The sequence below is a fragment of the Streptomyces sp. NBC_01267 genome (assembly GCF_036241575.1).
Taxonomy (GTDB): domain Bacteria; phylum Actinomycetota; class Actinomycetes; order Streptomycetales; family Streptomycetaceae; genus Streptomyces.
In genome coordinates this window covers 7,138,143-7,253,485 of the sequence record NZ_CP108455.1, presented here as the reverse complement: position 1 = coordinate 7,253,485, position 115,343 = coordinate 7,138,143, and the positions used below count along the sequence as shown (strand labels likewise).

Annotated in this window: 93 protein-coding genes and 2 tRNA genes (2 of these 95 cut by a window edge); 50 read left to right on the top strand and 45 right to left on the bottom strand. The window is 71.3% G+C overall.

Going from position 1 to position 115,343, the window contains the following annotated elements; genetic code table 11:
• From OG709_RS32465 to OG709_RS32435, 7 genes are all read right to left on the bottom strand, one after another.
• Positions 1-940 carry the 5' portion of an enoyl-CoA hydratase/isomerase family protein gene (locus OG709_RS32465; RefSeq protein ID WP_266645704.1) on the bottom strand. Its footprint begins 104 nt before the window's first position, so 940 of the gene's 1,044 nt are visible here — the first part of the coding sequence; its start codon is at positions 938-940; its stop codon lies beyond the left edge, outside the window.
• A 162-nt stretch (positions 941-1,102) separates the two neighbouring features.
• Positions 1,103-1,867, bottom strand: a complete 765-nt coding sequence (locus OG709_RS32460; protein ID WP_250303093.1) for a hypothetical protein — start codon at positions 1,865-1,867, stop codon at positions 1,103-1,105.
• Between the two features lie 199 nt (positions 1,868-2,066).
• Complete coding sequence (locus OG709_RS32455) at positions 2,067-2,348, bottom strand: ferredoxin (RefSeq protein WP_266645705.1); 282 nt, start codon at positions 2,346-2,348, stop codon at positions 2,067-2,069.
• Positions 2,349-2,355: 7 nt separating this feature from the next.
• A complete protein-coding gene (locus tag OG709_RS32450) occupies positions 2,356-3,558 on the bottom strand; it encodes a cytochrome P450 (RefSeq protein ID WP_250303091.1) in 1,203 nt (400 codons plus the stop codon).
• An 82-nt stretch (positions 3,559-3,640) separates the two neighbouring features.
• The gene (locus tag OG709_RS32445; RefSeq protein ID WP_329168682.1) at positions 3,641-4,456 is read right to left on the bottom strand and encodes a class I SAM-dependent DNA methyltransferase; all 816 of its coding nucleotides are present in this window, start codon (positions 4,454-4,456) and stop codon (positions 3,641-3,643) included.
• A 95-nt stretch (positions 4,457-4,551) separates the two neighbouring features.
• Positions 4,552-5,781 carry a YcaO-like family protein gene (locus tag OG709_RS32440; RefSeq protein WP_329168680.1) on the bottom strand — a complete coding sequence of 410 codons (1,230 nt, stop codon included), beginning with the start codon at positions 5,779-5,781 and terminating at the stop codon, positions 4,552-4,554.
• Positions 5,781-6,752, bottom strand: coding sequence for an aKG-HExxH-type peptide beta-hydroxylase (locus tag OG709_RS32435; RefSeq protein ID WP_329168679.1), 972 nt, complete (start codon positions 6,750-6,752; stop codon positions 5,781-5,783). The genes OG709_RS32440 and OG709_RS32435 overlap by 1 nt, the downstream gene beginning before the upstream one ends.
• 1,089 nt (positions 6,753-7,841) lie before the next feature.
• On the opposite strand from OG709_RS32435, the gene OG709_RS32430 reads away from it, so the two are divergent.
• From OG709_RS32430 to OG709_RS32395, 8 genes are all read left to right on the top strand, one after another.
• Positions 7,842-9,026 carry a glycosyltransferase family 4 protein gene (locus tag OG709_RS32430; RefSeq protein WP_329168677.1) on the top strand — a complete coding sequence of 395 codons (1,185 nt, stop codon included), beginning with the start codon at positions 7,842-7,844 and terminating at the stop codon, positions 9,024-9,026.
• Positions 9,023-10,417, top strand: a complete 1,395-nt coding sequence (locus OG709_RS32425) for a N,N-dimethylformamidase beta subunit family domain-containing protein (protein WP_326693590.1) — start codon at positions 9,023-9,025, stop codon at positions 10,415-10,417. Before OG709_RS32430 ends, OG709_RS32425 begins: the two co-directional genes overlap by 4 nt.
• Positions 10,418-10,464: 47 nt before the next feature.
• Positions 10,465-11,826, top strand: a complete 1,362-nt coding sequence (locus tag OG709_RS32420) for a nucleotide sugar dehydrogenase (protein ID WP_329168676.1) — start codon at positions 10,465-10,467, stop codon at positions 11,824-11,826.
• Between the two features lie 84 nt (positions 11,827-11,910).
• Complete coding sequence (locus OG709_RS32415) at positions 11,911-12,846, top strand: NAD-dependent epimerase/dehydratase family protein (RefSeq protein ID WP_326693592.1); 936 nt, start codon at positions 11,911-11,913, stop codon at positions 12,844-12,846.
• Between the two features lie 55 nt (positions 12,847-12,901).
• Positions 12,902-14,182, top strand: a complete 1,281-nt coding sequence (locus OG709_RS32410; protein ID WP_329168674.1) for a glycosyltransferase family 4 protein — start codon at positions 12,902-12,904, stop codon at positions 14,180-14,182.
• Positions 14,183-14,647: 465 nt separating this feature from the next.
• On the top strand, positions 14,648-15,136 hold the full coding sequence (locus OG709_RS32405) for an NUDIX domain-containing protein (RefSeq protein ID WP_266645712.1): 489 nt from the start codon (positions 14,648-14,650) through the stop codon (positions 15,134-15,136).
• 382 nt (positions 15,137-15,518) lie between these two features.
• Positions 15,519-15,962, top strand: coding sequence for a hypothetical protein (locus OG709_RS32400; protein ID WP_326693594.1), 444 nt, complete (start codon positions 15,519-15,521; stop codon positions 15,960-15,962).
• Positions 15,963-16,171: 209 nt separating this feature from the next.
• On the top strand, positions 16,172-19,375 hold the full coding sequence (locus tag OG709_RS32395; RefSeq protein ID WP_329168672.1) for a CHAT domain-containing protein: 3,204 nt from the start codon (positions 16,172-16,174) through the stop codon (positions 19,373-19,375).
• 6 nt (positions 19,376-19,381) lie between these two features.
• On the opposite strand, the gene OG709_RS32390 is transcribed toward OG709_RS32395, so the two are convergent.
• Together OG709_RS32390 and OG709_RS32385 are read right to left on the bottom strand one after the other, a co-directional pair.
• Positions 19,382-20,467, bottom strand: a complete 1,086-nt coding sequence (locus OG709_RS32390; RefSeq protein ID WP_326693596.1) for a hypothetical protein — start codon at positions 20,465-20,467, stop codon at positions 19,382-19,384.
• A gap of 733 nt (positions 20,468-21,200) precedes the next feature.
• A tRNA-Pro gene (locus OG709_RS32385) sits at positions 21,201-21,274 on the bottom strand.
• 113 nt (positions 21,275-21,387) lie between these two features.
• Here OG709_RS32385 and OG709_RS32380 point away from each other — a divergent pair.
• A complete protein-coding gene (locus OG709_RS32380; RefSeq protein WP_266645748.1) occupies positions 21,388-21,861 on the top strand; it encodes a DUF309 domain-containing protein in 474 nt (157 codons plus the stop codon).
• Between the two features lie 94 nt (positions 21,862-21,955).
• Positions 21,956-22,735, top strand: coding sequence for a precorrin-6A synthase (deacetylating) (gene cobF / locus OG709_RS32375; RefSeq protein ID WP_266645749.1), 780 nt, complete (start codon positions 21,956-21,958; stop codon positions 22,733-22,735).
• On the opposite strand, the gene OG709_RS32370 is transcribed toward cobF, so the two are convergent.
• Entirely contained in the window at positions 22,689-23,456 is a 768-nt protein-coding gene (locus tag OG709_RS32370; protein ID WP_250303077.1) for a cobalt-precorrin-6A reductase, read from the bottom strand. The genes cobF and OG709_RS32370 overlap by 47 nt on opposite strands.
• A 215-nt stretch (positions 23,457-23,671) precedes the next feature.
• Between OG709_RS32370 and OG709_RS32365 the strand changes: the two genes are divergently transcribed.
• The 3 genes from OG709_RS32365 (at position 23,672) to OG709_RS32355 (ending at position 27,298) form a co-directional block, all read left to right on the top strand.
• Positions 23,672-25,693, top strand: coding sequence for an NADPH-dependent 2,4-dienoyl-CoA reductase (locus tag OG709_RS32365; protein ID WP_329168668.1), 2,022 nt, complete (start codon positions 23,672-23,674; stop codon positions 25,691-25,693).
• A 44-nt stretch (positions 25,694-25,737) separates the two neighbouring features.
• Positions 25,738-26,268, top strand: a complete 531-nt coding sequence (locus OG709_RS32360) for a PadR family transcriptional regulator (RefSeq protein WP_329168666.1) — start codon at positions 25,738-25,740, stop codon at positions 26,266-26,268.
• Between the two features lie 94 nt (positions 26,269-26,362).
• A complete protein-coding gene (locus OG709_RS32355; RefSeq protein ID WP_250303071.1) occupies positions 26,363-27,298 on the top strand; it encodes a DUF2510 domain-containing protein in 936 nt (311 codons plus the stop codon).
• A 36-nt stretch (positions 27,299-27,334) separates the two neighbouring features.
• On the opposite strand, the gene OG709_RS32350 is transcribed toward OG709_RS32355, so the two are convergent.
• Positions 27,335-27,649, bottom strand: coding sequence for a hypothetical protein (locus OG709_RS32350; RefSeq protein WP_329168664.1), 315 nt, complete (start codon positions 27,647-27,649; stop codon positions 27,335-27,337).
• A gap of 125 nt (positions 27,650-27,774) precedes the next feature.
• On the opposite strand from OG709_RS32350, the gene OG709_RS32345 reads away from it, so the two are divergent.
• The 3 genes from OG709_RS32345 to OG709_RS32335 all read left to right on the top strand — a co-directional run bounded on the left by OG709_RS32345 (position 27,775) and on the right by OG709_RS32335 (position 29,725).
• Positions 27,775-28,293: a GNAT family N-acetyltransferase gene (locus OG709_RS32345; protein ID WP_250303067.1), complete on the top strand. Its 519-nt coding sequence runs from the start codon at positions 27,775-27,777 to the stop codon at positions 28,291-28,293.
• Between the two features lie 62 nt (positions 28,294-28,355).
• A complete protein-coding gene (locus OG709_RS32340; RefSeq protein ID WP_443068563.1) occupies positions 28,356-28,985 on the top strand; it encodes a GNAT family N-acetyltransferase in 630 nt (209 codons plus the stop codon).
• 104 nt (positions 28,986-29,089) lie between these two features.
• Positions 29,090-29,725, top strand: a complete 636-nt coding sequence (locus OG709_RS32335; RefSeq protein ID WP_329168660.1) for a GNAT family N-acetyltransferase — start codon at positions 29,090-29,092, stop codon at positions 29,723-29,725.
• A gap of 60 nt (positions 29,726-29,785) precedes the next feature.
• Here the strand turns inward: OG709_RS32335 and OG709_RS32330 are convergent, their stop codons facing one another.
• The 3 genes from OG709_RS32330 to OG709_RS32320 all read right to left on the bottom strand — a co-directional run bounded on the left by OG709_RS32330 (position 29,786) and on the right by OG709_RS32320 (position 34,377).
• The gene (locus tag OG709_RS32330; RefSeq protein WP_329168658.1) at positions 29,786-31,405 is read right to left on the bottom strand and encodes a N,N-dimethylformamidase beta subunit family domain-containing protein; all 1,620 of its coding nucleotides are present in this window, start codon (positions 31,403-31,405) and stop codon (positions 29,786-29,788) included.
• A 65-nt stretch (positions 31,406-31,470) separates the two neighbouring features.
• Entirely contained in the window at positions 31,471-31,596 is a 126-nt protein-coding gene (locus OG709_RS32325; protein WP_266645761.1) for a hypothetical protein, read from the bottom strand.
• 108 nt (positions 31,597-31,704) lie between these two features.
• Entirely contained in the window at positions 31,705-34,377 is a 2,673-nt protein-coding gene (locus OG709_RS32320) for a glycoside hydrolase family 31 protein (RefSeq protein WP_329168654.1), read from the bottom strand.
• 367 nt (positions 34,378-34,744) lie between these two features.
• On the opposite strand from OG709_RS32320, the gene OG709_RS32315 reads away from it, so the two are divergent.
• Positions 34,745-36,460, top strand: coding sequence for a coagulation factor 5/8 type domain-containing protein (locus OG709_RS32315; RefSeq protein ID WP_329169249.1), 1,716 nt, complete (start codon positions 34,745-34,747; stop codon positions 36,458-36,460).
• Between the two features lie 76 nt (positions 36,461-36,536).
• Here the strand turns inward: OG709_RS32315 and OG709_RS32310 are convergent, their stop codons facing one another.
• Positions 36,537-38,117, bottom strand: a complete 1,581-nt coding sequence (locus tag OG709_RS32310; RefSeq protein WP_266645763.1) for a glycoside hydrolase family 71 protein — start codon at positions 38,115-38,117, stop codon at positions 36,537-36,539.
• Between the two features lie 339 nt (positions 38,118-38,456).
• On the opposite strand from OG709_RS32310, the gene OG709_RS32305 reads away from it, so the two are divergent.
• Positions 38,457-39,869, top strand: a complete 1,413-nt coding sequence (locus tag OG709_RS32305; protein WP_266645765.1) for a sugar transferase — start codon at positions 38,457-38,459, stop codon at positions 39,867-39,869.
• Positions 39,870-40,008: 139 nt separating this feature from the next.
• Here the strand turns inward: OG709_RS32305 and OG709_RS32300 are convergent, their stop codons facing one another.
• On the bottom strand, positions 40,009-40,947 hold the full coding sequence (locus OG709_RS32300; RefSeq protein ID WP_250303054.1) for a GDP-L-fucose synthase family protein: 939 nt from the start codon (positions 40,945-40,947) through the stop codon (positions 40,009-40,011).
• A gap of 125 nt (positions 40,948-41,072) precedes the next feature.
• Here OG709_RS32300 and gmd point away from each other — a divergent pair, with 125 nt between their 5' ends.
• The 3 genes from gmd (at position 41,073) to OG709_RS32285 (ending at position 45,683) form a co-directional block, all read left to right on the top strand.
• A complete protein-coding gene (gene gmd, locus OG709_RS32295) occupies positions 41,073-42,086 on the top strand; it encodes a GDP-mannose 4,6-dehydratase (RefSeq protein WP_326693604.1) in 1,014 nt (337 codons plus the stop codon).
• A gap of 93 nt (positions 42,087-42,179) precedes the next feature.
• Entirely contained in the window at positions 42,180-44,912 is a 2,733-nt protein-coding gene (locus tag OG709_RS32290) for a CBM96 family carbohydrate-binding protein (RefSeq protein ID WP_250303050.1), read from the top strand.
• 72 nt (positions 44,913-44,984) lie between these two features.
• Entirely contained in the window at positions 44,985-45,683 is a 699-nt protein-coding gene (locus OG709_RS32285; protein WP_329168649.1) for a hypothetical protein, read from the top strand.
• Here OG709_RS32285 and OG709_RS32280 read toward each other — a convergent pair.
• Together OG709_RS32280 and OG709_RS32275 are read right to left on the bottom strand one after the other, a co-directional pair.
• The gene (locus tag OG709_RS32280) at positions 45,662-46,789 is read right to left on the bottom strand and encodes a glycosyltransferase (RefSeq protein WP_266645770.1); all 1,128 of its coding nucleotides are present in this window, start codon (positions 46,787-46,789) and stop codon (positions 45,662-45,664) included. The two genes, OG709_RS32285 and OG709_RS32280, sit on opposite strands and share 22 nt — an antisense overlap.
• Complete coding sequence (locus tag OG709_RS32275; RefSeq protein WP_250303046.1) at positions 46,786-47,322, bottom strand: WcaF family extracellular polysaccharide biosynthesis acetyltransferase; 537 nt, start codon at positions 47,320-47,322, stop codon at positions 46,786-46,788. The genes OG709_RS32280 and OG709_RS32275 overlap by 4 nt, the downstream gene beginning before the upstream one ends.
• A 125-nt stretch (positions 47,323-47,447) precedes the next feature.
• Here OG709_RS32275 and OG709_RS32270 point away from each other — a divergent pair, with 125 nt between their 5' ends.
• Entirely contained in the window at positions 47,448-48,953 is a 1,506-nt protein-coding gene (locus OG709_RS32270) for a hypothetical protein (RefSeq protein ID WP_250303044.1), read from the top strand.
• On the opposite strand, the gene OG709_RS32265 is transcribed toward OG709_RS32270, so the two are convergent.
• From OG709_RS32265 to OG709_RS32255, 3 genes are read right to left on the bottom strand one after another with little or no spacing between them, the layout of a single operon-like run.
• On the bottom strand, positions 48,926-50,164 hold the full coding sequence (locus OG709_RS32265; protein WP_266645771.1) for a hypothetical protein: 1,239 nt from the start codon (positions 50,162-50,164) through the stop codon (positions 48,926-48,928). The genes OG709_RS32270 and OG709_RS32265 overlap by 28 nt on opposite strands.
• Positions 50,161-51,867, bottom strand: coding sequence for a lipopolysaccharide biosynthesis protein (locus tag OG709_RS32260; RefSeq protein ID WP_250303039.1), 1,707 nt, complete (start codon positions 51,865-51,867; stop codon positions 50,161-50,163). The genes OG709_RS32265 and OG709_RS32260 overlap by 4 nt, the downstream gene beginning before the upstream one ends.
• Before the next feature lie 5 nt (positions 51,868-51,872).
• Positions 51,873-53,078 carry a glycosyltransferase gene (locus OG709_RS32255; protein ID WP_250303150.1) on the bottom strand — a complete coding sequence of 402 codons (1,206 nt, stop codon included), beginning with the start codon at positions 53,076-53,078 and terminating at the stop codon, positions 51,873-51,875.
• A gap of 181 nt (positions 53,079-53,259) precedes the next feature.
• Here OG709_RS32255 and OG709_RS32250 point away from each other — a divergent pair, with 181 nt between their 5' ends.
• A complete protein-coding gene (locus OG709_RS32250; RefSeq protein ID WP_250303038.1) occupies positions 53,260-53,745 on the top strand; it encodes an adenylyltransferase/cytidyltransferase family protein in 486 nt (161 codons plus the stop codon).
• Here the strand turns inward: OG709_RS32250 and OG709_RS32245 are convergent.
• Together OG709_RS32245 and OG709_RS32240 are read right to left on the bottom strand one after the other, a co-directional pair.
• Entirely contained in the window at positions 53,705-54,427 is a 723-nt protein-coding gene (locus OG709_RS32245; protein WP_250303036.1) for a CDP-alcohol phosphatidyltransferase family protein, read from the bottom strand. The two genes, OG709_RS32250 and OG709_RS32245, sit on opposite strands and share 41 nt — an antisense overlap.
• A 136-nt stretch (positions 54,428-54,563) precedes the next feature.
• Positions 54,564-56,603: an ATP-binding protein gene (locus OG709_RS32240; protein WP_329168645.1), complete on the bottom strand. Its 2,040-nt coding sequence runs from the start codon at positions 56,601-56,603 to the stop codon at positions 54,564-54,566.
• A 264-nt stretch (positions 56,604-56,867) separates the two neighbouring features.
• On the opposite strand from OG709_RS32240, the gene OG709_RS32235 reads away from it, so the two are divergent.
• Together OG709_RS32235 and OG709_RS32230 are read left to right on the top strand one after the other, a co-directional pair.
• A complete protein-coding gene (locus OG709_RS32235) occupies positions 56,868-57,779 on the top strand; it encodes an SGNH/GDSL hydrolase family protein (RefSeq protein ID WP_401276732.1) in 912 nt (303 codons plus the stop codon).
• Positions 57,780-57,863: 84 nt separating this feature from the next.
• A complete protein-coding gene (locus OG709_RS32230; protein ID WP_250303029.1) occupies positions 57,864-58,433 on the top strand; it encodes a hypothetical protein in 570 nt (189 codons plus the stop codon).
• Here OG709_RS32230 and OG709_RS32225 read toward each other — a convergent pair.
• Genes OG709_RS32225 through OG709_RS32210 form a run of 4 tightly spaced genes read right to left on the bottom strand, consistent with a single transcriptional unit; the run spans position 58,418 to position 62,323 of the window.
• Positions 58,418-59,701 carry a cytochrome P450 gene (locus OG709_RS32225; protein ID WP_329168643.1) on the bottom strand — a complete coding sequence of 428 codons (1,284 nt, stop codon included), beginning with the start codon at positions 59,699-59,701 and terminating at the stop codon, positions 58,418-58,420. The genes OG709_RS32230 and OG709_RS32225 overlap by 16 nt on opposite strands.
• Positions 59,698-60,924 carry a beta-ketoacyl-[acyl-carrier-protein] synthase family protein gene (locus OG709_RS32220; protein ID WP_250303026.1) on the bottom strand — a complete coding sequence of 409 codons (1,227 nt, stop codon included), beginning with the start codon at positions 60,922-60,924 and terminating at the stop codon, positions 59,698-59,700. Before OG709_RS32220 ends, OG709_RS32225 begins: the two co-directional genes overlap by 4 nt.
• Positions 60,921-61,169, bottom strand: a complete 249-nt coding sequence (locus OG709_RS32215; protein ID WP_250303023.1) for an acyl carrier protein — start codon at positions 61,167-61,169, stop codon at positions 60,921-60,923. The genes OG709_RS32220 and OG709_RS32215 overlap by 4 nt, the downstream gene beginning before the upstream one ends.
• 38 nt (positions 61,170-61,207) lie before the next feature.
• Positions 61,208-62,323: an SDR family oxidoreductase gene (locus tag OG709_RS32210; RefSeq protein WP_266645777.1), complete on the bottom strand. Its 1,116-nt coding sequence runs from the start codon at positions 62,321-62,323 to the stop codon at positions 61,208-61,210.
• A 485-nt stretch (positions 62,324-62,808) separates the two neighbouring features.
• Here OG709_RS32210 and OG709_RS32205 point away from each other — a divergent pair, with 485 nt between their 5' ends.
• The gene (locus tag OG709_RS32205; RefSeq protein ID WP_250303021.1) at positions 62,809-65,211 is read left to right on the top strand and encodes an MMPL family transporter; all 2,403 of its coding nucleotides are present in this window, start codon (positions 62,809-62,811) and stop codon (positions 65,209-65,211) included.
• Positions 65,212-65,259: 48 nt separating this feature from the next.
• Here the strand turns inward: OG709_RS32205 and tkt are convergent, their stop codons facing one another.
• A complete protein-coding gene (gene tkt / locus OG709_RS32200) occupies positions 65,260-67,440 on the bottom strand; it encodes a transketolase (RefSeq protein ID WP_266645779.1) in 2,181 nt (726 codons plus the stop codon).
• A gap of 374 nt (positions 67,441-67,814) precedes the next feature.
• Between tkt and OG709_RS32195 the strand changes: the two genes are divergently transcribed.
• A complete protein-coding gene (locus OG709_RS32195) occupies positions 67,815-68,387 on the top strand; it encodes an RICIN domain-containing protein (RefSeq protein ID WP_329168638.1) in 573 nt (190 codons plus the stop codon).
• Positions 68,388-68,483: 96 nt separating this feature from the next.
• On the opposite strand, the gene OG709_RS32190 is transcribed toward OG709_RS32195, so the two are convergent.
• Complete coding sequence (locus OG709_RS32190; RefSeq protein ID WP_329168637.1) at positions 68,484-69,170, bottom strand: DUF4232 domain-containing protein; 687 nt, start codon at positions 69,168-69,170, stop codon at positions 68,484-68,486.
• Between the two features lie 172 nt (positions 69,171-69,342).
• Entirely contained in the window at positions 69,343-70,260 is a 918-nt protein-coding gene (locus OG709_RS32185) for a PaaX family transcriptional regulator (RefSeq protein WP_250303014.1), read from the bottom strand.
• 153 nt (positions 70,261-70,413) lie between these two features.
• Here OG709_RS32185 and OG709_RS32180 point away from each other — a divergent pair, with 153 nt between their 5' ends.
• The 5 genes from OG709_RS32180 (at position 70,414) to OG709_RS32160 (ending at position 76,192) form a co-directional block, all read left to right on the top strand.
• Entirely contained in the window at positions 70,414-71,316 is a 903-nt protein-coding gene (locus OG709_RS32180; RefSeq protein WP_329168636.1) for an SDR family NAD(P)-dependent oxidoreductase, read from the top strand.
• Between the two features lie 62 nt (positions 71,317-71,378).
• Positions 71,379-72,218 carry an amidohydrolase family protein gene (locus tag OG709_RS32175; RefSeq protein WP_250303149.1) on the top strand — a complete coding sequence of 280 codons (840 nt, stop codon included), beginning with the start codon at positions 71,379-71,381 and terminating at the stop codon, positions 72,216-72,218.
• Positions 72,219-72,221: 3 nt separating this feature from the next.
• On the top strand, positions 72,222-73,742 hold the full coding sequence (locus OG709_RS32170) for an acyl-CoA synthetase (protein WP_329168635.1): 1,521 nt from the start codon (positions 72,222-72,224) through the stop codon (positions 73,740-73,742).
• Between the two features lie 149 nt (positions 73,743-73,891).
• Complete coding sequence (locus OG709_RS32165; protein ID WP_250303008.1) at positions 73,892-74,347, top strand: MaoC family dehydratase; 456 nt, start codon at positions 73,892-73,894, stop codon at positions 74,345-74,347.
• Between the two features lie 210 nt (positions 74,348-74,557).
• Complete coding sequence (locus tag OG709_RS32160) at positions 74,558-76,192, top strand: amidohydrolase (RefSeq protein WP_326693615.1); 1,635 nt, start codon at positions 74,558-74,560, stop codon at positions 76,190-76,192.
• Here OG709_RS32160 and OG709_RS32155 read toward each other — a convergent pair.
• Positions 76,159-77,256, bottom strand: a complete 1,098-nt coding sequence (locus OG709_RS32155; RefSeq protein ID WP_250303004.1) for a LacI family DNA-binding transcriptional regulator — start codon at positions 77,254-77,256, stop codon at positions 76,159-76,161. The genes OG709_RS32160 and OG709_RS32155 overlap by 34 nt on opposite strands.
• A gap of 136 nt (positions 77,257-77,392) precedes the next feature.
• On the opposite strand from OG709_RS32155, the gene OG709_RS32150 reads away from it, so the two are divergent.
• The 5 genes from OG709_RS32150 to OG709_RS32130 are packed head-to-tail and all read left to right on the top strand — an operon-like array spanning position 77,393 to position 82,656.
• Positions 77,393-79,024: an ABC transporter substrate-binding protein gene (locus tag OG709_RS32150; protein WP_329168633.1), complete on the top strand. Its 1,632-nt coding sequence runs from the start codon at positions 77,393-77,395 to the stop codon at positions 79,022-79,024.
• Positions 79,024-79,977, top strand: coding sequence for an ABC transporter permease (locus OG709_RS32145; RefSeq protein WP_250303001.1), 954 nt, complete (start codon positions 79,024-79,026; stop codon positions 79,975-79,977). The genes OG709_RS32150 and OG709_RS32145 overlap by 1 nt, the downstream gene beginning before the upstream one ends.
• Positions 79,974-80,861, top strand: a complete 888-nt coding sequence (locus OG709_RS32140; protein WP_250302999.1) for an ABC transporter permease — start codon at positions 79,974-79,976, stop codon at positions 80,859-80,861. The genes OG709_RS32145 and OG709_RS32140 overlap by 4 nt, the downstream gene beginning before the upstream one ends.
• Positions 80,862-80,866: 5 nt before the next feature.
• Positions 80,867-81,847, top strand: a complete 981-nt coding sequence (locus tag OG709_RS32135; protein ID WP_250302997.1) for an ABC transporter ATP-binding protein — start codon at positions 80,867-80,869, stop codon at positions 81,845-81,847.
• Positions 81,844-82,656: an ABC transporter ATP-binding protein gene (locus OG709_RS32130; RefSeq protein WP_250302994.1), complete on the top strand. Its 813-nt coding sequence runs from the start codon at positions 81,844-81,846 to the stop codon at positions 82,654-82,656. The genes OG709_RS32135 and OG709_RS32130 overlap by 4 nt, the downstream gene beginning before the upstream one ends.
• A 62-nt stretch (positions 82,657-82,718) precedes the next feature.
• Here the strand turns inward: OG709_RS32130 and OG709_RS32125 are convergent, their stop codons facing one another.
• The gene (locus tag OG709_RS32125; RefSeq protein WP_250302993.1) at positions 82,719-84,113 is read right to left on the bottom strand and encodes an NAD(P)/FAD-dependent oxidoreductase; all 1,395 of its coding nucleotides are present in this window, start codon (positions 84,111-84,113) and stop codon (positions 82,719-82,721) included.
• 226 nt (positions 84,114-84,339) lie between these two features.
• Between OG709_RS32125 and OG709_RS32120 the strand changes: the two genes are divergently transcribed.
• The 4 genes from OG709_RS32120 (at position 84,340) to OG709_RS32105 (ending at position 87,334) form a co-directional block, all read left to right on the top strand.
• Positions 84,340-85,122, top strand: a complete 783-nt coding sequence (locus OG709_RS32120) for an IclR family transcriptional regulator (RefSeq protein WP_250302991.1) — start codon at positions 84,340-84,342, stop codon at positions 85,120-85,122.
• A 93-nt stretch (positions 85,123-85,215) separates the two neighbouring features.
• On the top strand, positions 85,216-86,229 hold the full coding sequence (locus OG709_RS32115) for an aromatic ring-hydroxylating dioxygenase subunit alpha (RefSeq protein WP_250302989.1): 1,014 nt from the start codon (positions 85,216-85,218) through the stop codon (positions 86,227-86,229).
• Between the two features lie 2 nt (positions 86,230-86,231).
• Complete coding sequence (locus OG709_RS32110) at positions 86,232-86,408, top strand: hypothetical protein (RefSeq protein WP_266645793.1); 177 nt, start codon at positions 86,232-86,234, stop codon at positions 86,406-86,408.
• Positions 86,405-87,334, top strand: a complete 930-nt coding sequence (locus OG709_RS32105) for a PDR/VanB family oxidoreductase (RefSeq protein ID WP_329168628.1) — start codon at positions 86,405-86,407, stop codon at positions 87,332-87,334. The genes OG709_RS32110 and OG709_RS32105 overlap by 4 nt, the downstream gene beginning before the upstream one ends.
• A gap of 111 nt (positions 87,335-87,445) precedes the next feature.
• On the opposite strand, the gene OG709_RS32100 is transcribed toward OG709_RS32105, so the two are convergent.
• Positions 87,446-87,519, bottom strand: a tRNA-Pro gene (locus OG709_RS32100).
• Between the two features lie 127 nt (positions 87,520-87,646).
• On the opposite strand from OG709_RS32100, the gene OG709_RS32095 reads away from it, so the two are divergent.
• The gene (locus tag OG709_RS32095) at positions 87,647-88,333 is read left to right on the top strand and encodes a transketolase (protein WP_250302983.1); all 687 of its coding nucleotides are present in this window, start codon (positions 87,647-87,649) and stop codon (positions 88,331-88,333) included.
• Between the two features lie 47 nt (positions 88,334-88,380).
• The gene (locus tag OG709_RS32090; protein WP_250302981.1) at positions 88,381-89,289 is read left to right on the top strand and encodes a transketolase family protein; all 909 of its coding nucleotides are present in this window, start codon (positions 88,381-88,383) and stop codon (positions 89,287-89,289) included.
• 43 nt (positions 89,290-89,332) lie between these two features.
• Here the strand turns inward: OG709_RS32090 and OG709_RS32085 are convergent, their stop codons facing one another.
• The 6 genes from OG709_RS32085 to OG709_RS32060 form a co-directional block, all read right to left on the bottom strand.
• Positions 89,333-90,523 (bottom strand): Gfo/Idh/MocA family protein, encoded by a 1,191-nt coding sequence (locus tag OG709_RS32085; RefSeq protein ID WP_250302980.1) that lies wholly within the window; start codon positions 90,521-90,523, stop codon positions 89,333-89,335.
• Between the two features lie 64 nt (positions 90,524-90,587).
• Positions 90,588-92,771 (bottom strand): right-handed parallel beta-helix repeat-containing protein, encoded by a 2,184-nt coding sequence (locus OG709_RS32080; protein ID WP_250302979.1) that lies wholly within the window; start codon positions 92,769-92,771, stop codon positions 90,588-90,590.
• Positions 92,768-94,228, bottom strand: coding sequence for a M1 family metallopeptidase (locus OG709_RS32075; RefSeq protein ID WP_329168625.1), 1,461 nt, complete (start codon positions 94,226-94,228; stop codon positions 92,768-92,770). Before OG709_RS32075 ends, OG709_RS32080 begins: the two co-directional genes overlap by 4 nt.
• Positions 94,225-95,898 (bottom strand): extracellular solute-binding protein, encoded by a 1,674-nt coding sequence (locus tag OG709_RS32070; protein WP_308409497.1) that lies wholly within the window; start codon positions 95,896-95,898, stop codon positions 94,225-94,227. The genes OG709_RS32075 and OG709_RS32070 overlap by 4 nt, the downstream gene beginning before the upstream one ends.
• A 90-nt stretch (positions 95,899-95,988) precedes the next feature.
• Positions 95,989-96,849 carry a carbohydrate ABC transporter permease gene (locus OG709_RS32065; RefSeq protein WP_250303148.1) on the bottom strand — a complete coding sequence of 287 codons (861 nt, stop codon included), beginning with the start codon at positions 96,847-96,849 and terminating at the stop codon, positions 95,989-95,991.
• Positions 96,850-96,934: 85 nt separating this feature from the next.
• Complete coding sequence (locus OG709_RS32060; RefSeq protein ID WP_250302973.1) at positions 96,935-97,936, bottom strand: ABC transporter permease; 1,002 nt, start codon at positions 97,934-97,936, stop codon at positions 96,935-96,937.
• Between the two features lie 340 nt (positions 97,937-98,276).
• Here OG709_RS32060 and OG709_RS32055 point away from each other — a divergent pair, with 340 nt between their 5' ends.
• The 5 genes from OG709_RS32055 (at position 98,277) to OG709_RS32035 (ending at position 106,514) form a co-directional block, all read left to right on the top strand.
• Entirely contained in the window at positions 98,277-99,263 is a 987-nt protein-coding gene (locus tag OG709_RS32055; protein WP_250303147.1) for a hydroxyacid dehydrogenase, read from the top strand.
• Between the two features lie 65 nt (positions 99,264-99,328).
• Positions 99,329-100,423 carry a LacI family DNA-binding transcriptional regulator gene (locus tag OG709_RS32050; protein WP_250303146.1) on the top strand — a complete coding sequence of 365 codons (1,095 nt, stop codon included), beginning with the start codon at positions 99,329-99,331 and terminating at the stop codon, positions 100,421-100,423.
• 153 nt (positions 100,424-100,576) lie between these two features.
• Positions 100,577-102,004 (top strand): M60 family metallopeptidase, encoded by a 1,428-nt coding sequence (locus OG709_RS32045; protein ID WP_250302971.1) that lies wholly within the window; start codon positions 100,577-100,579, stop codon positions 102,002-102,004.
• A 37-nt stretch (positions 102,005-102,041) separates the two neighbouring features.
• Positions 102,042-104,480, top strand: coding sequence for a polysaccharide lyase 8 family protein (locus OG709_RS32040; RefSeq protein ID WP_326693622.1), 2,439 nt, complete (start codon positions 102,042-102,044; stop codon positions 104,478-104,480).
• A gap of 165 nt (positions 104,481-104,645) precedes the next feature.
• Positions 104,646-106,514 carry a DUF2264 domain-containing protein gene (locus OG709_RS32035; RefSeq protein ID WP_250302968.1) on the top strand — a complete coding sequence of 623 codons (1,869 nt, stop codon included), beginning with the start codon at positions 104,646-104,648 and terminating at the stop codon, positions 106,512-106,514.
• Positions 106,515-106,547: 33 nt separating this feature from the next.
• On the opposite strand, the gene OG709_RS32030 is transcribed toward OG709_RS32035, so the two are convergent.
• The 5 genes from OG709_RS32030 to OG709_RS32010 are packed head-to-tail and all read right to left on the bottom strand — an operon-like array spanning position 106,548 to position 110,420.
• On the bottom strand, positions 106,548-107,117 hold the full coding sequence (locus tag OG709_RS32030) for a GAF domain-containing protein (RefSeq protein ID WP_250302966.1): 570 nt from the start codon (positions 107,115-107,117) through the stop codon (positions 106,548-106,550).
• Entirely contained in the window at positions 107,114-107,707 is a 594-nt protein-coding gene (locus OG709_RS32025; protein ID WP_250302964.1) for a GTP-binding protein, read from the bottom strand. Before OG709_RS32025 ends, OG709_RS32030 begins: the two co-directional genes overlap by 4 nt.
• On the bottom strand, positions 107,685-108,056 hold the full coding sequence (locus OG709_RS32020) for a DUF742 domain-containing protein (RefSeq protein WP_250302963.1): 372 nt from the start codon (positions 108,054-108,056) through the stop codon (positions 107,685-107,687). Before OG709_RS32020 ends, OG709_RS32025 begins: the two co-directional genes overlap by 23 nt.
• A gap of 2 nt (positions 108,057-108,058) precedes the next feature.
• A complete protein-coding gene (locus OG709_RS32015) occupies positions 108,059-108,493 on the bottom strand; it encodes a roadblock/LC7 domain-containing protein (protein WP_250302961.1) in 435 nt (144 codons plus the stop codon).
• Entirely contained in the window at positions 108,483-110,420 is a 1,938-nt protein-coding gene (locus OG709_RS32010) for a sensor histidine kinase (RefSeq protein WP_250302959.1), read from the bottom strand. The genes OG709_RS32015 and OG709_RS32010 overlap by 11 nt, the downstream gene beginning before the upstream one ends.
• Positions 110,421-110,959: 539 nt before the next feature.
• On the opposite strand from OG709_RS32010, the gene OG709_RS32005 reads away from it, so the two are divergent.
• Positions 110,960-111,829, top strand: coding sequence for a carbon-nitrogen hydrolase family protein (locus OG709_RS32005; RefSeq protein WP_250303145.1), 870 nt, complete (start codon positions 110,960-110,962; stop codon positions 111,827-111,829).
• 181 nt (positions 111,830-112,010) lie between these two features.
• Positions 112,011-112,970: a DMT family transporter gene (locus OG709_RS32000; RefSeq protein ID WP_250302957.1), complete on the top strand. Its 960-nt coding sequence runs from the start codon at positions 112,011-112,013 to the stop codon at positions 112,968-112,970.
• 12 nt (positions 112,971-112,982) lie between these two features.
• Here OG709_RS32000 and OG709_RS31995 read toward each other — a convergent pair whose 3' ends face one another.
• Positions 112,983-115,343, bottom strand: the 3' portion of a protein-coding gene (locus OG709_RS31995; RefSeq protein ID WP_266645803.1) for an alpha-mannosidase. The gene runs 669 nt beyond the window's last position; the window shows 2,361 of its 3,030 coding nt (coding positions 670-3,030); the start codon falls outside the window, past its right edge; it ends in the stop codon at positions 112,983-112,985.

Genomic DNA, 115,343 nt, shown 5'->3' with positions numbered 1-115,343 from the left:
CGCGGTCCTTGTCGATCACCTGGGCCCGGACCCCCTCGGCCAGGTCCGGTTCGGCGAACGCCGCGCACGAGACGCGGTACTCCTGCTCCAGGACCTCCTCCAGCGTGCCGAGTTCACGGGCGCGGCGCACGGCGGCGAGCGTGACCTTCAGCGCGGTGGGCGACCTCTTGTACAGCGTCGCGGCGGCGTCCTTGGCGGCGGGGAGGCCGACGTCGAGCAGCCGGTCCAGGATCTCCTCGACCGTGTCCGCCGCGTAGCAGTGGTCGATCCACTCCCGGCAGGCGTCCAGCTCACCGGCCGGTGCCCGCTCGGCGCGGCGGGACAGAACATCCGCGACCGGTTCCTCCGCGAGGTCCGCGAGGAGTCCGGGCAACTGCTCCGACCGCACGAAATGGTCCGCCAGCCCGCAGAGTTGCGCGTCCGCCGCGCCCACCGGGAGACCGGTCAGGGCGAGGTGGGTGCCGAGCTCTCCGGGTGCCCGCCCGAGCAGATACGTGCCTCCCACGTCGGGCACGAACCCGATGCCCGTCTCGGGCATGGCGACCCTGGAGCGTTCGGTGACGACCCGGACGCTCCCGTGGGCGGACACCCCGACGCCGCCGCCCATCACGATGCCGTCCATGAGGGCGACGTACGGCTTGGGGTAGCGGGCGATACGGGCGTTGAGCCGGTACTCGTCGCGCCAGAAGGCGGTCGAGGCCGAGCCGCCCGCGCGCGCGTCCTCGTAGATCTTCCGGATGTCGCCGCCCGCGCAGAGGCCGCGTTCACCGGCTCCGGTGAGGACGACGCTCTCCACGCCGGGGTCCTGTTCCCAGGCGGTGAGCGCCTCGTCGATGCGCCGCACCATCGGGTGGGTCAGCGCGTTCAGCGCCTGCGGGCGGTTGAGGGTGAGGTGACCGATCCGGCCCTCGGTGCGTACCCGTACGGAGTCGTCGCTCATCGGAGGGCTCCCGTGAGTCCTCGGGCCTGTCCGCGCTCCGCAGTGCTACGCATCATCTCGTCGGTTCCTTCCGGGACCCGGTGGACCCGGAAGGGCCCCTGCCGGTCATCACGATGCCGTACGCCTCCCGGGGCCGGGACACCGGGAGGCCGGGGTGCGCGCTCAGCCGAGCTTCGCCAGCTGGGTGTCGATGACGTCCTTCGGCTGCTCCGCCTTGCCCCCGAGGCTCTGAGCGTAGAAGGAGGCGAGCGTGCTGCCCTTGCGTACCGCCACCAGGTGGGAGGTGCCGGATTCGCCGTCCAGGTCGGCGGTCAGGACGAAGGCGACCGCCTCGTCACCGCCGGAGTAGGTGGCGGGCGCCACCTTGGTGAACTTCGTCTTGTCCGAGCCGACGACCAGGGTGAAGCCACCGGCGCACGCCTTGCCCGCGGCACTCAACGACGCGAAGGCGTCCGGGGCTCCCTTGCCGTCGTACGAACCCAGCGTGTCGGCCGTGACCGTCGCGCTGAGCGCCTTCATCCCGGCCGCGGCCTTCTCGTCGGCCGAGGCGTCCCTGGCCGGCGCCTTGGGCACAGCGACGATCTTGCGCGTGGACGTCGCGGCGGGTGTGCCCACGGCGCTCAGCGACATGGCCTGGACGAGCGGCTTGCACTCGGCCTTGTCGGTGGTCATCGTCTTCACGGCGGCGAGGTCGGCCTTGGTCGCCCCGGCCACCTTGTGGTTCTTCAAGTCGCTCTGGGCCAGGACGAGTTTGTCCAGCTCGGCCTGGGACAGCGCCTTCGCGGCCGGCTCGGCGGCAGCGCTCCCCTTGTCCTTGGGGGCGGCGGAATCAGCGGCGGGCTTGTCGGACCCGCAGGCACTGACAAGCAGGGCCAGCGAGAGCCCGGAGGCGACGACGGCGGTACGGCGGACGATGGTGCGACGCATGAAACAGCTTTCCTCTGGCTCGGTGAACAACGACCCCGGGCGGCGGAGTTCACTCCTCCGACGCCCCTCGGGATCTGTTGCGACCCGTGAAATCTACGACCCGCGGGCACCGAACGATCATGAAAAGGCACTGCTCGGGCGATTGTGACGGCCATGCAATCCGAGAGGCTCCCAATCGATACGCATTCCGGTACAACCCTCAGGGGTCGAGCTGTGGCGCCGGGAGCGGGGTGGACGGCGGACGGGACCGGACGAACCCGATCGCCTCCACCGGGCAGAGGACCGCCGCGTCCCTCGCGGATCCGTCGGCGGCGGGTGCGTCGGACCGGGCGCGTGAGCCGGTGTTCCCGGCAGGTTCGAAGTGGAGCGGGGCGGTGGCGAGGCAGACGCCGGAGCCGATGCACGCGTCGGGGTCGACGCGCGCCCACGACGCCCCGAGGGGTTCTCCGGGGGGCGGGTCCTGTTCGACGTTCCGGGACACGGCCGCCTCACCAGGTCACGGGCAGGGTGCGGGGTGCCCGGGTGCTGAGACCGGTCTTCCACTCCGGGGGCGCCGCGGCGCGCAGTTCCGGGAACCGGCGCACCAGGCCGGCCAGTGCCTCCTGGAGCTGGACGCGGGCCACTTGCGCCCCGACGCAGTGGTGCGGTCCGTGCCCGAAACCGATGTGGGGGTTGTGGTCGCGGTCGAGGTCGAGCAGGCCCGGATCGTCGAAGACGGTCTCGTCATGGTTGGCCGAGGAGTTGACCGCCATCACCGCTTCGCCCTCGGCGATCGTGACGCCGCCCAGTTCGATCTGCTCGGTGGCGATCCGGAGATTCGCCTGGACGTTGGTCTGGGCATAACGCAGCAGCTCCTCGACGGCCCTGGGGATCGTGTCCGGTTCCTGTCGCAGCCGCCGGTACCGTCCGGGTTCGTCGAGCAGCAGGTGCACCATGCCGCCGAGCCGGTCGGCCGTGGTGCCGTACCCCCCGGCGAGCAGCACCAGGCTGAACGAGATCAGTTCGTCCTGGCTGAGCCGGTCGCTCTCGTCGCGTGCGGCGATCAGGGTGCTCAGGACGTCGTCCCCGGGGTGGCGGCGTTTGGCCGCGACCAGCGCGGTGAGGTAGCCGGTCATCTCACCGACAACGGCGGTGACCTCGGTGTCGGCGAGGGCGGTGAGGTTGCGCAGCGCGTCGCACCAGGCGTCGAGTTGCTCGCCGTCCTGGCGCGGTACGCCGAGCAGGGCGCAGATGACCGCCAGCGGCAGCGGGCGGGCGAACAGCTGCACCAGGTCGGCCGGGCGGTCGTGCGCGGCGAGTTGGTCGAGGAGCTCCTCGACCAACCGGGCCACGTCGCGCCGCATGGCTTCGGCGCGGCGGCCGGTGAAGGCCGGGGCGACCAGCTTGCGCAGCCGGGTGTGTTCCGGCGGGTCCGCGGCCAGGATCGAGTCCGGCAGCGTGGGGACGCGCGCGATGCGCGGTCCTGCTCCCCGGGTGGCACGGGTACGGCTGAAGCGCGGATCCGCGAGCACGGTGCGCACGTCCGCGTACCGGGTGACCAGCCAGGCCGAGTCGCCACTGGGCAGCCGGATCCGGGCGCACGGCGCGGCGCTGCGCAGTGCGGCGAACTCGTCGAGGGGGCCGAGGCCGTCGTGGTGCGGGAAGGGGAAGTCTGCGGTGTGGACGAGCGGGCCGGGGTCGGTGTCTGTCACTTCTGCTCCGGGAGGGTGTTCGGCGAGGCGACCGCGAGAGGGACGGGGGTTGCTGCGAGCGGGGGTGTTGCTGCGGGTGGCGTCAGCGGAGCTCGTAGACGGATACGTGGTAGGCGCTGTCGCGGGCGAACGGCGCGCCCGCCCAGGAGCCCAGCCGCTGCCGCAGCCGGAGCCCGGCCCGCTCGGCCATGGTGTCCAGTTCGCCCGGCGACGCGTAATGGAAGTGGACCCGCAGGTGACGGGTGCGGTCCGCCTCGTGGACGAGGTAGTGGGACTGGTAGGTCCGGGTGGACGGGTCGATCCTGCGGTGGCAGAGGATGAGGTGTTCGTCCGTCTCCGAGACGACCTCGGGCACCCCGGAAGCCGCCGCGACGGCGAGGGCCTCGGGCAGATGCGCGTCGAGGACCAGCACACCGGCCGGTTCGAGGTGGGCGGCCACCGCGCTGAGACAGCGCTGCTGGGCCTCGTGGTCCGCGAGTTCGAAGAACGTGCCGCCGACGGCGTAGACGAGCGAGAACGTGCCGGTGACCGGGACCTCGCTGAAATCGCCCGGCGTGACCTGGATCGTGTCGCCGCCGGGTTTGGAGCGCAGCCGCGCGGCCATCGCGTCCGACGCCTCGACGCCGTGGACATCGAAGCCGCGGACCGCCAGCGGCAGAGCAACTCGCCCGGTACCTATGCCGAGTTCGAGCAGCGGCCCGTCACCGGCGAGCGCCGCGAGGGTGTCCACGGTGGCGCCGGTGACACCCGGCTTGCCGAACCACCGGTCGTAGTCGGCGGCGAAGGTGTCGGCGTATCCGGGTCCGTGCGCGGCGGAGGCGTGGCGATCGCCCCCGCTCTCCGGGACATCGGCGGGCGCTGCAGCCGTGGGGCCGCGGTGGTCGTGCGTCGTGGACATGTCGGGTCTCCTCGGCCTGCGGCCGGTCCGGTCGCCGCGGTGCGGGACGGTCCGGGTGGACGTGGGCGGTGGGGGCGTGCGTTGCGGGCGTCGGGTCAGCCGAAGGGGTGCGGGCCCGGGGCGCGGGGCAGGCCGCGTTCGCCGTCCGGGCCGGTGGGCAGGGCGCGGGCGCCGGGGGCCACGACCCGGACCACCGTCGAGCCCAGGGCGCGTGCCGGTCCGCAGGTGGTGTCCACGAGGACGAGGTCCCGGCCGGTGTGCTCGGACAACGTGGCGGCGCCGGAGCGATGCGGTTCGGAGGACGGGCCGCTCCCCGACCGCTCGGGCCCGCCCGGTGCCGGTGGTGGTGCGGGGCGCGCGGCACCGACCGGGGTGTTCGCGGTCCACAGCCGGAGGCTGTCCTGGCGGTGGTAGGCCCAGAGCGCGTGCTTGACCGCGGAGTCCGGGGCGTCGCCGCCCTGCCAGCGCGCCCAGGTGTCGGCGGCCACCGGGGTGTGCATGCTCCACCGCACCATCAGCGCTTCGTAGGCGGCCTTCTCGACCAGCGGGGCGATCTCCCCGTCGTCCGGACCGCAGCGGGCCCCGAAGGTCTGCCGGGTCCCGTCCGGTGCGTGGAGGCAGACCGCCACGCACCGGGAACCGGCGGGTGCCGGGAGGTCGAGTGCGGTCGCCGTCGCCCCGGTTCCGTCGAGGAGTTCCGCCAGCGGATCGGGCAGTCCGGTCTCCGGGATCACCCGGGGAGCGCGGGAGAGTCCGTACCAGCTCCTGCGGATGAGGTCACGTTCGAGGACCTCCCATGCGGCGTGCTGCGCGGCGGCGTCGGGGTCGGGATGTGCGGCGACCCCGGTGGATCCGACCCCGGGCCCGGGGTCGCAGCCGGGCGGCGGCCGGTGGTGCAGGAAGACGGCACCGGCGGGTACGTGCGTGTCGGCGCCGGTGTGCAGGGACCGCCCGAGCACCCAGAGCCGCCGGGTGCCGCGTGACTCGTCCGGGGTACGGTCCGCGCCTTCCGGTACGAACTCGGCGGGGTCCACCGCGGGTATCCCCTTGCGGCGCAGTTCGCTGTGGGTCGCCACGACCGCGGCGTCCGACTCGGCGGCGCGGCCCGCGAGGATGTTGCCCACGCGTTCGAGGAGTTCGCCGCGCGCGCTCGCGACGACGCGTTCCGTGCGGTGCCCGGCCGCGCTGCCCACCACGACGGGCCGGTCACCGGCCGCGCAGACGGGATCGAACTGCGGTGAGCGGGCCGCGACGCGCGCGAAGACGACCTCCGGCCACTGGGCGTAGGGGGCGAAGACCTGGGGTTCCCACGGGGTCCCGGCCATCAGGCGTGCACCTCGGCCACCTCGGCCGCGTCCTCCAGGACGGCTCTGCCGTGGTCGGTGAGCGCGTCACGGTGTCCGGTCATCGTGCGCACGGCATCGGCCGCGGAACGGGCGAGGCGATCGTGGCGCGCGCGTACGGCCGCGGCGGCGCCGGAGTCCGCCGTGGGCCCCGCGAGCAGGCGCCGGTACAGCAGCACGCTCCGGGCCAGGACCACCGTCTGCTGGAAGAGCCCGGTGAGCGGCCGGGGGTCGAGCCGCAGCGGCGTCGCGACCAGCGGGCCACCGTCCTCCACGGGCCGCAGGAAGGGATGTGCCGCCACGGACGCCGCGTTGCAGCGGGTGTGGGTGCCCTCGTGGACGAGCGCCTCCGCGAGCCGGACAGTTCCGGGAAGTCCGCCGGGGCCCGGTCGCAGCCGGTCGCGCCGGATGAACACGGCGCCGTGGACGGTGAAGTCGGTGAAGCCGTCGATCGACGGCCCGTCCAGCAGGACCATCTGCCGGAGGATCTCGCTCAACTCGGCATAGGCGCCCGGCCAGGTGACGGCGAGCAGGGCGGTCGTCCCGCGGATCGTCGCCGTCTCCGCCTCCCGCCACGCGACGACGGTGGAGCCGTGCGGCCGGTCGCTGTTCCCGGCCTGGTCCGGGACGGACTTGAGCGCGCGGGCGACACTGCGTTCGAGATGAGGCTGGGGAGCGGCGAGTTCGACCGGCCAGGGAAGCCCGGACGGTGGCGTGGCCGCGATGCCCGACCGTGCACGGCTGAGCATCGAGGTGAGACGGTCGAGGCGGTCCGGATCGAGTGGCCCGGCCCGCAGGGCGTGCTGGGCGACGTGCGCGGTCTCGATGACCGCGGGGTGCGCGGCTTCCCCGGTGGAGACGGTCAGCCCGGCGGATCCCAGGACGGACCGGGTGGTGCGCGCCAGAGTGGAGCGCTCCTCGGCGCTCTGGCGTGCGTCGGGCTGTACTCGCACCGTGCGTACCTCCGTGTCGCCGGGTGGGGACGGACGGCGGGCCGCTGCGGCCCGCCGCCCGAGGTGACGTGCCGTCAGCTGGGGATGTCGACCATCAGTGCCAGCTCGGGCAGTTCCTCTTCGCGTACCTGCTCGATCTCCTCGTTCATGGCAGTCTCCCTTCGGCGACCGGCTCCACCGTTGGCGACGGGGAGTCACGGCGGCGCCACGGTACGCACGGGCCCGACGTGATCACAAGATGCGGTCGGACGATCACACTGCGGGGTCATGAAGGGCGGAACCAGCGGGGGTTCACGTCGCCCGGACAGCGTCGGTCCTTCGCATCCGGACCGGCCCGGATGTCCGGACGGACGCTCCGACCTGGTGTTTCCGACCGGCCGCCCGCACCCCGCGCTCCTGCGCAACTGCGCTGCCCGCCGCAGTCGGGCGGGGGCGGGAAGACCCTCTGCCGCACATGGCAACCAGTACTGTCCAGCCACGACTTGTCCGGAAGGCGCGGCTTCGGCCCGTCCCACGACTGCGGACCCGCCCCCGTCCGTACGGCCCACGCGACCGCGGCCGAGCACCCGACCGGGACCCACGACCCCGTCGGCCGCGAGGGGTACCGCTCTGGGACCGGACTTCTGTTTTCGGCCGCACCTCCGCGGCTCCGGCACCTGCCCCGGCGCCCTGCGTTTCCTGGCCGGATCAGCTCCGACCGCTTCCATCACACGCGGCCACGGGTGGACAACGGACCGTGAAGCAGGCCGAAATGTCGCTCTTGGAAAGCTCACGACCACCCGCGATGATGAGCCGTCACCCTGCCGGGGAGGACAGGCAACCGCGTACTCGTCAGGGGGCAGAACTCCCTTTGCCCGCGCCCGGATCACCCCCTCCCGGATCACCCCCGCGCGGAGCCGACCCGGTCCACCCGCGCAACTCGCCCCGGCAACGCTCCGGGCGACCGGCCCGCTTCCGTACCGCCCGCGTGCCACTGCCGACTCACAGCGGCCCACCCCAAGGAGACGCCCGTGGACCCGACGGACCGCACGCCCCGCCGGGCGTCCGCCACCGGTCGCCCGCGCTGACAGCGACACAGGAGTAGGCCGTATGCGCATCGCGTACCTGCACGGCGGCAGCATCCCGTCCTTCTTCGCCAACGGCGTCCACGTCATGCGCATGTGCGACGCCTTCGCCGCCGCCGGGCACGACGTCACCCTCTACTCCATGCCCTCCGCCTACTCCACCGAGGATCCGTACACCTACTACGGCGTCCGTCACCACTTCCCGATCCGTCTCGTCCCCGCCCCGGACTTCACACCGGACGGGTACCGGCACCGTGCGGCGGACATCCGCGCCCTGGTGACCGACGGCCCTCCCCCGGACCTCGTCTACGGACGCGACCCGTACGCGCTCACCGCCCTGGCCGATCTGGCGCCCTTCGTCTACGAGGTCCACCAGCTGCGCCAGGATCTGTCCCCGGCCGGGACCGAGGAAGAGCTCCTCGGGATGCCCCGGCTGGCCCGCGTCGTCGTGATCACCCACGCGCTCGCACACGATCTGGCGGAGAAGTACGAGCGGCTGGGTACCCTGCCGATGCTGGTCGCACCCGACTGCGCGGATCCGCCCGACCCCGCCGACCCGACGAACGCACCGCAGCTGCCGGGCCGCCCGGACGTCCCGCGGGTGGGCTACGTCGGTCATCTCTACGACGGGCGCGGCATCGGCCTCGTCCTCGATCTCGCGGAGCGCTTCCCCGGGGTCGACTTCCATCTCGTCGGCGGCACCGACGAGGACCGTGCCCGCTGGGAGAAGGCCTGCCGGTCCCCTCAGGTGTACTTCCACGGGCACCTGCCACCGTCCGAACTCCCTTCCCACTACCCCCTCTTCGACGTCGTCCTCGCCCCGTACGAGAGCAAGGTCTACACCTGGGGCAGACTCGACGAGACCGGACGCTGGGCCTCCCCCATGAAGGTGTTCGAGTACATGTCCCACGGCCTTCCGATGATCGCCTCCGACCTTCCGGTCCTGCGTGAGGTCCTCCAGGACCGGGTCAACTGCCTGTTGCGCCCACCCGGGGATCCGGCCGCCTGGGCCGAGGCCCTGGGCGAACTGCTCGCCGACGAGGCGTTGCGGCGCAGGCTCGGTGACGAGGCCCGGCGGCAGGTCCTCGACCGGTACACCTGGCGCCGCCGGGCCGAGATCGTCCTCGCCGGTCTCGACCGTACGGGCACGGTCGGCCGTACAAGCGCTTTCGGCCGTACGGGCACCGAGGGAAGCGAGCGCCCGGCGTGACGGCGGCGTTCCCCGCCGGGCCGGTCGTGGACGGATATCCCGCCCGGCCGAGTGTGCGTGCGGGGCAGGTCCTGCGGTTCCACGTCTCGACCCGCGCGGACCGGTTCCGGGCCGACTTCTACCGCTGCGGAGCCCGCCCACGCCTCATGGGCAGCACCGGGGGCCCCGGCAGGTACGCGCCCCCGGGCCGCCACGACGAGGACTGGCGCTGGCCCGGCCACGACTTCACGGTTCCCGGCGAGTGGCCCTCGGGCGTGTACATCGCCGTGCTCGGCCCCGGTACCGCCGCGCCGCCGGACCCGCCACCGGCCGGCGCCGAGGACCTCGACGCGCGGCACTCCCGGATGCTCTTCGTGGTGACGGCCCGCGAACCCGCCCGGACCTCACGCGTCCTGTACAAGGTGCCCGTCTTCACGTACCACGCGTACAACAGGAGCGGTGGAGCGAGTCTGTACGGCGCGCTTCCGTACGACGAGGCGTACCGCACCGTCACCCTGCGGCGCCCCGGCGGCGGAATCGGCGGCCCGGTGAAGGGCCGGCCGGACGCCCACGATCCGCGAACACCCCGCCAGACCTTCGCCCATTGGGACGCTCCCTTCCTCTCCTGGCTGGAGACATCGGGGTTCACCGCCGACTACTGCACCGACCTCGACCTCGATGAGGACCCTCATCTCACCCACCCGTACCGGCTGTTGCTCTCCGCCGGACACGACGAGTACTGGAGTACCCGCACCCGACGGCACGTCACCGCCTTCCGCGACCGGGGCGGCAACATGGCCGTCTTCGGGGCCAACACCTGCTGGTGGCGGGTCACCCCGGCCGCTGACGGCACGGCCATCAGATGTGCCAAGTACCCGCCGGGAGTTCCGCAGGGCGCCGACACCGACCTGATGCGGGGTGTTCCCGATCACTGGTGGGAGACCGAACCGGAGAACTCCCTCATCGGCGTCAGCTACCGCAACGGCGGCGGCCACTGGGACGGCCCGCGCGAGCCGCTGGGCTTCACCGTCCAGCACACCGGACATCCGGTCTTCGCGGGCACCGGGCTGCGTGACGGCGACATCCTCGGCGAGGAACACGCCCTCGTGGGCTACGAGTGCGACGGAGCCGCCCACCGGCGCGACGCCCACGGGCAGGCCGTCGCGACGGGCACCGACGGCACGCCCGCCGACTTCACGATTCTGGGCGTGGCCGATCTCCCCACGGCCCCGGGCTCCGGCTGGAACGCCGCCGTCCGGGAGAACGACGACCCGGGCCGGGCCGCCACCTTCGGCCTCTGCACCAGGGGCGGCACCGTCTTCAACGCGGCCACCACCGACTGGGCGCGGCTGCTGACCCTGGACGCCCGGATACGTGCCATGACCCGCAATGTGATCGCTCTGCTCTCCTGAACAGCCAGGCTCGCCCGATCAGTTCTGCTCTCCTGAGGGGAATGCATATGCCTGTACTGCCCGGCACGGGCGTCCGGAGCGGCCCCGGGGAATTCGCCCCGCAGGAATCGCCGACCCCACCGGCCCCTCCGGCACACCTCGGCCGGGCGGTCGTCGTCGGCCAGGGCTATGTGGGGCTGTCCCTGGCCGTCCGCGCGGCCGAGTCCGGGTACGCGGTCGTCGGGTACGACGTGGACAAGGAACGGGTCACCCGGCTCGTGGCCGGGGACTCGTACATCGAGGACTTCACCTCCGGGCGGCTCCGCCCGCTGCTGACCTCCGGGGCCTACCGCGCGAGCCGGGACCCGGCCGACTGCGAGAGCTTCGACATCGCGGTCATCACCGTGCCCACACCACTGCGCGACGGGTTGCCCGACCTGTCGTACATCACCGAGTCGACCCGGATGGTGGGCGGCTTCCTCCGGCGGGGAGCCACCGTCGTACTGGAGTCGACCACCTATCCCGGGACGACCGAGGAACTCGTCACCCCGCTGCTGGAGGCGGCGTCCGGGCTCGTCGCGGGCCGGGACTTCCACCTCGGGTACAGCCCGGAGCGCATCGACCCCGGTAACACCCGCTGGCACCTGGAGAACACCCCCAAAGTGGTCTCCGGGGTGGACGGGGCCTCGCTGCGACACGTCGAGGCCTTCTACCGGGCGATCGTGGAAACGACGGTTCCGGTCAGCAACTGCCGTACCGCCGAGCTGTCCAAGCTCCTGGAGAACACCTTCCGCCATGTGAACATCGCCCTGGTCAATGAACTCGCCGTGTTCGCCCACGAACTGGGCATCGACGTGTGGGAGGCGATCGACGCCGCCGCGACCAAGCCCCACGGTTTCCTGCGGTTCGTCCCCGGTCCGGGCGTCGGCGGGCACTGTCTGCCGGTCGACCCGTCGTATCTGTCCTGGTGGGCCGAGCGCGCAGCCGGCCGGACCTTCCGCTTCGTCGAACTCGCCAATGACGTCAACAGCCACATGCCCGACTACGTGGTGCGGCGGCTCACCGACGCCCTCGCCCGGCGCGGAACAGCCGTCGACGGGGCCCGGATCCTGCTGCTGGGGCTGTCCTACAAGGCCGATACCAGCGACGCCCGGAAGACCCCCGCCGCCCGCATCGCCGAACTCCTCCTCGCGAGAGGGGCGGACGTGAGCGCGGCGGACCCGCATGTCGCCCACTCGGTTCCCCCGGCCTCCGGCGTGCTGGACCGGGTCCGCCGGGTGACGGCCGGTGCCGGGGAACTGTCGGCCGCCGACGCCGTGGTCCTGCTCGCGGACCACAAGGCGTTCGACTACGACCTGATCGCCGCGCGCTCGTCCTACGTACTGGACTGCCGCCACCGGCTCGGCGGCGCGAACGTCGACGTTCTCTGAAACCTCCGCCGCACCGTCCGCTTCATCCGACCCGTCCGAATCCTCTGATTCCGATTCCGAATCGTCCGATCAGGAGTGGTGAGCTTGAAGATCGTGATCACCGGGGGCGCCGGCTTCATCGGCAGCAACCTCGCACATGCCCTGACCCTGCGGCCGGAGGTGTCCGAAGTCCGGGTCGTGGACGACCTGTCCACCGGATTCAAGGACAACCTGGCCGGACTCGATGTGCAGTTCGCCGAGGGCAGCATCCTCGACAGCTCCCTCCTGGACCGGGCCTTCGCGGGCATGGACACGATCGTTCACCTGGCCGCCCTGCCGTCCGTGTCCCGGTCGGTGGACGATCCGCTCGCCAGCCACCACGCCAACGCCACGGGCACGCTCTGTGTCCTGGAGGCCGCCCGGCGGGCCGGCGGGGTGCAGGTGATCGCGGCCTCCTCGTCCTCCGTCTACGGGGCGAATCCGCACCTCCCCAAGCACGAGGAGCTGCGCACGGCCCCGCTCAGCCCGTACGCCGTGAGCAAGCTGGCGACCGAGGCCTATCTGGGTGCCTTCCACCACTGTTACGGCCTGCCGGTCCTGCCGTTCCGCTTCTTCAACGTGTACGGGCCCCGGCAGCCCGCCGGGCATTCCTACGCCGCCGTGGTGCCCGCCTGGATCAGTGCGATGACCACCGGGCAACCGGTGCTGGTGCACGGCGACGGCCACCAGACCCGCGATTTCACCTACGTCGGAACCGTCTGCCGGGTGCTCACCCAGGCGGCTCTGCGCGGCGTCGTCTCCTTCGATCCGGTGAACCTCGCCTTCGGCACCCGCACCTCTCTCCTGGAACTGATCACGGAACTGGAGTCGGTCCTGGGATCGCCCCTCGCCCCCCGGCACCTCCCGCCCCGCCCCGGCGACGTACGGCATTCCCACGCGGACAACACCCGCCTGCGCTCCCTCTTCCCCGAGGTCGAGCCGGTCCCGCTGCGCGAAGGCCTGGAGCGGACCGCCGCATGGTTCCGCGGCCAGGCGCGGTGACACCACCGGCGCCCCGACCGCCCCACCACCCGCCGCCCTCGACCAGGGGACATCTGTGGACCCGATTCAGCCCGCACCACGCCGGTCGCTGCCCGACGGACGCGCCCAGCCCCAGCAGCGCACTCCTCGCGTGCCGGTCCGGGAGGCGGCCCTGCGCATCGCCTACCTGCACCCCGGGAGCGTTCCCTCGGTCTACGCCAACAGCGTCCACGCCATGCGCATGTGCGACGCATTCGCCGAAGCCGGTCACGAGGTCTCGCTCTACACCGCGCCCGGCACGTACACGGTCGACGACGCCTACGCCTACTACGGGGTCCGCCACCGCTTCCCCGTCCACACCGTCCCGAGCCCTGATTACACCCCGGCCGGATACCGGGTACGCGCCGAACGGGTGCGCGCCCTGCTGACCCATGACGCCGCCCCCGACCTGATCTACGGCCACGACCTGCACGGCCTCACCGCCGCCGCCGACGTCGCACCCCTCGTGTACGAGAGCCACCGCCTGCGGGACGATCCGAACACCCTGCGCATCGAACACCGCCTGCTCCAGCGGGATTCGCTCGCGCGGATCGTCGTCATCACCCACGCACTCGCGCGCGACTACGAGCGCGCCTACGGCCACCTGGACACCGCACCGATCCTCGTCGCACCGGAAGGCTCCGACCCACCGGACGCATCCGCCCGCCCAACGGCCCCGCCGGAGTTGCCGGGGCGCCCGGACGCACCCCGCATCGGCTACATCGGGCACCTCTACGAAGGGCGCGGCATCGGCCTCGTCCTGGACCTTGCGGACCGGCTCCCCGACCTCGACTTCCATCTGATCGGCGGTACCGACGAGGACCGCGCTCGCTGGAGCAGCTCCCGCCGCCCCGCCAACGCCCACTTCCACGGACACCGCCCACCGGGCGCCGTCAGCGCGTACTACCCGCTCTTCGACGTCGTTCTGGCCCCCTATCAGTCGAAGATCTACACCGCCGACGGCCATTGCGAGACCGGCCGCTGGGCCTCCCCGATGAAGCTCTTCGAGTACATGGCCTACGGCCGTGCCCTCGTCGCTTCCGATCTGCCCGTCCTGCGCGAGATCCTCCAGGACCGTGTCAACTGCCTTCTGCGTCCACCCGCCGAGCCGGACGCCTGGGCCGACGCCGTCACCGAACTCCTCGCCGACGAAGCCCTGCGACGGACGCTCGGTGAGGAAGCCCGGCGTCAAGTCCTCCACCAGCACACCTGGCGCCACCGGGCCGACCGGGTCCTCGCCGGACTCGGCCTCCCCGGCACAATCCATCGTTCCACCGTCAGCAGGACCTCAGAGTTTCAGCCAACTCCCCCGCGCTGATGAGCTCTTGCGAGACAAGGGGCCGTCCCCGGTGCACCCGTCACGATCCGCTGAGTGCCGGGCTCTCGAAGCGACCGAAAAACATGCGTTCGAAACCCTGGTTGTGTCGTTGAGCCCGACGACACAGCCACGACCGTCGGAGGGGGACGACGTGGGACGGACGACCTGCCTGCGGGCGATCCGCTCCCCGCGCTGCGGGGGCGACGTCGCCCGGCGACAAGGAGATCCCGTGTCTCTGCGGCACACCGGCCGGGCTGTTGCCCGATCCCCCGCGCACCCCCGAAGACGCACACGCGCCACGCCCGCCGCCCGGCCCGTCCTCGCCCCCCCCCAGCACCTCGGACACGTCCTCAGGAAGGTCAGAGAACCTTGACCACACATCCGATCCACGAGCAGCCCCTCTCTCCTGCGGGTGGCGAAGAACCACCCGCAGGTTTCGAGGAGCACGGCGTGAGCCCGGCGTGGATGCCACCTGAGGAATACGCCGAAACGGTCCTGAAGGCGACGGCGTTCGCATGCCTGCTCTTCACCGACGAGCACGACCACCCGTTGCAACTGAGGGCGGTGTACTCCCGTACGCATCCGTGGCAACTGCCCGGTGGAACGATGGATCCGGGTGAGCGCCCGTGGGAGACGGCCCTGCGGGAGTGCCGGGAGGAGACCGGGATCCGCTTCGAGGGTCCCGTGAAGCTCCTCGCGTCGGTGTTCGGCCAGCCAGGAGCGGAGTGGCCCTATGCCACGATCGGCTTCGTCTTCGACGGTGGCCGGCTCACCACCGGCCAGATCCAGACCCTCACCCTGGACCCGGCCGAACACGACGAGGTACGTGTGCTGCCACTGGCGGAATGGCAGGCGCTCATGCCACGACGGGACTTCGCCCGGCTGGAGGCGGTGTTGGAGGCCCGTCGCACCGGGGCCGCTGCATACTTCGGCTCATGGGACTGGGGAAACTAGGGGTGATCGCGGCACTGGTGGTGTATTCGGCAGCAAGGGCGACGGTCGTCGGGGGTTTCGATCACGGCCCAGTCGTAGGCGAGGAAGCCCCTGGCGCCGATTCCGCAGGCCCGGCGGGTGAAGGCCGCGTTCCGGCAGGCGTGCCGTCAACTTCGCTGTCTTCCTGGGTGTTTGGTGGAATCGATCAGTTCGGTGTTCTTCGGGATCGCCATCAGACACGAGGTCCCGCACTCCTCCAGGAAGGAGTGCGGGCCGGAATTCCGACCGAACTCCTCGCCGGCGGCGGACAGACGCAGCACCCATGGCGACGAATCACCCGTAAGCCGGCCCCGCACGCCCCGCGGAGAGGCAGACTTGGCTCATGTCGCAAAGAGATGAGCAGGTGGGCGAGATTCGTGCGCTCTCCGATGTGGAGGCCGTACGGGCGTTGACGGTGCTGGTGGAAGACAAGGGATTGCTGCCTTCCGCCATGGACATTGCCTTGCCCGACGAGGAGTTGAGTGACGCGCTCAAGGCCGCAGGGATCGAGCCGGGCAGCAGTGAAGGAGAAGGAGACGTCGCGCGGGCGGCATTGGAGTATGTCGCCCTGAGCGGAGACGGCGTCGTCGGTGAGGCCGTGGAGTACGTGCGGTCGCCGATGGAGCGGTTCGACCCGGTGTCCGTGTCCGTAGGGATGCTGGCTGTCACGTTGTTGCAGACCGAGGTCGTGATCAAGCGGGACGCCCGGGGGCGGTGGAGTGTGACCGTGCACAAGCGGGCCCTCAAGGATGCAGCTCTCACGAGGGTGCTGACGGCTTTGCTCTCCCATCTCACCGACGGCAAGTAGGTCCGGCGGTGACGGTCTCCACGAGAGCGCCGCACGACTGGTGTTGTGAGCAGTGCGGTCGACAGTGTCAGGCGCCGGTATGGCGCATCGTCGACAGCCGTGAGCGTGCCGATGTCCTCGAAAGTCGCGATGGGCCGGACGGGTTCGGGCCCGGTCTGCACTGGGCGGGCTGCCCCGACTGCGGAACCCGGGCACATGTCGAGGCGCCGATGCTGGTGCTGCGGGCCGGGGCGCTCGCACCGTCGTTGTTCGCCACCTCCGTCGCGGAGCTCCAGCACGATGCCACCGCGAGCGCGGCCTCGCTGGTGGAGGAGGCGCGGCTCGCCGGGGCCTTCGCCAGTGGCCGGTTCGGCGGGAACGTGGTCGTGTTGCCGCGCAGGCTGCTGCCGTTCGTGCTGAGTCGGGACACGGAACGGGATCTGGCGGACCCCGATGCGGCGTGCGCGGAGTTGGCACCGTACGGGGCGCCGACGGTGGACAACTACCGGATCTTCCTGGTCAACGCGGCGGCGGAGTTGGCCGGATCCGGTGTCCGGGAGCTGCTGTACGCCGTCACCGTGACCATGCCGGACCAGCTCGCCGATCTGGTCCGGACGCATCCACGGCTCACCGCGGACACCCTGGTGCGCGACGCCGGGGCGGGGGAGCTGCGCGAGGCCGTCGGCACTCCGCTGGAGACTCCGCTGCGGCTGCGGCAGGGGTTGCTGGAGGATCTGTGCGGGGGCCGTACGCCCGTGGGCGCGGCGATCGAGCGCTACGCAGCGGCGATGGCAGCCTTCGGGCAGGGGCTGCGGGCCCGGCTGTACGAGATTTGCGACCAGGTTCGGGGCACGGATAGCCCGGAGATCATTCCTCTCGCGCGCGAAGCACTCGAACTCGCCGGGCAGACGGGCGAGATGGAAGTCGAGGGCGAACTCGCAGCACGGCTGGGTGGGTTGTTGGTGTCTTCCCTGCATACGGCCCATCCTGCCGACCCAGCCGAAGTGGTGCGCGTGCTTCAGCTCTCCCTCGCCCGGCTTCCGGAGGGCACCCTCCAATGGGCCGAGGTGGTCGCCAATCTCGCCGCCGCCCAGTACTTCCGTGACGACGGCGACCGCATCGAACATTGGGAGTCCGCCCGCGATCTGCTCGCCCGCGCCACCGCCGCGGTGGACCGCCGCGCCCACGGCGAGTTCTGGGCCCGGGTGCAGACCAACTACGGGCTGGTGCTCGGCCAGCGTCCGGGCGGCGGTCCCGCCGATCTGACCGTTGGTATCGAACATATCCAGGCCGGCCTGGGCGAACGCTCCCCCGAACGCAACCGCGTCGACTGGGCCTACTCCCTGATCAACCTCGGGCTGCTCCTGTTCCGGCGCGGCGAACCGGGCGACCTGGAACAGGCCGAGCGGTGTTACCGGGACGCCCTCGGCCAACTGCGCCCGGAGGACGACCCCGTGCTGTGGTCGCAGCTCCAGTGCAACCTGGCCGACCTGCTGCTCGCACTCGCGCGCGATGCCGCCGACCCACGCGGCGCCCAAGCCGCGGCGACCGCCGTCGTCGCCTTCGACACCGCGCACCCAGGGCTCCTCGACATCAGCCGCGCCACCTGGCTCCTGGCCCGGACGGCCGATCTGCTCGACGGTCCGGGGAGCGCCGAGGGCCTACGGCTGCGGCGCACGGCGCTGGCCTCCGTACCGCCGCGTGTCTTTCCATTCCTGCATCTGTCCATCGCCCGGGAGGCCGTCGACGCGCTCGCCGCGGCCGAAGACTGGGGCGACGCGGCCGATGTGGCGTCGGGCATGCTGACCGCCGTCCACGCGCTCTACGACGCCCAGATCACCGCCGTCGGCCGCCGGGGGGTGCTCCTGCTGACGCGCGGAACCGCCCGCCAGGCCGCGTTCCTGCTGGCCCGCGCGGGGCGCCCGGAGCGTGCGGTGGAGGCGATCGAGCGGGGGCTCGCCCGCGAGTTGTCGGCGGTGGCCGGGCGGGACACGGTGGATCTGGCTGCGCTGGAGGGTGTCGATCCGCTGCTGGCCCGCCGGTACCGGGAGGCACGGGAGCGGTACCGGGTGGTGGTCGCCGGGGTCGAGGGGGCGGACGCTGAGCCGACCAGGGGGTTCGTCACCTCGGACGGTGGATTCGTCCCCTCGGCCGGAGGCTTCGTCGCCTCTATGGGCGCGCAGGCTGCAGCCGAGCGCGGTGTGCGCACCGTGGTCGAGGAGATCCAGGCGATCCCCGGCTTCGAGGGGTTTCTGCGGACGACCGAGGTAGCGGATGTCGTCCGGGCGGCGGCCGGGATGCCGCTCGCCTATCTGGTGAACTCGGTCTGGGGCAGCTGTGTCCTCGTGGTACCGCGGGACGCACGGACCGGGGTGCGCGCCGTGTTCGTCCCCGAGGTGACCAGCTCCTCGATCGTCCGGCTCCTGGCGCTGGACCTGGAAGCCCCGGAGGCGGGGCTGTTCCTGGTCCAGCAGGCCGGTGCGCTCAAGCGGCGACGTGAACTTCCGGGTGCGGTGGACCGGTTACGGGGACTCGCCCCGTTGCTGCGGCCCCTCGCCGGGCTGCTGGCGGAGGATCCGCGGCACGAGGTGGTGGTCGTACCGACCGGATTGCTGGGGCAGGTGCCGTTGCACGCCGTGCCGGTGGGCGAGGGTGGTGAATTGCTCGATGATCTGGGGACGTCAGCTCTCGCTCCGTCGGCCGGGGCGTACGCCGCCTCCCGGGTCGCCGCCGGTCGGCCGCCGTCGCCCGTGCCGCGGCTGGTCGCCGTCTCGGATCCCGACGGCTCACTGCCGGGCGCGCGCAGTGAACTGGCGGAGATCCGGGGGCTGTTCGAGGCAGGCGGGGAGGCCGTGTCCGCCGTGGGGGACGATGCCACGGTCGAGTGGTTGCTCGGGCACCTGGCGGAGGCATCATATCTGCATCTGTGCTGCCACGGGAGCGCGGAACTCATCGGGCAGGGCGGCACGTTGGCGCTCGCGGACGGCACTCTGGATCTGGGCGTACTCGCACGGCACCAACTCCCGTACTGCCGACTGGTGGTGGCGGGGGCCTGTCAGTCCGGGCGGTACGAGGTCATCGACGCGCCCGACGAGTTCGTCGGGCTGCCGGGCGGCTTCCTCCAGGCCGGTGCCGCCTGTGTGATCACCAGTCTGTGGCAGGTGAACGACCTGGCGACGGCGCTGCTGATGACCCGCCTGTACGAGCTGCTCGCCCCCGTCGGCGGTGCGCACGGTGAGCCTCCAGTGTCCGCGCTGCGCGCGGCGCGGACCTGGCTGCGGCGGCTGACCTGGTCCGGCCTCGCACGGTACACCGACGCCCACCCCCACCTCGCGGCCCTGGCCGGACGGTACGCCCGGCCCGAGCATCACGCCGACGAACGCCCCTTCGCCTCCCCCGTGCACTGGGCGGCGTTCACCGCGTGGGGGGTGTGAGCGGGATCAGCCCCGGTAGGTCGGGCCGAGCCGGTCGAGCGTGTAGTTGGCGTCGGGGTCGGTGGGCGACTGCGGGGCCCTGATCTCCATGACGGTGTAGCGGCCGTCGGCAAGGCCGGAGACGGCGACCGTCGCGGCCGAGGTGACCTCCCGGCCGGCGGCACAGCTCGGCTGGCAGACCACCTCCGAGACGATGCCCTGCGCGGTGGCCGTGGCGCTGCCCCAGTCGGTCCAGATCAGGTCGTGCAGCATGGCCGTGCCGTCCCCGCAGAGCAGCAGGAGCGAGACGGGCGCGGTCAGGGGCTTGCCCGAGCAGTCGTCGATCGTCCCGGTCTGCCGGGTCCGCTGGGGGGTCGGGGCGGGTGGTGACTTGCTGGCGGGCGCGGCAGGCTGGGTGGCGGGATCCGCGGAGGGGGTTTGCTCCTCGCTCGGCTCCTGCTGCGGGGTCGTCCGCTGTCCCGGTGTGTCGTCCTCGGTCGGCTGCAGCCGGGTCGGCCGGCTCGTCACCGGGGCGTCGGCGGTGGGGGTGCCACCGTCGCGGCCCGGCATCAGGAGCAGCAGCGCCGTGACGACCACGCCGACGAGGACTGCGGCCACAACCACAAGGGCGAGCCGGGCCCCGGACAGGCCGTGCGGCTCCGGGCGCGGCGGCGCCTCGACCGGGGTGTCCGAGGGCGGGGTGGTGTCTACGGGGCCGCCGGTGGGGGTGATCAGGTCGTCGACCTCGACCGTCCAGACGGGCGCCTCTGGCTCCAACTCCATGACCACGGCCAACAGTTGGGCGGGAGTCGCCCGCTCCTCCGGATCCTCGGCCAAGCATACGGCGACGACCTGCCGCAGCCGCACCGGCAGATTGTCGAGGTCGGGCCGTCGGTTGCTGACGCCCGTGTACGCGGCGACCAGCAGCATCCCCAGCGCGACCATGTCAGCCGCGGGCACGGAGGCCCTGCCGCCCCGCCCCGGCGCGTCACCGGTCAGCCGAGGTCCGCCCCGCGTCAGCAGTACGTTCCCGGCCCGCACGTCGCCGTGCGCCCGCCCGGCCCGGTGCAGCACGGCCAGCGCCCCGGCCAGCCCCGCCGCGATCCACAGCACCGCATCCTCCGGCAGCCCGCCGGCAGCCCCGACGACCTCGGCGAGCGAGGGCGCGGGCCCGGGACCGCCGGCATCCTTCCGCGCAAGCTCTCCTCCGGACCACGCCCCAACCTGCCCCGACCCGCCTCCTACCGGATCACTGTCTGCCGAATACCTCATCCCGTCCCCCTGGCTAGAAGAAGTTCCAGGACGATTCTGACCAAATCCGGTCTGGCCTACAAGGACTTGGGAACCGTGGCCCAGCCCTTCACCACGCCAACACACTCCCTGTAGAACCAGCGACCGCACACACCCAGACCGAGAACACGCCTTACGTGCCTGGAGACAACCATGTCGTCCAACTCGGACCAGCACTTGACGGCTATGGGCAACGCTCGACGCCAAGGCCAAGCACCGCATCTCCACCGGGCTGCGAGAGCTGACCGGCGACCGGGCTGTCGTCCTGGTCAACCACAGCCTCACCGATACCTCCGTCGCCGACCGAGTCCAGCCTCTGTGGCCGAGGGGCCACTACTACCGTCAACTCGCCCCCGCCGAGACTGCCCTGCCCTCACCGTCGCCTGGTCCGTCGTTCGGATCGCACCCCTCGGCATGCTGCGCGCCCCGCCGTGCCCGCACGCTCTCGCCCGCAGGCACCGGTCAAGGAACGCCTGTCCCCCAACGGATCTCCAGAAATAGTCAAGGGCCGGTTTCGGATTTCTCCGAAACCGGCCCTGACCTCGACTCTCTCAAGTCGGGACGACAGGATTTGAACCTGCGACCCCTTGACCCCCAGTCAAGTGCGCTACCAAGCTGCGCCACGTCCCGATGCCCGTCTGACCTGGGGTTTCCCCTGGCCTGACCTGCATGAGAACCATACCTCACTCCGAGCGAAGGTCCGACTCCGCCTGGTCGGACGGTAGCCGGGCGACAATCAGCGGATGAACGACATGAGAGATCGCGACGCAGAGGGACGCGCGCGCAGTGCGCGGCCCCGGGACGGACTCGGGCGGCCTCTTCCCTATGGGGCCGCGGGTGTGGAGCGTCAGCCGGAAGGCGTGGTGCGCAGTCCGGCGGAGACCGTGCGGGAGGCCCAGCGGCTGCTCGACGCCGGGATGCCCTTCCACGCCCACGAGGTCTTCGAGGACGCCTGGAAGGCAGGGCCCGAGACGGAACGAGCACTGTGGCGGGGGCTCGCGCAGCTCGCCGTGGGGCTGACGCACGCCGCCCGCGGGAACACCGCAGGCGGGGCACGCCTGTTGCGCAGAGGTGCGGACGGACTCACTGCCTACCGGGAGAGCGGGCCGTACGGAATCGACATCACCGGGCTGACCGCCTGGGCGGAACAGCTCGCGGGACGGCTGCGCGGGCCGGTCGACGCCAAGGCCTGCGCGCCCCGGCTGACCCGCGCCTGACCGACCGCCGCCGTAGTGCCGTACTCCTCGCCCCGGACAGGCGCCGTCGACGGCCCCGTAAGAGACCCGAGGTACATGAGGCAGACTCGACGGGGTGAGAAAGATCTATGTGATCGGCATCGGGGCGGGTGACCCCGACCATCTGACGATTCAAGCGGTCAAGGCGCTCAACAGGACGGACGTCTTCTTCCTCCTCGACAAGGGAGCGGAGAAGTCGGATCTGATCCGGCTGCGCCACGACATCCTGCACGAACACATCCGGCACGACCGTGGCTACCGGCTCGTCGAGGCGCGCGATCCGGAACGGGACCGCAGGGCCGGGGGCGCGAACTACTCGCCGGCCGTCGACGACTGGCGGCGGGCGCGCGCCGACATCTACGAGCGGATGCTCACCGAAGACCTGGGCGACGACGAGTGCGGCGCTTTCCTGGTGTGGGGGGACCCCGCGCTGTACGACTCCACGCTCGGCATCCTGGAGGAGATCCTGGAGCGGGGCTCGGTCACCTTCACGTACGAGGTGATTCCTGGGATCAGCAGCGTGTCGGCGCTGGTGGCCCGGCACCGTACCGGGCTCAACCGGGTTGCCGGACCCGTGCAGATCACCACCGGGCGCCGCCTGGCCGAGGGATGGCCGGAGGGGGTGGACGATGTCGTGGTGATGCTCGACGCGCACCAGTCGTTCCGTCACCACATGGACAAGGATCCGGTGATCCACTGGGGCGCCTACGTGGGTACCGAGGACGAGATCCTGGTGTCCGGACGGCTGTCCGAAGTCGCGGGGCAGATCGAGGAGTTGCGATCCGAGGCCCGGAACCGCAAGGGCTGGATCATGGACACCTATCTGCTGCGCCGGGACCGGGACCAGTCGGACTGAGTACGTGCAGGACTCCCGCGACGTCCTCGGCGACGGTCACGTCCCGGGGCGCCGGTGGCCGCCGCACCACGACCACCGGCAGGCCCAGTGCACGGGCAGCGGTGAGCTTGGCGGCGGTCGCCCGTCCCCCACTGTCCTTGGTGACGAGGACGTCGATGGCGTGCGCGCGCAGCAGGGCCGTCTCGCCGTCGACGGTGTACGGGCCCCGGTCGAGGAGCACCTCGGCGTCGGCCGGCAGCGGCGGACCGGGGGGCTCCACCGACCGTACGAGGAAGTGGAGTTGGCCGAGGTCCGCGAAGGCGGCGAGGCCGAGCCGGCCGGTGGTGAGGAAGACCCGCCGGCCGAGGGAGGGCAGCAGGGCCGCGGCCTCGGCGAGGGTGGCGACGCTGTGCCAGCGGTCGCCCGGTACGGCCTGCCAGCCCGGTCGGCGCAGCACGGTGAGCGGGACCCCAGCGGCCCGCGCCGCCCGCACCGCGTTCGCGCTGATGGCGGCGGCGAAGGGGTGGGTGGCATCGACCACCGCGTCGACACGCTGTCCGGACAGCCAGTCGGTCATGGCCTCGACGCCACCGAAGCCGCCGATCCTGACCTCCCCCGCGGGGAGCCTGGGCCGCGCGACACGTCCGGCCAGGGATGTCGTCACCCGTAGCCCCGGACGGGCGGTCAGTTCGGCGGCCAGCTGTCCGGCCTCCGTAGTGCCGCCGAGGATGAGCACATGCATGGTCCGAGATTACGTCCGCCGAACCGGGCCAGGCTCTCGGGGCCCCGGGCCCGGAGCTCCGAAGTGACACAGCGACCGCAGTGACGCAGTGACGCAGTGACGCAGTGACGCAGTGACGCAGTGACGCAGTGACGCAGCCCATTCTGCAACTTGTTGCATAAAGAGTTCCGGGTGGTCTAGAAATGGCTGACCACCCCTGCGCACGGAGGCACCGGATGAGCCCGTACCCCCACCTGCTGAGCCCCCTCGATCTCGGATTCACGACGCTCCCCAACCGTGTCCTGATGGGCTCGATGCACCTCGGCCTCGAAGAGACCCCGGGCGGCTTCGAGCGGATGGCCGAGTTCTACGCGGCCCGCGCCCGCGCCGGTGCGGGGCTGATCGTGACCGGCGGGATCTCCCCCAACGAGCAGGGCAGGCCGCTGGACGGCGGCGCCAAACTCACCACCGAGGAGGAGGCCGCCCAGCACGCGGTCGTCACCGCGGCCGTACACCGGGCGGGCGGCCGGATCGCGATGCAGATCCTGCACTTCGGGCGGTACGCGTACCACCCCGGCCTGGTGGCCCCGAGCGCGATCCAGGCACCCATCAGCCCCTTCACGCCGCACGCCCTGACCGACGCCGAGGTCGAGCAGACCGTCGAGGACTTCGTACGGGCAGCGGAACTGGCCCGCGGCGCGGGGTACGACGGCGTCGAGATCATGGGGTCCGAGGGCTATCTGATCAACGAGTTCCTCGCGCCGGGGACCAACCACCGCGAGGACCGCTGGGGCGGGTCGTTCGAGAACCGCACCCGCTTCCCGCTGGAGATCGTCCGCCGGGTGCGGGAGCGGGTCGGGCCGGATTTCATCATCGTCTACCGGCTCTCGATGCTCGACCTCGTCCCCGGCGGCTCCTCGCAGGCGGAGGTGATCGCGCTCGCCCAGCGGATCGAGACGGCGGGCGCCACCCTCATCAACACCGGGGTGGGCTGGCACGAGGCCCGGATCCCGACCATCGTGACGTCGGTGCCGCGTGGCGCGTACACCTGGGTGACGAAGCAGGTCATGGGGGCGGTGACCATTCCCGTGGTGACCAGCAACCGGATCAACACCCCTGAGCTGGCCGAGGAGTTGCTCGCCGACGGCTGTGCGGACATGGTCTCGCTCGCCCGCCCCTTCCTGGCCGACCCGGAGTTCGTGGCCAAGGCCGGGCAGGGACGTTCCGACACCATCAACACCTGCATCGGCTGCAACCAGGCGTGTCTCGACCACACCTTCAGTGGGCTGATCACCTCCTGCCTGGTCAACCCGCGCGCCTGCCGCGAGACCGAACTCGTGCTGTCGCCGACCCGTCGGCGCAAGCGCATCGGCGTGGTCGGCGCCGGTCCCGCCGGACTCGCCTTCGCCGTGTCGGCGGCCGAGCGCGGCCACACGGTGACGCTCTACGACGCCGCCGCGGAGATCGGCGGCCAGCTCGACGTGGCACGGCGGATCCCGGGCAAAGAGGAGTTCGCCGAGACCCTGCGCTACTTCCGGGTCCAGCTCGAACTGCACGGCGTGGACGTCCGGCTGAATACCCTGGTCACCGCAGGGACGCTCACCTCGGAGGGCTTCGACGAGATCGTCCTCGCCACCGGCGTCACCCCGCGCACCCCTGACATCCCCGGCCTCGACCACCCGAGCGTCCTCAGCTATCTCGACGTCCTGCGGGACGGCGCACAGGCCGGCCCGCGCGTGGCGGTCATCGGGGCGGGCGGCATCGGCTTCGACGTCGCGGAGTTCCTCACCGACAGCGGCGAGTCGGCGAGCCGGAACCCGGAGGTCTTCTTCCGGCAGTGGGGCGTCGACACCGCACACCGGACACGCGGCGGTCTGCGCGAGCCGGTGCGGACCCCGTCGCCCCGTACCGTGTATCTGCTCCAGCGCAAGCCCACCAAGGTCGGGGCGGGGCTGGGGAGGACGACGGGCTGGATCCACCGCGCCGAGCTCAAGCACCGAGGGGTGACGACGGTCGCGGGCGCGGCCTACGACCGGATCGACGACGAGGGACTGCATGTGACGGTCGACGGCGTCAGCAAGGTCATCGCTGTCGACACGGTCGTGCTGTGCGCGGGCCAGGAGCCCCGGCGGGAGCTGTACGAGGCGCTGCGGGCCGGGGGGCATCCCGTGCACGTGATCGGCGGCGCGGACGTCGCCGCCGAACTCGACGCGAAGCGCGCCGTACGCCAGGGCACCGAACTGGCCGCGCGGCTCTGAGCCGTGGTCAGGGCCTGTCCGGGACAACTCCTTAGGATGCCCGCATGTCACTCCCGCACGCGATCCTCACCGCCCTGCTCGAAAAGCCGTCGTCGGGGCTGGAGCTGACCCGCAGGTTCGACAAGTCGATCGGATACTTCTGGTCGGCCACGCACCAGCAGATCTACCGGGAGCTGGCGAAGCTGGAGGAGTCCGGCTTCATCCGGGCCCTGCCGCAGCAGCCGTCCCGGGGACGGAAACGGGAGTACGAGGTCCTGCCCGCGGGCCGCGCCGAACTCGTCGCCTGGGTGGGCAGGAGCGAGGACCCCCGGCCGGTGCGCGATCCCCTGTTGCTGCGGCTGCGCGCGTCAGCCGTGGTGGGGCAGCAGGGCCTGGGCGCCGAGATGGAGCGTCATCTCCGGCTGCACGAACGGCAGTTGGCGGAGTACCTGGCGATCGAGGAGCGGGACTTCGCGCAACCTGCGTTGTCGGCCGAGGCCCGGCTTCAGTATCTGGTGCTGCGGGGCGGCATCGACCTGGAACGGTACTGGATCGGCTGGCTGACCGCGGCGCTGCCGGAATTCCCGGACCGCTGACACCGCCGACGGGCGTCGGCGGGCACCGTCGGCGGGGGCTCGGCCACGACCTGGTTTCATGCGATTTTCACTCAGCCCAACTACGGTGACCCCTGTGACCCAGACAAGCCCGCCCGGCTGGCACAGAGACCCCGGGTATACAGGAATAGGCCCTGCCCAGGAACGCTGGTGGGACGGCAGCCAGTGGACCGACCTGCTCCGCGTGCCGCCCACGGCGGTCCGGCGCCGGAGGGTCCGGATCGGCGCCGCCGTCACGGCGGGCGTGGTGGTGCTTGCCGCGGTCGGCGGCGGCATCTACCTGCTGACGGACGGCTCGGGCCACGGATCGGGGAACGTGGCGACGGCGCCGTCCACCGCCCCGTCCAAGGCACCTGGCCGCCCCGGTGTACCGGGCGGGACCGGAGGCGGCGACGGAAGCGGCGGCGGGAGCAGTGACGGGGGCGGCAACCAGGACCCCCAGCAGCAGACGCCGCCGACCGAGGACGGTTACGCCACGGACGCGGCGAGCGGGATCAGCATCCCGGTACCCGACGGCTGGACCGGCCAATCGGGGACCGTCGGGGCCGGGGTGACCATCGGCAAGTACACCTGCGCCAGCGGCACCGACTCCAAGGGGGCCCCTGCCGAGTGCGTGCGCGGCGGGGTGTTCTCCGCGCCTGCGGTCGCCCTGAAGCTCTCGGCCACCACGGCCAAGGGCGCGGCGGAGAAGGACATCTCCACCAACGCCAAGGAGTCGTACGGCGACTCCTCGTCGGGCATCACCTCGCACCAGCAGCTCGAATCCCAGGCGGTCACGGTCGCCGGACAGCAGGGCTATCTGGTGCGCTGGAAGGTCGTGACGAAGAAGGGCGACGACGGCTACGTCCAGTCGCTGGCCTTCCCCTCGCCCCAGGCCAAGAACATGCTCATCGTCGTCCGCTCCGGGTTCGACATCAACGCCAAAGCGCCCGAGCTCTCCGTGATGGACGAGATCACGAAGGGCATCAAGGCGGCCTCGACGTCGGGAAGCGGCTCGGGCGAGGGCGCGTAGCACCCGGGCAGCGGGATCGGGGGCACGGAGCCGGAGTCAGGGCAGTACGAGCCAGTCCGCGGCCACCGCGGCCACCAGCCCCACACCCAGGACCCAGCTCGCGATCCTGGTGCGCCCGCTGCGGCTGAGTTCGATCACCACCCCGCAGAGGATCAGGGCCGTCCCGTAGTCCGCGACGACCAGCAGGGACGAACGGCTCGTGATCCGCTCCACGAGCACCACGGCGACGGCGGCCATCATCACGGATGCCACCACTATCCGTATCCGCCGGGCCTGACGCGGTGTCAGGCCCGGCGTCTCCGGTTCGGTCAGGTCCGTGTCCACGGCTTCGCTCTGGTCAGGAGTGCTCATGAGCGCGAATCGTAACGTGGGAATCGCGGCCGGGGGCCTCCGTTCGACCGCCCGGGGGATACTGAACCCGTTGTGTTCCTGGAGCCGCTGGTCTCCACCCTCCCGCACCGAGGTGGCCCGACGTCATGACCCTGAACTACTTCCGCGAAGACGGTCTGCTGGTCCTGGACGCCGGACGGCTGAGGCTGCGTGAGCAGTCGCCCGCCGCAGCCGCCGTGCTCGCCGAGGGCGGCACGGCGGGCCTGGACTGGCTCGACGGCTCCCCCGGCAGCGGTACCCAGATCGCCGCGAAGATGGTCGCCATGGCCACCGAGGCGGGGGCCTTCCTGCCCGGCTGGGGCCTGTACGTGATCGAGCGGACCACGGACGGTGCGGCGCTCGGCGGCATCGGCTTCCACGGGCCGCCCTCCGACGGTTCGGTGGAGATCGGTTACGACCTGACGGAGTCGGCCCGGGGCGCCGGCTGGGCCACGGACGCGGTGGTCGCCCTCGCGCACTGGTCGCTCGAACTGCCCGGTGTGCACACGGTGCTGGCCACCACCGACCCCGGCAACCTGCCTTCGCAGCGCGTCCTGACCCGGGCCGGCTTCACCCGGCGCGCCGACCTGGACGGGCTGTGGGCGTACGAGTTGACCGGGCACTGAGCTGACGCAACCGGTCGTCGCGGCCCGTGAATACCGCTTGCGGGAGCGCTCCCACATCCCTCATGGTTGCCTGTGTGACTACTCAGCCCTTCGTGCGCCGCTACCGCGCCCAGGACCGTCCCGCCCTGTACGAGATCTGCGTCCGCACCGGCGAAGAGGGCGGCGACGCACGGCACTTGTACCCCGACCACGCGTTGCTGGGCAGCGTCTTCGCCGCCCCGTACGCGGAGTTGGAGCCCGGTCTCACGTTCGTCGTCGATGACGCGGGCTCCGCCGTGGGGTACGTCCTCGGCACCGCGGACACGGCCGGGTTCGTCGAGCGGTTCCGCAAGGAGTGGCTGCCCACCGTCGCGGACCGGTATCCGGACCCGTCCGGGCCGCTGCGGACACCGGCCGATCAGATGACCGCGCTCCTGCACCGCCCCGAGCGCATGCTGCTGCCCGAGTTGTCGGCGTACCCGGCGCATCTGCACATCGATCTGCTGCCCGGTCACCAGCGTTCGGGGTTCGGGCGGGCGCTGATGACGCGTTTCCTCGCCGCGCTGGCGGAGCAGGGGGTGCCCGCCGTGCACCTGGGGATGGTCACGGCCAACACCCCGGCCAGGGCGTTCTACGACCGGTTGGGCTTCCACGAGATACCGGTGGCGGATCCGGGGCCGCTCACCTATCTCGGCCGCGCCACCGGCGGCTGAGCGCCGGGGGCCCTCCGCGCCCGGGTACCTCCCGCGTCCCGTGCTGACCCGATCACATACGCTGCCCGGATGACAGCCGAACCGACCGGCCGTGTGCCGGTCCGATGAGTATCGAGATACGCCCCTACCAGCCGTTCGACCTGCCGGGGATGTACCGGGTCTGCCTGCAGACCGGCGACTCGGGCCGGGACGCGACCGCGCTGTACAGCGACCCCGATCTGCTGGGGCACGTCTTCGCCGGCCCCTACCCCGTCGCCGATCCGGGCCTGACCTTCATCGCGGCGGACGAGCACGGCGTCCTGGGCTATGTCGTCGCGACGGCCGACTCCGCCGCGCACGAGAAGTGGCTGGAGAAGGAGTGGTATCCGCCGCTGCGGCTGCGTTACCCGCAATCCATGGCGCACGACCCGGGCGACGGCACCCGTGACTGGCAGCGGGTGGCCCAGGTCCACCAGCCGGGCCCGTCGGCGGGCGACGCCCTGTACGACAGGTTCCCCGCCCATCTGCACATCGACATCCTGCCGCGCGGTCAGGGCGCGGGCCTCGGCCGGCGGCTGATCACCGTTCTGCTGGAAGCCTTGCGGGAGCGCGGGGTCCGCGGGCTGCAGCTGAGCGTCGGCGGCGGCAACCCGGGGGCGCGGGCCTTCTATCTCGCCATCGGCTTCACCGAGGCCGAACGGCAGGAGCGGTTCTCGGTGATGGTGAGGGACCTCCGGACGGCCGAGCCGGACCGGGGCTGAGCGAGGACAGGCCGCAGCGGTCCGGACCAGGCGACGGCCGGAGCGGTTGTCCGGCGTCGGTCAGCTCGCGTACACGCTCCGTACGTTGTCCTTCGGCGCGGGCCGGGCCTTCGCCGCCGGACCGGTGGCGAAGGCCCGGAGCAGGTTCTCGGTGGTGCGGGTGACGAAGGCCCTCGTCCGGGCGTCCATACCGTGATCACGCCCGCCGTCCCGGGTCCCGGCCATCAGACCCTCGACCCACCGCATCGTCCCGGAGGCGAAGACCCCGGCGCCGCTCGGGACGGTGTAGTAGGCCGAGTCCGAGTGGCTGCTCCGGCCGTTGCAGACGAGCGGGGAGTGGGCCAGGATCTCCAGCGGCGCCGGTGTGGGCGCGCCCGGCGTGACCCGGTCGTACTCCACGCCCACCAGGTGCTTGAACGAGTCACCCCGCTTCACCCCGGTCCCCTCGAAGAGCCAGTGGTCCGCACTGTGGACGACATAGGGCGCGTCGGTGGGAAATCCCTCGTAGAAGACGCCGGTCAGGGTGGACTCCGGGTCCGCGGCGGGCGGTTGGCGGAAGTCGTGGGTCGGCAGGCCGTGGTGGTCCGCGAAGTGCGGGTCGTCCTGGTAGGCGGTCTTGTAGCAGACCACGGTGCGGTCGGTGCCGGACGGCCCGTGCTCCAGCCTGATCCGGCGGAAACAGGTGTTGGCACCCAGGAAGACCAGATTGGTGCCGGTGTCGCGCGCCCGGGTGACGTGTCGGCGCTGTTCCGGGGTCCAGTACTCGTCGTGGCCGAGCGAGACGGCCGTCGTGGCTCCCTGGAGCACCGACGGGGCGAGGTGGACGTCGAGTCCCGTGGTGTAGGCGAGCGGGATGCCGAGCCGCTCCGCGAGGACCACCGCCGCACGCTCGTACACCATGAACTTCTCGGCGCCGTTCGCGTCGTACGGCCGGTCGAAGCCGACGGCCAGCGACCGTGAGGTGTACGCGCCGTTCTCACCCTGGTAAAGGCTGTACCCGCCCCAGGTGTTGTACGCCTGCCAGGTCGCCGGGGCGTGCATCAGCAGGGTCGTGCCCGCGGCGCTCGCCGAGCGGACGATCAGCGGGACGTACCGCTGGTGCCCGTTCTCCGCGTCGAGCCGGAGCAGGTACGCACCCGCCGACCAGCCTTCGGTGTGCACGCCGACGGTGCGCTCCCAGTCCGCCCGTACGCTGCGGGTGGAGGAGATCGTCCGCGGTTGCCGCTGGTGCGCTCCGGCCACCCGGTCCGACCGCCAGACCAGCCGGGCCTGCGCCCCGCCGTACCAGCCGACCCGGTAGGCCGAGACCCGGAAGCCGGGTGCGGTGGTGGAGACGTGCAGCCCGAACTCCTCGCCGGGCAGCACGCTCACCTTGTCCGTGTAGCCCTGGACCGCCTCGGGCGGTCCCAGCGAGCGGATCCGCCAGTCGGGGCTGCCGGGCCGCGCCCGCTCCGCGTCGGCGGCGGACCTGACTCCACCGGCGGAGCTGGACGCGGTGGGGCGGGGCGAGGCACCGGCGCTGCCGCCCGGCGACGCGTCACATCCGGCGACCAGCCCTGCTGTGAGGCCGGTGGCACCCACCGCGGCTGCGCCGAGGAAGTGCCTGCGGCCCAGGCCGGTGCCGGTGCCGTCCGCTCCGTCGTCCCGGTGGCGGCCGTCGTGTTCCGTGCCCTCGCCCATCCGAACCTCTCCCCCGTCCGCCCTGCCCGGTGCAGGTGCGCGTGCGTCGGGACCATCATGAACCGTCAGGGGGAGCCCGACGAACGCAGAGCGTCCGTTCGCGGGCAGCGGTGCGGCCCGGTCTCGCGGTCCTCAGCCAGCACGGCTGCCGCCGCGAGGGCGGCCGGGTCCCAGGTGGCGATCGTGTCCATGGCGAATCCTGATGCCGTGCCCGGGGGACCGCCCGGACGCACGGGCGCCGGTCAGCGGCCGTGGGTGAACGGCCCCTGACCGGCGCCTGCCGGTGGTCCGGAACTACCTCATCGACGGCGCAGCGTCAGCGAGAAGGCATGGCCGGTGGAGACCGACGGTGTCTTGATCTCGGTGACGCCCGTCTTCGAATCGGTGTACCAGCCGGATCCGGCCGCCTCGAACGCCTCGGCGGAGTCCAGCTCGTGCAGCCGGCTGCCGTCCAGTGCGATCTGCGCCGGCGCGTCCGTGCCGTGCACCGAGAAGTGGTACGAGCGGGTGGCCGGCTTGCCGGTGTAACTGCCCACGCTCGCGCCCACCTTGATGGTGGTGGCCGCCTTACCGTGGGTGGGCGCCTTCACCTGGACGTGCTGGGTGGCCGACGCGCCCTTCGCGAACTTGCGGGTCACCCCGTCGTCCTCGTAGAGCGTGTAGTCGGTGGTGCCCTTCGGGTAGACGGCGTAGTCGAGCTCGCCCTTGTCCCGGGTCTCCCAGGACGTCGTGCCCTTGGGCCACATCGGCACGATCGAGCCGCCCTTGACGAACAGCGGGAGGGTGTCGAGCGGTGCCTTGTAGCCGTTGACCGTGGTCGGGCCCTGGTAGGTCTTGCCCGTCCAGTAGTCGGTCCAGGTGCCCTTCGGCAGATAGATGCCGTTGCGGACGTCGGTGTCGCTGTAGACGGGCGCGACCAGGAAGTCCGAGCCGGACATGAACTCGTACTTGGCGTCGGGGCCCAGCGCGGCCGGGTCGTCGGGGTACTCCAGCGACAGCGGGCGCACCGCCCCGACACCGGTCTTCGTCGCGTCCTTCGACAGGGTGTACATGTACGGCAGCAGCCGCTCCTTCAACTGGAGGTACTTCCGGTTGATGGAGGTGTACGGCTCACCGTCCAGCCAGGGCTGCTGGTCGTGCGGCTTCTTGGAGGTGATGTCGCTGGCCCAGCCGTCCATCGTCATGATGGCCGGGAGGAAGGCCTTCCACTGGAGGTCGCGCGCGTACATCTTCGGGTCGTGGCTGTAGATGGAGCCGACGTCCCCGGTGTTGTACGCCATACCGGACAGCGTCGCACCGGCGTAGGTGGGAATCTGCCAGCGGATGTAGTCCCAGGACAGGCTCTGGTCACCGCTCCACTGCACGCCGCAGCGCTGGGCTCCGGCCCAGGAGACCGGCATCCAGACGAAGCCGCGGGCGTCGCTGTTGTCCTCGATACCGGCCTTGGCCTGGTCGCAGGCGTCCAGGGCCATGCCGTAGCCGTTGCCGACCCAGGCGACGTCCAGCTTGCGGACGCGCACCCCGGCCTTGGCCTCGGCGGCCTGGTCGGGCAGACCGTTCTGCGTCCAGAGTCCGAGCTGGGCATGGGTCTTGTTGAGACCCGCCCCGGTCTGCGACAGGTCCTCGTAGCCGCAGCCGTAGCCGTCGTTGACCAGCATCCAGCCGAGCGGCATCTGATTGTCGGCGTAGCTGTCGGCGACCTTCACCGCGTCCTGGGTGTGACGCTCGCCCCGGTTCGCGTTGTGGAGGTAGCAGTCGGCGTCGCCCGGCTCCAGGCCGTAGACCGGCGGCATGAACGGCTTGCCCACCATGGAGGTGTACTTGCCGATGACCGACTTGGTGTCACCGGTGAAGTAGTAGGCGTCCAGGCGGCGTTCCTGCTGGCCGGTGCGGACCGGCGAGCCGAAGTCGTAGGTGCCGGGCGTCATGGTGTTGCGGAAGACGCCGTATCCGGCCGAAGAGATGTAGAACGGCTGGGAGTTGTTGTAACCGCCCTCGTTCCAGTTGGTGTTGTTGCCGACGTTCATCACCTGGTCGCGGTGGGAGAAGCTGCCGTTCTGCTCGCCGCCGCCGAAGAACTGCTCCTCGGCACCGCGCTTCAGGCTCTGCCGCATCCCGCCCGTCGTCCAGCGCAGCGGGTCGGCCTCCGCCCAGACGACCGTACGGTCGTCCGCCTTGTACAGGGCGAACTTCAGCGGCTTCTTGTAGACGCGCAGCACCACGCCCTTCGAGCGGATCCCGTAGTAGGAACCGGCGTCGAAGGCCGAGGTGTTCCGCTGGGCCTCGGGCTGGTTCTGGATCATGTGGCTGCCCGGCGGGTCGGCGAGGTCGCCGTCCGGGGAGGCCTGGAGCCGCATCGTCTCGTCGGTGAAGAAGGAGGCGCGGGTCTTGAGGTCGCCCGCCGCGATGTCGTACGTGCCGTGCGAACCGGTGAAGCCGGTGAGGTTCCCCGCGTCGGTGGACTCGGGGAGGTAGGCCTTGCCGGTGAAGGAGTTGTCGTGGACGTCGTAGGGAACGACGACGACGTGGTAGGTGCCCGAGGCCTTCGGGATGACCGTGGCCTCGGGGTCGGCCGTGCCCGCGCTCGACGCGACCTGCTTGTTGTCCGCGTCGTAGATGTACATGTCGAAGTCGTCGGTGGGCGTCTCCCACTGGATGGAGACGGGGACACCGCCTTCGGGATTGTCGTCCCACTCACCGGCCGGCGGGTTGACGGTCAGGTCGAAGCGGGCGCACTTGGCGTTGTCCGGGTCCTCGGCCGGGGTACCGCACTTGGTGGGCCCGTCGACCGTGCCCTTGGCGTAGACCGGGCTCTGCCAGGTGACGCTCTTCGTACCGCTGTCGAGGACACCCGACGGCGTCGCCGCCGCGTGCGCCTGCGTCGCCGGGACGGTCAGGGTGGTGAGGCCGAGCACCAGCGCGGACACCGCGGCGGCCGCGCCCTGTCTGGGGCGGCTTCGAAGGATTCGCAAGGAGTGTTCTCCGTTCGTACCGAACAGTTAAATGTGCGATTTCTGCGCAAACATGCTTGGAACACTGGTATTTCGAGCATCACAATTCACCGTCCGGTTGGTACATGTCAACGATTCGGCGTGGTTCCGTCACAGGTCGGACCTGTAAATGCCGTACTCGGCAACAGAGTTGATGAATCACGGGTCGCCCGGACCATTTTGTTCACAACTCTTGACGTGAAGGCTGGCCAGGAGAACGATCCATGCCGTCAGAGAGCGCTCCCAAGCCCCCTCCGCTCTTCAGTTCTTGAAGGCTCGTCAATGAGTCGCCAACTACAGGAGATTGCCCATGCTTGCTCCCCCCACAAGACGAAGGACAAGGCTGTCGATGGTGGCGGCGGCCACCCTGGCAGCGGCGCTGCTCGTGGTCGCCCCCTCGAAATCACAGGCCGCCGATCTGCCGGGCGGCGGTGATCTCGGCCCGAACGTGCATGTCTTCGATCCGTCCACCCCGGACATCCAGGGCCAGTTGGACTCCGTGTTCAAGCAGCAGGAGTCGGCCCAGTTCGGCACCGGGCGCGATGCCTTCTTCTTCAAACCGGGCACGTACAACAACATCAACGCCCAGCTCGGCTTCTACACCTCCATCGCCGGGCTCGGACTGTCACCCGACGACACCGGCATCAACGGTGACGTGACCGTCGACGCGGGGTGGTTCAACGGGAACGCGACCCAGAACTTCTGGCGCTCGGCGGAGAACCTCGCGCTCACGCCGGTCAACGGCACGGACCGCTGGGCCGTCGCGCAGGCAGCGCCGTTCCGGCGGATGCACGTCAGGGGCGGACTGAATCTGGCGCCCGCCGGATACGGCTGGGCCAGTGGCGGCTACATCGCCGACAGCAAGATCGACGGCACGGTGGGGCCGTACTCCCAGCAGCAGTGGTACACCCGGGACAGCTCGGTCGGCGGCTGGGCCAACGGGGTCTGGAACATGGTGTTCTCCGGGGTCAAGGGGGCGCCCGCGCAGGGCTTCCCGAACCCGACGTACACCACCCTGGACACCACACCGGTCTCCCGGGAGAAACCGTTCCTGTACCTGGACGGGAACGAGTACAAGGTCTTCGCGCCCGAGAAGCGCACCGACGCCAGCGGCACGACCTGGGAGAACGGCACACCGAAGGGTGACTCCATCCCGCTGAGCCAGTTCTACGTGGTGAAGCCGGGAGCCACCGCCGAGACCATCAACCAGGCGCTCGATCAGGGTCTCGACCTGCTGTTCACGCCGGGCATCTACCACGTCGACCGGTCGATCGACGTGAACCGCGCCGACACGGTGGTGCTGGGCCTCGGGTACGCGACGATCGTCCCGGACAACGGGGTGACGGCGATGAAGGTCGCCGACGTGGACGGCGTGAAGCTGGCCGGTCTGCTCATCGACGCGGGGACCACGAACTCCGACGTCCTCCTCCAGGTCGGTCCGGACGGCTCGTCGGCCGACCACTCGGCCAACCCGACCACGGTCCAGGACGTCTTCGTCCGGATCGGCGGAGCGGGCGCGGGCAAGGCCACCACCAGCATGGAGATCAACAGCAACAACACCATCATCGACCACACCTGGCTCTGGCGCGCCGACCACGGTGACGGCGTCGGCTGGGACACGAACCGAGCCGATTACGGGCTCACCGTCAACGGCGACAGTGTGCTGGCCACCGGGCTCTTCGTCGAGCACTTCAACAAGTACGACGTCCAGTGGAACGGCGAGAACGGCAGAACGATCTTCTTCCAGAACGAGAAGGCGTACGACGCCCCGAACCAGGCCGCGGTGCAGGACGGCAACACCAAGGGCTACGCCGCCTACAAGGTCGCCGACTCGGTCAACACCCACGAGGGCTGGGGACTCGGCAGCTACTGCAACTTCACCGCGGACCCGGGTATCCAGCAGGACCACGGCTTCGCCGCTCCCGACAAGGCCGGGGTGAAGTTCCACGACCTGCTGGTCGTCTCGCTCGGCGGGATGGGCCAGTACAACCACGTCATCAACAACACGGGTTCACCCACCTCGGGGACCTCGACGGTACCGTCCACCGTCGTCTCGTACCCGTGACCCGCGACCGCCCCTGAGGAACCGCGCGGCCGGCGGCCCGCTCCCCGGAGAACGCCACCGGGGAGCGGGCCGCCGGTCACGGTGCGGCCGGGCGTCCGCTCGTCGCCGCGTAGTACTGGAGGTCCTGGACCGCGAACCGCCGCTCCACCGGATGGCGAGCGGCCACCGCGGCCACCGGGTGGCCACCGCGGCGCACGGTCGCGGAGCTCCGGCCCGGGTGCAGCGGCAGCAACGTGGGCCGGACCCCGGCGGGCACCCGGCGACGGTCCCTGCTGGTCCCGACCACCGTGTCCAGCGTCGCGGGCGCGGTCAGGAAGGTGAGCACCTCCACCCTGTCGCGTGGCGCCGCCGAGCCTTCGCGCGGGCTCATCAGCAGCCGCTGGCGGCCGGAAGTGGGCGTCGCGGCGGCGAACTGGACACGCGACGTCAGATACACGGTGTCGCGGACGATCCGGGGCCAGCCGCCCGTCTTGAATCGGGTGAGGTAGTACGAGGAGAGGTCGAGGTAGGCGTAGCCGTTGTGCAGCGACGGCGCGAACTGACTGCTCTCCGAGTAGTCGTTCCAGGTGGTGAGCTGGACCCAGTCCGCCCCGTCGTCGATCGCGTGACCCCAACTGGCCCGCAGCGTCGCGGTGTTGCCCGCCTCGTCGTACACCCCCTGGTTGGGCCTGGCGTCCTGTACCGAGACCGGCTGCATCCACTTCTTCCCCAGACGGTGGGCCAGCGCGGTGTCCGCCGTCGCCCCGGCCTGGGCCGTGTAACTGCGGTTGCCCCACTCGGAGAAGCCGTAGCTGATCGGCGCGAAGCGCTGGGCGTTCGCCGTGAAGTTCAGGAACAGCGGGACGAGCGCCGTCCTGATGCCGCACCGCCGGTCGAGCCGAGTGGTCAGCTGCGACCACCAACCGGGGCTGTGGGCCTCGGCCTTGAAGGGCGAGACCACGAGACGGCCGTCGCCCAGCCGGTACGCGGCCGGGGACGCGGCGAGCCCGGCGAGGGCGTCCGCCAGGGTCCTGGGGTCGGTGTGCAGGGACGTCATGTCCGGCATCAGCACGATCCGGAATCCGGGGTCGGCGGAAGCAGCCGCCTTCAGCAGGAGGTTGACGCGGTCCCAGTTGGGCCCGGACAGCGCGAGGATGTCGACGCTGAAACCGTCGATTCCCGCGTTCCTGGCCGTGCGGACCTCCCGTTCGAGGTTGGCGAGCTGCCAGTCGCCGCTCTGCTGCGGCACGGGCAGCGGACGGTCGCGCAGCAGTCCCCCGTACGCGGCGTGCTTGCCGCCCTCCCCCTGCGCCGTCAGGTAGTTGCGGCTGTAGTAGTCCTTCCCGGCCGGCTGGTTGTCCAGCGAGAGCGGGTAGGGCGTGAAGTAGTGCGCGAACACCAGGTGTTGGCTCCGGCGCAGAGTACCGGCCGACGGCAGGTCGAACGGGAGGGCCGTGGCGGCCCCGGCCCGCGTCGACCCCCGAGCGCCGGACGGAGTCGTGGCGCCCGCCCCTGCCGACAAAGGTCTGCCGCCCTCGGTGAACGGGGTCCAGGCCATGCCGCTGCCCGCCAACAGGCCGATGAGCAGCAGGCCCAGCCCGATGCCCGGTAACAGGAGCCGCCGCCCGCCGGCCCAGGGGCGGCGGTGCGTCAATGGTCGTACCGGCGCTTGCGCCATGGTCGTTCCTTCCAAGAGCCGCCCGCTCTACGGTACGGCCGTTCGCCCGGTCCGGAAGAGTGGCCAATCATAGAACTGGAGGCCACAAGATCGACACGTCTTCCACATGGTCTCCACAGATACCCGGGGGGCCAATCGGTCGCAACGTTTACGTAAACGGCATTGTGCGGCCCGGAGTTTGTCGTACTGTCCCTGTTGCGACGCCTGTTCGTCGATCGGGGAATCGACGTGGGGAACGAAGTCAGTCAACACGTGCCTGGGGGGTACATGTGGCATGTCCGAACGCCTGAATCACGTGCGTCCGACATCAGCACTTCATCAGGCGCAGTCCCGCACGGGATGCGCCTGAAAGCACGGTGGTACCTGCCGACCGCGCTGTTCGCCGACCTGATCGGCGCCGCGCTGCCGGTGGCACTGTTCTTCCGTTCCCAGGATCAGCCGTACGCGTTCGGGCCGGCCGCCGCCGTGGCCGTCGCCTGGCTGGGGGTCCAGACCTTCCGGCACCGCTACGGCAAGCGGGTCCTGGGCGAGTCGCGGGGCGCCCTGCCCGTGCTGCACGACTGGCTGATCCTGCTCGGCGTGCTGGGCGTGCTGTCCGTCGCGTCGGGCGCTCCGGAGCTGCACCACGGGCCGCTGCTGTGTCTGGCGGCGCTCCTTCCGGCTCTGCTGTTCACTCTCGTGTGCCACAAGGCGACCTACCGCCACCTCGCGGCGGCCCGGCGCAAGGCGCAGGTCGTGACCCGGGTCCTGGTGGTCGGCGAACCGGCCGCCGCCGACGACGTGGCCGACCATCTCGCCGGGCGGACCGACCATCCGTACGTCGTGGTCGGCATCGTGGCGGTCGGCGAGGGGGCGATCAACAGCGGCTCCCGGCCGGCGGGCCGGCTGGCGTCCCGCGCACCCGCCGTCCCCCGGGACGACACCGCCCCCCTGCTGGGCGCCGCCCTGGAACTGGCGGCCGATGTCGTCCTGGTCGCGCCGGGGGCGAGCATGACCGGCGACCGATTACGCCGACTGTCCTGGGCGTTGCACGACGCGGGGGTCGAACTGGCCCTGGCTCCGGGCCTGGTGGAGATTTCCGTGAAGCGTCTGGAGCCCACCTCGGCAGCCGGAATGGCCCTGCTGCGCGTCGTGCCGCCGGTCCGCCGCGGGGTTCAGCCCGTGCTGAAATCAGTCACGGACCGGGTGGGCGCCGCGCTGGGGCTCATCGCGCTCTCTCCGCTGTTCCTGGTGATCGCGCTCGCGGTCCGGCTGAGCTCGGCCGGGCCGGTCTTCTACCGGCAGGAGCGGATCGGGCAGGCCGGTTCACCGTTCGTGATGTGGAAGTTCCGCACCATGCACCTGGGAGCGGAGACCCGCAAGGCGGAGCTCACCGCCTCCAACGAGGTCGACGGCCCGCTGTTCAAGATCCGCCGGGATCCGCGGGTGACCCGGGCCGGCCGGCTGCTGCGCCGGGCGTCGCTCGACGAACTCCCGCAGCTGGTCAACGTGGCGTTGGGTGACATGTCCCTGGTCGGCCCGCGCCCGCCGCTGCCCGAGGAGGCCGCGCTCTACACCGAGACGGAGGCCAGGCGGCTGGCCGTGCGGCCCGGCATGACCGGGCTGTGGCAGATCAGCGGGCGCTCGGACCTCTCCTGGGACGAAGCCGTCCAGCTCGATCTCCAGTACGTCGACAACTGGTCGTTCACCAGCGATGTCGACGTCATGGCCCGTACGCTCCGCGCCGTCGTCGACGGTCGCGGTGCGTACTGACCGGCACCCGCGGATGAGGCCGGAGGGACCCCGCCCCCGTCGCGCGAAGTCAACCCGGACGGATTCACCTCGTACGAATTCGACTCGCACGAATTCAACCCGTACGACGTCGACTCGAACGGAGTCGGCTCGAACGGAGTCAGCCGCGCTGCCACGCCGCGTACGTGGCAGCGATGCCGTCCCGCAGCGCGATGCCCGGCCGCCAGCCGAGCGAACTGAGCCGTGCGATGTCGAGCAGCTTGCGCGGGGTGCCGTCGGGCCTGGACGTGTCCCAGCCGATCCGCCCCTCGAATCCGGTCACCTCCGCCACGGTCTCGGCGAGTTGACGGATGGTCAGGTCAGATCCGCAGCCGACGTTCACCGGCTCGTCACCGTCGTACGAGCGCAGCAGCAGCGCACAGGCGGCGGCGAGGTCGTCGACGTGGAGGAACTCCCGGCGCGGGTTGCCGGAGCCCCAGAGCACCACTTCTTCCCGGCCCTCCGCGCGGGCCTCGTGGAAGCGGCGGATCATCGCGGGCAGGACGTGCGAGGTCTCCAGGTCGAAGTTGTCACCGGGGCCGTAGAGGTTCGTCGGCATGGCGGAGATGTACGAGGCCCCGTACTGCTGCCGGTAGGACCGGATCTGCACGATCCCGGCGATCTTCGCGAGGGCGTAGGCCTGGTTGGTGGGCTCCAGCGGGCCGGTCAGCAGGGCGTCCTCGGTGATCGGCTGCGGTGCCAGTTTCGGGTAGATGCAGGAGGAGCCGAGGAAGAGCAGCCGGCCCACGCCCGCGGCGTGCGCACCGGCGATCACGCTCAGCTGGATCTGCAGGTTCTCCTCGATGAACTGGACCGGGTAGGTGCTGTTCGCCATGATGCCGCCGACCTTGGCGGCGGCGAGCACGACCGCGTCGGGCCGGATGTTCCTCAGGTGGTCCGCGGTGCGCGCGGCATCGCGCAGATCCAATTCGGTACGGCCGCGGGTGAGGACCTCGTAGCCGTCCGCGGTGAGCCGGCGGGCCACGGCGGACCCGACGAGGCCGCGGTGCCCGGCGACGAATATGCGGGCACCTTCTGGCAGGAGCAGCGAATCAGTCATGAGCCGGATCATGCCAGGACGAAGCACATCAGCGGCACAGACATTCTGACTTCTCTCTCAATTCAGCACATAAACAAGGGGGTTGGTCCGGTCATGGGCCGGTCCGCCGGGAAGGGGCATCTCCTATGAGCAAGTCCGCACTGATCACCGGGGTCACCGGTCAGGACGGTTCCTATCTGGCGGAGCTGCTGCTCTCCAAGGGGTACACCGTCCATGGCCTGGTCCGACGGTCCTCCAGTTTCAACACCGAGCGCATCGACCACATCTACCAGGACCCGCAACAGGCCAACCGGTCGTTCGTGCTCCATCACGCGGACCTGTCCGACGGTGTGGCCCTGGTGAACCTGCTGCGCGACCTCAGACCGGACGAGGTCTACAACCTCGGCGCGCAGTCCCATGTCCGGGTCTCCTTCGACGCGCCGCTGTACACCGGAGACGTGACCGGGCTGGGCGCCCTGCGGCTGCTGGAGGCCATCCGTGCCAGCGGCATCGAGACCCGCTACTACCAGGCCTCCTCCTCCGAGATGTTCGGCGCGACCCCGCCGCCGCAGAACGAGCGGACGCCGTTCCACCCGCGCAGCCCGTACGGTGCGGCCAAGGTCTTCGGCTACTGGACGACCGTCAACTACCGCGAGGCGTACGGCATGTACGCCGTCAACGGCATCCTCTTCAACCACGAGTCGCCGCGCCGTGGCGAGACCTTCGTGACGCGCAAGGTGACCCGGGCCGTGGCGCGCATCAAGGCCGGGCTCCAGGACCGGCTCTACATGGGCAATCTGGACGCCGTACGCGACTGGGGGTACGCCCCGGAGTACGTGGACGCCATGTGGCGGATGCTCCAGTCCGACGAGCCGTCCGACTTCGTGGTGGCGACCGGAATCGCCGCCACCGTACGGGAGTTCGTCGAGACGGCCTTCTCGCACGCGGGCCTCGACTGGAACACGTACGTCAGGTACGACCCGAAGTACGAGCGTCCCAGTGAGGTCGACTCGCTGATCGGAGACCCGGGCAAGGCGCGGGAACTGCTCGGCTGGAAACCCGCCGTGCTCGTGGCGGAACTCGCCGCGATCATGGTGGACGCCGATATGCGCCAGGTCGAGGACCAGCTGGCCGGCGCCACCGTACGTATCGACCGCTGACCGGCGCGCCCCGGCCGCGGGGCGCGCGAACACACCGCGAACCGGCCCGCACCGGGCCACAGACCTGGGCTTCCGTGCCTGAGGGGTAGGAACATGCGTAGATCCTGGGGGCTGTCGGCTGCCCTCGTACTCACCGCCACCGCCGGCTGGGGGGTGACCGCCGCACCACCGGCCATGGCGGTGACCCCTCCGGTGGCGTTCACCGCGGACGACCTGCCGACCTGGCAGACGAACGGAATCGTCTGGGCACTCGCCGAGGCGCACGGGACCGTCTTTGTCGGCGGTACGTTCTCACAGGTCAGGCCGCCGGACGGGGTGGACGGAACGGCACAGGACGCCGTCAACTTCGTGGCGATGAACGCCGCGACCGGCGAACCCACGTCCTGCAAGCTGTCGTTCACCATCAGCAGCGGCACGGCGACGGTCCGCGCGCTCGCCGTGTCGCCCGACGGGAAGACCCTCTACGCGGGCGGCTACTTCGGCGCTGTCAACGGCGTCCAGGCGAGCAGCCTCGCGGCGATCGACATCGCCGCCTGCGCGCCGGAACCGGACTTCCGCCCGAGCTTCCCGGCGACCGTACGCACCCTGGCCGTCACGGGCGACACGGTGTACGCGGGCGGCGACTTCGGGACCGTCGCGGGCGAGACCCGCAAGCGGTTCGCGGCGGTCGACAGCACGACCGGTGCGCTGCGGCCGTTCCGGGCCGACGCGGATCTGCCGGGCCGGGCCCTCGCGGTCACGCCCGACGGACACGACGTCGTCCTGGGCGGTGACTTCTTCACCGTGAACGGGGCCGATTCGCACGCCCTCGCCGTGGTCGACGCGACGACCGGCGCCACTGTGAAGACGTATCCGGACTTCATCGAGACCAACTCGGTCGTCAAGAGCATCGGCACCGACGCGACCGGCTTCTACACCGGCAACGAGGGAACGGGCGGCGGCGTCTTCGACGGCCGCATCGCGCTGAACCTCAGCGATTTCGGCCAGCGCTGGCGTGACACCTGCCTGGGCGCCACCCAGGCCGTGCTGTCGTACCAGAACGTCCTCTACAGCGCGTCGCACGCCCACGACTGCTCCAGCGTGGGCGAGTTCCCCGACGGTCCGCGCCATCATCTGCTGGCCCAGCCGACCACGTCGGTGGGCAAGCTCGGCTGGTTCCCGAACACCAATGACGGTCTGGGCGAGGGCATCGGCCCGCGCGCACTGGCCGTTTCGGAGACCGACTCGAACAAGTACCTGTGGGTCGGGGGCGAGTTCACCACGGTCAACGCCGCTCCGGCGCAGGGACTGACCCGGTTCGCGGCGAGCCCCGACACCGGTGTTCCCGGGGTGCCGCAGGCCAGTGCCTCCAGCATCAGACCCGGTGAGGTCCAGGTGCGCTGGCGCTCCAGCACCGACACGGACGACAGCAGGCTGACGTACAAGATCTACCGCAACGGCTCCTCCACCCCGGTGCACACCATGGACGGCGACTCGCTGCCCTGGTCCCGGCCCCAGATGTCGTTCACGGACACCACGGTCAGCCCCGGCCAGACGTACTCCTACCGGGTCACCGCGACGGACGCGGCGGGCAATGCCAGTGGGCTCTCCCCCACCGCGACGGTCACGGTGCCCACGTCGGCCGAGGCCTACCCGGCCGCCGTCCTGGACGACGGGGCCACGCAGTACTGGCGCTACGACGAGTCGAGCGGCCCGTTCACGGGCGACTCGTCCCCTTCGGACAACAGCGGTGTCCAGCTCGACGCGCCGTCCCTGCGGCAGACGCCTGCCGCGGTCAACGGGCCGGGCACGGCGATCGGCTTCGACGGCACCGACCAGCTGGTGTACAGCGACCGCCCCACCACGGTGGAGGGCGCCTTCTCCATAGAGACGTGGTTCCGGACGACGACCGACCGGGGCGGCAAGCTCGTCGGTTTCGGCAACAACACCACGAAGACCAGCAGCAATTACGACAAGAACGTCTACCTGACCAACGCGGGCAAGCTCGTCTTCGGTGTGTACACGGGCGGCGCGAAGACCGTCTCCACCCCGGGCAGCTACAACAACGGCGCCTGGCACCAGGTGGTCGCCACCCAGGGCCCGTCCGGGCTCGCCCTCTACGTCGACGGGTCGCTCAAGGCCTCGTCCGGCGTGACCGGCAACCAGCAGTACGCCGGGTACTGGCGGGTCGGCGGCGACCAGCTCAGCGGCTGGCCGGACCAGCCGACGAGCAATTTCTTCGCCGGGCAGATCGACGAGACGGCCATCTACCCGTCGGCGCTCACCGCGCAGCAGGTGACGCACCACCACCAGCTGGCGAGCGCCCCGGCCGACACCGTCGCCACTCTCCCGGCGACGGACGACACCTACGCCAACGCGGGCGCCCCGAGCACGAATTACGGCACGTCCAGCTCGCTCGCCGTCCGCGGCACCTCGGCGTACCTCTCCTACCTGCGCTTCGCGCTGCCCCCGGCCCCGGCCGGTACGGTGCTGAAGAGCGCCAGGCTGTCGGTGAAGACATCGACCCAGGCAGGCGCGGGTTCCACGGACAGCCAGTCCGTCGTCCCGGTCACCGGCGCCTGGACCGAGACGGGACTCACGTACAACAACCGGCCCGCGCTGGGTGCCGGTACCCTCGGCACCCTGACCGGAGCCACCGAGGGTTCGGCTCTCTACTCGGCCGCGCTCGACACGGCCGCGCTCTCCCCCGCGCTGGGCGGTCCGTACAGTCTGGCGCTGACCAGCACGGGTACGGATCCCCTGTGGCTGTGGTCCCACGAGGCAGCCGCGAACGAGGGCACCCCGCAGCTCGTACTGACCTTCGGCGCACCGGATGCGCGCCGATGACGGCAACGCACTGACCGCGTGCGGGGTCCGGCCTGCCGGCCCCCGCACCGCCCGTACCACAGGAGCCACTTCATGCGTCCACTCCTCCGGCGTCCGGCGGCTGCCGCGGCCGTGCTGGCCGCCCTCCTCGCCGTCTCCGCGTGCGGTTCGTCCCACTCGTCGGGAAACGGGAAGAACGCGGCCGGCGCCTCGTCCGGCCCGGTCCCGGCGCAGAGCGTCCCCGATGCGCAGACCGAGCCGGACACACCGTCGCCGCCCGCGTCGCTGTCGGCGCCGCTGCCCAGGGCCTCGGCGCTGCCGGATGCTCAACTGACCCCCGCCACGGGCACGTTCAGCAAGCGGGACAAGGCCTATCTGAGCGGCCGGGTACCGAAGAACATGGACCCGGCCGCCGTGCTCCAGACCGGACAGGAGACCTGCCAGCGGGTGTCCAGGACCGCCGCGCACGACCGGAACGCGGCGGTGGGCGCGGTGATCGCGGGGGACATCCCCGACGCGCAGGCCGCCATCACCCATCTCTGCCCGGATCAGCTGCCGGTGCTCGAGGCGGCTGAGGCGGGGTTCCCCGACGGCACCCGGAAGAAGCCTGACGCCGGACGCTACCGCGCCCTGACCACCGACCCGAACTGCACCTGGCGGGCGACCGGCAAGGGCGGGAAGCTGCTCGCCTCCGGCCCCTCGACCGGAGCCGAGGGGCCGGTCGAGGCCCGGATCCCGGCGGGGGCAGAGGAGTTCACGTCCTCCGGCTGTTACGCCTGGTTGCCCGCGTAGGACGTGCCGTACACCGCGAGCAGGGTGTCGAGCACCGCCTCCATCGAGAAGGCCTCCGCGGCGAGCTTCCTGGCCGCCGCGGAGGCCTTCTCGTTGACGGCCGGGTCCAGCAGCTCGCGTACGGCGGGTGCCAGCCCGGCCGCTCCGTCGACCACGCGTCCGGCCGAGGCGTCCGCGATGTCGCGCGCGAGCCCGTTGGAGGCCGTGACCACGGCGGGGGTGCCGACCGACAGCGCCTCCAGGACCGACATCGGGAACGGCTCGTCCACCGAGGGCAGCACATAGACGTGGGCGCGCCTCAGCTCGGCGAGCATGCCGGCGCCCGACAGGGCCCCGGGGCAGTGGACCCGTTCCCCGACGCCGAGTTCGGCGATGAGGGCGCGTACGGAGGCGAGTTCCCCCTCGTCCGGACCGGCCAGGACGAACTCGGCGTCCGGGTGGTGGCGCAGGATCTCCGGGACCGCGGCCACGAAGTCCCGGGGTCGTTTGCGGGCCTGGAGGCGGGCCGCGTACAGAATGCGCGGTGGGCCTGTCGGCGTGGGGCGGGGCTGCTGGGCGGGCACGCCGTTGACCAGCCGGACCGTGCCGCCCAGGGCGGGCGGTCCGGCCACCGCTTCGAGGTCCTTGCGTTCGTGGCCGGTCAGATACAGCACGGCCGAGGCCCGGCGGAGTACACGGCGGACGGCGAGCGCGTCCAGTACCTTCGCCAGCCGCCGGTCGCTGGGGTCGATCATGCCGTGCGTCTGGAGTACGAGCGGCCGGCCCGCGCGCAGGGCCGCCAGGGCGACCGGCAGGGTCACCAGGTCCCGGGCGAGATGCACATGGACGAGGTCGGCGTCACGGACGATCCTGCCCGCCGCGGCGAGCAGCGTGGGCGAGGTGATTCCGCTGAAGCCGAGCGGCAGCAGTCTGCGCGCCCGGAACAGCCGGGCCGGGACGCCCTCCACCTCGCCGGGCAGCGGGCCGTCGAACCCGTCGCCGAGAGCCAGCAGCCGCGCGTCGTGTCCGCGGGCCCGCAGCCCCGCCGAGAGGTTGAGCGCCACCCGGACCGGACCGCCGAAGGCGTGGGTCGGGCTGTGCAGGGTGACCGCGTGCAGGACTCTCATACGGGCTCCTCCACCGGGCGTCGGCCCTCGGCGGTCTGCAGGGTGAGGTCCGGGAGGTCGCGGTGGACGACCGTGCCCGCTCCGGCGACCGCGTGCGCGCCGATCGTGACGCCCGCGAGCACGGTGGCCCGGGTGGCGATCCAGGCGCCGTCCTCGACCACGATCGGGGCGTTGCGGTACCGGAAGTCGGCGGCGCGGTGGTCGTGGCTGCCCGTGCACAGCAGGGCCTCCTGCGACACGCAGACGTGCGCGCCCAGTGTGACGGGCTCCAGGTTGAGCAGCCAGGCGCCCTCCCCGATCCAGGTGTGGTCACCGACCGTCAGCTTCCACGGCCACAGGACCCGTACCCGGTGCCGGATCAGCACCCCCTCGCCGATGGTGGCTCCGAACGCCCGCAGCAGGGCCACCCGCAGCCGGGCCGGGCAGAACCACGCCATGAAGACGGTGTTCATCACGGCGAACCACAGGGCCTGCACCAGTCTGCCGCGGCCCTTGTCGTATCCGGCCAGCGTGAACGCCGGGAGATTACGCACCACTTCACCCCCACCGGCGCCTCCCCAGGCGCCTGACCGCTCAGCCTACTGGTTACCCCTGGACGGCGACCCGGCGTCGGTAGACTGCCGCGGGGGGAAACTTCATCAGGGGGCGGGGGCCGACGATGGCGACGGACACGAACGAGGACGTCCGGCCGGGTCCTGTCCGGGCCCTGCCGGTTCCGGTCCCGCGCTTCGCGTCCGCGGTGTCGCCGCGGACCCTACTCTCCCGCGCCCTGTCGGTGCCGCTCGCGCTGGGGCTCTCCCTGGTCCTGCCGGGGATCGTCGCCGTCCAGCCGGGCGACGGGGTCCATGACACCGCGTACCGGCTCCAGCTCGTCCTGACCGTGTACGCGGGTGCCCGGCTGTCCGCGATGGTGCTGACCAGTCACCGCAAGCTGCTCCAGGGGTCGTTCTGGCTCTTCGTCTACATGGCGATGGGGGTGGCGCCGCTCGCCCAGGCCGTGCTCGGCAAGGTCCCCACGCCGGTGGTCGGACCCCGCTCGGACGTGTCCCAGGCGGTAGCGCTCGTCCTCATCGGCTGCGCGGCCTTCGACGTGGGGGCGCTGCTGGCCAGGCACCGGCCGGGCGGCAAGGGACGCGGCGCGACCCGGCCCGCGCTGGTGCACCGCCGCAGGCTGTACCTGCTGGTGGTGGTGGCCTTCGTGTGCAGCGCCGTGTTCATCCTCAAGCTGGGTGGCCCCGCGGTGTTCTTCAGCAGCCGCCAGGAGATCATCGCCGGTATCGAGGAAGCGGGCATCTCGCAGGCCGATTCGCAGGCGGGCCAGGCGTTTCTGCGCGGGTTCGGGACCGTGCCCGCACTGTTCGCCCTGCTGGCGTACACCCGCTGGCTGGTCACCTCGCGGCGGGCCCGCAGATCCCCGGCGGTGATCGCCGTCTGGATCGCGCTCGCCGCGCTGAACACGGTGGTCAACAACCCCATATCCAACCCGCGTTACTGGTTCCTCACCGTCCTGCTCTCGCTGCTGTTCACCGTCTTCCCGGTCAGCGCGGCGATGTACCGCTCGGCGCTGAGCCTGGGGGTGGTGGTGGCCCTGGTGATCTTCCCGTTCGCCGACCGCTTCCGCTACGACGACCAGAACTACCGTCCGGTGGAGACGACTTCGGTGCTGGAGCCGCTCGCGCTGAAGGACTACGACCAGATCGGGATGTTCGCGAACACCATCACGTTCGAGAAGTCCGGGGGCGGCCACCTCTACGGCCGCCAGCTGGCCGGGTCCGTCCTGTTCGCCGTCCCCCGCTCGGTGTGGCCCGGCAAGCCGCACGACACGGGGGTGCTGGTGGGGCAGTGGATGGGCGCGGTCAACACCAATCTCTCCTCCCCGGTCTGGGCGGAGCTCTGGATCGACTTCGGGCCGGTGGGGATGTCCCTCGGTCTCCTCGCGATGGGGTACGCCGCCGCGCGGGTGGACCGCAGATACGCCCGCAGAGCGGTCCGGCGCACACCGCCCGGCAGTCTGATCTCGCTCGTGGTGCCGCTCGTCGCGGGCTATTCGTTCATCCTGCTGCGCGGCCCGCTGCTCCAGGCCTCGGGCCGGGTGGCCATCGCGATGCTCTGTATCGCGATGGTCCTCACCCACCGTCAGGACAGGGGCGCGGTGCTGCGCTGACCGTCCGTGGCCGGTTCGGCCGCCGGGCCGGGCACAGCGACCCGCGCCCAGGCGGCGACCGCCTTCAGCGCGGAGCCCGCGGCCAGGCCCCAGGCCGCGCCGATGGCTCCCCCGACCGCGTATCCGCCGAGCATCAGCACCACCGAGACCAGGGAGAACACCACCTGGAGCGAGAGGGTGGCACGTGGGCTGAGGACCCGCAGGGTGACCAGGGCGCAGGTGCCCAGGGCCATCACGGCGTACTGGCTGCCGGTGGCGGGGAGCAGTCCGGCGGCCGACTGCCAGGTGGCGCCGAGGAGTTGGTGGCCCATCCGGTCGGGCAGGGCGTACAGCACGGCGGCCCAGCCGAACGCCGTCGCGGCCAGGACGCAGCCGAGGACGGCGGCGGCGCGCGCGGTCGCCCGCCGGCCGCCGAGGCGGCCGAGGACGGGCGGGCCGAAGGCGTTGACCGAGTTGAACAGCACGTTGAGCGGGCCGAAGAGGGTCGTGGCCCCGCGCAGCGCACCGACCGCCAGTGGGCTCGCGAAGAGCCCGAGGCCCAGGACGGCCAGCTGGCTGGAGGCGTTGCCGACGGCGAATTCGACGACGAACCGCATGCCGAGGTGGCCGCGCCGCAGATAGCGGCGCACCTGCGTGGCGGCGCCGGTCACCAGCGGTCTGAGCAGCAGCAGGCCGGTCAGCAGGGCCGGCCCGGCGGAGAGGCCCCAGACCGCCACCAGCCGGGCGGGGCTCGCGTGCGGGGGCTGTACGAGCAGGGCGGGCACCACGCAGAGCAGCCGCAGCGCATCGGCGGCGAGCGCGCGGTGCGGCTGCTGCAGCGCGGAGAAGGAGTACCGCAGGCCGTCCTGGAGGAGCACGAAGGGCAGCACGAGGCCCAGCGCCAGGAAGGTGTGGCCGAGGCGCCCGCCGACGACGGCTCCGCCCGCCGCCAGCAGCGCGCCCGCGACGAGCGAGGCGAGGGCGGTGAAGGCCGCGGCGGAGCGGCAGGCCGAGGCGAGCGCGGCGCTGTCGCCCCGTTCCAGGACGACGGCCTGCCCCACGTAGGACATGTTGAGGCCGAGCAGCACGGTGAACGTCAGGTAGACCATCGAGAACGCGGCGAAGCCGCCGGTCGTGGAGACCCGGGCCGCCATCACCAGCACCAGGATGTTGGTCAGGCTGGAAGCTGCCTGGTCCAGTACCGATGCGGCGACGACGGCCGAGCGTCTCACCGGTCTCTCGCCGGGATGGTGCGCAGGGCCATCGTGTCGCTGCCGTCCCCCGGCGGGTACTGCCGAAGCGGCGGGTACGGGACGGAGTTCGCCGGGTCCATGCGCTGCGGCGTGGATCTGTTCGACGAGCGGCCCCCACCGCCGCGATGGCCGGACTTGGCGGCGCCGCGTCCCGGGTGGCGCAGCGCGGAGTGCGTGACCGCGCCGAGCACCGTCCCGCCGGCGCCCGCGATCAGCTCTCTGATCCGGACGAGTTCCGCGCGGTGCACGGCGCGCGGGTCGCAGACGATGAGCACGCCGTCGACCCGGTCGACCAGGGCCAGCGCGTCGGCGTAGGCGAGGACGGGCGGGGCGAGGACGACGACCGTCGCGTTCGGCAGGTCGGCCTCCTCGATCAGCCGGGTCACCCGGGCCGAGGTCAGCGCGCGCGCCACGTTGCGCACCCGCTCACCGGGTACCAGGTCGAAGGCGCCCGACTCCCCGGCGTCGACCTGGAGTTGGCGCGGTCCTGGCCAGCCGGACTCGCCCGGCTGCGGTGGCAGGCTCCAGCCGGGGCGGCTCTCCGCGTTCGCCCGCAGTCTGCCCGTGAGGGAGGGCGTCCGCAGATCGGCCTCGATGAGCAGGACGTCCTTGCCGGTCTCCGCGAAGGAGGCCGCCAGGTTGGAGGCGACGGCCGCAGCCGCTTCGCTGTTGCTGCCGCGGGGCGCCACCACGAGCAGTCGGCGGCGGTCGGCGAACCGCTGGTCGTAGGCGAGCCGGAAGGCGACCGAGCGGTACTCCTCGGCGAGGCGCGAGTCCGCCTGGTCGACGGCGAGCAGCGGGCCTCCGGCGGTGACCCGTGGAAGGGTGCCGAGGACCGGGGCGCGTACCGCGCGGGCGACGTCGCCGGACGAGCGCGGTGCGGGGTCGAAGACCAGCCGGACCCAGGCCGCGAGCAGTCCGAGCGCCACACCGACGGCGCCGCCGACGCCGAGCGAGACGGACAGCCCCAGGCCGTTGGACGAGGTCGGCGGGACCGCCTTGACGATGACGGTGCCCGCGGTCATGTCGAGCGCGTTCAGGCTGGCGATCTGGCTGGTCAGCGTGGACACCTTGTTGGCCAGGTCGTCCCTGCGGGCGATCGAGGACTCCGAGGCCGAACTGCCCTGGTTCGCCAGGGTCCTGGCGAGGTCCTGCTGCTCCTTCGCCATCGGGTCCAGCTGGTCGCGGGTCTTCTTGATCATGCTGTCCCGGAGATCGCCCCACTGCTTCTTCCGCAGATCGAGGTAGGCCTTCGTGACGGCGTTGGCACGGCGGGCGGCCTCTTCGGGCGTGGTCGCCGTGTAGCTGAAGTGCAGCACCATGGTCTGGGGCGGGTTGGTGACCTGAAGACCGTGCTGGAGGGAAGCCAGTTGGCTGTCGGGCAGCCCCAGCGCCCGCGCGGCCACCTCGGCGACGCTGCTGCTGCTCGCGGTCTGCCGCTCGGTGCCCATGTTGATGGTCTTGTCCACCGAGACCGCGGGGTTGAACGGGTCGTTGGTGGGCGCGCGCAGCCGGATGTCGCTGGCGGCGGCGTAACTGTCCGCCGAGGTCACACCGAGCCACGCGCCGCCGAGCAGGCCGATGCCGATGCCCGCGCCGATGAGGCGGCGGTAGCGCAGCAGTTGCCTGAACTGGTCTCTGAGCAGATCCGGTTCGTCGTCCCGCGCCGCGGAAGCATGCATGTCCGTCACCTGACTGGACCCCCCAAGGCCTCGTCGATCAGTGCGTCGATCCGCGCCAGTCCCTCGTCCCTCGACAGGTGGGACGCGACGTGGCGCGGCCCCTCGGCCCCCAGCGCATCGGCGGTCACCGGATCTCCGGCGAGTCTACGCACCGCTGTCAGCAGGGCGTCCGGATCTTCGGGAGAAACCAGCACCCCGGCGCCGGAGCGCAGTACTTCCTGCGCGGTGCCGCCCGCGGCGGCCACCGACGCCACCACGGGCCGGCCGGACGCGAAGTACGAGGTCAGCTTGGACGGGACGCTCATGTCGAGCACCGACGCCCGCTGCGTGACGGCCAGTATGTCGGCCGCCGCCAGAATGTCCGGGAACTCACCTTCCCCGGCGGGTGGCAGGAAGACCAGATTGGGTACGTCGGCCGCGAGCCTGCCCAGCGTCTCGCGCTGGTTTCCTTCCCCCATCAGCACGACCCGCAGCGCCGGATCACGTCTGGCCGCCTCGACGAGGACCTCAAGTCCCTGTTTGAGACCCATGTTCCCGGAGTGCAGGACGACGGTGTCGGTGGCCCGCCAGCCGAGCCTGACCCGGCTCTCCTCACGGGGGCGCGAAGGGCCGGGGACGTGGTTCCAGTTGGGTACCAGCCTGATCCGGCCGGGGTCGACGCCCATCGCCCGTACCTTGTCGACGAAGGTCTCGTGGATGACACCCACGAGGGCCGCCCGCCGCAGGGCGTACGACTCGGCCCGCTCGGCGAGGGCGGCGGCGCGGTCACCGCCGCGTATCCCGCTCTGCGCGGCGGCGGCCCCCATCAGGTCCTGCACGACCGGGACGTACGGCACCTTCCAGCGGGCCGCCATCCGCGCCCCGAGCACCCCTCCGGCGAGGCTGGGCATCTGCGCGAGTACGGCGTCCGGTCTGCCGATGCCGGGTGGCGCCGCGAGACCGTGCAGCAGGATCGTGCCCTCGAACAGCGCGCGCCGCACAGCGGTCTGCCGCGGCGGCACGCTGTGCCGCCTGCGGTGCACCCGGACGCCGCCGCGCTCCTCGGTGCGGCGCCAGGCACCGGCGTACGCCGGGTCCGTCGACCACGCGGGGTAGTGCGGCATCCCGGTCAGTACATGGGTCTCGTGACCGAGTCCCGCCCAGTGTTCGGCAATCTGCGTCGCGTACGGGCCGATACCGGCATGCTCGGGCGCGTAGTTCGTGGAAACCAGCAGCAGGCGGCGCTGCCGTCCGGCCGACTCGTCGATACGTCGCGTCTTTACCACGCGGCGGTCCCTTCCCCCAGAGGTGAACCCATTGTCACCCCCATCGTTCACTCAACCTGAACGGAATGTGCACGCTATCGTCGATACCTTCCACACCGGGGGGTGTGGCTCGCAGGGGGGTTCAGTCATGACAACAGGCAAACCGTACCGGGTCGGATACGCGCCCGGCGCCTACGATCTCTTCCACATCGGACACCTCAACATCCTTCGTCACGCGCGTAGTCGGTGCGACTACCTGGTCGCCGGAGTCGTGTCCGACGAGATGGCGGAGCGGGCCAAGGGGCGCCGTCCGATGATCCCCCTCGTGGAGCGGCTGGAGATAGTACGCAGCGTCAAGTACGTGGACGCCGCCTTCGTGGAGACCGTTCCCGACAAGGTCGAGACCTGGAAGCAGGTCCGCTTCGACGTGCTGTTCAAAGGGGACGACTGGCGGGGCACATCGAAGGGCGAGAAGCTGGAGCAGGACTTCGCCGCCGTCGGCGTCGAGATCGTCTACTTCCCGTACACGGTGCACACGTCGAGCACCCAACTGCGCCGCGCGCTCGACGTACTGGCGCAGCCCGAGGCGCCGTTCAGCGGGGAACTGCGTTCAGTTCCCGGAACCACTTCATGAGGAAGGCGGCCAGGAAGAGCACGCTGAAGCAGGCGAGCACCGTATAGGCCCAGCGGAATCCGGTCCCCGCCCCGAGCAGCAGGAACACCAGGCAGAAGATGCCGTGGTCGACGGGCAGCAGCGCCACCGCCCGCAGGGTGGACGGCGCGGCGGCGGGGCTGCCGGGTACGGGGCGCGGTTTGAGCTTCTCGGTGAGCAGGCCGCCGAAGAAGGTCACCACCGCGGCCCACTGGAATCCGAGCGGGACCAGCAGCCAGCTCTCGTCCGTCGCGCCGAAGTGTTCCGGGTGGCGGTAGAAGGCGATCAGGACGGCGGCGTGCAGGGCGGTGATCTTCGCGCAGTCCACCACATGGTCCAGCCACTCCCCCGCCGGGCTGCCACCGCCGCGCAGCCGGGCGAGCTGCCCGTCCGCCGAGTCGAAGGCGAACCCCAGGAACAGGCCCAGCCACACGGCGAACCCCAGCCCCCAGGACGGCTCCCCGACCATGACCGCGGCTATCGCGGCGAAGCTGAACGCGGCGCTCACCAGGGTGACCTGATTGGGAGTCAGCCCCAGGCCGTGCGACACCGCAGCCAGACAGCGGCCCACCGGACGGTTCACGAAGCGGGAGTAGAGCGACACTCCCTTGGCCGACTTCTGCGCCGATCGCAGTTCGAGCAGCGCGGTGCCCACGGTTCCCATGGCCCCCCCAGGTCATCTGTGCACAAAGTGTGAACATCATGGCAGGTGTACGGCCGCCCGCAAGACCGCGCCCGCCGATGATCCGGGGATGCCTCCGGCCGATGGGCGTGTCCGGCCTCTCTCTGCCGGACACGCCTCAGGGGAGGGCGAGTTGACCGTCGAGTGCCCGCGCGAGTCCGGACGCGGTACGCACCGAGGCGCCCCGCTGGAAGGCCTCGGCGTAGGCGTCGTCCCCGATGACGGCGCGGGCGCTGCGTTCGCACTCCTCGCGCACCGGGCCGAGCTCCGGGGTGCCGCGCTGCGGGTGGCCGACCGTCCGCCAGTACGCCTGACTCGTCCCGAAGACCAGGGCGGCCCGTTCGCCCTTGCCCTGTGCGGCGAGGGCGGCTGCGAGCAGGTCCAGCCCGAGGGCGATCCCGAACGCGTCACCGATCCGGCGTTTGCCCGTGAGCATCGCCCGCGCGTGGTCGGCCGCGTCGTCGGGCCGGTCCTGGAAGAGCGAGATCAGCGAGAGCTGGTAGTCCGTGTAGGAGCGGGTCCACCAGTCCCCGGTCCGCAGGCACGCCGTGCGCAGGGCCTCCGCCTCCTGCCGGGCCTCGGTCAGCAGACCCAGGCCGGTGAGGGCGAACACCTCGACCAGTCGGCACTTGCGCCGGGACGCGGACGTCTCGTCGGTGTCCCGGCCGGGGCCGGGAAGCCGTACGGCCACGGTGTGCGCGGCCAGCGGGCGCCCTGACATCAGATGGCTGAGGCCGAGAAGATAGCCCGCCGCGAACGACATCTCCCTGTCGTTCTGCTGCTGTGCGGCCTCGTCGCACTGCACGCCGAGTTCGTGGGCGAGGTCGTGCTCACCCTGGAGCAGGGTGGCGACGCCCAGCGCCCACAACGCCCTGCCGCGGTACGGACCGGGCCGTGGATGCAGCGCGAGGGCCCGCTCCAGGTAGCTGCGCACCTCGTGCAGATGGCCGCAGCAACTCCAGAAGAAGCCGACGAGTCCGATCAGTTCGAGGGCCCGCTCGGTGTCGGTGACCAGCAGCCGGTCCATCGCGGTGCACAGATCGGTGTGGACATCGGCGATCCGCTGGTACCAGGAGCTCTGTTCGGAACTCAGCCAGCCGGCGTCGGCCTCACGCGCGACGGCGAGGCAGTGCGCCGCGTGGAGGTCGGAGAGCGCCGCGCTCTCGCCCAGTTCCTCCAGCCACAACCGGCCGTACTCCCTGATGGTGTCCAGCATCCGGTACCGGGCGCCGTCCCAGGTCAGTACGGACTTCTCGACGAGCCCCTCCAGGGCCCGGTCCACGGTCTTCCCGGACAGGGGGCCGCCGGTGCAGACGGCGCGCGCGGAGTGTTCGTCGAACCAGCCGCGGAAGACGGACAGCCGCGCCCACATCAACCGCTCCAGCGGCTCGCACAGTTCGTGGCTCCACCCGATGGCGGTCCTGAGCGTCCGATGGCGGGGTGCCTGCTCCTGTCCGCCCTCGACGAGCGCGTCGAAACGGGAGTTCAGCCGCTCGGCCACCTGCTCTGCCGAGCGGGCCCGGAGCTGGGCCGCAGCCAGTTCCACGGCGAGCGGGATGCCCTCCAGCCGACGGCAGATGTCGGCGGCGGCCTTCGCCGTGCCCGGATCGGCGAGGGAGAGGCCGGGTGCGGCGGTGGCGGCGCGGTCGGTGAACAGGGCGAGCGCCCCCTGGTCGCCCTCGACGGGAAGGGGTTCGACGGCCACCGTGTGTTCGCCGCCGACACCCAGCGCCTGACGGCTGGTGACCAGCACAGTGAGCCCGGGGGCCGAGGTGAGGACGTCCCCCACCAGGCTTCGGCAGGCGTCGACGAGATGTTCGCAGGAGTCCAGCACCAACAGCCCCTGCTTGTCCGTGAGCCACTCGCAGAGTGCGTCCACCTGGCTGCGCGCCGTGTGGTCGGAGAGCCCCACCGCGTCGGAGACGGTGGCCAGCAGCAGCCGTTCGCCGGAGAGCGGGGAGAGATCCGCCCACCACACCCCGTCGGGGCAGTCGGGCGCCGCGCGGCTCGCCGCGCGCAGCGCGATGCGGGTCTTGCCCACCCCGCCGATCCCGGTGAGTGTGATCAGCCGGTACCTCGCGAAAGCGCTCCGCAGATGGTCCAGCTCGTTCTTTCGCCCCACGAGACTCGTGGTCTCGGTGGGAAGGTATGCCGCCACGCGACCAGTTTCGCGCACCTGCCCGGCGGTGGGGTACCGCCCCCGGGTTCCCGGCGGGAGGAACCCCGGTTCACCGGCGCCCGGTTGACGGCCCGGCCGGTGTGCCGGGGGCCGTTCGGGGGCGGGCCGTGAAAGGTCCGGCGGCTCGGGTGGCGCGACCGGTAGCGTGCTCGGGCGGGGCTCCGGAGTCCACGGCCGGCGGGCAGCCGCCGCCACGGACCACCCCGGCAGTCACCACCGCACCGACAGCAGCCGGGAGAAGCAGTGAACTCTTCGTACTGTCAGGGGACTTCACCCGGTGTGCGCCGGTGGTTCGGGGCGGCGCTCGCGCTGGTCGCGCTGGTGGGGTCGGTCGCGGTGGCCGATACCGGGTCCGCGAGCGCGGACGCCCCGGCCCGGCAGGTCTATGTGGCGCTCGGCGACTCGATGGCCTCGGGTCCGCTCGTACCGCCCGCGACGGGACCGCTCGCCTGTGGCCGGTCGGCCCGTAACTACGCGCATCTGCTTGCCGCTCGGCTGAAGGTCGACGCATTCCGCGACGTGACGTGCGGCGGCGCCCGGACCGGTGACCTGACCGCCCCGCAGCAGCTCTCCGTACTCGGGGCGGAAGCGGGCACGGTCCCGCCGCAGTTCGACGCGCTGAGCACCGGCACCACGCTGGTGACGCTCACCGTCGGCGGCAACGACGCCGGGCTGGTCGGCGTCGCCGGGAACTGCGTCCGGCTCACCCCCTTCGGGACCCGCTGCGAGGACGCGTACGTCCAGGACGGCGTGGACCAGGAGGCCGTCCGTATCGATGCGCTGGGGCCCGAGCTCGCCGCCGTGCTCGACACCATCCGTGAGCGCTCCCCACGGGCCAGGGTGCTGGTCACCGGCTACGGCGCGTACCTCCGGCCGGGAGGCTGCTGGCCGGTCGTCCCGGTGCTCGGCGGTGACGCCGACTGGCTGCAGGGAAGCATCGACCGGATGAACCGGGTGATCGCCGCGCAGTCGGCGGCGCACGGCGCCGAGTACGTCGACGTGCGGACACCCGGCAAGGGGCACGACGCCTGCGGGGCACCCGGCGTGAAATGGATCGAGGGCTTCGTCCCGACCGCGCCCGCCGCACCGCTGCACCCCAATGCCCGCGGTGAGCGGGCCTACGCCCGCCTCATCGGCGACCGCATCGGCACCTGACCGACGCGCGCCCCGGTGCTCGGCCCCCGGTACGGGGACGGATCCGCTGGCCGTCGCACAGGTCCATCGTCCATACTGCGCACCGTGGAACAGCAGACAGGTCCGAACAGCCCACCCGTGCACGGCGCCGCGACCGATCCGGCGTACGTCCCCGGCCTCATGCCCGCACCCCGGGACTCGCCGTCGGCCGTAGCGGCGCCGCCGGTCGACGACGAGGCGGCGCCGGAGGACTCCGTGCCGCGGGACACACCGCCCGAAGAGGCGTCACCGGAACAGGAGGCCGCCGGGTCCGAAGGCTCCGAACCCGAGGCCGATGGACCGGACGCCGATGGACGCGACGCCGACGGGCCGGGCGGCGACGGGGCCGCCGTGGTCGACGGACCCTCGTTCGAGGTCTCCGACCGCCGTTCGGCGATCATCGCGAACCACACCGGCGTGCTGCTCCGGCTGGACGACCAGGAGGCCGAGTTCGAGTGGAGCGAGATCGGCGCCGTCGAGTTCGAGACGTCCAAGTACGGGCGGCGGCTCACCGTCTACGTCCACATGCCCAACCGTCACACCTACCAGGCCGATGTCGCGGCGGACAGCCGGGACGGTCTCAAGACGTGGGCGGCGCAGCTCGACGCGGTCCTGGACGCCTACTTCGAGGAGTGAGGGACCCGTCCCGGTGGCATCCGGTGTCCGCCGCCGGGGTCCGCGGGAAGGCTGTCCAGCCGGCGCAGACACGTGCCGTGCCAGGTGAGTTCGCCCGCGGTGTCCGCGAGCCCCAGTCCGGGCAGCCTGCCGAACAGCCCGGTCAGTGCGGAGTGGACGAGCTGACGTCCGAGCGCCGCGCCCAGGCAGTAGTGCGGTCCGTGCCCGAAGGAGAGATGGCTGCCCGGCGCGGCACGGTGCGGATCGGCGCGCAGCGGGTCCGGCCAGAGTCCTGGGTCGAGATTCGCCGCGAGCAGCGAGGTGACCACCACGGCGCCGTGCGGTAGCGGGACGTCCGCGATACGGCACGGCTCACGGGTGAATCTCCATCCGGTGTGCTGGAACGGCGGGTTGAGCCGCAGGATCTCCTCGGTCAGTGCCGTCGTGGGACCGGTGTCGTGGCTGAGGCCGTGGCGGACGTCCGGGCGCCGCACGGCCATCAGGGTGCCGGCCGGGACGACGGTGGTGAGCGAGTCGACCGTGCCGATCAGCAGCATCCCGATCATCCCGGCCAACTCGGCGCTGGAGATCTCTCCGGCCCGCTGGGCCCGGAGCAGGGCGGTGGCCGGGGTGGCGGCCGTGGAACGCCGGGCGACACCGATGACGTTCAGGACGGTACGGGAGAAGGCGCGGTGCGCCGCCCCCGCGTCCTCGGCCGCCGGGTCCACCGCGCTGGCGGCGAGAGCGGCGGTCACCGCCGGAAGCCGCCGGTCGGCCGGGATGTCGAGGATCTCGCCGACCGCGGCGCCGGCCAGCGGCAGGGCGAAGTCGGTGACGATGTCGATCCGGTCGCGGTCGGCGAGGTCCTCGATGATCCGGGCCGTGCCGCACCGCAGCCGCGCGGCCATCGACGCCACCGCGGCGGCGCTGAAGTAGGGCGCGACGATCCTGCGGAGTCTGCGGTGGCGCTCCCCGGAGGCGGACAGCAACTGTGGCGCGTGGGCGAAGAAGTCCTCCGGGTACCGGCGGTCGGGGAAGCCCTGCACGGGCGTGCCCACCTCGGCGATGTCGTTGGTCAGCCGGGGGTCGGTGAGGATGCCGCGCGCCAGCGCGGGCTCCGTGGCGGCCCAGGCGCGCAGCCCCCCGTTGAGCGTGACCGGGCGCAGCGCCGGACCGCCCGGTGCCGCCAGTCGTCCGGCCGCCGCGTCGAATCCCCGCTCGTACAGGGCCGGGCAGCCCAGCGGTACCGGCTCGGGCACCGCACCGGCGGCACGCGACGAAGCGTTCATGCGGAGGTGAAGACCAGGGCGGTGTTCTGGCCGCCAAAACCGATGGACGTACTCGCCACGGCGTCCATCCGGTGGCTGCGCGGCACTTTGGTGACCACGTCGAGGTCCACCGCGGGGTCGAGCCGGTCGAGGTTGGCGGTGGGGTGGATGGTCTGCCGGGTGAGGCTCAGGACGCTCACCACGGCTTCGATCGCTCCGGCGCCCGCGATGGCGTGCCCGATGACGCTCTTGGTGGCGGTCACGGGCGGGGGCGTGCCGAAGAACGTACGCAGGGCTTCCGCCTCGCTGATGTCGTTGGCCGGGGTGGAGGTGGCATGTGCGTTGACGTGGCCGATGTCGCAGGGTTCGAGTCCGGCTCCGGCGAGGGCCGTGCCCAGCGCCTGCACCGTGCCGCGCCCCTGCGGGTGCGGGGTGGTCCAGTGGTGGGCGTCGCAGGTGGTGCCGTATCCGGCGAGCTGGGCGTGGACGGTCGCCCGGCGGGCCCTGGCGTGCCGGGTCTCCTCCAGGACGAGGATGCCCGCGCCCTCGCCCAGGACGAAGCCGTCGCGGTCGGCGTCGAAGGGCCGGGAGGCACCGGCGGGGTCGTCGGACCTGGTGGACAGGGCGCCCATCCGCCAGAAGGCGCCGGCGGCCAGCCGGGAGGATCCCGCCGACTCCGCGCCCCCGGCGATGACGATGTCGCAGGTCCCCGAGACGATCAGGTCGTGGGCGAGTCCGATGGCGGTGGCACCTGACGCGCAGGCCGTGCTGACCGCGAAGTTGGGCCCGGTGGCCCGGCAGTCGATGGCGATCTCCGCGGGGGCCATGTTGGGCATGCTGCGGGGCACATCGGTCGGTGAGAGCGCCCGGTAGGCGCCGCGGGCCAGATGTTCGTACTCGCGGGTGGCCGTGTCCTGGCTGCTGGAGCCGACCCCGATGACGACACCGACCCGGCTGCCGTCCCAGGTCCCGGTGTCGATGCCGGAGTCCGCGAGGGCTTCCCGCGCGGTGACCAGCGCGAGGTGCACGAACCGGTCGGTGCGCCAGACGATGCGGCGGCCGATCGCTTCGGTCGCGTCGAATCCGGGGATCCGGCAGGAGAAGCTGACCGGCATGCCGGTCAGCCTCGGGTCGGGTGCGGCGGTGGAGAGGCCCTGGCACAGGCCGGACCACCCGGCGGACACGCCCACACCCGCGGGGGTCGTCATCCCGATGCCGGTGACCGAGACGGAGCGCCGGGTCATGACCCGGCGGGCGCGGTCGGTACCAGCAGGGCCAGTGCCTCGGCGGCCTGGGCCAGGGTGGCCTTCGGCGAGAAGGCCCCTTCGATGTCCGGGAATTCGAAGCCCAGTTCCTCCTCCAGGACGACGACGGTCTCCGCGAGGGCGAGGGAGTCCATGTCGAGGTCCTCGAAGGTGGTGGCCGGAGTGATCTCTGCCGGATCCAGTCCGAAGTGCCGGGAGATGACGGCGGTGATCCGGGTTTCCATCGAAACGCTGATGATTCCTCCTCTGATTGGTGGCCGCGTCAGCGAGCCATGACGGGTGGGGCGAGAGCGGCATCCAGATAGGAACTGTCGACCGGGGCCGGTGGCACGGCCAGTTGACGCCGTTCCAGGTCCTGGAGACTGGTGCGTTCATAGCTGCGGCGCAGCCCGAGGTAGGCGGTGGCCTCGGCGCCGTACCGGTCCAGGGCCCGCTCCAGACCGGTGGGCTCCGGCCGGTCGGGGACCAGCGTGAGGCGCAGGCGCGGTACGGACCGCTGCAGCGCGTCGTTCACCCGGGCGACCGGGGTCTCGGTGGGATGCACGATGTGATGGACGTGCACGCCCGGCCCGGACGGCTGTTCGGCCAGCCGCAGCATGCCCCGGGCCGCGTCGTCGACCTGCAGCAGATTGATACGGGCGTCGGATTCCCCCAGCAGCCGGACCGTCAGGCGACCGGTGGCGTCCCCCGCGGCGGTGGACAGCTCGGCCGCCGCCCGGGAGCCGGTCCGGAGGAACAGGGCGAGTTTGGCGGCCAGGACCGCGTAGGTGTGCTGCGGCGCCAGCGGCAGGGCGGTGCGGTCGCTCAGCAGGACGCTGGGACGGAAGATCCGGACGCCGCGGCCGGTGCCGCGCGCCCAGGCGTGCACCAGGGTCTCGGCGCGGTGCTTGGACTCCTCGTACGGCGTCAGGAATCCGCTGTGCGCCGTCAGTTCACTTTCGGGCACATGGCCTTCGAGGCGGGCTCCGGCCACGAAGGCGGTGCTGACGTGGAAGAGATACGGGCGGCGCGTACCCGCGGTGGCCAGCGCGAGGATCTGGCGGGTGCCCTCCACATTGGTCCGGTGGAGGTCGTCGGCAGCCCCGCGCAGTTTGGTCAGGGCGGCACAGTGCCAGACGGCGTCCACGCTGTCGGCGACCGTACGGAACTCGGCCCGGGACAGGCCGAGTCGGGGCTGGTCCAGGGTGACCTGGACGGCCCGTACCTGGCGGGGTACCCGTCGCACGGTCTCGTCCGGGGCACCGGCCGAGCGCAGTGCCAGCGCGAGGGAGGCCAGTGCCCGTTCCGGTGGTCTGCGGACCAGCGCCACCACCTGGATGCCCCGCGGCAGCATGTGCAGCAGAAGATGCGAGGCGAGGAATCCGGTGGCGCCGGTCATGGCGACCGTGGATCCTCCGGAGCTCCCGTACGGAAACGCCGTTGCCTGTTCGGCCGGGCCTACCACATCGGACATGAAGCACATTCACTTTTCTTCGCTGACTTCAAAGCTGACTTCAAAGCTGACTTCAACTCGCCCGGCAAACGGCTCAGTTCACGGGAGAACAGAAACGTATCCCGGCCCGCGGCCCCCGACCCGCCGGAACAGGGAACATCCACACCAACGAGGGACTTCTCCGTTTTACGGATTTCCTTCACGCGAGGGGAGGTTCAGCCACTGCACCTGGCTCTGATGCCTCATGTCGGCCCACCCGTGAGAGGTTCCGCCGAAATCGGCCGTGCCGGAATCCGGTGCCCCCTCGTTCCCTCTGTGCATCCCCTCCCGTGAAATTCCTTCCCCTCCGGTGTCTTCCCTGTTCGGGGTCTTCGCGGAATTCACAGCGGATCCGGGGGAAATTTCCGTAGACGAACGAGAGGGACATCGGCGTGCGCGACACATCGGCCCCGCATCCACCCGCTCCGGCCCCCGGCGGTCTGAACGGCCTGCTCGCCCTGGCGGGGCGCCTCGCCGTACGGCGGCGGAGCGTGGTGCTGCTGCTCGCGGCGGCCCTGACACTGCTGTGCGCACTGGCGGGCCACGACGTCAGCGGGCGCCTGGTCAACGGCGGGTTCGTACCCGATTCCGCACCTTCCGCCCGCGCACAGAGAACCATGGAGTCCTTCGGCGGCGGCGCCCCCGGCTTCGTCCTGCTGGCGCGCACCAGGGGCACGGTCGACGCGCCGGAGGCCCGGCGTGACGGCGTACACCTCGTCTCCCGGCTCCTCACCGACCCGCAGGTCGTCGGGGTGGACTCCTACTGGACCGGCTCGGTGCGTCCCCGCCGGGCGGCGCCGGCCGGGACGGATCGGGCCGCGGACGCCCTGGTGCGGGCGCTGCGCACGGCGGACGGGCACACCGCGGTCGTGCTGGTGCGGCTACGCGGCAGCGCGGGCGGGACACGCGCCGCGGTGGACCGGCTGCTGCCGGAGGTCACCGGGGTCCGGGGTCCGCTCCGGGTCGACGCGACCGGGCAGGCCGCAGCCCTCAAGGACCTGGAGGACCAGAGCGAGAAGGATCTGCGTACGGCCGAACTCATCGCCGCACCGGCCGTGTTGCTCCTGCTGCTCTGGGCCTTCGGCAGTCTGTGGGCGGCGCTGCTGCCCCTGGCCGTCGGCGCGGTGGCGGTGGCCGGGGCGCTGGCTGTGCTGCGCGCGCTGACCACGGTCACCGAGGTATCGGTGTTCGCGTTGAATCTCACGACCGCCGTGGGCCTGGCGATGGCCGTCGACTACAGCCTCTTCCTGGTGGCCCGCTACCGGGAGGAACGCGCCGCCGGGGCGTCCCATGACGCCGCGCTGCGGCAGATGATGACGACCGGTGGCCGCACCGTCGTGGTGTCCGCCGCTGTCGTCGGGGCCGCCCTGGCGGGGCTGTTGGTCTTCCCGCTGTACTTTCTGCGGTCTCTCGCCTGGGCCGGGCTGGCTGTCGTGGCGCTGGCGGCCGTCACGGCGCTGCTGCTGGTTCCCGCCGCGCTGTCCTGTCTCGGTGAGGACCGGGCCGGCACCGACTGGTTCGCCCGGCGGCGGTTCCGGGGGGCGACCGAGCAGGGGCGCTGGTACCGGCTGGCCGTGCTGTCGATGCGCCGCCCGGTCGCCGTCGGTGTCGGGGGGCTTCTGGTGCTGGCCGCGCTCGCGTTGCCGTTCCACCGCGCGGTCTTCGGGCTCAGCGACGAACGCGTGCTCCCTCCCACCGCCTCCGTGGCCGGTACGGCGCGGGTCCTGCACGCGCAGCTGCCCTCGGTCACGGGCTCCTCCACCGATGTCGTACTACCGCGCTGGCAGCCCGAATCGCCCCGGCGGCTGAGCGAACTCGACGCCTACGCACGCCAGTTGTCCGCGCTGCCCGGCGCCACCGGGGTGCGCACCGTCACCGGGGTCTACGCGGCCGGGCGCCCGGTCCTGAGCTGTCCGGCCCACGCCACCGACCCGGCGGCGGTACGGGTCACCTGCACCGACCTCGCCGCCCGGCACCGCGCGGCGGCCGGGACCTGGGTCGCGGTGAGCGGTCCCGCGTCGGCGTACGGCCCGGCGAGCACCCGGCTGACCCGGGACATCCGCTCCACCGGCGCCCCCACGGCGGTACGTCTCGCCGGGCCCGCCGCGGAACTGGCCGACATCAAGTCCGCCATCGCCGGCCGGCTGCCGTACGCGGCGGGGCTGGTCGCCCTCTGCACACTGGTCCTGCTGGCCCTGTTCACCCGCAGCCTCTTCCTCCCCGTGAAGGCGCTGGTGATGAATCTGCTCAGTCTCACGGCGACCGCGGGAGGCATGGTCTGGATCTTCCAGGACGGTCATCTCAGGTTCCTGGTGGGCGACTTCACGGTCACCGGCACCATCGACCTGCTCACTCCGATGGTGGCGATCTGTCTGGCTTTCGGGCTGTCCATGGACTACGAGGTGCTGCTGCTCTCCCGCATCGGCGAGGCACACACCCGGACCCGTGACACCGCTCGGGCCACCGCTGCCGGACTTCAGGCCGCCGCACCGCTGTTCACCGCCTCCGCCGCCGTCGTCATCGCGGTGCTGCTGGCCCTGGCCTCGGCCCAGATCACGGTGATCAAGCTGATCGGTGTCACCGTCGCGCTGTCGCTGCTGATCGACACGCTGCTCATCCGCCCGCTGCTGGTGCCCGCGGTGATGGCCCTGGCGGGCCCGGTCAACTGGTGGCTGCCGTCCCGGTTCCGGCGGGAGCGGCCCGCCGTCCCGCCGCCGGTTGTTCCCGCACCGGCGTCCGCCGTCGGCACCGCACCCGGCGCGCCGCTCGACGACCGGACCCCGCAGGCCCGGTGAGGTACCCGCCGGGGTTCGGCGCGGCGTCCACGGACGCGTCGTACACGTTCAGCTCCGGGCGGTGTCCGCGGCGGTGATGCTCTCGCGCGCCGCCGCGGACACCGCCTGCGGGGTGATGCCGAACTCCTCGTACAGCCGCTGGTAGTCCGCCGAGGCGCCGAAGTGCTCCAGGCCGACGATGCGTCCGGCGTCGCCGACGAAGTCCCGCCAGCCCATGCCGACCGCTGCCTCGACGCTGACCCGGGCCCGCACGTCCGGCGGCAGGACCTCGTTCCGGTACGCCTCGGGCTCGGCGGCGAACCACTCCTGGCAGGGCATCGACACCACCCGGGCGCCGATGCCCTGACCGGCGAGCAGCGCCTGCGCGTCGAGCGCGATCTGCACCTCGGAGCCGGTGGCGATCAGGATGACGTCGAGGCTGTGCGGCGCGCGCGGCTCGCGCAGTACGTAGCCGCCACGGGCCGCGCCTTCGGCACCGGCGTGGGCGTCCGGCCCGCGGTCGAGGACCGGCAGGCCCTGGCGGGTCAGTACCAGTCCGGTGGGCCGGTCGCCGTGCTCCAGGATCGTGCGCCAGCACACGACGGTCTCGTTCGCGTCTCCCGGCCGGACCACGTCCAGACCGGGGACGGCCCGCAGCGCCGCGAGGTGTTCGACGGGCTGGTGGGTGGGTCCGTCCTCGCCCAGGCCGATGGAGTCATGGGTCCAGACGTAGACGACCGGCAGCTTCATCAGCGCGGCCAGCCGCACGGCCGGGCGCATGTAGTCGCTGAAGGTCAGGAACGTGGCGCCGTACGGGCGGGTCACTCCCTGCAGCGCGATGCCGTTGAGGACGGCGCCCATGGCGTGCTCACGGATACCGAAGTGCAGGGTGCGGCCGTAGGGGCCGCCCTTCCACAGTGCGGTCTGGCGCTCCGTCGGCAGGAACGACGGTTCGCCCTCCATCGTGCTGTTGTTGCTCCCGGCCAGGTCGGCGGAGCCGCCCCACAGTTCGGGGAGGACCGGCGCGAGCGCGGTGAGGACCTCACCGGATGCCTTGCGGGTGGCCATGCCCTTGGCGTCGGCCGGGAATCGCGGCAGGGCCGCGGTCCAGTTCGCGGGGAGTTCCCGGCGCTGCAGCCGGTCGAACAGCGCGGCCCGCTCCGGTTGTTCGGCGCGCCACGCGGCATAGACCTGCTGCCATTGCTCGTGGGCTTTCCGGCCGCGTTCCCGGGCCCGTCGGGTATGGGCGACGACCTCGTCCTCGACGCTGAAACTGTCGGCGGGGTCGAAGCCCAGCAGCCTTTTGACGGCGGCGACTTCCTCGTCGCCCAGTGCGGCGCCGTGTGCCTTTCCGGTGTTCTGCTTCTTGGGCGCGGGCCAGCCGATGATGGTGCGCAGGACGATCAGGGACGGCCGTGAGGTCTCCGCCCGAGCGGCCTCGGTGGCGGTCAGCAGTGCGTCGACGTCCTCGACGTAACGGCCGGTCGCGGTGAAGTCGACGTGCTGGACGTGCCAGCCGTAGGCGGCGTAGCGGGTGCCGACGTCCTCGCTGAAGGAGACGTCGGTGTCGTCCTCGATGGAGATGTGGTTCTGGTCGTAGAACATGACCAGGTTGCCGAGTTCCTGATGACCGGCGAGCGAACTGGCCTCGGAGGAGACGCCTTCCATCAGGTCGCCGTCGGAGGCGAGAACGTAGATGTGGTGGTCGAACGGGCTGGTGCCGGGCTCGGCGTGGGGGTCGAACAGGCCCCGCTCGCGGCGGGCGTCCATGGCCATGCCGACCGCGTTGCCCACTCCCTGGCCCAGCGGTCCGGTGGTGACCTCCACCCCGCGGGTGTGCCCGAACTCCGGGTGGCCGGGGGTGAGCGATCCCCACGTACGCAGCTTCTCCAGGTCACCGAGTTCCAGCCCGTACCCGGCGAGGTAGAGCTGGATGTACAGCGTGAGGCTGGTGTGCCCGCAGGACAGCACGAAGCGGTCGCGGCCCGGCCAGCGGTCGTCGGAGGGGTCGTGGCGCATCACGTTCTGGAAGAGCAGATAGGCGAGCGGCGCCAGGCTCATCGCGGTGCCGGGGTGGCCGTTCCCGGTCTTCTGCACCGCGTCCGCGGCGAGCACCCGTACGGTGTCGACGGCCCGCACGTCGAGCGCCGACCATCCGGCGCGGACGGCCCGGGGTGGCGCCAGCGACGGGTCACGGCCTGCCGGTGCGAGGGCCTGCGAAGGGGCTCTGCCTTGCGGGTGCTCGGTCATCAGGGGAGATCGCCTTTCCGCCGCGTCGCATGTGGTGAGGTGAGGCTCGCTCGTACCGGAAGCGCGGTTCCCATGGTGGTTCACATCCGACGCGACCGCTCGTCGGACATCAGGACCGGCGATCGCCTGCCGGCGGCAGTGCTGAGCGTGCCGAAGTCGTGGGTGTCCGAGGTCAACGCGAGCGGATCGAAACCTCACGCAGGAGTGACCACGGCGCAGCAGGCGGGGCGTACGGGAGGTCGTCGCGGGGCGGCGGATGCTCCCGCCTGCCGGTCTGCGGCCATTCCGCTGTGGCCCCGACCGGTGTTGGGTTGATCACGGAAATCGGTTCGGCCGGTAGCCCGTCCGTGGCTGCCCGGAACGTGGGAGAAGACATGAAGGCCATGAGCAAGCGCTACGCCATCGGCGCGGCGGCAGCCGCAGCCGTACTCGCCGGTTCGCTGGCATCGGGAGCCGCGTCCCCGGCGTCGGCCGGTACGCCGACGCAGTCGCGCGTGGCCTCGGTCGTCGTCCAGCAGGTCACCCTGCGCCTCGCCAGTGAGCCGGGTCAGGTCGCCAATGTCAGAGGTGCGTCCAAGGAGAATCTCGCGCCGGTGATCCAGTGGCCGTGGTCGGGAGCGGCCAACGAGCGGTGGGAACCCGAAGCCGCGGGCGGCGGCTACTACCGGTTCAAGTCCGTGAGCAGCGGCAAGTGCCTCAACGTGGAGGGCGGCGGCAGCGCGGACGGTGCCAGGGTCATCCAGTACACCTGCGGCAGCGCGGCCAACGAGCTGTGGAAGCTGGTACCCAAGGGCATCGGCTACCAGATCGTGGTCAAGGTCAGCGGCAAGTGCCTCAACGTCCGGGGCGGCACCGGACAGGGCAACAGCCTGATCCAGTACACCTGTGTGGTCGGCGGCGCGCCGAACGACGTCTGGCTGCCGGTCTGGGAGGAGCCCCTCCGCTGACCCGCGCTTCCCCGGTCGGCAGACGTATCGGACCCCCGCGTCGAGCGGGGGTCTGATCACCCGGAGCACGGTCACATCGAAGGGCGCCGGTGGGGACTACTTGTTGCCGTGTACCGGGCCGACCTGCAGGTTCTGGATGGTGGGGCCGACGCACTCCTGCCTGTTCCAGGGGATGTTCGTCGACTCCGTCTGGTTCGGCGGGTAGACGCGCAGGGTCGGCACCGTGGTGAGGTCGCACTCCTCGGTGGTGTAACCGCTCTGGCCGTTGGCCGTCCGGACGTCGGCATAGGCGTGAGCGTTCGGAATCAGCGTGACGATCGGGGTCGCGCCGCCCGTGCGGCTGGCCGCCTTGCCCAGCTGGGTGTTGTGGATCTTGACGAAGGAGACTCCGGGGTATCCGCTCAGGGTGCAGGGGGTCGTGCCGGTGTTCCGGAAGTCCAGCTGGAAGCCGGTCTGTCCGGCGCCGCTGCTGGTGTTCACCACGGTGGTCCTCAGCCGGCTGGTCGCGCAGGCCCCGGGCGACTTCCCCGACGCGGCGGCGGACGTGCTCCTGGTGCCGGACGCCTTGGTCGAGGACGAGGGCGAAGTGCCCTGGCTGTCCGTGGTGTTCGCATTGTTCGTGGGGTCCGTGGTGTGCGTCGAGTCGCTCCCGCTCACCGCGGAGGGCGAGCTCGCGGGCGAGGACGATGACGACGCGTCCGTGGCGCCGCACGCCGTCAGTGCGAGTCCGGCGGTAACGAGCGCGACGGCCGGGAGGCTGCGACGGGCTGTCCTGCTGAGCATGGCTTCCCACTTTCGTACGGAGTGCGCGGCACGGTGCCTACAGCCATCGTGCATCCTGCGGGGGCCGGGGTCAGTAGGCGTTACACGCCAGGGACAAGGCCCGTGCGGCGCCGGAACAATCGTCGCCGGAGAACCACGTCGTCGCAGTCCGGACACCCGCCCACCCGCCGGGTCAGTCGCTGCCGGACCCGCCGGTTGCCGCTTCCTCCGTCCCGGCCTCGCCGGCCGCGGATTCGCCGACCAGGTCGATCCGCTCCAGCATCTCGTCCGCCAGCCGCGACGCACCGGGCTCGTACCGCCGTGCCAGCTCGCGGAAGAGTTCCTCGGCGCGCGCGGCCGGCCAGCCCTCGGGCAGATGTTCCGCGGGCAGATACGGGGCGTCGCGCACCAGTTCCAGCCAGTCGGTGTGCAGCAGGAGCTGACGCGCCATGTCGTCCGCCGCGCCGCCCGGCGGAACGGGGCCGTCCCAGCGTTCGACGAAGGACCGGTAGCCGGCGGCGATGGCGTCCACGTCGAAGGCGGCGTGCAGCAGCGACCCGGCCTCGGTAGGCGGCGCGGCCTCGCCGTGGAAGGCCCTGATGTGCCCCGCCAGCCCGAGTTCCGCCGCCAGCGGGGCGACGTCGACCCGGCGCGGAGCGACCCACAGGCCGCTCTGCACCGGCCCGAATCCGGCCCACACCAGGCGTGAGCGCAGGTCGTGCCGTTCACGGCGCCTGGACTCCGGCAACGAGAAACCGACCAGGGTCCACGTGCCGTCCCACTCCCGGTTGACGGCTCCGTCACGCCAGATGCGCTCCTGCCCGTCGGACAGGACGGTGGCCGCGCGCTCCGTGAGCGAGAAGTACATGCGGCGTCCTCGCCGGTGCCGCTCCAGCAGGCCGCGGCCGACCATGCGCGTCAGTGTCGAGCGGACGGCGTCCTCGCCCACCCGTACCCGGGCGAACGCGTCGATGACGCACGCCGAGGAGAGCGCGATGTCGCGGCCGAGCACATGGATGCCGAAGAAGCTCATCATCAGCGACTGCGGCCTGGCGGGTGCGACGCCCTCGGCCGCGTCCGTCGATTCCTGGGGCGAGTGGGGTCGGGTCACGGGGACAGCGTAGGCGCCGCACCGTTCGCCCGTGCCAGATATTCGGCACTCTGTTGACCACAGTCGAAATTCTGCCTAGCTTTGTGACCGCCGGTCGCCGCTGTGGTCGCCTCTTCCCGCACCCACGCACCGGCCTTCACGAAAGGAAGCAGCATGGATCTCTCCGGCAAGGTCGCCGTAGTCACCGGCAGCGGCCGTGGTCTGGGCCTGGCGTACGCCCGCTCGCTCGCCGCCTCGGGCGCAGCCGTCGTCGTCAACGACGTGGACGAGGAGGCCGCCACAGCGGCCGTGGAACAGATCACCGCCGATGGCGGGCGCGCGGTGGCGGAGGTGGTCCCCGTCGGTTCCACCGAGGCTGCCGAAGCCCTGGTGTCCCGGGCCGTCGACACCTGGGGCCGCCTGGACACGATCGTCACCAACGCGGGCGTCCTGCGCGACAAGGTGTTGTGGAAGATGTCGGACGACGACTTCGACACGGTCGTCCAGGTACATCTGCGGGGCACCTTCACCTGCGTCCGTGCCGCTGTCGAACGGATGCGGGAGCAGGGCGAGGGCGGGCGGGTGATCGTCGCAGGCTCCCCCGCGGGCCAGCGCGGCAACTTCGGGCAGACCAACTACGCGGCAGCCAAAGCGGGAATCGCCGCCATGGTGCGTACCTGGGCACTGGAGCTGGCGCGCGCCGGGATCACCGCCAACGCGGTCATACCGGTCGCCGCCACCGCGATGACGAAGACCATCCCGGCCTTCGCCCCGTACATCGACGCGCTGGAGCTGGAGGGCACCGCGTTCCCCGACAGCCTGCGCAAGGGCGAGGGGTTCGGCACCCCGGAGGACGTGGCCGGTCTCGTCGCCTTTCTCGCCTCGGACGCCTCGGCCGGCATCACCGGACAGTGCATCGGCGTCGGCGGGGACAGACTCGCCCTCTGGTCGCACCCGCAGGAGGTCACCGTGGCCTACGCGGACGGTGGTTGGAGCGCGGACGCGGTCGCGGCGGCCTGGCCGAGCGTGTTCGCCCGGTCCGAGCAGACCTACGGCATCCCGGCGCCGCAGCTGTGACCGGCACCGCGGCCACGAGCACCGCCGGCGGGCCGGACCCGGCCGGGCTCGTCGCCATCGACATGCATGTCCACGCCGAGGTGTCCACGCGGGGCACCACCTCGCTCTCCGCCGAACTGGACAGCGCCGCCGGTGCGTACTTCAAGGCCGAGCACCGTCATCCCACCCTGCCGGAGATCGCCGCGTACTACCGCGAACGGAAGATGGCCTGTGTGGTCTTCACGGTCGACGCCGAGTCGGCCACCGGCACCGCACCGGTACCGAACGAGGAGATCGCCGAAGCGGCCCTGGAACACCCGGACGTGATCATCCCGTTCGCCGGGGTCGATCCGTACAAGGGCAGGGCCGCCGTGCGCCAGATCCGGCGGCTGGTCGCCGATCACGGGGTACGGGGATTCAAGTTCCACCCCAGCATCCAGGCGTTCCACCCCAACGACCGCATGGCGTACCCGCTGTACGAGGCGATAGAGGAGGCCGGTGCGATCGCCGTCTTCCACACCGGGCAGACCGGCATCGGCGCGGGGGCGCCCGGAGGCGGCGGCATCCGGCTGAAATACTCGAACCCGCTGGCCGTCGACGACGTCGCCGCCGACTTCCCCGGAATGCGGATCATCCTGGCCCATCCGTCGTTCCCCTGGCAGGACGAGGCTCTCGCCGTGGCCACGCACAAGCCGGAGGTGTACATCGATCTGTCGGGCTGGTCACCCAAGTACTTCCCGCCGCAGCTCGTGCAGTACGCCAACAGCCTACTGCGGGACAAGGTGCTGTTCGGGTCGGACTACCCGCTGCTCTCCCCCGACCGCTGGCTCGCCGACTTCGCGAAGCTGCCGGTCAAGGACGAGGTACGTCCGAAGATCCTCAAGGAGAACGCAGTCCGGCTGCTCGGCCTGACGGAGGAGTGAGCCATGCGCAACCAGGGGATCGGCTCCTGGACCGCCCGGCGCAGCCGCAAGACCCCGCGCCGCACAGCCGTCGTCCACGAGGGCCGCGCCCTCACGTACGGGGAACTGCACGACCGCTGCACACGGCTGGCCCACGTCCTGCGTGGCGCCGGAGTCGGGCGCGGGGACCGGGTGGCCTTCCTCGGCCCGAACCATCCGGCCTTCCTGGAAACCCTGTTCGCGGTGGGGCAACTCGGGGCGGTCTTCGTACCACTGAACTCCCGTCTCGCCGTGCCCGAACTGGCGCACCAGACAGCCGACTCCGGCAGCCGCGTCCTGGTCCACGCCCACCGGTCGGCCGCCGACGTGGTGGAGCTCGCGGACCGGACCGGTGTCACCACGCTGATCGCGGTGACGGCCGGACCGGGACTCGTGTACGAGGAGACGATCACCGCCGCCCCCGCGGAGGAGATCGATGAGGAGGTGGGACACGAGGAACCCTGCCTGATCATGTACACCTCGGGCACCACGGGCAGGGCGAAGGGCGCCGTCCTGACCCATGGGAACATCACCTGGAACAGCGTCAACGTCCTCGTCGACACCGATCTGTCCGGTGTGGAGGTCGCGCTCGTCAGCGCGCCCCTCTTCCACACGGCGGCCCTCAACATGACGGCCCTGCCCACCCTGCTCAAGGGCGGCACGGTCCTGCTGGAATCCTCCTTCGACCCGGGCCGCACCCTGGAGCTGGTGGAACAGCACCGCGTCAGCTGCCTGTTCGGGGTTCCGACCATGTACGACGCGATGGCCGCGGCACCGGGCTGGGACACCGCCGACCTGTCGAGCCTGCGGACCCTGCTCTGCGGAGGGGCGCCCGTCCCCGCCCGCACCGCGCGCGCCTACCTGGAGCGCGGACTGGCGTTCGTCCAGGGGTACGGAATGACGGAGGCCTCACCCGGGGTACTCGTCCTGGACCGCGCCGATTCCGTCGACCATGCAGGCTCGGCCGGAGTTCCGCACTTCTTCACCGATGTCCGCGTCCGGAACGCGGCGGGCGAGGACACGGCGCCGGGCGAGAAGGGCGAGGTCGTCGTGTCGGGTCCGAACGTCACGCCCGGCTACTGGAATCTTCCGGCGGAGAGCAGCGCGGTCCTCACCGAGGACGGCTGGTTCCGGTCCGGCGACGTGGCACTGGTCGACGCTCACGGCTATGTGCATCTGGTCGACCGTCTCAAGGACATGATCATCTCGGGTGGGGAGAACATCTACCCCGCCGAGACCGAGGACGCGCTTCTCGAACATCCGGACATCGTCGAATGCGCGGTCTTCGGTGTGCCCGACCCCAAGTGGGGCGAGGTGGGCCGGGCCGTCGTCGTCCTCGCGCCGGGCTCCACCGCGACGGAGGCCGAACTCCTCGCCCATCTGAACGGCCGGCTGGCCCGCTACAAGATCCCCCGGACCTTTCACCTCCTGCACGGCACGCCGTTGCCGCGCAACGCCACCGGAAAGCTGCTCAAGGGCGTCATCCGGTCCGAATTCGGCGGCTGACCGCCCCACGCGCCGCCTGCCTGCCTCGCGCAGCCCGCCCAGCCCAGCCTGCCTGCCTGCCCCGCCCCGCCCCGCCCCGCCCCGCCCTCATCGACAGAATCCCACCGCCCCGCCATCGGCAGAATCCCCCTCAGCACCAGGAGTACCGCATGTCCCTCACCGTCAACGGAACAGACGAGATCAAGGCCCAGGCCGGAGCCGATCTCGGCCACAGCGGATGGCTGGAGATCCTCCAGCCGCGCGTGGACACCTTCGCGGACGCCACCGGCGACCACCAGTGGATCCACACCGACGTCGAGCGCGCCAAGGACGGCCCGTTCGGCGGGACCATCGCCCACGGCTACCTCACGCTCTCGCTCCTGATCCCTCTGTGGAGCGAACTGCTGCAAGTCGAGGGCGTCTCGATGGCCGTCAACTACGGCCTGAACAAGGTCCGTTTCCCCTCTCCCGTGCGGGTCGGCTCGAAGGTCCGCGCACACGGCAGGATCGTGTCCGTGGACGAGGTCAAGGGCGGGGTCGAGGTCGTCGTCGACCTGACCGTGGAGATCGAGGGCTCGGCGAAGCCCGCCTGCGTCGCCCAGGCGGTGTACAGGTTCTACGCCTGAGCCGAAGGGCGGGTCCGGGAGGGGGACCCACCACGGCCCCCTCCCGAGCACGTTCCCCCGCCGTCGCGCTCCGGCGGCCGTGCCACCGACGACGTACAGGTCCCGCACGTTCCACGCCGGACCCCTTACGACAACGCCATTGACATGTAAGCGGGCAACTCGGTTGCATGACCGTTCGAAACATCCCTCCCTCTCGCCCCGGAGCGCTTCATGGCCGAGCCCGATCTGATCTTCACGCATGGCCCCGTCCACACCGGCGATGCCGCGCGCACCCGGGCCAGCAGCCTGGCCGTCACCGGCGAGCGCATCACCGCCGTCGGCCATGACGAGGTGCGCGATCTGATCGGACCGGGCACCGAAGTCGTCGACCTCCAGGGCAAGTTGCTGCTTCCGGGGTTCCAGGACTCGCACATCCACGCCGTGTCCGGCGGGATGGAAATGGCCGAGTGCGACCTGACCGGCACCGTGGGCGTCGAGGACTACCTCACCCGCATACGCGCCTACGGCGACGCACACCCCGACCGCCCGTGGATCACGGGTGGCGGCTGGTCCATGGAGAGCTTCGACGGCGGACTGCCCACCCGGCAGCTCCTCGACTCCGTGGTCCCGGACCGCCCCGTCCTGCTGAGCAACCGCGATCACCACGGCGCCTGGGCGAACACCCGGGCGCTCGAACTGGCCGGTCTCACACGGGAGTCCGCCGATCCCGCGGACGGTCGGATCGAACGGGAGCCGGACGGCACCCCGAGCGGGATGCTGCAGGAGGGCGCCACCGCCCTGGTCTCCCGGATCGTGCCGCCGAGCACACCGCAGGACCGGCTCGCCGGCCTGCTGCGGTCCCAGGAAATGCTGCACTCCCTCGGCATCACCGGCTGGCAGGACGCCCTACTGGGCTCGTTCAACGGCAACTCCGACCCGTCCGACGCCTATCTGACGGCCGCCCGTGCGGGCACGCTCACCGCCCGGGTGTCCGGGGCTCTGTGGTGGGACCGTGAGCGGGGAGCCGAGCAGATCCCCGAACTTCTTTCCCGGCGTGAGCAGTTGAGCCACGGGCGGTTCCGGGCCCGTGCGGTGAAGATCATGCAGGACGGCATCGCCGAGAACTTCACGGCGGCCATGAACACCCCCTACCTCGACGGCTGCGGGTGCGCCACCGCCAACTCGGGTCTGAGCTTCGTCGACCCCGTCGCCCTGCGCTCGTACGTCACCGAACTCGACGCCCACGACTTCCAGGTCCACTTCCACGCCCTCGGCGACCGTGCGGTGCGCGAGGCCCTGGACGCGGTCCAGGCGGCCGTCGAGGCCCATGGGCGACGAGGCAACCGTCACCATCTCGCCCACCTCCAGGTGGTCCACCCCGACGACCTGGACCGCTTCGCACGCCTCGGCGCCATCGCGAACATCCAGCCGCTCTGGGCCGCGCACGAACCTCAGATGGACGAGCTCACGATCCCGTTCCTCGGCCCCGAACGAGCCTCCTGGCAGTACCCGTTCGGGTCCCTCCTGCGCGCCGGAGCCACCCTGGCAGCGGGCAGCGACTGGCCCGTCAGCAGCCCCGATCCGATCGCCGGAATCCACGTGGCGGTGAACCGGATGGAGCCCGAGGCCACCGACGGGCGGGTCTTCCTGCCGGAGCAGCGCCTCGACCTCGCCACCGCGGTCGCCGCCTACACCGCCGGCTCGGCGCACGTGAACGGGCTCGACGACACCGGAAGCCTGCTCCCCGGCCACCTGGCCGACCTGGTGGTGCTGGACCGCGACATCTTCACCCGGCCCCCGGAGGAGATCGCCGAGGCCCAGGTCCTGCGCACCTACGTCGGCGGCACGCTGGTGCACTCCGCCTGAGGAGACGCGGCGACCGTCCGGGACGGCCGCCGCGAGGACTCCCGGACCAGCAGGCGGGTCGCCACGAGCCGGCCTGAAGGCGCTTCATCGCCGTTCTCCAGGGCGGCGACGAGGAGTTCGATCCCGGCCTCGGCGATCTCCCGGGGCTGAAGGCTCAGCGTCGAGATCGGAGGTTCCGTGTGCTCGGCCGTGTCGTCCTCGCTCACACACACCACGAGAAGGTCACCGGGTACGTCGTAGCCGTGGCGGCGCGCCGCGTCCAGGACGAGCGGCGGGCTCACCTCCTCCACCACGAAGAGGGCGTCGGGCCGCTCGGCGGCCGTCAGCGCACTCTCCACCGCCCGGACGGCCGGGCCGTTTCCGGCGTCGTCGGTGACGGTCACCCGGGGCGTGCAGCCACGCGCGGCACACCAGTCCCGGTAGGCGGTCAGCACCTCCCGGTGGAAGCGGGTGGTACTGCCGGACATCACGAGCGCTGTCCGCCGCGCGCCCTGCGCCGCCAGATGCTCCAGGGTGCCGTGGACCGCCTCCTCGGCGTCGACGTCCACCCAGTGGGCTCCCGGTCTGCCGTCCACCGAGCCGTCGCTGACGACGGGGATACGGGCGGCAAGCAGATCGTCCACCACCCGGTGGTCGACCGGATCGGCAACCACCACCGCTTCGAGAGGCAGGTCGGCCCACTCGCTGTGCAGCGATCCCGCGGGCAGCATCACCAGGGCGTATCCGTGTCTGAGTGCGGAAGCCGCCGTGGCGCTGGTCAGCTGGGCGAAGTACGGCGATTCCAGATACGTCCACGGGCGCCAGGCGAACTCCCCCACGACGTAACCGATCAACCGGGCCCGCCCCGCACGCAGTTGCCGGGCGGTCGCGTTGGGCCGGTACCCCATCCTGCGCGCGGTCTCCCTGGCCTTCTCCCGGACGGCCGGCGAGAGCCGTCCGGTGCCGTTGAGGGCCGCCGAGACGGTGGTTTTGGAGAGGCCCGCCTCGCGGGCCACATCAACGAGACGGACACGGGGCGGGGCGGTCCGTGAAGTGCTGGCGCCGCGTTGGGGAGTTGAAGTCATGCGCTGATGCTGCCACCCCCGCGACCTCAGCAAAACCGTTCCCGCAAAGCCTTGCGCGGGAACGTTCCCGCATCAATACTCACCCCATCCCTCAGCGCCCGTCACTACACCCGTAAAGGGGTGGGTCTTCTTGCGCATGTCCAGAACCACCGCGCTGCTCGCCTGTTCCGCCGTCATCGCGGCCGCCGCCGGCTGCTCCGGCGCGACGACGTCGCGGAACGGCGGCAGTGCCGCCCCCGCCTACACCGTCACGCCGAACTCCCCGGCGGCGAAGGGGTCTCTCGACTCCTTCACCTGGTCGCTGTACGCCGAGCCGTACACGCTCGACTACGCCCTCGCCTACGACTACCCGCCGAACACCGTGCTCGCCAACGTGTGTGAGCAGTTGCTCCGGGTCACCCCCGACATGAAGATCGCACCCGGGCTGGCCGTGAAGTACACGAACCCGGACCCGAAGACCTGGGTGTACACCCTGCGGCCGGGTGTGAAGTTCCACGACGGTTCGACCATGACGGCGGACGACGTGGTCGCCTCCCTCAAACGCCAGATGAATCCGGCCACCGGCTCCCCGTGGGGCTCCACCTTCAAGAACGTCTCCTCCATCAGGAAGAGCGGTCCCCTGGAGGTGACGATCCGGCTCAGCAAGCCCGACGTGCTCCTCAACGAACTCATGGCCGCGTCCCCCGGCACCATCGAGAGCGCCGCCTACCTGGCCAAGGCCGGGAAGGCATACGGCGGTCCCAAGGGAGGCGTCGACTGCACCGGCCCCTACAAGCTCGACCACTGGGCGCAGGGCGACAGCATCACCCTGAAGAAGAACAACGCCTACTGGGACCGGTCGCTGACTCCCAAGACCGGCACCGTGAAGTTCACCTTCACCGAGGACCCGTCCGCCCGCACCAACGCCTTCCTGTCCGGCACGGCCGACGGCGGCTACCTGGTGCCCTCCTCCGCCTTCAACCAGCTGCGCACCAGCTCGAAGGGCAAGTTGTACTTCGGGCCCAACACGGGGGCCTCCGATCTCGCCGTGCTCAACCTCAAGGGCACGCTCGGCAACCTCAAGGTCCGCCAGGCGCTCTCCATGGCCATCGACCGCAAGAACATCATCAAAGCTGCCGCCGGCGGCATCGGCGTTCCCTCGAAGGCACCCGCCGCGCGCGGCGCCTGGGCGCTGACGCCCAAGAAGAAGGCCGACGAGTACTTCAAGCAACTTCCCGAGCCCGTGTACGACGTGGCCGCCGCGAAGAAGCTGATCACCGAGGCCGGTGCCACCGGTCACAAGGTCACCGTCGTCACCAGCTCGATGACCCCGGAGATCAGTGTCGTGGCCAATGCCGTCCAGGCGGCGGGCAAGCAGATCGGCCTCGACGTCCGGCTGAAGGCCGTTGCCCCGGACGCGTACACCAGCATCTTCGTCGACCCCGGCGCCCGTAAGGGACTGGACCTCGTCATCACCAACGGGTACGACAACACGCCCGACCCGCTGGAGTTCTACCAGTACCTGCGCACCGGCGACTTCGGCAACTACGGCAACTGGTCCAACGCCGAGTTCGACGCCCTCTTCGACAAGGCGAACGCCGAGCCCGACCCGGCGCGCCGCGCGGAGCTGACCGCCGAACTCCAGCGCATCACCGTGCGCGAGCTGCCGATCATCCCGCTGTACGAAGCGCCTTACTCGGTCTTCCTCGGCAACCGGATATCGGGGGCGGCAACCGGGATCGCCCAGCTGTACTACCCGTGGGCCGCAACGATCGGGGCCGCGCAGTAATGACGCGTTATCTGATGAGCCGCCTGCTCGGCCTGGTGGCGGTGCTGCTCGTCACCTCGTTCATCGTGTTCGGCACGGTGCATCTCGCGCCGGGCGACCCGGTGTCCTTCCTGCTCCACGGCCGCCCCGCGACCCCGGAGGCGGTGGCGGCGCTGCGCACGCAGTACCACCTGGACGACCCGCTGCCCGTCCAGTACGCGAAGTGGCTCGGCGGCGTCCTGCAGGGCGACTTCGGCCGCTCCACCCAGTTCCACCAGGACGTCGGCTCCCTCATCGTCTCCCGTCTGCCGGGCACCGCGCTGCTCGTCGGGTACTCGGCGCTGCTGGTCGCCGTCCTCGGGGTGGCGGGCGGCATCATGGCCGCCCTGCGCCCCGGGGCGGTGGACCGCACCGTGCTGCTCGGTACCGGCGTCGCCACGGCCACGCCCTCGTTCGTCAGCGCCATCGCGCTCGTGTCGCTCTTCTCCGTCCAACTGGGCTGGTTTCCCGGGCCCGGTGGCACACCCGAGGGCATCGGTGACCGCCTCTACCATCTGACGCTGCCCGCCTTCGCCCTGGCGATCACCTTCGCCGGGCTGCTGGCCCGGGTCACCCGGTCGGCCATGCTCGACGAACTCGGGCGTGAGCACGTCGAAGTGGCGCGCGCCCGAGGTGTCGCGGGAGGCGCCGTGGTCCGCCGGCACGTGCTGCGCAACGCACTGGGTCCCATCGTCACCGTCGGCGGCACCATGGTCGCCGGCCTGCTGATCAGCACGTCGATCGTCGAAACCGCGTTCAACGTCTCCGGTATCGGCTCCCTGCTGGTGCAGGCGGTGACCGCCAAGGACTTCGCCGTCGTGCAGGCGATCACCCTGCTCAGCGTGGCGGCGTTCGTCATTGTCAACCTGATCGTCGACCTGCTCGTGCCGGTCATCGATCCCCGGCTGTCCCTCGACGGGGAGGCTTCCCGATGACCACCGCCGTATCTCCCGCGCCGCCCTCCCCCGATGCGCTGCGGCGCCGCCGGGGTCTGCGCGGCCTGCGGGTTCTCAGCCAGGGCCCCTTGTTCACCGCGGGTGTCGCCGTACTCGTGGTGCTCGTCCTGATCGCCCTGCTCGCCCCTGTGCTGGCGCCGTACGACCCGGACGCGCTCGACCTGTCGGCGAGCCTGACGGGCACCAGCGGTGCCCATCTCCTCGGTACCGACCAGTCGGGCCGGGACATCCTGTCGAGGCTCATCCACGGCGCGCGGACCGGTCTGCTCGGACCGCTCCTCGTGGTCGCCGTCTCGACCGTCCTGGGCATGCTCATCGGTCTGGTCGCCGCCTGGCGCGGGGGCTGGGTCGACTCCCTGCTGTCCCGGTCGATGGATCTGGCCTTCGCGATCCCCGGACTGCTGCTGGCCATCCTCCTGGTGGCCGTCCTCGGTGCGGGCATGACCGCACCCGTGATCGCCATGGCCGTGGCGTACACCCCGTACGTCGGGCGCCTCGTCCGGGGTATCGCCCGCCAGGAGAAGGCCCGCGCCTACATCGAGTCGTACCGCGTGCAGGGCTGGTCGGGCTGGACGATCTGCCTGCGTCATCTGCTGCCGAACATCGCGCCGACCGTGCTCGCGCAGTCCGCGATGAACTTCGGCTACGTACTGATGGACCTGGCCGCGCTGTCCTTCCTCGGGTTCGGGGTGCAGCCGCCCAAGTCCGACTGGGGAGCCATGATCAACGAAGGCCAGTCGGCGATCCTGCAGGGGGCGATGCTCCCCGCGCTCGCGCCGTCCGCGTGCATCGTGCTCGCCGTGGTCGCCTTCGGCATCGTCGGCGAAGGTATCGCCGACCGAATCGCGAAGCGGGAACGGTGAGCGCCATGACCGAGTACGAAACCCCCGCGCTGGAGATCGACGGGCTCGGCGTCCGCCTGTCCGGTGGGCAGGCGGCCCGTCCCATCCTCGACGGCGTCTCCCTGCGGGTCGGCGCAGGCGAGACGGTCGGCCTGGTCGGCGAGTCCGGTTCGGGCAAGTCGGTCGCGTGCCGGAGTGTGCTCGGGCTGCTGCCGGCCGGGGCGCGCACGAGTGGGGAGGTGAGGGTGGCGGGCCGCGACGTGCTGACCATGAAGCGCGCCGAACTGGCCGAACTGCGCTCCGGGCAGGTCTCGATGATCTTCCAGGACCCCCGGGCGTCGGTGAACCCGCTGCGCCGCGTGGGCGACTTCCTCACCGAGGGGCTGCGCGGTGCGGGCACGCCCGCCGCCGTGGCCGAGAGCCGGGCCGAGGAGCTCCTCGACGCGGTGGGCATCCGCGATCCACGGGGCGCGCTGCGCCGCTACCCGCACCAGTTCTCCGGTGGGATGCTCCAGCGCGTGGTCATCGCGGCGGCTCTCGCGGGCGAGCCGGCGCTGCTGGTCGCCGACGAGCCGACCACGGCCCTCGATGTCACCACCCAGGCGGAGATCATCGCGATCCTCACGCGCCTCCAGGCCGCACGCGGCACCGGGATGCTCTTCGTCACGCACGACCTCGAACTGGCCTCGGCGATCTGCGACCGCGTGTACGTCATGTACGCGGGCCGGATCGTCGAGACCAGCGGCACCGACGCGCTGTTCGACCGTCCACGCCACCCGTACACCGCGGGGCTCCTCGCCTGCACACCCCGCATCGAGGCCGGAGCCGGCGCCCCACGCCCCATCCCGGGCAGGCCCGTCTCCCTCGCCGAGGCCCCACCGGGGTGCGCCTTCGCGGCGCGCTGCGCCCATGCGCAGCCGCGCTGTTCCGAGGAGACACCCGAACTTGCGCACCACGGCGACGGACTCGCCGCGTGCCACCGCGCCGACGAAGGGATCAGACTGTGAGCGGGGCGACCGAGGAACTCGTCGTGCGGGGGCTGCGCAAACGGTACGGGGACCACACAGCGGTGGACGACGTGTCCTTCACGCTGCCGCCCGGGTCCTCGCTCGGCATCGTCGGTGAATCCGGCAGCGGAAAGACCACGACGGTACGGATGCTCGTCGGTCTGGAGCGCCCCGACGGCGGCACCGTCCACATCGGCGGACGCGACCGCTCGGCACCCGCCCGGGGCAGGGCCGAACGGCTCGCCCGCGCACGCGAGATACAGATGGTCTTCCAGGATCCGTACCTGTCCCTCGACCCCCGGGTGCCCGTCGGCCGGTGCGTCGAGGAGGTGCTGCGCCTCCACTTCCCGATGGAGGCGACGGCCCGGGGGGAGCGCGTCGCCGAACTCCTCGACCAGGTGGGGCTCGGGGAACGGGAGGCAGCCGCCCTGCCCGGCAAGCTGTCCGGCGGGCAGCGCCAGCGCGTGGCCATCGCCCGCGCGCTGGCCGCCGAACCGCGCGTCCTCGTCCTCGACGAGGCCGTGGCGGCCCTGGACGTGTCCATTCAGGCGCAGGTCCTCGAACTGCTGGGCACCATCCGGCGCGAGGTCGGCATCGGCTTCCTCTTCGTCACGCACGACCTCGCCGTCGTCCGGCACATCACCGACGAACTGATGGTCCTCAGGGAGGGGCAGGTGGTGGAGGCGGGCCGTACGGCCGAGATCCTCGGCACGCCTCGCCACCCGTACACCCGCCTGCTGCTCGACTCCGTCCCGCGACGCGGCTGGAACCCCGCCGACGCCGCGGACGCCCGCCGCGCCCTCGGCTGACCCCGGCCGGTCCGGGCCCCGTGCCCGGCCGGCCGGCGAAGAACTCGCCGGCCGGCCGGGTATCAGCTTCCGAACCCGAGGCCGAGCCTGTCGAGGCTCTTGAGCCAGAGGTTGCGGCGCCCGCGGTTCTCGTCCGCGCGGGCGAGCGACCACCTCGTGGCCTGGATCCCCGCCCATCGGACCGGCTCCGGCGGGAAGGGGAGGGGCTTGCGCCGCACCATTTCCAGCCGGGTCCGCTCGGTGCTCCCACCGTCCAGGAGGTCGAGCATCACCTCGGCACCGAAGCGGGTCGCGCCCACGCCGAGGCCGGTGAATCCGGCCGCATAGGCGACCCGGCCCCGGAAGCTGGTGTCGAAGAACGCACAGAACCGGCTGCACGTGTCGATCGCGCCGCCCCAGGCGTGGCTGAAGCGCACCCCTTCCAGCTGGGGAAAGGTCCGGAAGAAGTGCCGGGCCAGGGTGGCGAAGGTCTCCGGCCGCTGGTCGTGCTCGGCACGCACCTGCCCCCGGTAGTGGTACACGGTGTCGTAACCGCCCCACAGGATGCGGTTGTCGGTGGAGAGCCGCACGTAGTGGAACTGATTGGCGGAGTCGGAGAGCCCCTGCCGGTGGTGCCAGCCGACCGAGGCGAGTTGTTCCTCGGTCAGCGGCTCCGTCATCAGCGCGTAGTCGTACACGGGGACGGTGTAGGGGCGGTGCCGCTTGATCAGCGAGGGGAAGACGTTGGTCGCGAGGGCGACCCGGTTGGCCAGGATGCGTCCGTACGGCGTCCGGACCGCGATCCTCGGGCCGTCCTCCGCGATGGCCGTTGCCCGGGTGTGCTCGTGGATGCGCACGCCGAGGTCCAGACAGGCCTGCTTGAGACCCCATGCGAGACGTGCGGGGTTCAGCATCGCCGTGCCGTCCTCGTCCCAGATCCCGCCCAGGAAGGTCGGTGAGTTGATCTCGGCCCGGACCTGGTCGGCGTCGAGCACCGTGTACCCGGAGCCGTAGCGGGCGGCGAGCGCGGCGAGTTCGTTCAGGTCGTCGATCTGGTACGGCTCGGTCGCCACGGTGAGGGAACCGGTGCGTTCCCAGTCGCAGTCGATGCCGTACTTCTTGATCGTGTCCTCCATCGCCCGGAGGTTCTCGATACCGAGCCGTTCCAGCTCGGCGAGCTCACCGGGCCAGCGGTCGAAGCCGTTGCCCAGACCGTGGGTGAGGCTGGATTCGCAGAATCCGCCGTTGCGCCCGGATGCGGCCCAGCCGATCTCCTCGCCCTCGATGAGAACGACGTCACAGGAGGGATCGCGCTCCTTGGCGATCAGCGCGGTCCACAGGCCGCTGTAGCCGCCCCCCACCACGAGCAGATCGCAGCGGACGTCGGCGACCAGTGCGGGTGTGGCCTGTGCCCGGCCCGGGTCGTCCAGCCAGAACGGGGTGGGGCTGACGTCCCGGAGAGCGTGGACGGGATCCATGAGGACTCCTCGGATGGTGCGAAGTGCGGCTGGGCCTATGGCTTCGGCCATCAGACTCCAGCCGCCGAATTGATGTCAACGGTGTTGACATAAGCTCCGCGGCGCCTCGTCGCAGAGGGGCCCGGGGCCCCGGGACACGGCCGGGACCTGCCGTGATCCGTCCTGTCCGCGACCCCGCGGCACCTGCGGCGGAAACGCCCCGGCCCGGACCGGGCATCCTGGTCCCATGTCCGGCTCTCCCCCCGCCCGTTCGGCGGCCGACCGCCTGCTCGACGTGCTCGGCGCGTTCGAGCAGGCGCATCCCGCGCTGACGCTGACTCAGATCGCCCGGCGCGCCGACCTTCCCCTGCCCACCGCACACCGGCTGGTCGGGGCGCTCGCCGACTGGGGCGCGCTCGAACGCACCGAGGACGGCCGCTACCACGTGGGCCTGCGGCTGTGGGAGGTCGCCGCGCTGGCCCCGCGCGGAGTGGGACTGCGGCAGGCGGCGATGCCGTTCCTGGAGGACCTGTACGAGACCACCCACGAGAACGTGCAACTCGCCGTGCGCGACGGCCTGGAGGTCGTCTACACCGAGCGCATCTCCGGCCGTTCCGCCGTCGGCGTCCGCAGCCGGGTCGGCGCCCGCTGGCCGCTGCACGCCACTGGCGTCGGACTGGTCCTGCTCGCCTACGGAGATGCCGCGCTCCAGGACCGCTACTGCGCCGGGAGACTTGCCGCATTCACTCCCTTCACCGTCACGGCCCCCGCCCAGTTGCGCCGCGTGCTGGCCGAAGTACGCCACAGCGGCAGCGTGGTGAGTGACCGTCAGGTCACGGACGACGCCCTTTCGGTGGCCGCGCCGGTGCGCGGTCCGCGCGGGGAGGTGGTCGCGGCCGTCTCGGTCGTGGTCCCGGTCGCGGGCGCGCAGACACCTGCGCTGGTCCCTGCCGTCCGGGTGGCCGGCCTGGGCATCTCCCGGGCCCTGGGCTGGCAACCCGTACCCGGCCGAGCCGGGACTTCCGCCTGACGGAAGTCCCGTTGTCCGGGGTCGCAGCCAGTCAGGAACCTGTTCTCCACGCGGAGCACCGGCGCTCCGCCGTACAGGGACGGGATTCCTGCCATGCCCACGCACACCGCCTTCGTCCGCAACCAGTGGTACGTCGCCGCCTGGTCCTCCGAGGTCGGCCGCGACCTGCTGGGCCGCACCGTCCTGGGCGAGCCGATCGCGCTGTACCGCACCGAGGAGGGCGAGGCCGTCGCCCTCGCCGACCGCTGCGTGCACCGCCGCTTCCCGCTCTCCGAGAGCCGCCTCGACGGCGACAAGGTGGTCTGCGGCTACCACGGCTTCACCTACGACACCACGGGCACCTGCGTCTACGTCCCCGGCCAGAAGCGCATCCCCCGTACCGCGCGGGTGAGTTCCTACCCGGTGGCCGAGCTCGACTCCTTCGTCTGGGTCTGGATCGGCGACCCCGGGCAGGCCGACCCCGGCACGATTCCGCGCGCCCCGCACCTGGTCGAGGAGGGCTGGACCACCGTCAGCGGCATGGAGCCCATCGACGGGGACTACGGCCTGCTGGTCGACAACCTGATGGACCTCTCCCACGAGACCTATCTGCACGGCGGCTACATCGGCACGCCCGAGGTCGCCGAGACCCCCATCACCACCGAGGTCGACCAGGAAGCAGGGGTGGTCCGCGTCTCCCGGCACATGCCCGACGCCGAGTGCCCGCCCTTCTACGCCCGGTCGACCGGCATCGAGGGACGCATCCAGCGGCTGCAGGACATCGAGTACTTCGCGCCCTGCCTCTACCTGCTGCACAGCCGGATCAGCCCCGCGTGGCAGGACACTCCCCTGTTCCGTACCGAGATCACCTACGCGATCACCCCCTCGGCGCCCGGCAAGGTCTACGACTTCTGGGCCGTCTCGCGGAACTTCGCCGTCGAGGACGAGGAAGTCACCGCATTCCTGCGGGAGTTCAACCACACCGTGGTCATGCAGGACGTGGACGCGCTCAACCTGCTGCAGCGCTCCCTGGACACGGAACCCGCGGGCTACCAGGAGCTGAGCATCAACATCGACACGGGCGCCCTGGCCGCACGGCGGATCCTGGCCGGGCTGGCCGCGGAGTGAGCGTGCGGCGCCCGTCCCCGAGTTCCGCCGTCTTCCGCATCCGCTGGCTCCCCGGGACCGACGTGCTGCTCGGCGCCTGCCACTGCGGCGCGGAGCACGAGTCCCAGGATCCTGTCGAGATGTGGGACTGGATGCTCGCCCACCCGGACCACCCCACCCCCAAGGACACCCCCCGTTGAACGACACCATCGACCTGATCGTCGCCGACCGCCGCGAGGAGGCGGTAGGCGTGATCTCCCTGACGTTGCGCCGGGCCGACGGCGGCGCCCTGCCCGGCTGGCAGCCCGGCGCGCATGTGGACCTGCTGCTGGCCGAGGGACTGGAGCGGCAGTACTCCCTGTGCGGCTCGCCCGACAGCGCGCAGTGGCGGATCGCCGTCCTGCACAAGGCGGACGGCCGCGGCGGATCGGACTTCGTCCACATCTCCCTCCACCCCGGCGCCCGGGTGCGGGCGCGGGGCCCGCGCAACCACTTCCCGCTGGAACCGGCGCCGCGCCACCGCTTCGTCGCCGGCGGGATCGGCATCACGCCGATCCTCCCGATGCTCGCCGCAGCCTCGTCCTCGTCCTCGGACTGGTCACTGCTGTACGGCGGGCGCTCACGCGCCTCCATGGCCTTCGCCGAGGAGGTGACCGCGCACCACCCCGCCGACCGCGTCACTCTTGCCACCGGCCACCTCGACCTCGACACCCACCTGGCCGGCCTCCAGCCCGGCGAACTCGTCTACGCCTGCGGCCCGGCGTCATTGCTGGAGGCGGTCGAGTCCCGCGTCCCGGCTTCCGCGCTGCGCCTCGAACGCTTCACGCCGGCGACTCCGGGCAGCTCCGGCGACTCCGAGTTCGAGGTCGAACTCGCCCGGTCCGGCCTTCTGCTGACCGTCCCGGCGGACCGGAGCATCCTGCAGACCGTCCAGCGGGCGGGCGTCACCGTCCTCTACTCCTGCACCGAGGGCACCTGCGGCACCTGCGAGACCGACCTTCTCTCGGGCGAGGCCGACCACCGCGACACCGTCCTCACCGAGGAGGAGCGCGCCGCCGACGAAACGTTGATGATCTGTGTCTCCCGCTGCCGTACCCCAGGTGGCCGGCTGACCCTGGACCTCTGACCCCTCCGAGCTGCCGCGGGGAGCCCCTCGGCCCGCAACCGGCAGCACACACAGTGAAGGGGCCGCTTCGGAATCCTCCGAAACGGCCCCTTCACCTACGACTCTTCCGAGTCGGGACGACAGGATTTGAACCTGCGACCCCTTGACCCCCAGTCAAGTGCGCTACCAAGCTGCGCCACGTCCCGTTGCCCGCCTGACCAGGAAGCTTCCCTGGCTGAACGCGCATCGAAACAATACCGCACTCGGGCAGGTGGTCACGAATCCTTTCCCCCGCTTGACCTCAAGCGCACTTGATGTCGGATCGTCGACCGCATGACCACAGACATGGCGCCGGACCTCGACCGGCTGATGACCCTGATGACGGGTGACGAGAAGCACGGCCCCGCGGCGACCTCGACACTGGACGTACTCCGGGTGCTCTACGACCGGGTGCTGCGGGTGACACCGCAGACGTCCGACGCCGCCGACCGGGACCGGTTCCTGCTGTCGAAGGGGCACGGCCCGATGGCGTACTACGCGGTCCTCGCCGCGAAGGGCTTCTTCCCCGAGGACCTGCTGGCGGGCTTCGGCTCGTACGATTCGCCTCTCGGCCACCATCCGGACCGGCTGCTCGTGCCCGGCGCCGAGATCGGCAGCGGGTCGCTGGGGCACGGCCTGCCGCTGGGGGTCGGAACCGTGCTCGGGCTGCGCGCGCAGCGGCTGACCCGGCCGCGGGTCTGGGTGCTGATCGGCGACGCCGAGCTGGACGAGGGGTCCGTGCACGAGGCCATCGCCTACGCCGGGCCGGCGGGTCTCGAACAGCTGCACACCGTGGTGATCGACAACGCCTCCGCGCGCTACGGCAGGCCGGGCGGGATCGCGGCGCGCTTCGAGGCGGCCGAGTGGTCGGTCCGCTCGGTCGACGGGCGGGACCACGAGGAGCTGTACGCGGCCTTCACCGCCCCGCATCCGGGCAGGCCGCACGCCGTGGTCGCCCGGGTCGAGCCGAAGAACCCCTGAGCAAGCCGAGAAGCCCGGCATCCGAGAAGCGAAAGAGGTAGTCAGTCATGGACACCATGCGTGAGCGGTTCGTCTCCACCACGGCGCAGCTGCTGGACGAGGACCCCCGGGTCGCCGTCGTACTGGCCGAGATCACCAGCGACGGATTCGCGGGGGCGGCGCAGAAGCACCCGGACCGGGTGGTCAATGTCGGGATCCGGGAGCAGCTGCTGATCGGTGCGGGCGCGGGGATGGCGCTCACCGGGATGCGTCCCGTCGTGCACACCTTCGCCAGCTTCCTGGTCGAGCGGCCCTTCGAGCAGGTCAAGCTGGATCTCGGCCATCAGGGGGTCGGTGCGGTCCTGGTGAGCGCCGGAGGCTCGTACGACTGGCCGGCCGGTGGTTTCACCCACATGTCACCGGCCGATGTGGCGCTCATCGACACGCTCGACGGCTGGACGGTGCATGTGCCGGGCCATCCCGACGAGGCCGAGACCCTGCTGCGCCACGCCGTGGCGGGTGACGATCGCGTCTACGTACGGCTGTCGTTGCAGGCCAACCACCGGCCGCGCCCGGTCGCCGGGGAGGGATTCAGCACCGTGCGGGAGGGCCACGGCGGCGTCGTGATCGCGGTCGGCCCGATGCTGGACGCCGTCCTCGAAGCGACGGAGGGGATCGATGTCACCGTTCTGTACGCGACGACCGTGCGGCCCTTCGACGACGCGGCGCTGCGCTGGGCGGCGGGCGCCCCGGACCGGGCCGATGTGGTACTCGTCGAGCCCTACCTCGCCGGTACCTCGACCGCCGCCGCGAACGACGCCCTGGCCGACCTCCCCCACCGGGTGCTGGGGCTCGGCGTCGGGCGACGTGAGCTGCGGCGTTACGGGCAGATCGACGACCATCTGACCGCCCACGGCCTGGACGCGGCGTCGCTGCGGCGGCGGATCACGGAGTTCCTGCCCCACGCCGCGGGATGACGACCGGCCGGGCGGCTGAGGAGTCCGGCGCGGCGGACCCGGGTTACGAGGACCGTTCCTGGCCGCGCTCGAAGTAGTCCGTCAGCTCCTTCGCCAGCGGGGTGACCCGGCGCGGGGTCCCGCCGTCCCGGAGCGAGTCCGTGGCCTGGACGCCCGCCGCGACGGCCATCCGGGCGGCGACCGGCGAGGTGTCCGTGGTGCCGCCCTCGCGTACGAACCGTACGAACTCGTCGATCAGCAGCGGGTCGGCCCCGCCGTGCCCCGCTTCGTCCTGCGCCTCCGGGACCGGATGGATCTCGTCGGCGTCCTCGCGGTAGACGGAGCGGCGGGTGTTCCAGACCTTGACCTGGCTGCCGGGGCCGTCGCCGAAGTTCTCCAGACGGCCCGCGTCACCGATCACGGTGTAGTTGCGCCAGTAGTCGGGGGTGAAGTGGCACTGCTGGTAGGCGGCCAGTACGCCGTTGTCCAGCCGCATGTTGAGGAGGGACACGTCCTCGATGTCGATGACGGGGTTCAGGGCGCGCTGGGTGTGCGGCGGCCAGTGGCCGTCCTTGGTGTACCAGTCGGCGGCCTTGGGCTCGCCGGGCTCGCGGCGGTGCGGGTTGTCGCCGTAGACCATCAGGTCGCCCATGGCCTGGACGTCGCGGGCGTACCCTCCCGCGAGCCAGTGCAGTACGTCGATGTCGTGGGCGGCCTTCTGGAGCAGCAGCCCGGTGGTGTGCTTGCGCTCGGCGTGCCAGTCCTTGAAGTACCAGTCGCCGCCGAAGCCGACGAAGTGCCGGACCCAGACGGTCTTGACCTCGCCGATCGTGCCGCGTGCGATGAGGTCCCGCATGAGGCGGACGACCGGCATGTGGCGCATGTTGTGGCCGATGTAGAGCCGGGTTCCGGTCTCGTACGCCGTGCGGAGGATCTCGTCGCAGCGCTCGACGGTGATGTCGAGGGGCTTCTCCACGAAGACCGGTTTGCCCGCGCGCAGCGCCTCGCAGGCGAGGTCGGCATGGGTGTGGTCGGGGGTCAGGACCAGGACCGCGTCGATGTCGGGGTCCTCGATGACCCTGCGGTGGCCGGACGAGATCAGAGCGCCGGGGAAGGCCAGGGCCGCCTCCGTACGGGCTGCCGGGTCGGGGTCCGCGAGTGCGGTGACACGCGAGCCCGCTCCTGGGCGGTGGGCCGTGCGGGCGATGCTGCCGCGCAGGCCGTAGCCCAGGACGCCGATACGGAGGTCGGACATGGCACTTCCTTCTTTCAGGACTTCTTTCAGGACTTCTCCCGGGACTTCTCCCGGGACTTTCGTGTCACGGATGGACGGCGACCTCGGCCAGCCCCACCCGTCCGGTCCCGGTGAGCTGGATCCTTACGTACCGGGTGTCGGTGTCCAGGTCCAGCAGCGTCGGGTGCAGCGCCTTGCCGCTGACGTGGACCGTCTTCCTGTCGGTACGGACGTCGAAACCGGCCGTGGTGGTGGACGCGTCGTTCCAGATCTCGACCCGGCCGACGTGCCGGACGGATCCGAGGTCCACCTGCCACCAGGCGCCCGGCTCGGAGAGCGTACGGGTGTCGGTCGTGGTGTCCCCGTCGACGGCGAGCTGCGCGGTGCCCGCCCCGTCCGTGGACGACTGCGAAGCGGTGCCGGTGCGGGCCAGGTCCGGGCTGAGCTGTTCGACCGCACCCCCGTGGGCGCCCGCTGCCGCGGCCACCTTCAGTGCCGCGGCCGGGAGCCGGTCGAGGCGGGTGTGGTTGTCGGTCATCGTCGAACCGGTGCCGGCGATGGGCGGGGTGTCGGTGTCGGTCCAGTTCCCTCGGGCGGTGTTCTGGATGCCGTAATCGGCCCAGTTGGAGACCCACTTGTAGCCCAGCCTGGTCAGCACGTTGTTCTCGACGGTCAGGTACGAGGACTGCTCGTCGAGGTAGATGCCGTTGCCGTCGCGCTCGGTGTTGCCGTAGGCGGAGCGGTTGATGTAGTTGCCGGAGATCACCGAGCCGGGCTGGGCGCCCTGGGTGTAGATCGCGCCGCCGTCGTGCTGCGCGTCCTTGACCTGCATGACGTTGGTGATGCGGTTGTCCGTGATCCGGTTGTCGCGCAGCACCGACTTCTGGGACTCGGGCTGGTTCCAGCCCCAGCCCACCGAGATGCCGGAGTACGGAAGCTGGTCGAGGGTGTTGTGGTCGACGGTGAGCCCGGCTTCGTAACCCGCCCACACAGCGGCGGCGTCGGTGTACTCGACGCCGGCCCGGGTGACCGTGTTGTACGAGAAGGTGTTCCGCTCACCGGCCAGCGCGGGGGCGGGCACCGGCTCGGTGTCGCCGATGTAGGCGGCGCCGGACGACAGGTCGGTGAAGTCGGAACGGGTGATCCCCGAGTCCTTGGTACCGGCTTCGAGGGTGACGCCCGCCCCGCCGAGGTGGGTGAACGACGCCCGGTCGACGGTGACATGACGACCGCCGTCGACGGTGAGCGCGGCGGACGGCTTGGTGTAGTAGCGGCCCGCGTGGTCGACGGGACCGGTGGCTCCGGTCAGGGTCAGCCCGGCCTGCATCCCGGCGTATCCGTCGTCGGTGTCGGGCTGCCGGTAGGCGGCGTACGCGAAGCCGATCCCCTGGATCCGGACGTCGTGCGCGCCGTGGACGGTCACCAGCTGCTCGGTGGAGGGCGTGACGGCCGTGGCCCGGCGCATGTCCTCGCCCTTGCGCGGCAGGTACGTCACGGTGTGCGCGGCCGAGTCGCGGACGAACTCGCCCGGCTGGTCGAGGAGTTCGGGTGCGTTCTCGAAGAAGGCCACACCCGAGTAGCGCGTGGAGTCCACGGTGGTGGTGTCCCAGGCGGGTCCGGTGCGGTCGGTGCCGCTCGCGGAGTTGGTCCAGCAGGGCTGGGCGAAGGTCAGCTTGTCGCCGCTGACCCCGGCGATCCGGCAGTGGTAGTTGCGCCAGCGGACCTTGATGACGGCTTCGGCGTCGGTGGGCCGCTTCCAGTGCGCGATCCCGGTGGCCTCGGCCCCGGTCATGCCGTCCTTGGTCGCGTCACAGACGTCTGCCGTGCAGGCCTCACCGCGGGCGGGGGTGGCCCGCACGCCGTTGACGAAGAGCTGGCGCGGGGTGACGCCGTCGGGGACGCGGGCGGTCCAGGTCCCGTTCCGCGCCTTGGTCCAGCCGGTGATCGCGACGCCGCCGGAGAGGACCGGGTGCGCGCCGGGCGCCGCGGTCCAGGTGGTGCCGGAGTCGGCTGCGGTGAGTTCCAGGGCCGCGCCGCGGGTGTACGTACCGCCGGCCAGCTGGACGGTCACGTCACCGCCGTGGACGGTGCGCGCCGTGTCCCTGGCACCGTCCAGGGAGCAGGGGCGGCTGTGGGTGCAGGCCGATCCCTTGCCGTCCGGTGCGGCGTACAGGACGTGCTGGTGTGCGGGGCCCGCGGCCTGGGCGACCGGCGCGGTGGCGATCAGCGCGGCGACGGCCGCGAACGCGGTGGTGATACGGCGGTTCATACGTTGGCCTTCCAGTCGGGGTGGCCCGGCATCGGCGGGTTGGTGGCGCCGAACAGCCAGTCGCGCAGGAATCGGTCCAGGCCGCGGTCGCCCGTGACGTCGACCACGTGGCGGATGAACTGTTCGCTGGTGTACGTGGAGTCCTTGAACCGCTTCACCCACTCGCGCATGATCCGGTCGAACTTCCGCTGCCCGACCTGCTGGTTGAGTGCGTACAGGACGAGAGCTCCGCCGTCGTAGATGTTCGCGCCACCGAGGGCCTTGGGCAGACCGGGCGGGCCGTCGGCCGCGCGGACCGCGTCCAGGGTCGCGTAGGTGGCCTTCATCTTGTCCGCGACGACCGACCAGCCGCGCTCCTCGCCGTACACGGCGGCGTAGTAGGTGGCGGGGCCTTCGTTGAGCCAGGCCTGCTGCCAGTCGTGCGGGGTGACGGAGTCGCCGAACCACTGGTGGGTCATTTCGTGGACCATGGTGGTCTCGTACGTCGGGTTGCCCGTGGCGTTGGGCTTGAACCAGTTGGTCCCCATGAGGGTGAGGGTCTGGTTCTCCAGGGCGTCCGTGTAGCCGTCGTAGATGTGGACGCCGTAGGTGGAGAACGGGAAGCGGCCGAACTTCGCCTCCAGCCAGGCGAGATGGTCGGCGGTACGGGCGACGACCGGCGCGTACGTGTCCTCCTGGCCCTGCGGCACGATGTGGCGCAGCGGGAGCCCGGTGTGGCTGGTGCCGTAGAGGTAGGTGCCCTTGACGACCGCGATGCCGAGCAGTTCGGTGGGCATCCGCTCGCGCAGCGCGAAGTGCCAGACGGCCGAGCCGTCGGCGCGCGGGGTCCGGTGCAGCAGTTCACCGTTGGCCGCGGCCACATAGCCCTGGGGGGCGCTGATGTGGAAGGCCCAGGTCGCCTTGGAGGACGGAGTGTCGTTGCAGGGCAGGAAGGTGTCGGCGCGGGAGGACTGGGCCGCCGACGCGAAGCCGCCCTCGCTGCCGAAGACCCAGCCGGTGAGGCCGAGGCGCTTGGCCTTGCCGTTGCCGTGGTAGCGGACCTCCACGGTGAACGGCCGGTGGTTGTGCAGCGGCCGGGCCGGGGTGACCGTCAGTTCCTGGCCGCTGCTGCCGGGCGACAGCTCCCACCCGGCCCGGTGGCCGTCGACGGTGACCGCGTCGATGGTGTGGCCGTCGGTGTCCAGGTTGAACGCGGACAGGTCCTGGGTCGCCCTCGCCGAGATCTTCACGACACCGGTGAAGTCGTAGGTGACCGGGGTGAAGTCGAAGGTCAGGTCGTAGTGCGAGACCTCGTAGCCGCCGTTGCCGAGGGTCGGGAACAGCGGGTCGCCGACGCCGGCCGAGCCGGGCTCCGGGTCGAAACCGCGGGCCAGGGCGGGCGTGCCGAGTACGGGTACGGCGACGGCTGCGGCGACCGCCGCGCCGCCGAACTGGAGGACCGAGCGTCGGGTCGTCACTTCTTCCCCTTCTGAACGGCCTCTTCGAACTCACGGCGGGCCTGTTCGGCGCCCTTCGCCAGGTGTTCCTTGGTCAGCTGGTCGTAGTACGACATGGGCTTGCGGCCGGACACGATGTCCTTGAGGCCGTCCAGCTTGAGGGTGTAGAGGCTGCCGTAGCCCTTGGAGTCCCAGGTGGGCGAGGAGACCTTGAGGGTCGGGTCCTGCTCCATGATCGGGATCATCTTGGCGTACGCCTCGTGGACGTACCGGACGCCGGTCTCGGTGTCCGCGCTGAACACCGCGGGGACCGCCGAGGCGAACATCTTCCAGGGGACCGTCACGTCCTGGCTGCCCTGCTTGGTGAGCACCGGGTTGCCCTTGGCGTCGCGGGTGAAGTCGGTTCCCTCGACGCCGTAGTTGATCAGCGTGTACTCCTGGCTGCCGAACGGCGAGGCGGCGAAGTCGGCGAGCGCCAGCAGTTGCTTGACGCGGTCGGCGGACGCCTTCTTGATGTGGGTGTTCTGCAGGGCGACGTTGTCCATCCAGGCGATGGCCTTGCTGCCGAACGGGGTGATGGGCCGCGGGTCGTACTTCTTGTCGACGGCGGCCATCGCGGCGACGTAGCCGGTGCTCGGGGTGGTGTACGACGGCATGCCGTCGTACACGTAGGCGCCCTTGCCGTTCTTGAACATGTCGGTGTACTGGGACTTCTGCGCCCCCGACATGCCGATCGTGCCCGGGTAGTAGCAGCCCGCCTTGTAGAGCTTGCGGGCCGTCTCGATGGCCAGGCGGTACTCGTCGGTCTCCAGGTCCGTCACGAACTTGCCGGTCTTCGGGTCCATGCGCCAGTCCTTCGGCGCACCCGCGGACATGGCGAGGAGGTTGTTGGCGCCCGCGATGATGGCGTACTGGTCCTTCTTGGGGCGGGTCAGCTCCTTGCAGACCTCGACGAACTTGTCCAGGTCGGTGATCTGGTCGAGGCTGGAGATGCCGACCTCGGCGAAGAGGTCGTGACGGTAGAAGCCCACACCGCCCGTTCCCATCCGGGAGATCGGGATGCCGAACAGCTTCCCGCCGAAGATGGCGCCCTGCCAGGCCGCCGCCGGGATCGCGGCGAGGTTGGGGTAGTCGCTGACCTTGTCACCGGAGAGGAACGGCGTCAGGTCGGCACACTTGGCCTCGAAGAACGCGGCCCTGTTGTCGACGCCGCCGGTCTCCGGGTACATGAAGAGGTCGGGCAGCGTGTCGCTGGCGACCATCGTGGTGAACTTCGTGGAGTAGTCGTCGGTCGGCACCGCCGTGACGTCGACCCGCCCGCCGAGCAGCTTCTCGATCGCCTTCCAGGCCGCGTTCTTGCCGCGCGCCGCGGGCGGCGGGGAGAACGTCTCCATCGCTGCCGAGATCGGCTTGGCGCCCTTGAGGGGGCTGCCCTTGGTGGCGCGCAGCGGCGTGGCCGGGTACTTGAAGAAGGCCTGCGGGACGCCCGCGGCCGTCCCCGGCAGGTCGGGCTTGAGGCCGATGTTGCGCACCGTGGTGACCGGCAACAGGCCGGCGCTCTTGACCTCGGCCTTCGCGGCCGTACCGCCGTCGCCGCAAGCGGCGAGCAGCGGGGTGGCGGCGAGGCCGAGGCCTATGCCCGCGCCCATGCGGAAGAGCGTTCTGCGGTTCATCGGAGTGGAGCTCGGCACGGACATCTCCTTGAGAGAAGGGAGGGAAGGCCGGGGGGTGGCGGGTATGGCGGTGTGGCGGGTGTGGCCGGTGGTGTGACGGAGCGGGTCTCAGCCCTTGATGGCGCCGGTGAGCACGCCCTTGGTGAAGTAGCGCTGGACGAACGGGTAGACCAGCAGGATCGGTACGACGGCGACCACCAGGACGCCCATTTGCACGGCCTCCTGCGGGGCGACGCTCTCACCGGCTGCGGCGCCGCTGAGGCTCTGGCCCTGGAGGACGAAGGTGCGCAGCACCATGGGGAGCGGCCACTTGTCGGAGTCCTGGAGGTACAGCAGCGAGTTGAAGAAGGCGTTCCAGTACGCGACGGCGTAGAAGAGGCCGACCACCGCGATGACCGCCTTGGAGAGCGGCAGGACGACCTGGAGCAGGATGCGGAAGTCCCCGGCGCCGTCGACGCGCGCGGCGTCGTACAGCTCTTCAGGCAGGTTCATGAAGAAGGCCCGCAGGACGACCAGGTTGAACGCGCTCATCAGCGTCGGGATGACCAGTGCGGCGTACGTGTTGTAGAGGCCCAGCTGGTTGACCAGGAGGAAGTTGGGGATGATGCCCGCGTTGAAGAGCATCGTGAAGAGCGCCGTCATCAGGATGAAGCGGGAGCCCGTGACATTGCGGCGGGAGAGCCCGTAGGCCATACCGATGGTGGCCAGCAGGCTGGCGGCGGTGCCGAAGACCGTGATGCCCACGCTCACCAGCAGGGCCCGGGTGACGACCCCGCCGGTGAAGATGGTCCGGTAGGCGTCGAGCGTCGGGTGCTTCGGCCACAGGACGAGTCCGGTGGACTTGATGATGTCGGTCTGCGAGGCGAAGCTCGTGCCGATCACGCCGAGCAGCGGGTACGCGACGGCGACCACCACGAGGACCAGCACGATGCCCTTGCCGGTGAGGCCGAGGCGGGTCGGCCGCTCCATCCACGGCGGGCGGCCGTCGGAGGGCCTGATCCGGGGCGCCGCCGTGGCGGGCACGACTGCGTCGGGCGCCTTCACCGGTGATTTTTCAGCTGTCTGCACCGCGGTACACCCCTTCGTGGCCGAGACGGTGGGCGAACTTGTTCGCGCCGAGGACGAGGACGGTTCCCACGACGGCCTTCACGAGGCCGACGGCCGCCGAGATGCCCCACTGGTTGTCCTTGATGCCGTGGTAGTAGACGTAGGTGTCGAGGACTTCACCGGAGCCGGGGCCGACCGCGTCGCGCTGCAGCAGGATCTGCTCGAAGCCGACGGACAGGATCTGGCCCAGGTTGAGGATCAGCAACAGGATGATCACCGGGGCGATGCCGGGAAGCGTCACGTGCCAGAGCCGGCGCCAGCGGCCCGCGCCGTCGATCGCGGCGGCCTCGTACTGCTGCTTGTCGATGCCCAGCAGCGCGGCGAGGATGATGATCGTTCCCCAGCCCGCGTCCTTCCAGATGGACTGGAGGGCGATCAGCCAGGGGAAGGCGTTCGGGTCGCTCATCATGTCGTAGCGGGGCAGCCCCATGTCCGCGAGGAGGCCGGGCAACAGGCCCGCTCCGCCCAGGACTTGCTGGAAGATCGAGACGATGATGACCCAGCCGATGAAGTGCGGCAGGTAGACCACGCTCTGGATGAACCGGCGGAGCTTGTCACTGACGATGCTGTTCAGCAGCAGGGCGAGTGCGATCGGTACCGGGAAGAAGAAGATCAGCTGGACGAAGGCGATCTCCACCGTGTTCCCCGTCGCCGACCAGAAGGCCGGATCGGCGAAGGCGTTGGTGAAGTTGGCGAAGCCGGTCCACGCGCTGTGCATGTATCCGAGATACGGCTGGTAGTCCTGGAAGGCGACCATGTAGCCGAGCAGCGGAATGTAGTGGAACACCACGAAGTACAGGAAGCCGGGCAGGGTGAGCAGCAGCATCACCTTGTCGCGCTTGATCCGCTGCCACAGGGACAGCCGACGCTGGGCAACGGCGGGTGGAGACGATGCTTTGGACTTCCGGCGCCGCTTGTTCAGCGGCAGCGGAGGTGCTGTTTCAGCCATGGTGCAGTCCTGTTCGGCGGGATGACGAAGAGCGGAGCCTTCTGCCGCCGCAACGTAGTAAGCGGTTAACCCCAGCGTCAAGAGATCGGAAGAAACGACTGCGTTACGCGATGTTTCTACGAGCAAGATCAACCAGCCATATGACCAAATAGGCCCTTGAACAGGGCAGATCGCCGAGCCGATCGCTTGACGTCCGGCAGGTTCAATCCCTAGCGTGCGGCCAATCCATAGAACGCGTTTACTGTCCGGAGGCAGGGTGCGAACCACCGACGAGGCACCGGCCCAGACCGGTACGGACATGCCCGATCCGCCCCCGCGGCGGCCTCGGACCGTACTGGCCATGGACCCCGGACTGCTCGACGACGTCTTTCCACCACGGGTGAGGACCCGGCTGGAGGAGTCGGCCGATCTCCACCCGCCCTATGTCATCAAGGAGTTCCACTCCCCGGAGGCGGTCGATGCACTCGCCCGCGCCGAGGTGCTGCTCACCGGCTGGGGCTGCCCGCCCATCGACGCCTCACTGCTGGAGCGGGCGCCGGAACTGCGCGCGGTGATCCATGCCGCCGGCACCGTCAAGACCTTCCTCGCCCCCGAGGCGTACGAACGCGGGATCGCCGTCTCCTCGGCCGCCGAGGCCAACGCCGTGCCGGTCGCCGAGTTCACCCTGGCGGCGATCATCATGGGCGCCAAACGGGCCTTCCCGCTCGCCCACCTCTTCCGCACCCGCCGCACCCACCGCACCTCCGCCGACCTCGACCGGCAGCACTGGATCGGCACCCACGGGCTGACCGTCGGTGTCGTGGGCGCGTCCCGGATCGGCCGCCGGGTGATCGAACTGCTGCGGGTGCTCGACGCCGAAGTCCTGCTGTACGACCCGTACGTGAGCGCGGCCGAGGCCGAGCTGCTGGGCGTGACGTCCACCGATCTCGACACGCTGATGGCCACCAGCGACGTGGTGACCGTGCACGCGCCCGACACCCCCGCGACCCGGCACCTGCTGGACGCGCGGCGGATCGGGCTGATGCGTCCCGGCACGCTGCTGGTCAACACCGCGCGGGGACGGCTGGTGGACACCGAGGCGCTCACCGGGCACCTGGTGAGCGGGCGGCTCGACGCCGTACTCGATGTGACGGATCCCGAACCCCTCCCCGGCGGCCATCCGTTGTGGGACCTGCCGAACGTCTTCATCACCCCGCACATGGCCGGAGCCCAGGGCAACGAGGTCGGCCGGCTCGGCGCGCTGGCCGTGGACGAACTGTCCCGGTACGCCCGCGGACTGCCCTTCAATCACCCGGTGCACCTCGCGGACTTGGAGCGGATCGCGTGAACATCCCCACCTCACCGGGCGGTCTAAACTCGACGGCACTGAACGAGAACCAGGGGGTGGGCCGGATGCGCCGTCAGAGTTCGGCCCGGGAGAGCCGTCGCCGCGCGACCGTCACGGACGTGGCGCGGGTCGCGGGCGTGTCGACCGCGACCGTGTCACGGGTGCTCAACCGCAACTACCCGGTGGCCGCGGCGACCCGTGAGCGGGTCGAGGAGGCGATGCGCGAGCTGGGGTACGTCGTGAACGCGCACGCCCGCGCCCTCGCCGGGGTGTCCGGCCGTACCGTCGGGATCATCGTCAACGAGCTCATCGACCCCTTCTACGCGTACATCGCCCGCGGCGTGGAGCGGGAGGCCAGCCTGGGCGGCCGGCTCTGTCTGGTGTGCTGCGCCCAGGGTGACCCGAAGCGCGAACTGGCCTTCATCGAGCTGATGCACGAGCGGCGCGCCGACGCGGTGATCGTCGTCGGCGGCAGCGTGGCCGACCGTACGTACACCGCCGAACTGGCCCGCAGGGCACAGGAGCTGGACGCGAGCGGGTCGAAACTCGTGCTGTGCGGGCGGCCCGCACTCGGCGAGCAGGCGCTGAGCGCGGCCGTGGAGTACGACAACGAGGGCGGCGCGTTCGCCGTCACCGACCATCTGCTGACGCAGGGCCATGAACGGATCCTCTATCTCGGCGGCGCTCCGGGGCTCTCGACCAGCCGCGACCGGCTGGCCGGGTACCGGCGCGCACTGCACCAGCGGGGCATCGCGCGCGACCCGGAACTGGAGCAGCTCGAATCGTTCAGCCGGGCCTTCGGGCACCGCCGGACGGCCGAACTGCTCAAGGACGGGCCGGACTTCACCGCGGTCTTCGCGGCGAACGACAACGTCGCCACGGGTGTGGCCCAGGCCCTGGAGGAGGCGGGTGTCCGGGTGCCGCAGGACATGTCCCTCGTGGGGTACGACGACATTCCGGTGGCGCAGCAGCTGCGTCCGCGGCTGACGACCGTGCACATCCCGCTGGAGGAGATGGGGCGGCAGGCCGTACGGCTGGCCGTGTCGAGCGACGACGAGGACAACTGGCGCGAGCCGACCACCGGGGTCATCCGGCTCGGGACGCACCTCGTCGTACGCGATTCCGTGGCACCGCCCTCCGGACGCGGCCGTCGGACCTGATTCCGGGGTGACCGCTTACTACGGTCCTGTCCCCAGTTGGCCATAGTAAAAGACAGTAACTTCTCGGACCCTCTTGCGGGTTGATAGCAACCGCTTACATGCTGACGCGCAGTTCGCACACCACTTCGCCACCTCTGCCACACGGGAGTCCGGATGCGCCCTGCCCACCTGCCCGCCACCACCCCCGTCACCGCCCCCACCGCCGCCCCCACCGCCTTCAGCCGCCGCTCCGCGCTCGCCGCGCTGGTGGGCGCGGGCGCGGTCACGCTGCTCGGCGCGGGCACCGCGTCGGCCCACGGGCCGGCGGACCACGCCACTCACCACTCCGGCGGTGACACGCTGCTGCTCACGGCGTTCCCCGACGCGGAGACCGAGCGGCTGCGGCTCGACCGGTCGCTGCGCGCCAGCGAGTTCATCCCCACCGGCCACTACGCGGCGCCCGGCACCGAGGTCACGGTGCAGGTCCGGCCCTCGCACGGGGTGCTCCCCGTCCTGCACATCGGCACGTTCGACGACTACAACGAGAACGTGGCGCTCAAGACGCCGCGTACGTTCCCGCTGCACGCGGGGCGCAACACCGTCTCCGACAGCTACGGCGGGCCGGTCTATCTGAGCTTCGCGGGTCACGGTCAGCGGGCCGAGTTCACCTTCGTCTCCGGCACGGTCCGGATGGCGGGCTTCGAGCTGGGGCGCACCACCGAGGCCGAGTTCCAGAAGCAGCTGGACACCCTCACCGAGGTGCCCTGGGTCGAACTGACCACCGAGCACGCGATCCTCACGCTGACCCGGGAAGGCGCGCTGCTCTACCGCGACGAGGACCACGCCGCGCTGCTGCGGCTCTTCGACACCATCATCGACTCGCACAACAGGATCAGCGGTCTGGACGGGTCGACGGCGCTGAACCGCCCCAAGGCGGGCCGCTACCACTTCAACGAGGTGAGCATCGTCCCCAAGGGGGTCGGCGCCTACGCCTGGCACGGCTTCAACGGCTTCCCCCGCGCCTACATGGACCGGCTCTGCACCGTCACCGGACTGCGCACCCGGGGCTGGGGGCTCTACCACGAGCTCGGTCACCTCAACCAGCAGGCCGCCTACCAGGCGGGCGGACTCACCGAGGTCACCGTCAACATCTACTCCCTGGCCGCCCAGCGCACCCTCGGACAGCCGTCGAACCTGCTCACCAAGGACGCCACCACCGGTCTCAACTGGTTCCAGTCGTCGGCGCCCAAGCTCGGTGCGCCCGGGATCGCGTACGAGACGACGTTCGGCCCGTACGAGCAGCTCGTCCCACTGCGCCAGCTGGAGCTGGCCTTCGGCGACGACTTCTGGCCGAAGCTGCACAAGCTGGTCCGCACCGAGCACCAGCACGACGCCCCGGTCGAGGACTACGACCACGACCCCGCCCTGGAGGCCAGGCAGTACCGGGCGCTCTCCACCTACGCGAGCCGGGTCGCGGGCCACGACCTGACCGACTTCTTCGTGAACAAGTGGGCCTTCCCCATCGACGCCACCGGGATCGCGGAGATCGCCGCGCTCCGGCTGCCCGCGCCGCCCGTCGACCCCAGCACGCTCAGCGACTGACGCCCGCGCACCGCCTGCCGAACGGAAAGGAACAGCCATGGATCTGCCACGCTCCGCCCTCAGCCGGAGAACTCTGCTGGCAGCCGGCGCGGCCTCGGCCGTCGTTCCGGCCCTCACCGGGGCCGCGAGCCCCGGAGCCGCGCGGACCGCCGGGACCTCCGCCAGGGCCGCTGCCGCTGCCGACGCCACCGATGTGTACGAGACCCTGCTGGCGCGGTCCGAACAGCTCATCACCGGGGGCGACTTCGACCCGGCCGACCCCGACTTCGCCACCGCGCTGGCCGCCCTGGACTCCTCGGCGACCGGCTTCTGGAACCAGCTGGACCGCAGCGCCGGTCGCACCACGCTCTGGGCGGAGTACACGCCCGTCACCGACCCGGGAATGTTCGGCCAGAGCTACACCCGGCTGCGCACGGTCGCCACCGCCTGGGCCACCCCCGGCACCGGCCTCAGCGGCAGCGCCGAGGTGGCGGACGCACTGGTGTCCGCGCTGCGCTTCCTGCGGGAGACGGCGTACAACCAGGACAAGCACGAGAGCGGCAACTGGTGGTTCTGGGAGATCGGCGCGCCGCGCGCGCTGCTGGACTCCTGTGTGCTCCTGCGGACCCGCATCCCGGCCGACGAGCTGACCGCCCAGCTGGCGACCGTCGAGAGGTTCGCACCGGACCCGGACCGCCGCACCAACTCCCCCACGCTGGCCGAGACCGGTGCCAACCGCGCCGACAAGACCGTCATCGTGGCGCTGCACGGGCTGCTCGCCCGCGACCCGGCGAAGGTCGCGCTGGCCCGCGACGGCTTGTCGGACGTGCGGGACGACGGACGCAACAGCCTCTTCCAGTACGTCACTTCGGGCGACGGCTTCTACGCGGACGGTTCGTTCGTCCAGCACGACGCGGTCGCCTACACCGGGTCGTACGGAGTGGTGCTGCTCGGCGGGGCCGCCTACCTGTCCGCCCTGCTCGCCGACTCCCCCTGGGCGATCAGCGATCCGCAGATCTCCGTGATGTACGACGCGGTCGACCGGACCTTCTCGCCGGTGATCTTCGACGGGCTGATGATGGACGCGCTGCGCGGGCGGGCCATATCGCGTGAGCGGGCCGTGGACCACACGGACGGCGCCACCGCCGTGTCGAACATCCTGCTGCTGGCGAGCTCCGCGCCCGCCGACCGGTCCGCGGGGTGGCGGGCGACCGTCAAGGGCTGGATCCAGCGCAATCGCACCGACCCGTATCTCGGACTCGTCGGGATTCCGCAGATCGCACTCGCCAAGGCGCTGCTCACGGACCGGGGCGTCGTGGCCGCGGACCGGCTGACCGGGCACCATGTCTTCGCGGACATGGACCGGGTGGTGCACCGGCGGCCCGGCTGGTCCCTGGCGCTCTCGCTCTCGTCGAAGCGGATCGCCGCCTACGAGGCGGGCAACGGCGAGAACCTGCACGGCTGGTACACCGGCGACGGTATGACCTACCTGTACACCGGTGACGATCTCGGGCAGTTCGGGGACGGGTTCTGGCCGACGGTCGATCCCTACCGGCTGCCGGGCACCACGGTGGACACCGGTCGGCGCGCGGACATCACCGCCGGGGGGTACCACCTGCCGGAGAACAGCATCGCGGGCGGCGCGGTGCTCGACGGCCGCTACGGCGCCGCGGCCATGGAACTGCGCGCACAGGCAAGCAGCCTGACGGCCCGTAAGTCATGGTTCCTCGTCGACAACGCGGTGATCGCACTCGGCGCGGGCATCACGGCCACCGACGGCCGCCGGGTCGAGACCGTCGTGGAGAACCGCAATCTGCACGCGTCCGGCACCGCCCAGCTGCTCATCGACGGCGAGCGGCAGCCGGGCCGGCAGGGCTGGAGCGGCAGCTTCGACAGGGCCCGCTGGGCCCATCTCGACGGCGTCGGCGGCTACGTCTTCCCGTCCTCGGGTACGTCGCTGCGCGCCCTGCGCGAGGAGCGCACCGGGAAGTGGAGCGACCTGGACACCGGTGCGGACACCGCCGGTTCGACGACACCGGTCACCCGCCGGTACGCGACGCTCTGGCTCGATCACGGCCTCTCCCCCACCGGCGCGTCGTACGCCTACGTCCTGCTGCCCGGTGCCTCGCCGAGCGCCACGGCGTCCTGGGCGCGCTCCCGGCCGGTGCGTGTCGTGGCGAACACGGCCACCGCGCAGGTCGTCGAGGTCCCCCGCGACGGACTGACCGCGGCCACCTTCTGGCAGGCCGGGACCGCCGCCGGCCTCACCGCCGACGGCCCGGCGTCCGTGCTCGTACGCCGCCACGGCCACGGCGTCTCGGTCGCGGTGGCCGACCCGGGGCACAGCCTGAGCACGCTCACGGTCGAACTGCCCTCCCCCGTACGGAGGGTGACCCGCGCCGACAGCACGGTGAGCGTGGCCACCGGCCGCCGGCCGGTCCTCACGATCGCGGTCGGCGGCTCGCGCGGCCACACGCACACCGCCGAACTCGGCTGATCCCGTGACGTCTTCGTACCGGAGGGGACCTTCCCCCTCGACGCCGCCGAGAGCGCCGAGATCGCCGCCCTCCGACCGCACGACCCGCCCGTCGCCACCGGCGCACCGTCCGACGCACCGGCGTCGGATTCGTCAAGTGCCGGACTCACAAGGAGCATGACCCGGATGACCTCGCCCTTCCTCCACCTTCCCCCGACCGACCGTCTGCTGTCCTCGCGTACCGGCTGGACCCGCGCCCACTGGGAGGCCCTCGCCGACCGGATGCTGGACGCGCTCGTGCCGTACGCGACGCCGGGCTTCGCCCAGTACCGGCTGCCGGGGCGCGGCAGTTGGTCCGGGGTGGTGTCGGACGGTCTCGAAGGGTACGCGCGCTCGTTCCTGCTCGCGGCCTTCCGGATCGCCGGTGCGGGCGGGGACGTCGATCCCCGTCTGGTGGAGCGCTACGCACAGGGTCTGGCCACGGGCACCGATCCGGATTCGCGTGAGGCATGGCCGAAGCTCACCGAGTGCTCCCAGCAGATGGTCGAGGCGGCGTCGGTCGCCGTGGCGCTGCACGAGACCCGCCCCTGGATATGGGACAAGCTGGACACCCGGGTCCAGGAGCGGGTCGTGGACTGGTTCTCCGGCTTCGTCGGGCACCGCACCTGGGACAACAACTGGCGGCTGTTCCAGGTGGTGTCCGAGCAGTTCCTGGCCTCGGTCGGCGCTCCGTACAGCCAGTCGGACATCGACGGCGGTCTCGACAGGATCGAGGACTGGTACGTCGGCGACGGCTGGTACACCGACGGCGACGGGCGGAACTTCGACTACTACATCGGCTGGGCGCTCCACCTGTACCCGCTGCTCTGGTCCCGGATGGCGGGCGAGGATCCCGAGACGGGCCGTACCAAGGTCTACCGGGAGCGGCTCGGCCAGTTCCTCGACGGCTACCAGCACTTCTTCGGTACGGACGGCGCCCCCGTCCACCAGGGACGCTCCCTCACCTACCGGTACGCGGCCCTCGCCCCGGTCTGGATGGGCGCCCTGGCCGACTGCACACCGCTCTCCCCCGGCCGCACCCGCCGTCTCGCGTCCGGCACCATGCGGCACTTCGCCGAGCGTGGCGTGCCCGACGAGCGCGGGCTACTTACTCTCGGCTGGTACGACACGTTCCTGCCCACCACCCAGCCGTACTCGGGGCCCGCCTCCCCCTACTGGGCGTCCAAGGGATTCCTCGGGCTGCTGCTGCCGGCCGACCACCCCACCTGGACGGCGCGCGAACAGGCCCTGCCCATCGAGGAGTCGGACCAGTACACCGCGCTGCCCGCGCCCGGATGGCTGCTGCACGGCACCCGGGACGACGGCATCGTCCGTCTCGTCAACCACGGCAGTGACCACAATCCGCCGCAGGGCGAGGGGGAGGACGATCCGCACTACGCCACGTTCGGCTACTCCACGGCGACCGCCCCCGAGTCGGCGCCCCATGCACGGGAGCGGGCGGTGGACAACCACCTCGCGCTGATCGGCCCGGACGGCACACCGTCCCGCCGCCGCCGGATCCACCCGCTGACCTGTTCGGGACGGACTGCCTCCTCCTGGTACGAGGACGCCGGTTCCCGGGTCGAGACCACCAGTGTGCTGCACGGCCCGTGGGAGATCCGGGTGCACCGGGTGGACGCCCCGGCGGGCGTGACCGTACGGGAAGGGGGCCACCCGGTCGCGCACCGGGAACGCCCGCAGGCCGAGGAGGGCTCCGGCCGGGCCCTGGCCCGTACCGCGGACGGGCTGACCAGCGCGCTGGTCGGGCTGTACGGCTGGGACTCCGGGGAGGCCTCGGTCGCCCGCGACGTCCAGGCCAACGCGTACGGCCCGCACTCCGCGACGCCGTGCCTGACCCGGACCGAGCACCCCGGCGGGCGGAGCGTGCACGTCTCTCTCGTCGCGCTCTCCCGCGACACGGTGCACCCCCGCGCGCTCCAGGAGTCCGTCTCGGTGGCGGTCGCGGAGGATTCGGTCACGCTGACGTTCCCGGACGGGACCAGCGTCAGCGCCTGACCGGGAGAGGCCCCGGCGGCCGGCGGCGGACCGTCAGATCCCACCGTCCTCACGGCGGTGGATCTGCGCGACGAGTTCCGCCGCCGCCGCCTTGATCGTCTCCAGGCCGGCCACCCCCCACCGTCTCGGCACCGTGTCGACCACACAGACCGCGCCGAGCGCGGTGTCCGTGCGGTCGATGAGCGGCGCGCCCAGGTAGGAGCGGATCCCGATCTCGTCGACCACCGGGTTCCCGGCGAAGCGCGGGTAGTCGCAGACGTCCTCCAGGACGAGTGCCTTGCGGCGGGCGACCACGTGCGGGCAGTAGCCGTGGTCGCGGGCCATGACGCGGTTGATCCCGCAGGCCGCCGCCACCGCGCTCAGGTCGCTGCCGGAGTGAGTGCCCGCCGGGGTGTGCAGCCCGGCGAAGAACTGCCGGTTCGCGTCGATGAAGTTGACCATCGAGTACGGCGCTCCGGTCAGCTCGGCGAGCCGTCGTGCGAAGTCGTCGAAGGCCGGGTCGGGGTGCTGTCCCAGGCCGAGCCTGCGCAACCGCCGGACCCGATCGGGCCCTTCCCGGTCGACCGGGGTCAGCAGGAGCCGTCCTGTCGGGTCGTACGTCATGGGTGGACTCCGTGGTTCGTTGCGGGCGTGATGTCGAGCAGGTGGCCCACGAGCGTGACCAGGGTCCGGACCCCTGAACTGGCGATACGGGCGTCGCACAGCACCACGGGGATGTCCGGATCGAGGTCCAGCGCGGCGCGGACCTCGTCCGGTCCGTAGCGGAACGCGCCGTCGAACTCGTTGACGGCGACGACGAATCCGATGCCCCGCTGTTCGAAGAAGTCGATCGCTCCGAAGCACTCCGTGAGGCGGCGGGTGTCGGCGAGCACCACGGCCCCGAGGGCGCCTGCGGAGAGTTCGTCCCACATGAACCAGAAGCGCTCCTGGCCCGGTGTGCCGAAGAGATAGAGCACGTGCTGCGGGTCGAGGGTGATCCTCCCGAAGTCCATGGCCACGGTGGTGGTGGACTTGGACTCGACCCCCTCCAGGCTGTCCGTCTGCTCGCCCGCCTGGGTGAGCATCTCCTCCGTACTCAGCGGTGAGATCTCACTGACCGCTCCCACGAAGGTCGTCTTGCCGACCCCGAAGCCACCCGCGACGAGGATCTTCAGCGCGGTGGGGAAGAGATCAGAGCCGTCGTCGTAGGCCATCGAGCACTGCCTCCAGCAAGGAAAGGTCGGTGGGGTCTTCGTCGGGGCGGGGGGCGCGCGTGGTGACCGCCCCGCAGTCCATCAGGTCGGAGAGCAGCACTTTGGAGACGACCACGGGCAGCCGCAGATAGGCGGCGATCTCCGCCACCGAGGTGGGCCGCTCGCAGAGCCCGAGGGTCTGCGCGTGTTCCGGGCCGAGGTGGGCGGGCAGCACCACCCCGGTCGCCATCACCTGGGACAGCAGGTCGAGTTCGGCGGTGGGGCGCGTGCGGCCGTTGCTCACGGCGTACGGGCGGATCAGCCGCCCGGCGGCCTCGTCGAGCCAGGGGCTGTCCTGCGGGAACGGCACGTTCAGCGCCCCGTGGCACTCGATGCGCCGGCCCGCCTGCGGGCCGGCGTCACCAGATAGGGACGCACGCTCTTCACCAGCATCGCCATCTCGTACCCCAGTACCGCCGCGTCGGTCTCCCGGCCGGCCAGTACCGCGAGGCAGGTGCCCGAGCCCGCCGTCGAGACGAAGAGCAGGGTGGAGTCGAGCTCCACCACGACCTGCCGTACCTCGCTGCTGTCGCCGAAGCGGGCTCCCGCGCTGCGGCCCAGCGAGTACAGGCCGGAGGCGAGGGCCGCCATGTGGTCGGCGCTGTCGGCGTCGAGGCCGTGCACCGACTTCACCAGACCGTCGGCGGACAGCAGAACGGCGTTGCGGGTGAACGGGACGCGCTGGACGAGCCCGCTCAACAGCCAGTCGAGATCGGACGCGTGCGCGGTCGGCGCTTCACTCACCATGGTGCATCTCCTCCTTGAAAACGTCTTCGTCGTACGGCGGTCCGTCGCCGAACCCCCGTTCGGGCTGCGCCTCGGCGAGGCTGATGCCGCGCTGGAAGGCCGCCATCAGACCCGGGTCGTGGACCGCCGGATGTTCTTCGTCCGCACGTGGTGCGGGAATGTCCTTGAGCTGCGGGACCAGATGCTCCTGGCTGCGGCGCCTGGGCAGGTCGGGGCGGAGCGCCGGGGAGAGCTTCGGGCCGGTCCCGATGTCGTACTGGGCGGGGTGGCCCGGCGCGCCGGGCTCCGGCGGTGGACCGTGCTGGACACCGGGGAGCGCGGCTGCCGGATTGGGCCGCTCGCTCCGGGTGTCCCGTACCGGCAGCGGCGAGGGTCCGGGGTTGTGGACAGCGGGAGCGGTGCCGGTGGGCGGATCGGCGCTGTACCGAGCGGGTGCGGGCGGGGCGGGCGTGGGCGCGGTGTCCGTGGACGGGGCGGGGGCGGACCGTTCCTCCACCCGGTCGGCCGGCTGCGGCAGTGGCTGCGGCTCGGGGCGGGCCAGCTGCTGGGGGCCGTGAGCACCCGACGGCTGCAGTCCGGCCTGGTCGGCCCCCAACAGCCCTGCGGGCAGGACGAGTACGGCCTGGACTCCGCCGTAGATATTGGCCTGCAGCCGGACCGAGACCCGGTGCCTGCGGGCGAGCGCGGCCACGACGTACAGCCCGATCCGCCCGTCCTGGAGCAGATGGCCGACGTCGACCTGGTCGGGGTCGGCGAGCAGGGCGTTCATCCGGTCGGCCTCGGTGACGGACATGCCCAGTCCGCGGTCCTCGACCTCGACGGCGAGCCCGGCGGTGACGTGCTGCGCGCGCAGCAGCACCTGGGTGTGCGGCGCGGAGAACACGGTCGCGTTCTCGACCAGTTCGGCCAGCAGGTGGATGACGTCGGCGACGGCGTGTCCGCGCAGGGTGCCGTCGATGGGCGGTACCAGTTTGACGCGCGGGTACTGCTCGACCTCGGCGATGGCGGAGCGCATCACCTCGGTCAGGGTGACCGGGTTGGACCACTGGCGCCGGGAGATGGCACCGCCGAGCACGGCGAGGTTCTCCGCGTGCCGGCGGATACGGGTGGCCAGATGGTCCACGTGGAAGAGGCCCTTGAGCAGCTCCGGGTCCTCGACCTGGTTCTCCAGCTCGTCGAGCAGCTGGATCTCGCGGTGCACCAGCGACTGGAGCCGCCGGGCGAGATTGACGAAGACCTCGACCTTCTGCTCGTCGGCCTTGTCCGCGGACGGCGCACGGGATCCGGCGCGCGTGGTCGCCACCGCCGCCGCGGGGGACACCGTGGTCCCGGCGGACGGCGCGGCGAGCCGGGCCGCCTGGACCACGGAGGCGACCGCGGTCTCCTGGGCCCGGGCCAGTTCCCGGGCGAGCAGTTCGAAGGCGTCGCCCCGGGCCGACCCCGAGGGCAGAGGCCGCCGGGCGGGCGGCTCCTCCCCCCGGCCGAGCTGCTCGACGACGGCGCGCAGCTCGACCTGGCCACGCGCGCTGGAGCGGCGCAGGGCGTTGCAGCGGTCCAGCACCGTCCTGGCTACCCGGTCGGCGCCCAGCGCCGCTGCGGCCATGGCGGCGGCGGCGAGGGCCGCGCATCCGGCGAGTACCGCCCGCAGCGCCGGCAGCGCAGACGCCTGGGGGACTCCCGCGGAGTGGATCGTGTAGACGACGGCCGCCGTGCCGCTCAACGCTGCTACGACGGTCGGGAGAATGGCGGTGCGCAGCAGCTGAGGCCGTATGCGGGCCTCGGGCGTCGGCGGGGCGGACCGGGTACGGCGGGCGGCGGGCGGAGCCGGGGCGGGGCCCGGCGGGGGAACGGGGCGGGTGCCCGTCCGTCCGTGCCGTCCGCCTTCTTGGCGGTCCGTCCGCGCATCGGGTGCGCGAAGATGAGACATCAGCGTCCTCGGTACGTGGGATACCAGGGCTTACCGACAGGGGCGCAACTCACCCGTCGCGGCTCCCTGTTGATCAGCAGCCACTCACAGTAGTCGCCACGCCGCCACGCCCGGTGCGCAGTTGCCGAACTTGCGCGCTCGACGTCCCGCTCTGGTATGAGGGTTCGTACGTCCGGCCGAAAAATATGCTGCTGTCATGACGCAGGTTGCCGTCGCGGTCGCGCCGGGTTGACGGCGGCCGACCGCGACGGCACCATGTTCACGGCGTGGCCTACGCCCGACCTTCCCCGACCGCCCCCGGCGCGGTCTTCCACGAAGGCAGAGGGAATCCTGTTCTCAGGTCGCTGTTCTGGTCCGATCGTCTCGGGCGTGGCCGCTGGGGGGCTCCCGTTCGGGGCGTGGAAGGCCAGATGACAGCCCATAGGAACCTCAAGCGCCGGGTCCGTGCCCGCGCCGCCAGAACGGGTCAGTCCTATACCACTGCCCTCCGGCACTTCCGGTCGAATCCCATCGGAGACGTGATGCCGGAAACGAAGCATGTGCGGTTGGCCGTTGCTCAGACCACTGTCCGCGAAGACCCCCGCGAGAGCGCCGAACTGCGCGCAAGCGGGCGGGAACTGCGCGGTCTGATGCGGGAAGCCCACCGGGCGGGCGCCAGGATCGTACATTTCACCGAGGGAGCCATCTGCTTCCCCGACAAGCGGGTGATGTCCGTCGACGGCCCGGACAGGGTCGGGCCCGCGGACTGGAACCGGTTCGAGTGGACGGTGCTGCGCTCGGAACTGACCGCGACGGCGGAACTGGCCGGAGAACTCGGGCTCTGGACCGTGCTGGGCTCGGCCCACCGGCTCACCGGGCCGAACCGGCCGCACAACAGTCTGTATGTGATCTCCGACCGGGGCGTGGTGGTGACGCGCTACGACGAACGCATGCTGTCGAACACGAAGGTCTCCTACATGTACACGCCCGGCTCGGTGCCGGTCACCTTCGAGGTCGACGCCGTGCGGTTCGGGTGCTCGCTCGGCATGGAGGCCCACTTCCCCGAGATCTTCGGCGAGTACGAGCGGCTCGACGTCGACTGCGTCCTCTTCTCGACGACGGGCGGCGCCCCGGGCTTCGCCACCGAAGTACGGGGGCACGCCGCGGTCAACAGCTACTGGGCCAGCTTCTCCGTGCCCGCACAGCAGAGTTCGGTCGCACCGGCCGGGGTGGTCGCCCCGGACGGCGAGTGGGCCGTCCGGTGTCCGCGGGACGGGACGCCGTCGGTGGTGGTCGTCGACATCGAGTGCGGTTCGGACGCCATCGTGAACTCACTGGCCAGGCCGTGGCGGCGCACGGCGCGCGCCGGTCTCTACGACCGGTACATCGTCCGTGAGGACGCCCGGAGCGACGACCGCAGCCTGTTCTGACCCGGGGCGTGTTCCGGGTGACGCGGCACGGACAGCTGCCGCGTTGTCAGCGCACTGTTGTGTGACCAGGTGACGAAACTATTCTGTGCGTCGTTGCCACCCGCATTGCCGGGCGCACGGCCGAATCCGGCCGGGCGGCCGTGACCGGCGACCGCGGACCTCTGTCGAAAGGCGCTCCCTGATGCCGGTTGCCCTGGTGCTGCTGCTCTCCGGTACCTGGCTGCTCTCCGGGTCCCTGGTCACCGGGACCGACCCGCTGATCGTCGCGGTCGGCCGCACCGCGGTGTGCTGCGCGGCGCTCACCGCGGTCGCCGCTTCGACCTCCGCCGGCCGGGCCGACCTGCGACGGGCGGTGGCCCGGCCCGGCACCGTCTGGCTGTTGGGGCTGCTCGGCTTCGCCGGGTACGCGGCGGGCACCCTCCTCGCCATCCCCCGCATCGGCACCTCGCTCACCAACCTCGTCGTGGCGCTGATGCCGTGCGCCTCGGTGGCCGTGGGGGCGGTCTGCTTCGGGGAGCGGTCGACGGTACGCAAGGTGCTCGGCGCGGCTGTGGCGGCAGCAGCCGCCGCGGGGTACGCGGCGCTCGGCGCCGACGCGGGCGACATCGACGCGATGGGCCTGCTGCTCGCGGGCGCGGCGACCGTCGCCTTCGCGGTGTACGGGTTCCTCTACCGCGACCGGCTCGCACATCTGCCGCCGCTCGCCGTACTGCCCGTACTGCTCGGCGCGGCGACCTGTCTGCTGGTACCGATGTCCCTGCCCGCCCTGGTGCACCGCCCGCCGTCCCTCGGCGCGACCGGCGGCATCGTGCTGCTGGGCGCGGCGGTCTACGCCCCCGCCTACCTCGTGCAGCACCGGCTCATCCTGCTCCGCGGCCCGGTCTTCACCGCGGCCGTCCAGCTCGCGGTCCCGTTCACGGTGCGGCTCGGGGACTGGGCGCTCGGCTCGGCCGCCGCTCCGTCGGCGGCCGAGCTCGCGCTGCTCGCGGTGTGCTGCGGCGGGATCGCACTGGTCACCGTCCAGCGACGGACCGCGCCGGCCACCGCTGCGCCGCCCGCGGCACCGCCTGACGCAGCGGCGCCGCTACCGGACGCCGTGGTCCCGCCCCCGGGCAGAGGGCGGGACCACGGGCTCCGGTAGGCCCGGTCGGGGCTAGCCGCGCTTCAGCCGCAGCGTCACCAGCTCGAAGGGCCGCAGCGTCAACCGCACCGCGCCGTCGGCCAGTTCGGGCAGCGGCGCGTCCTCCAGGGTGCGCTCCAGGAGGTCGGTCGCGACCGCTCCGGCGACCTCGAAGCCCGCTGCGACACGGGCGCGGGCCCGGCCGCCGGCCGCCTCGTAGAGACGGACGACGACGTCTCCGCTCGCGTCGTCGGCGAGCTTGACCGCGGAGACCACCACCGCGTCGTTGTCGACCGACACCAGCGGGGCGACCTCGGCGTCGCCGGTCACCCGCCGCTCGGGCAGGTTGACGCGGTAGCCCTCACGCACCGCGTCGGTGACGCTCGCGCCCGGCGCCAGCGCGTGCCGGAAGCGGTGGACGCCCTGATCGGTCTCCGGGTCGGGGAAGCGCGGGGCACGCAGCAGGGAGACCCGCACCGTGGTCGTCGTGCCGCCGTCGTCCGCGCGGACGGTGCGGGTCACGTCGTGACCGTAGGTCGAGTCGTTGACCAGCGCGACGCCCCAGCCCGGCTCCTCCAGGTGGACGAAGCGGTGGTTGCACGCCTCGAACTTGGCGGCCTCCCAGCTGGTGTTGGTGTGGGTCGGACGGTAGAAGTGCCCGAACTGCGTCTCCGACGCGTACCGCTCGGCGTGCACGTCCAGCGGGAAGGCGGCCTTGAGGAACTTCTCGGTCTCGTGCCAGTCGACCTCGGTGGCGATGTCGAGCAGTTTGGCCCCGGGCGCCAGGGTCAGCAGCTGGCTGACCTTCGACTCGCCGAAGCTGCGGACCACGCGCACCGCGACGGTGCCCGCGTCCTCGACCGGGGAGACCTCGTCGGCGTCCGTGAGGTCGGTGACGGTGTTCCGGTAGAACTCGTCGACGTCCCAGGCGTCCCACATGTTCGGGAAGTCCGGGTGGATCTGCAGCAGGTTCGCCGCGCTGCCCGGCGCCACGCTCTCGCGGTCAGCTTCGATGTCGTACGCGGAGACGACCAGACCCCGGCCGTCGACCTCGATCCGCAGCAGGCCGTTGTCGAGCACGAAGCCGCCGCCCTCGCGCGCGGTGAGCCGGGCCGCCGGACCGGCCACCGGCGCCGACGCCCCGCCGAACGCGACGCCGTTCCGCTGGTGCGGGGCGCCGTTGAAGACCAGCTCCGAGCCGGCCGACGCGTCACCGGCGAGTGCGCGTTGCGCGGCGTCGATGATGCCGTTCAGCTCCGCGGCGACGGCGGCGTACGTCTTCTCGGCCTCGCGGTGCACCCAGGCGATCGACGATCCCGGCAGGATGTCGTGGAACTGGTGCAGCAGTACGGTCTTCCAGATCCGGTCCAGCTGCTCGTACGGGTAGGAGAATCCGGCCCGCACGGCCGCGGTCGCCGCCCACAGTTCGGCCTCGCGGAGCAGATGTTCGCTGCGCCGGTTGCCCTGCTTGGTCTTCGCCTGGCTGGTCAGGGTCGCGCGGTGCAGTTCCAGGTAGAGCTCGCCGACCCAGACCGGTGCGTTCGGGTACTCCGCCTCCGCCTTGGTGAAGAAGTCGGTGGGCGTCTCCCAGGTCACCGTCGCGGAGCCTTCGAGGTCCCGCAGCCGGGCGGCCTTCGCGATCATCTCGCGGGTCGTGCCGCCCCCGCCGTCGCCCCAGCCGGTGGGCGCGAGCGAGTGCTCCGCCACGCCCTTGTCCTTGAAGTTCTTCGCCGCGTGGGCGATTTCGCTGCCCTTCATCGAGCAGTTGTACGTGTCGACGGGCGGGAAGTGCGTGAAGATCCGGGTGCCGTCGATGCCCTCCCACTGGAAGGTGTGGTGCGGGAACTTGTTGGTCTGGCTCCAGGAGATCTTCTGGGTGAGCAGCCACTTGGACCCGGCGGCCTTGATGATCTGGGGCAGCCCGGCGGCGAAGCCGAAGGTGTCGGGAAGCCAGGCCTCGTCGTTCTCGATGCCGAACTCGTCGAGGAAGAACCGCTTGCCGTGCACGAACTGGCGGGCCATCGCCTCCGAGCCCGGCATGTTCGTGTCCGACTCGACCCACATCCCGCCGGACGGCACGAACCGCCCGTCCGAGACGGCCTCCTTGACCTTCGCGTAGACCTCGGGCCGGTGCTCCTTGATCCAGGCGAACTGCTGCGCCTGCGACATCGCGAAGACGAACTCGGGCTCGTCCTCCAGGAGCGCGGTCATGTTCGACGTCGTACGCGCCACCTTGCGCACCGTCTCGCGCAGCGGCCACAGCCAGGCCGAGTCGATGTGGGCGTGGCCCACGGCGCTGATGCGGTGGGCGGACGGCGTCGCGGGCGACGCGAGGACACCGGCGAGCTGCTCGCGGGCGGCGGCGGCTGTGCCGTTCACGTCCTGCAGGTCGAC

Bases quoted from the DNA above. Each gene is read 5' to 3' on its own strand.
- OG709_RS32065 (WP_250303148.1), bottom strand. From the start codon at position 96,849: ATGGAGCGGCCGACCCGCCTCGGCCTCACCGGCAAGGGCATCGTGCTG.
- OG709_RS32335 (WP_329168660.1), top strand. From the start codon at position 29,090: ATGAGTATCGAGATACGCCCCTACCAGCCGTTCGACCTGCCGGGGATG.
- tkt (WP_266645779.1), bottom strand. From the start codon at position 67,440: ATGACCGAGCACCCGCAAGGCAGAGCCCCTTCGCAGGCCCTCGCACCG.
- OG709_RS32175 (WP_250303149.1), top strand. From the start codon at position 71,379: ATGCATGTCCACGCCGAGGTGTCCACGCGGGGCACCACCTCGCTCTCC.
- OG709_RS32120 (WP_250302991.1), top strand. From the start codon at position 84,340: ATGTCCGGCTCTCCCCCCGCCCGTTCGGCGGCCGACCGCCTGCTCGAC.
- OG709_RS32015 (WP_250302961.1), bottom strand. From the start codon at position 108,493: ATGGTGAGTGAAGCGCCGACCGCGCACGCGTCCGATCTCGACTGGCTG.
- OG709_RS32180 (WP_329168636.1), top strand. From the start codon at position 70,414: ATGGATCTCTCCGGCAAGGTCGCCGTAGTCACCGGCAGCGGCCGTGGT.
- OG709_RS32310 (WP_266645763.1), bottom strand. From the start codon at position 38,117: ATGGCGCAAGCGCCGGTACGACCATTGACGCACCGCCGCCCCTGGGCC.
- gmd (WP_326693604.1), top strand. From the start codon at position 41,073: ATGAGCAAGTCCGCACTGATCACCGGGGTCACCGGTCAGGACGGTTCC.
- OG709_RS32420 (WP_329168676.1), top strand. From the start codon at position 10,465: ATGCCTGTACTGCCCGGCACGGGCGTCCGGAGCGGCCCCGGGGAATTC.
- OG709_RS32330 (WP_329168658.1), bottom strand. From the start codon at position 31,405: ATGGGCGAGGGCACGGAACACGACGGCCGCCACCGGGACGACGGAGCG.
- OG709_RS32050 (WP_250303146.1), top strand. From the start codon at position 99,329: ATGCGCCGTCAGAGTTCGGCCCGGGAGAGCCGTCGCCGCGCGACCGTC.
- OG709_RS32135 (WP_250302997.1), top strand. From the start codon at position 80,867: ATGACCGAGTACGAAACCCCCGCGCTGGAGATCGACGGGCTCGGCGTC.
- OG709_RS32060 (WP_250302973.1), bottom strand. From the start codon at position 97,936: ATGGCTGAAACAGCACCTCCGCTGCCGCTGAACAAGCGGCGCCGGAAG.
- OG709_RS32250 (WP_250303038.1), top strand. From the start codon at position 53,260: ATGACAACAGGCAAACCGTACCGGGTCGGATACGCGCCCGGCGCCTAC.
- OG709_RS32285 (WP_329168649.1), top strand. From the start codon at position 44,985: ATGCGTCCACTCCTCCGGCGTCCGGCGGCTGCCGCGGCCGTGCTGGCC.
- OG709_RS32380 (WP_266645748.1), top strand. From the start codon at position 21,388: ATGAACGACATGAGAGATCGCGACGCAGAGGGACGCGCGCGCAGTGCG.
- OG709_RS32340 (WP_443068563.1), top strand. From the start codon at position 28,356: ATGGTTGCCTGTGTGACTACTCAGCCCTTCGTGCGCCGCTACCGCGCC.
- OG709_RS32170 (WP_329168635.1), top strand. From the start codon at position 72,222: ATGCGCAACCAGGGGATCGGCTCCTGGACCGCCCGGCGCAGCCGCAAG.
- OG709_RS32000 (WP_250302957.1), top strand. From the start codon at position 112,011: ATGCCGGTTGCCCTGGTGCTGCTGCTCTCCGGTACCTGGCTGCTCTCC.
- OG709_RS32345 (WP_250303067.1), top strand. From the start codon at position 27,775: ATGACCCTGAACTACTTCCGCGAAGACGGTCTGCTGGTCCTGGACGCC.
- OG709_RS32290 (WP_250303050.1), top strand. From the start codon at position 42,180: ATGCGTAGATCCTGGGGGCTGTCGGCTGCCCTCGTACTCACCGCCACC.
- OG709_RS32115 (WP_250302989.1), top strand. From the start codon at position 85,216: ATGCCCACGCACACCGCCTTCGTCCGCAACCAGTGGTACGTCGCCGCC.
- OG709_RS32245 (WP_250303036.1), bottom strand. From the start codon at position 54,427: ATGGGAACCGTGGGCACCGCGCTGCTCGAACTGCGATCGGCGCAGAAG.
- OG709_RS32150 (WP_329168633.1), top strand. From the start codon at position 77,393: ATGTCCAGAACCACCGCGCTGCTCGCCTGTTCCGCCGTCATCGCGGCC.
- OG709_RS32370 (WP_250303077.1), bottom strand. From the start codon at position 23,456: ATGCATGTGCTCATCCTCGGCGGCACTACGGAGGCCGGACAGCTGGCC.
- OG709_RS32030 (WP_250302966.1), bottom strand. From the start codon at position 107,117: ATGACGTACGACCCGACAGGACGGCTCCTGCTGACCCCGGTCGACCGG.
- OG709_RS32155 (WP_250303004.1), bottom strand. From the start codon at position 77,256: ATGACTTCAACTCCCCAACGCGGCGCCAGCACTTCACGGACCGCCCCG.
- OG709_RS32430 (WP_329168677.1), top strand. From the start codon at position 7,842: ATGCGCATCGCGTACCTGCACGGCGGCAGCATCCCGTCCTTCTTCGCC.
- OG709_RS32145 (WP_250303001.1), top strand. From the start codon at position 79,024: ATGACGCGTTATCTGATGAGCCGCCTGCTCGGCCTGGTGGCGGTGCTG.
- OG709_RS32140 (WP_250302999.1), top strand. From the start codon at position 79,974: ATGACCACCGCCGTATCTCCCGCGCCGCCCTCCCCCGATGCGCTGCGG.
- OG709_RS32080 (WP_250302979.1), bottom strand. From the start codon at position 92,771: ATGAACCGCCGTATCACCACCGCGTTCGCGGCCGTCGCCGCGCTGATC.
- OG709_RS32045 (WP_250302971.1), top strand. From the start codon at position 100,577: ATGCGCCCTGCCCACCTGCCCGCCACCACCCCCGTCACCGCCCCCACC.
- OG709_RS32095 (WP_250302983.1), top strand. From the start codon at position 87,647: ATGACCACAGACATGGCGCCGGACCTCGACCGGCTGATGACCCTGATG.
- OG709_RS32405 (WP_266645712.1), top strand. From the start codon at position 14,648: ATGCCACCTGAGGAATACGCCGAAACGGTCCTGAAGGCGACGGCGTTC.
- OG709_RS32085 (WP_250302980.1), bottom strand. From the start codon at position 90,523: ATGTCCGACCTCCGTATCGGCGTCCTGGGCTACGGCCTGCGCGGCAGC.
- OG709_RS32280 (WP_266645770.1), bottom strand. From the start codon at position 46,789: ATGAGAGTCCTGCACGCGGTCACCCTGCACAGCCCGACCCACGCCTTC.
- OG709_RS32010 (WP_250302959.1), bottom strand. From the start codon at position 110,420: ATGTCTCATCTTCGCGCACCCGATGCGCGGACGGACCGCCAAGAAGGC.
- OG709_RS32035 (WP_250302968.1), top strand. From the start codon at position 104,646: ATGACCTCGCCCTTCCTCCACCTTCCCCCGACCGACCGTCTGCTGTCC.
- OG709_RS32325 (WP_266645761.1), bottom strand. From the start codon at position 31,596: ATGGACACGATCGCCACCTGGGACCCGGCCGCCCTCGCGGCGGCAGCC.
- OG709_RS32360 (WP_329168666.1), top strand. From the start codon at position 25,738: ATGTCACTCCCGCACGCGATCCTCACCGCCCTGCTCGAAAAGCCGTCG.
- OG709_RS32165 (WP_250303008.1), top strand. From the start codon at position 73,892: ATGTCCCTCACCGTCAACGGAACAGACGAGATCAAGGCCCAGGCCGGA.
- OG709_RS32215 (WP_250303023.1), bottom strand. From the start codon at position 61,169: ATGGAAACCCGGATCACCGCCGTCATCTCCCGGCACTTCGGACTGGAT.
- OG709_RS32260 (WP_250303039.1), bottom strand. From the start codon at position 51,867: ATGCATGCTTCCGCGGCGCGGGACGACGAACCGGATCTGCTCAGAGAC.
- OG709_RS32195 (WP_329168638.1), top strand. From the start codon at position 67,815: ATGAAGGCCATGAGCAAGCGCTACGCCATCGGCGCGGCGGCAGCCGCA.
- OG709_RS32055 (WP_250303147.1), top strand. From the start codon at position 98,277: ATGGACCCCGGACTGCTCGACGACGTCTTTCCACCACGGGTGAGGACC.
- OG709_RS32090 (WP_250302981.1), top strand. From the start codon at position 88,381: ATGGACACCATGCGTGAGCGGTTCGTCTCCACCACGGCGCAGCTGCTG.
- OG709_RS32445 (WP_329168682.1), bottom strand. From the start codon at position 4,456: ATGTCCACGACGCACGACCACCGCGGCCCCACGGCTGCAGCGCCCGCC.
- OG709_RS32315 (WP_329169249.1), top strand. From the start codon at position 34,745: ATGGTGGCGGCGGCCACCCTGGCAGCGGCGCTGCTCGTGGTCGCCCCC.
- OG709_RS32395 (WP_329168672.1), top strand. From the start codon at position 16,172: ATGCTGGTGCTGCGGGCCGGGGCGCTCGCACCGTCGTTGTTCGCCACC.
- OG709_RS32125 (WP_250302993.1), bottom strand. From the start codon at position 84,113: ATGGATCCCGTCCACGCTCTCCGGGACGTCAGCCCCACCCCGTTCTGG.
- OG709_RS32460 (WP_250303093.1), bottom strand. From the start codon at position 1,867: ATGCGTCGCACCATCGTCCGCCGTACCGCCGTCGTCGCCTCCGGGCTC.
- OG709_RS32350 (WP_329168664.1), bottom strand. From the start codon at position 27,649: ATGAGCACTCCTGACCAGAGCGAAGCCGTGGACACGGACCTGACCGAA.
- OG709_RS32270 (WP_250303044.1), top strand. From the start codon at position 47,448: ATGGCGACGGACACGAACGAGGACGTCCGGCCGGGTCCTGTCCGGGCC.
- OG709_RS32025 (WP_250302964.1), bottom strand. From the start codon at position 107,707: ATGGCCTACGACGACGGCTCTGATCTCTTCCCCACCGCGCTGAAGATC.
- OG709_RS32305 (WP_266645765.1), top strand. From the start codon at position 38,457: ATGCGCCTGAAAGCACGGTGGTACCTGCCGACCGCGCTGTTCGCCGAC.
- OG709_RS32225 (WP_329168643.1), bottom strand. From the start codon at position 59,701: ATGAACGCTTCGTCGCGTGCCGCCGGTGCGGTGCCCGAGCCGGTACCG.
- OG709_RS32220 (WP_250303026.1), bottom strand. From the start codon at position 60,924: ATGACCCGGCGCTCCGTCTCGGTCACCGGCATCGGGATGACGACCCCC.
- OG709_RS32300 (WP_250303054.1), bottom strand. From the start codon at position 40,947: ATGACTGATTCGCTGCTCCTGCCAGAAGGTGCCCGCATATTCGTCGCC.
- OG709_RS32210 (WP_266645777.1), bottom strand. From the start codon at position 62,323: ATGACCGGCGCCACCGGATTCCTCGCCTCGCATCTTCTGCTGCACATG.
- OG709_RS32190 (WP_329168637.1), bottom strand. From the start codon at position 69,170: ATGCTCAGCAGGACAGCCCGTCGCAGCCTCCCGGCCGTCGCGCTCGTT.
- OG709_RS32040 (WP_326693622.1), top strand. From the start codon at position 102,042: ATGGATCTGCCACGCTCCGCCCTCAGCCGGAGAACTCTGCTGGCAGCC.
- OG709_RS32440 (WP_329168680.1), bottom strand. From the start codon at position 5,781: ATGGCCGGGACCCCGTGGGAACCCCAGGTCTTCGCCCCCTACGCCCAG.
- OG709_RS32365 (WP_329168668.1), top strand. From the start codon at position 23,672: ATGAGCCCGTACCCCCACCTGCTGAGCCCCCTCGATCTCGGATTCACG.
- OG709_RS32160 (WP_326693615.1), top strand. From the start codon at position 74,558: ATGGCCGAGCCCGATCTGATCTTCACGCATGGCCCCGTCCACACCGGC.